This window comes from Sphingobacterium sp. GW821-FHT03E03, assembly GCF_059420745.1.
In genome coordinates this window covers 1-92208 of record NZ_JBWKUH010000020.1, presented here as the reverse complement: position 1 = coordinate 92208, position 92208 = coordinate 1, and the positions used below count along the sequence as shown (strand labels likewise).

Genomic DNA, 92208 nt, shown 5'->3' with positions numbered 1-92208 from the left:
GTCATAGGTATATAGGGCCAGCAATAGGGCCTGGAATAACCAATGAAAGAATCAGAAAAATTACTGCTTAAATATCTTGAGGGACAAGCGACTCCCGAAGAACAGGCCATCGTGGAAAGCTGGTACCACAATCTGCATACAGCAGATGTTTCTGGTTTTGACGAACTGCAGAAACAGCAGCAGCTGGAACTGATCCGGCAGCAGCTGCCAGGCTATCCGATCAAGAAAATCAGACGCTGGCCACGTATTGCAGCGGCAGCCATCCTGCTATTTGCACTGGGATCCGGTATTTTTTATTACAGTCTGTCTTCACGCGATAACAACCTGGTCACTGTGCCACAGCACAAAGACATTGCTCCGGGAGCGGTCGGTGCAACGCTGACGCTCGCCAATGGGAAGCAGATTCTCTTGGGTGATGCAGGCGAAGGCGAGATCGCCCGTCAGGCCGGTGTCAGTGTTACCAAAACCGCTGACGGCCAGATTCTGTATCAGATCTTAGGGGGCAGTCCCAACGATCAGAGCAGCAATACCTTATCCACCGCAAACGGTCAGACCTATGTCGTAACGCTTCCAGACCAAACAAAAATATGGCTGAATGCTGCATCCAGCCTGACCTACAGCACAGCGCTCTATACCAGCAAAGGACAGCGGAAGGTGGAATTAACAGGCGAAGCTTATTTTGAAGTGGCAAAAGATAAAGCTCATCCTTTCGTTGTCAAAACGGGCGATCAGGAGGTCGAAGTCCTGGGGACACATTTCAATATCAATAGCTATGCGGATGAGGTAGCGATCAGTACGACCTTGCTGGAAGGATCTGTCCGGGTCATTCATGGGCAACGGAAGGAAATCATCCGGCCCGGCCAACAGGCCGTCGCCACAGCGGCGGGAATCGCGGTCAAGGAGGTGGATCTCGATGAAATTGTGGACTGGAAAGAAGGCGACTTCGCACTGAATCATATCAACTTTAAAACAGCGATGCGCAAAATTGCCCGATGGTACGACGTCGAATTTATCTACGATAGCAGTGTGCCGCTCGATATGGAGGCCGGAGGCTGGATTTCAAGAAAGAACAACCTATCGGCTGTGCTGAAATTAATTGAATCCTCGGGACTGGCCCATTTTAAGATCGAGGGCCGTAAAGTATATGTCTCTAAATAAAATAGATGTTCTTAAATAAAGTATAAGTTCTTAAATAACCCTAATATAAACCTTAAAATGAATGATAAAATGAAAAGAGACTTCGGATAACCTATTAGATCCACAAGATTAACCAGAAGTGCTTGAAACACCCCTGGTTAAGATTTGGCCCAATCTTTCAATTGTTTACACCTACAGCTGCCCAAGCCCTGGAAAGTCAAGGTATGCTGTATATTAACCAAACTAAACAAATGTATAAAAAATATACTATTAAAATTGGTATAGATGGAATACTATGCCGTAAAATATGGCTGATTATGCGACTAACCACTGCCTTGCTCATTGTGTCCCTTACACACCTGAGTGCGTTGACCTCCGCACAGAAAATTACGATAAGGCGCCAGCATGCTTCTTTGGAATCTCTTTTGAAAGAGATCCGTAAGCAAAGCGGATATGATCTCTTTTATGATGGCCGCATTATCCCCAAAAACCAGAAGCGAAGCATTGATCTGGCCAACGTATCGGTGAGTGAAGCGCTAGAAACAGTCCTGAAGGGCTTGCCGCTGGCCTATACGGTCCACGCGAATACCGTCGTGCTCCGCCCAAAATTACCCGCTGGCAGTCCAGAAACGGCAATATTCATCCCCATACAGGGTATTGTACGCGACAGTACAGGACAGCGTATTGCTGGTGTATCCATATTAAACCGAAATACCGGACAGAGTATCTCAACCGATACGGAAGGAAAATTTAGCCTCAATGCCAGTATCGGTGATATCCTGGTTTTTTCCTTTGTCGGCTATATACGGCAAGAACACAAAGTCGCGTTGGCAGAAATGCTCCAGATTGTCCTGCAACAGGAAGAAATGAAAATGGATCAGGTCGTCGTGACCGCTTTGGGGATCCGGCAATCCGTCAAAGCCCTGACCTATAATGTACAGGAGTTTAAAGGCGAGGAAATTACGCGAAATAAAGATGCCAACTTCGTGAATAGCCTGACCGGAAAGATTGCCGGTGTCACGATCAACTCAAGCTCCTCGGGTATCGGTGGCGCGACCAGGGTGGTCATGCGGGGGACAAAATCCATAGCCGGCAACAACAACGCACTCTATGTGATTGACGGTATTCCCATTCCAAATAATAATGGCGGTGGTACCAATGGTCCTTTTGAGGGGGTGGTCAGCGGGGAGGGGATCTCCAGCTTTAATCCCGAAGATATTGAAAGTATCAGCGCCTTGACGGGCCCTTCTGCAACTGCATTATACGGAAATCAGGGCGCCAATGGTGTTATCCTCGTCAATACAAAAAAAGGTACCCGCGGCGATACCGAAGGGCTGTTTGGCAGTATACGTGTCAACGTATCGCATAGTTCGGATTTCTTTTCCCCTTTTGTGATGCCACGTTTTCAAAATACTTATGGCCAGTCCAATCCGCAGGAATATGCCAGTTGGGGAGCTAAGCTGCCGCAACCATCGGACTATCGGCCAAAGGACTTTTTCCAAACAGGTTACAATATCAGCAATGGAGCAAGTATCACGGGTGGTACCGACAGGAGCCAGACGCTGTTTTCTGTGGGAACAAACAATGCCGAAGGTATTATCCGCAACAATAAATTCGACCGTTATAACTTTTACCTGCGCCACAATGCGCAGCTTTCAGACCGCCTGACCGCCGATTTCAGCGGGATGTATGTGCGGCTCAAAGATAATAATATGGTGGCACAGGGCCAATACCAAAACCCCATCGTACCAGTCTACCTCTTTCCGCCGGGAGATGATTTTAGAAAGTATCAGGTCTACTCACGTTACGATCCAAACCGCTTGATCGAAACACAATTCTGGCCTTATCAGGATCAGGGGCTAGGGATGCAAAATCCGTATTGGATTACCGATGCGCAAAGCCGGACCACCAATACTGACCGTTATATGATGAGCGTGACAGCAAACTATAAGGTAACAGATTGGTTGAATGTGACCGGGCGCGCCCGTATTGATAATAGTGTACTGGAGAGTGAAACCAAAAGACCCGCTGGTACCTGGGGACTATTTGCTTCCGAATTTGGCTATTATCAGACTGGTAAGAACACAACCAAAAATACGTACCTGGATCTGATTGCCAGTATGAAGCATAGCTTTGCGGACAACCGCTTCTCTCTACGCACGAATGTAGGTGGGAGCTATCAAAACGATCGTTTGGATGGTTTAGGTGCCGGTGGCAACCTGCTTCGCCTGGCTAACTTTTACTCGGTACAGGAGAACACGGACAACCCGGCGACACAAACTTACAGTGCCACTCAGCTGCAGTCTGTCTTTGCAACCACCCAGTTGGGCTATCAGAACTGGCTGTTTATGGACCTGACTGGTCGCTATGAATGGCCTTCGCAACTGCCGCCCGGCTTTGCCTCAACTTCCTCTTATTTCTATCCTTCTGTCGGTATTTCGGGGGTCATCAGTGATAAGTGGAAGGTCTCCAAAGCAGCAATATCCTTTGCTAAAGTACGTTTCTCCTATGCCGAAGTAGGCAATCCACCTCGTTTTGGCGTGGCCAATCCCGTGTTTTCCTTAGTCGATGACTCCTTTCGGCCAGCACCTTTTGCGGACTACCGTCCAGAACGGACAAAGTCCTATGAGGCCGGCATGGAACTCCGCTTTCTGCGCGACCGCTTATCCTTGAATGCAACTGTATATCAATCCAATACAACGAATCAGCTACTCGAACAACCCTTATTGGGAAGTAGCATCTACACGGTCTTCTTTTATAATGCCGGAGATATCCGCAACCGGGGAATTGAAGCGAACTTATCCCATCGGGGTAAATTTGGTGCCCTGGACTGGACTTCGGGTTTGGTATTTTCGCTGAATAGAAACCGCGTCATGCGTCTTTCAGAGGGCTTTATTAATCCGGCTACAGGGGAGCCTTATGAAAATGAACAGCGTCTTGTGGGTGGTCTGGGCGATTTTCAGAATGTACTGACTGTAGGTGGGTCAATGGCGGATTTTTATATTTCCCAGGTATTACGGGAAGATAATCAGGGGAATCTATGGGTAAATTCTAGTGATGGCTCCATCGGCAGGACGACAATTCCACGGCGTTATGTGGGCCGCGCTGCACCAGACTATACGCTAGGTTGGAACAATCAGTTTTCGTACAAAGGAGTGGATCTTTCCTTCTTGGTGGATGCACGGGTAGGGGGAATTGGTGTTTCCTATACCCAATCCATTATGGATGCCTTTGGCGTGTCGGAGCAATCAGCACAGGACCGTGATAATGGTGGCGTAATGATCTATGGTAGTCGATATCCCAATGTACAGGGCTATTATAATCTATTGGGAAATGGCGCGAGCGGTATGGCGGCCTATTACATTTATAGTGCAACGAATGTCCGGTTACGTGAGGTGGCCCTCGGATATAATCTGCCAACAAAATGGTTTGGTCCAAAAGGCCCCAATATTCGTGTGGCGTTAACGGGGAGAAATGTATTTATGTTTTACAACAAATCACCCTTTGATCCGGAATCGACTTCTTCTACCGGTACCTACGATCAGGGGATAGATTATTTCCGCCAGCCCAGCTACCGGAGTTTTGGTTTCAGTGTCCGGGCTCAGTTTTAACCTTAACGTACATAACAATGAAAAATTCATCTAAAAGATATAGGTTCCGGATGCTAGGCATCGGCTGTGCGGCACTGACTGTACTCGCTGGCGCCTGTACCAAAAATTATGCGGATTACAATACTGATCCCTATAAGGCTACACGTGAGCAAATGGGAGCCGATGGCTACCTCACGGGACGTAATTTTCCCATTATGATCAATGCGGTGATCCCGGCGGCAGATGCGGGCGCCGGCACCAATTTTGTAAACAGCTATCAGATTGCATTTAATCTCGCCGCGGATTGTTATTCGGGCTATATGGCCCAGGCCAACAACTGGAACGGAAATACCAACAACCTGACCTATGGTTTCAACCTGACCTGGGTGAACGAGCAGTTTAACCTGACTGGCCGATTGCTGAATGCCTGGAAACAGGTGCAGGAGGCAACGACACTTTCTGGCGATTCGCTGCAGTTTTCGGTTGCTCAACTGATCAAGATCACTGGTATGGTGCGTATGACCGATAGTTACGGTCCTGTTCCTTATTCACAGATCCCAACAGGAACCTTCACGCCAGCATACGACAGCCAGGAGAGTCTGTACCGGACTTTTATTGGCGAACTGGGGCGTGCGGCAAATCTGCTGCACAAACGTGGAGCTGCCGCAGGGACTCCTTTGGCACGCTACGACCAGATCTATGCCGGCAACTACCTGCAATGGGCAAAATATGCCAACTCCCTGAAACTGCGTTTAGCGATTCGCATGGCTTATGTTGATCCGGCCAATGCCAAACGCTTTGCCGAAGAGGCCGTCAGCCATCCCGCAGGCTTATTGACCGCGGTTGGCGACGGGGCCATACAAAAACCGGCGACAGGACTGAATTTTAAAAACCCCTTGCATACCCTAACCCAGGATTACAACGAAGCGCGGATGGGCGCATCCATGGATTCTTACTTGCGTGGTTACAGTGATCCACGAATCGGGGTATTCTTTTCGACCTCCACGGTACGTCCCAATGAATATGTAGGGGTACGTACGGGGATCAATGTGGTGCCGGCCGTGTATCAGTCTTTTTCGCAGCTGAATGTGACCAACGACACCGGCTTACCTTGGATGCGGGCATCGGAAGTATATTTTCTCCGGGCTGAAGGTGCATTGCGCGGTTGGAATATGGGGGGCAATGCCCAGTCCTTGTACGAAACAGGGGTACAGCTCTCTTTTACAGAATTAGGGGTAGCGATGCCGGCTGGTTATCTGTCCAATGCGACAGCACGACCCGCAAACTATACGGACTATGCACCAGGCAGTGCCTATAGCACGGCTTCCCTGGGCGGCAGTACCATTCGTTGGAATGAGGCCGACAACTTTAATACCAATCTCGAACGTATCATTACCCAAAAATGGATTGCGATGTATCCCAATGGACAGGAAGCTTGGGCTGAATTCAGGCGCACGGATTTTCCGCGGCTCTTTCCAATAGCGCTCAACCGGAGCGGTGGTACAGTCAATAGCACCGTACAGGTCCGTCGCTTGCCTTATCCTCTACAACAGTATCAAGAGAATGGTGCACAGGTCGCGCGCGCGCTGACCTTGCTGGGTGGAGCCGATAACGGTGGGACAAAGGTCTGGTGGGATGCCAAGCCAAGGTAATAGACGATTGATTATTTAATACGCTATTGTTATGAAAAAATATCGCATAAAAAGGATCCCTTTCTTTCTACTTGTCCTACTGTGCTGCTTGCTAACAGCTTGTCAGAAATCAAGCGTGGAACAAAGGGGTATATATATAACCCGTGCACAGGTGAACCCTTTTGTCGGCTTGTCAGTGGATAATACGGGTGGTTCATTGGCGGTGACGGCAAGTGCCTCCGCGGTTGTCGATCAGGATCTGAACGTTACCTTTCGGGTCAATCCGGCGCTGGTGGATAGCTATAATGCACAGCATGGAACCGATTTCAAAGCATTGCCCAGCCAACTTATCAAGCTGAGCGCTACCCAGTCGGTCATCCGTAAAGGCTCCAGTGTTTCGGAGGCGATACAGGTTGAGATAAGCCCATTGGGTGGAGCCGTTGAAGTCGGTACACAGTATTTGGTCCCGATCGAAGTAGCCAGCCTGTCTTCAACTAACTTTCCAATTCTGGAGAGCTCCAAAGTGCTTTATGCCCAGATCCAGCAGGTGCTGGTGAATCCGGCCCTGGATTTATCGCGGGCTGGTGGCGTCAGTTTTGCCATTCCGGATCCTATCAGCAATCTAAAGGCTTTTACCGTAGAGATGCGGGTGCGGGTGACGAATGGCCCATTTCGCAATAATATGACCCTCTTTGCGGCTTATCCCGATGAGATCTATTCGCGTTTTGGTGATGTGGTGATCTCACCCGATCAGCTGCAGGTCAAATATAAAGGGGTACAGCCGGCATCCAGGACACGTTTTTCGGTCAATCAATGGTACCATATTGCCTATGTATTTGATGGGCAGGCCAACAGCTTTCGCATTTACGTCAATGGGGTCGAAGATGCTGCTACGACAGCTCCTCCGGGGAGTTCCTTTAATCTCAACCAAATGTTTTTCGGAGCCAATGGCAACCCCATTCAAGTGCAGGAATTGCGTTTCTGGACGCAGGCGCGCACGGGTATTCAGCTTTTAAATAATATGTGCGCCGTAAATCCGCAATCGGATGGATTATATGGCTACTGGAAATTTGATGCTGGCCAGGGGAGTACGATTGCTGATGTAACGGGGCATGGACATACGGGTACCGTCAGTGGAACCCCACAATGGGTCACTGGAATCCGCTGTCCGGAATAGAGGTGTAAACAAAAATTGAAAACACAATGAAAACAATTAAATATCTGCTATATACCTGTCTTTTTGCAGGAAGTATTTTATTTGCTGCCTGCGAAAAGCAGAATATTCCGGTGCCGGAGCCTGTTTCAAAACTCGTTCCCGTCGGAAGTGAAGAATATTATGAAAACTTAAGGGCTTATAAGCGCAGCAATCATCAGATCTACTTCGGTTGGTGGGGCGGATTGGGGACACCCGGGAGCCCGGAGACGGTTAGCGTGATTGACCAGATTCCCGACAGCGTGGATATTGTTGCCTTCTGGGGTGGGATGCCACCCATCGGTTCGCATAATTATGAGACCATGCAACGGATACGGCAACAAAAAGGAACACGATTTGTCATTACAAGTTTTGGCAGTGGGGTGGAACGTATTATGCGGCAAAATGATCCGCAATTGATTGAAACCAATGTGATGCAGGCAATAGATAACGTTGCTAAGGCTATTGCCGATACCATTGCCTTATATAATATTGACGGATTTGACCTGGACTATGAACCTGGAGAAGCTGCCGAAATTAATTCTTTCTTCGGAAATCGCTATGCTGTAAACGGCAATAACCCACATGTATTGCGTCTATTTCAAGCGCTAGGAAAATACCTCGGCCCAAAGTCGGGAACGGACAAATTGCTGATTATTGATGGTTATAGCCATCCTGGCGTAGAACCCTATTACAGTTATTTTATGCAGCAAGCCTATGGTTCGAGTTCCCCTTCGGTCCTCCAGGGACGACTGCAAAACTATGGTCTCGGCGAGTGTCCGCCGCAGAAGTTTGTACCCTGTGAAAACTTTGAAAACTGGTGGCGGGATGGCGGTGTCAATTTTACTGATCCACAAAGGGGGACGATACCTTCGCTATTGGGTTTTGCATATTGGAATCCAACAGAAGGACCTAAGGGCGGTATTGGGAGCTACCATACAGAATACGAATACCCGAATACCCCGGATTATAAATGGACAAGACAAGCGATCCAGATTATGAATCCCGCTGTACGTTAATTTAAGGAGCTAATATCATGAAAAAAAGAATATATAACTGGTTATTCAGTTGCCTAATCGGGAGTCTACTGTTTGCCTGCAAAAGTGATGAGGTCAATACCAACAGTGTTTATCTAACCTTGGCGGAGGTCAATAATACAGCGAGGCTGACGGTGGATAATACCGGTGGTTCACAAGCTTTTAGCGTGACATCCACACAACCCGCAACGCAGGCGGTAACTGCACAGATTGCGGTAGATACGACCTTAATTGCGGCCTATAACCAACGTTTTGGCACCGCTTATCAGGCACTTCCACAGGGAAGTTATGCCTTATCCGCCAATGAAGTACAGATACAGCCTGGATTGACCGTCTCCGATGCGGTTAGCTTTCGGGTGAATGGAACCGAACTTTTTGAACTCGGCAAAGCCTATATGATGCCCCTTACTGTGCGGAGCACTTCGGGATTACCGCTTATTGAATCCTCCAAAACTATCTATTTGATAATCAATCAGGTTACGATTAGCAATGCAGCATCGCTTACCAATAATTATTTTAGAGTTGACTTTTCGCAGAATAATGAAGCAGTCAAAGCCATGCCGGCCATTACAATGGAAACCAGGGTGATGGTAAATCGTTTTCAGAGCAGTATGCCATTTATCAGCAGCATTATGGGGATCGAGGAAACCTTCTTGATGCGTTTTGGCGATGTGACAGTGCAGCCCAACCAATTGCAGGTAGGGGGAGGGATGATGACCACAAATATGAGCTTTACTTTCAACACGGGCACCTGGTATCACATTGCCGCTGTTTATGATGGTGCCCGCCTTCGAGTGTATGTGGATGGCCAGCTCTTAGCCAGCAGTAATGTAAGCCGGGTGGTTGACCTGACTAATACATGGGCCGATGGTTTTCATTTTGGTCGCTCGGCCGGAGGTCGAGGGTTAGATGGTGCCATAAGTGAAGCACGGATCTGGTCCAGGGCATTGACACAGGCGGAGATCGGTAATGGAAAATGCGGCGTGGATCCAGCCAGTGCGGGACTCGTGGGTTACTGGAAATTTAATGCAGCAGAGGGAAGAACCGTACGGGATATTAGCGGCCACAACCGGGATGCGGTTGCCGCCAGCAATATTCAATGGGTACCCAATGTACGTTGCGAATAGGGAATAGGAAAAAAATTATGAACCATAGCGATAAGATCGTATGAAAAGATATTTAAATAAACTGCGTGCTTCCTTTGTAAGCGGTATGAGCTGGATTATCCTGGTCTGCGTTATAGCCAGCTGCAGTAAAGATAATGTAAGTGCACCACAGGACTTGATTATTTATATGCCAACCGGTGCGGGTTTTAATACGGCTGATGCCAGTTATGTCACGGCGCGCAACAATGTGCTCGCCGGGGCTGGAACAGCCTTCCCGGTATTGCTGACACGGGCTTTTGACCAGGAAGTACAGGTAACGGCGACCATAGACACAGCACTGCTTTCCGCTTATGATCTGGCAAATAAGACGCAGTCCCCGGCTTTTCCGGCTGGTGCCTTTGTATTGGCGAACAATGGTCAGGTGCGTATCCCTGCCGGACAGGAACGCTCCGTGGATTCACTGCGCATTACCTTGGGACAAACTGGCGACCTGGACTTGAGCAAGCAATATGTGGTGCCTATACGGCTGGCAAGCACGAATTCCAGTCTACCTTTGAGCAGCAACCGACAGGTGATGTACTTGCGGGTGCGATTTAACAGGATCACCACACAGCTCAATGGCGTACCTGCTAACCGTGTGGTACCGGTTATTATTAACCGGACGCCCAATGGGGATGTCATCAGTGGCAACCTAAATGTAACGGCAGCTGTCAATACAGCCTTTGGTCAGTCGTTGACGGTAGGCCTTCGGGAACGGCAGGATCTGCTGGCGGGATATAACCAGGCCAACCAGACAAATTATGTGGCTTTCCCAGCGAACAGCTTTGCCTTTACTCCGGCCACTGTTTCTATTACCAGCGGCACCCTCAATGCGGCAGCAGCATTTGTCATGGCGCTTCGGAATACCACTGCCTTTGTACCGGGCCGCAGCTACCTGCTGCCAGTGGGCATTGCGGACGAAGGACCGGTACCGCCGCATGAGACACTCGGTTTGGCGTATCTAGCGGTGGAAGTACAATTGCAGAATATCAACCCGGCCAATCCGGCACCTACGGGCAATCGCATAGACCGTACAGGCTGGACCGCCACCGCAAGCTCCACAGATACACAGTATGCTCCAGGTGCCCCTGCGCTTGCCTTTGATAATAATGCTGCAACGGGTTGGCATTCGACATTTGCTTTTGGCACAAAACCCGCAGTAACCTTTACGGTAGATATGCAAAGTCAAAAAAATATACGCGGGTTTACCTTTACACCAAGGTATTGGGACTACTTTGGTTCGGGGTATATCTCCGCAGTAACAGCGATGCGGGTGGCGACAAGTAGTGATGGTGTTAACTGGACCGTCCAGGGCTCCTATACAGGCAGCATGCCCGGTGGTAGCGCCACCAATCCCGAACTGCGAAATGTCAGCTTTTATACGCCCGTGCAGACACGTTATTTCCGCTTTACTATGACAGGCTATGGCGAATATGCCGCCGGATTTGGTGAATTAAATGCATTTGAGTAAAAGTTTAGAAAAAATTGCGTTTCAATCTGATAGGTTTATTAAAATGGTGGTTTAGTTGGAGAGCGCACGGTCTTAGTACCGGCGCTTTCTTTTCTTGTCAGGTTTTCTGAATTACAGGCGTCTTCCGGCCAAACTCACCGGTTTTCCTGCTTCGTCAACATTGTGTACTCCACATGATTTGAATTATTCTTGCCGGTACACGAGGTCTTTGCTGAGACAGTGTTCTTCCCAAGGTATTTCTATCAGCCGGCTATGCGCGTTTTGTGGAATGATACTTTTTGGTGTCGGCAGGTAAAAATGGTTTTTATTTCCACTTACCAGGGTACCGCGTAGGTCGGGGATCTTTTTGAGGTTGCGCTGCAAGGCCGCAAAAAATGCTTTTGCGGATTTGTCAGCTTGTTTCATGATCTGCCGCAGGTGGATGATTTCTCTTGTCTGATCAGTTTCATAGCCGCCGCTTCCTGCGATTGTATATTCGGCCACAGGCGAATCGTAGAAGAGACCAGAGCTTGTTATATCCTCCTGATCTGAAAAGGGATAAGTCGATAGGAAAAATCCATAATAATCCGATGATGAAAAGCTTTCCAGAAATGCCGACTGATTTTCCTTGCTATATTTCACGTAATTACGCTTGCCTGAACGCCGGTTTATCGTTTCAATATAGGCGTGTGCATGATGTTTTTCCATCGTTTCTCCGCAATACCGAAAAAACAGTTGTGCAGGTATTGCAATCCAAAAGTATTGGCCCATTTTCTTTCTTGTATTTAATTCGTATAGTTCTCGTCCATGCTGGTCTGAATGGAAGTTGTTAATGAAATTTCGGATAAGCTTTTAACGCTACTTCTGCCAGATTATGCGCTTACTTATATGTTCTAGATTATATTTGATCAGGGTAAAGTAGTCCAACAAAACTACAAAAATAATCAAATACTCAAGATCAACTTTTAACAAATAGATTTAAGAGAGTATATGCTCCATCAGTAAATTCTAACGTGCGTGGAAGATATCTAAATATGTGGTTCGTCTCGCAGACTTTCGGGTACTTTAACATGCCTATGTTCAAAGCAGGAGAAAAGAAAGCCGAAAAAAATCTTTTTTTTTATAATATGATGATGAATTTCCTGAATATTATATCGCTTAGTATTAATATTTCTATAAATTTTATTGTTTTTCACCAGTTACATTGATAATTGTTTGGTTAAAGTTTAATATTGTTGAAAATATTATTGCCAAGTATTATGAAGTTTATATTCCCTAAATTATTTATTTATGAATAGAAAAATGAAAACGGTAGCTTTCCTATCGCTACTGTTTATAACGACCGGTATTCAGGCGCAAGTCGGAAAATATCAGTGGAAAGAGACCTCTGAGGGGGGCTATAGCTACAAATACGTGACCAACGACCCGGTTCAAACCCGGTTTTACAAATTGAAAAACGGATTGACCGTCATTTTAAGCCCAAATAACAAGCAACCCCGCATACAGGCTTATATTGCAACCAAGGCTGGTAGCAAGACGGATCCAAAAGATCATACTGGACTCGCACATTACCTGGAGCACATGCTTTTTAAGGGAACCGACAAGTTTGGTAGTCTGGACTGGTCCAAAGAAAAACCGCTGCTGGACGAGGTTGACAATCTCTATGAAAAATATAACCATAGTACAGATGTCAATGAACGCACTGCTATCTATAAAGAAATCGACCGTGTATCAGGGGAGGCGTCAAAATATGCTATTCCGAATGAATATGATAAACTGATGAGCAGCATGGGCTCCAAGGGTACGAATGCGTTTACCTCATTTGAGCAAACGGTCTACATGGAAGATATCCCCAGCAATGTGATCGATAAATATCTGACCGTACAAGCGGAGCGATTCCGAAATCCCATCCTCCGTTTATTCCATACAGAGCTTGAATCAGTCTACGAAGAAAAAAACATAAGTTTAGATAACGATAATAGAAAATCTACCGAAGCTATTTTTGCGGCCATGTTTCCCAATAATAACTACGGCAAGCAAACCGTTTTGGGCTCTGTGGAGCACCTTAAAAATCCATCGCTCAAAGCAATCCGTGAATATTACAACACCTATTATGTTCCGAATAATATGGGTGTTATTATGTCGGGTGATTTTAATCCCACTGATGTGATTAAGCGCATAGATAAGGCGTTTTCAGGCATGAAATCCAAACCCGTGCCAGCATATACCTTTGAGCAAGAGCAGCCCATCACAAATCCAATTTCAAGGACTGTCAAAGGCCCTGCTTCGGAATATGTCTTAATGGGTTTTCGTTTCCCGGGGGCAGCACATCCAGATGCGCAGATCCTCAATTTAATGGCCAATGTACTTACCAATGGATCTGCCGGTTTGATCGATCTGGACCTTGTTAAGTCTCAGAAACTATTGGGAGCGGGTGCATTTCCTTATATTCTAAAAGATTATTCAATGCTTATTCTTCAAGGTAATCCAGGTACCGGCCAGAGCCTTGAAGATGTCAAAAAACTGTTGTTGGCTGAATTGGAGAAATTGAAAAAAGGAGATTTCTCTGCGGACTTGTTGACATCTATCATCAATAATGAAAAAAAATCACAGATTAAACTCTTCGAAAACTACACCAGTACCGCCGAACAGCTTATGTCAGGCTTTAATTCGGAGTTGGATTGGGCAAAAGAGTTGGCTTATACGGACCGCTTGTCTAAGATTACGAAAGAAGATATTGTTCGCTTTGCGAATAAATATATTTCTGACGTCAATTATGTGACCGTCTTCAAGGAAAAAGGGCAGGATACCAATGTAGATAAAGTAGTCAAGCCAGCCATTACGCCTATTACGGTCAATCGGAATGTAGAATCTGCATTTTTGAAACAGATTAATGCAATGCCGGAGCAGAATATCAGTCCTAAATGGATAGATTTTGATCAGGAGATTTCTAAATCAAAGCTGAAGGATTTGGATGTATTAGCCGTTCAAAACAAAGATAACGAACTATTTGCCCTGACTTATCATTATGATTTTGGTAGCTGGGACAATAAGTTACTGGGCTTGGCCGTCGGATACCTGGAATTTTTGGGTACGAAGAACAGGAGCAGTGAAGAGTTTAGCAAAGCGTTCTATAAGCTGGCGTCCGACTTTTCAGTTTCTTCCGGAAATGAGGAAAGCAGTGTTTCTATTTCTGGTTTGGGTAGTAATTTTAAGGAGTCGGTCGGTCTGTTGCAAGATCTGATGCATAACTGTGTAGCGGATGAGCGGGCATTTACCGCATTCATTGACCGTGTTAAAAAATCCCGTACCAATGCCAAGGAGAATAAAGCTTCTATCATGGAGGGGCTAAAAGCGTATGCACGTTATGGTGCCAAAAACCCGTTTAATTACACCTATACCGATCAAGAGTTGGATGGATTGAAAGCTTCAGACCTAGTGGCGGTATTGCATAAGTTAGCGGATGCTAAACACCGTATACTATACTATGGACCGGAGCCTGTGAATGAATTGGTAAAAAATCTGACACCGCTAAAAAATAATAACACGGCCTATGCAACAATAGAAAAGGGTGTAAAATTTGTAGAAAAGCCGACAGATGAGAGCAAAGTCTTTTTTGCACAGTATGGTATGAAGCAGGTTGAAGTATTCTGGATCAGAAATTCAGGATTATTTGATAAAAACCAACTTCCGACGGTTACATTTTTCAATGGATACTTTGGTGGCGGTATGGGCAGTATCGTATTCCAGACGCTTCGGGAATCTAAAGCATTGGCCTATACGACTTATGCCTACTATGGACAACCACAAAAGAAAGAAAACCATGGCATGGTCGGTGCTTATATAGGAACGCAGTCTGATAAGTTTAAAGATGCTGTAGGTGGTATGAATGAGCTTTTGAATGAATTACCAGAATCAACTGTAGGCTTGGAATCGGTGCGTACAAATTTATTAAAATCATTGGCTAGTGAACGTATCACAGGAGCCGGTATCCTTTCGAGCTATATGGCGGCACAACGCCGTGGACTTACCGAAGATTCAAGAAAAATGATCTTTGAAAAGATTCCTCAATTGACATACAATGATCTTAAACAATTTCACAGCGATAATATAAGCCGTAAGCCATATATCTATTGTATTGTGGGAGAGGAGAAGGACCTGAATCAGGACAATATTACAACGCTTGGTAAAATCACTAAGCTTAGCTTAAATGAAATCTTTGGATACTAATCCGAACGGAGGAGATAGTTTTAATAGTTTATAGTTTTAATAGGGACCGCGTTGGCATACGTTGGTCCCTTTTTTTTAAAAATTAAGTGGCTTATTGCTTAGCTCATGTAATGAAAATTGTCTTTCTCATAGTGTTATTATCTGATTCAATAACACAAAAGTCTAATGAAGGCAGAGGCTATCTGTTGCCAAATTGAGCTTGGTTGTAGCCAAAATGACGGACACTATTTGTTCAATAGTCGTTAAGTGGTAATTGCCTGATGTGTGCTTTATCAGAAAAACCGCAGATGTCCACGAATGATAATTTAGTTCCTGCGAATTGTAATTTGTTTAATTTTCTATTGGTTTTGCAGCTAAATTTGAACTGTAACTAAACGTTGAATCATGAGTAGAATTGTCCATTTATTATTCTTTTTAGCTCTGGTCAATATCTGTTCCGCACAAACATGGATTGATATTGACCTGGAAGAAACGGAATATGTTGATGCTACTGACAAAACCTGTATAAAGAAAACTGGCGAGCCGTTAAATGGTAGATATGCGATAAAATTTAACCGTTACCAAACCAACTACGAGTCATTTATAGATGGTCTTAAAAATGGCGAGGCCAAAGTTTTTAGAAATAGGAAGTTGGCAGAAAAAGGTTTATATAAAAACAACCTAAAAGAAGGCGAATGGATTTATTATACGGAGGAAGGGGCCATCCGCAAACGGATTTTTTTTCAAAATGGTAAAATAAAACCTATTAGCGATCTCCGGTTTTTCCCGGATTAGTTTTCGGGAAACCAGCTTGGTAAATAGCGCAAAAATGACATGATTTTTTCCTTGTAGATGGCTGTATTCAATTTAAAATAAAAAGCGCCTTTCTTGGAATTTTCTTTGTCCTTTTCTTCCAATTTGATAATGAGATCAGAGGAAAGCAGCTTGCGGCTAAAATTGCGTTTATCAAATTCGATATTATATACCCCCTCGTATAAGGCTGCAATCTGGGGAATGGTAAATTTCTCTGGCAATAATTCAAACAGAATAGGATAGAGCGCTGCTTTCATCCGCAGTCGCTGCTGTGCCGAAGCAATCATCTGGTCGTGATCAAATATTAAAGTTGGATAGTTTTGCAATGGAAACCATTGTGCCTCATATTCCTCGCTTAAAATATGTGTATATTTTTGCGTATCTATCAGCGCAAAATAACAGATACTGACAACCCGGCTATTGGGCTCACGTTTTGGATCACCAAAGACACTGCATTGCTCCATGTATACATTTTCAAGTCCCGTCAGTTTATTTAATACCCTGCTGGCAGCTAGTTCAGGACTTTCGTCCGGTTGAACAAAACCTCCCATCAAACTCCATTTGTTCCGCTCCGGCTCAAAATCGCGTTTTATCAATAATACCTGCAGGGATTCGCCATTAAATCCAAATATAATACAGTCTACCGCTAAAAGGATTGCTGAGTCTTCTCTATAATATTCCATTATCTATTGTTTTGTCTCTCTTTTGACTTGATCTATTTTTTTTGATAAACCTAAATAGCTGAACAAATGTACGGTACAATGCGCTCTGCCGTTTTAGACATCTGTAATTACCCTATACCTATCACCCTTGGATTTATCTTATTTCGATGAGATGAAGATAGTTCAATTTTTTAAATATGAAAATTTTCTTTCATATTTAAAAAAATAAATGTTAATTTGACACTAATTATTTTTAGGCCAATTATCCAGCTGGACAAACACCAAAAAGTAAGCTTTAAATCGAATTATAGATTATAAACCAAATTCAGTTAAAATGAGTAAATCATATGTCATCGGGGTGGATTACGGGAGCGATTCTGTTCGTTCAGTCTTGGTTGATGCAAGTTGTGGGTCGGAGATTTCGTCTTCCGTATTTTATTATCCGCGTTGGAAAAGGGGTGAGTTTTGCGATGCTGCGCTCAGCCAGTTTAGACAGCACCCCCTGGATTACATCGAGGGCCTGGAAGCTACTGTAAAAGATTGTTTACAAAAATCCGGGATACAAAATATGGGAGAGCTGGTGAAAGCAATTTCGGTGGACACTACGGGTTCCACACCGGTCGCTGTGAATGAAGCGGGGGTGCCGCTGGCATTACTGCCGGAGTTCAAGGACAATCCCAATGCTATGTTCATCCTCTGGAAAGATCATACCGCGGTCAAGGAGGCCAAAGAGATCAATCGATACAACCAAGGCTACGCTGTTGATTACCTGAAATACGTAGGCGGCGTTTATTCTTCGGAGTGGTTCTGGGCCAAACTGCTCCATATCGTTAGAGTAGATATGCAGGTGCGCCAAGCAACATTTAGCTGGGTGGAACACTGTGATTATATTCCTTTTTTGCTTACTGGTGGAAAACAGGCTAGCGCCATTAAGCGAAGCGTTTGCGCTGTTGGGCACAAGTCGCTATGGGCCGCTGAGTTTGGTGGCCTGCCACCCAATGCATTCTTCGCCGGTATTGACCCCTTGTTGGACGGCTTTGTTGATCGCTTGTTTTCCGAAACCTATACTTCGGATAGGCCGGCGGGTCACCTTTCCCCAGAATGGGCAGAGCGTTTAGGTCTTTCTACCTCCGTTGTCGTTGGTGTGGGTGCATTCGATTGCCACATGGGTGCCGTAGGTGGGCAGATTGAACCTTATTATCTGAGCAAAGTCATGGGAACATCCACCTGCGATATGCTGGTTGCTCCAAAAGAAGAGGTGGAGGGTGTATTGGTAAAGGGTATCTGTGGTCAGGTGGACGGTTCCATTATCCCCGGAATGATAGGCATGGAGGCTGGTCAGTCTGCTTTTGGAGATGCCTATGCCTGGTTGAAGCAGTTGCTCTTATGGCCAACATACAATCTGATACCTGAACTAGAGGGGCTTAGCGATACGATGCGTGAAAACATGCTGGCGACACTGGAGGAAAAATTGTTGTTGCGATTAAGTGAAAAGGCGAACAAATTGCCGCTAACTGCGGATTCGGAACTGGCGGTGGACTGGCTCAATGGCCGTCGAACTCCAGATGCGGATCAGTCGCTCAAAGCTGCAATCATGGGATTGCAGCTCGGTACCGATGCTCCGGCGATCTTCAGGGCGATTGCCGAGGCGACCTGCTTTGGCGCCAAAGCGATCGTGGAGCGCTTTGTGGATCAGGGGATCCCCATAAAGGGGCTGATCGGGCTTGGTGGTGTCGCCAAAAAATCGCCTTTTATCATGCAGATGATGGCCAATGTAATGAATATGCCGATCCGTATCCATAAAAGCGAGCAGACCTGTGCACTTGGTGCGGCCATGTTTGCGGCCACCGCTGCTGGATTATATGATCGGGTAGAGGATGCCATGAAAGCCATGGGACAGGGCTTTGAATGCACATACGAACCGGAGGAAAAATGGGTGCCCCGCTATGCCGAACGTTATGAAAAATACAAAGCCCTCGGTGCTTTTGTAGAAAGTAGTGTATCTCTGCCTGTTACTGTTTAACCACAAAATGAGTAGTATGTATAATTCAATTAAAGAAGAGGCTTATCGCTGCAATATGCAGCTGCCGCAGTTGGGACTTGTGCTTTTTACCTTTGGAAATGTGAGTGTTGTCGACCGTCAGCAGGGTGTTTTTGCGATTAAACCCAGTGGTGTGCCCTACGAAGAATTGTCTCCCGATCTGATGGTGGTGGTGGACTTTGACGGACAGGTAATCGAAGGCAAGCTTAGGCCTTCCTCGGATACAAAGACACATGCGGTACTGTATAAACATTGGCCGGATATCGGTGGCATCACCCATACCCATTCTACATATGCCACTGCCTGGGCGCAAAGCCAAAGGGATATACCCATTTTCGGAACGACGCATGCCGACCACTTAACATCGGATATTCCCTGCGCGCCGCCGATGGATGATGAGATGATCGCTGGCAACTATGAGCATGAGACGGGCTTTCAGATCATCAATCACTTCAATCAGCAGCAACTGGATTATAGGGAGGTGGAAATGATCCTTGTCGGAAATCATGCACCATTTGCCTGGGGTAAGGATGGAATGAAGTCTGTCTACAACAGTGCCGTATTGGAACAGGTGGCCAAAATGGCCTGGCTGACCGAGCAGATTACCCCCAATGCTCGACGGTTGAAGCCGGCATTGATCAAAAAACATTACGAGCGCAAGCACGGTACAAATGCCTACTATGGCCAGTAGCCTGCTGCTTGACAAAATCTATAACGAAACTAATATTGAAAAATGAATATCAATTTAAAAGAACTCGAGGTCTGGTTTGTCGTTGGCAGCCAGGATCTATACGGTGAAGAAACATTGAAACAGGTCGCAGCACATGCGGAAGAAATTGCACATTATCTGAATGCCCAGACCCTGATTCCGGTAACGGTGAAGTATAAACCGATCGTAAAAAATACGGATGAAATCTATGCGACGCTAACGGCTGCAAATAGCACCGCAAATTGTATCGGTATCATCACCTGGATGCATACATTTTCGCCGGCGAAAATGTGGATACGGGGTTTAAAGGCATTGCAAAAGCCGTTGCTACATCTCCATACACAGTACAACCGCGATATTCCATGGAGTGGCATTGATATGGATTTTATGAATTTAAATCAGAGTGCACATGGTGACCGTGAATTTGGACATATCGTCAGCCGCCTCAAAATAGGACGGAAAGTCGTCACAGGGCATTGGCAGGATACCGAAGTGCTCCAGCGGATCAATGTCTGGTGCCGGGCGGCAGCGGGTTGGCATGATTGGCAGGGAGCCAAATTTGCACGCTTCGGAGATAATATGCGCTACGTCGCGGTGACGGATGGCGACAAGGTTGAAGCCGAAACACAATTTGGTTTTTCGGTCAATACCTATGCCGTCGGCGATCTGGTCGAGGTCATCAACGCCAGTACGGCCGATGAAATCAATGCTTTGCTAGCGGAGTATGAGGCCAATTATGAACTGGCGGATAATGTGAAGGCGGGTGCTGAATTCCATGATAATCTCATTGAGGCGGCTAAGATTGAGGTGGGGCTGCGGAAGTTTTTGAAACAGGGAAACTTTAAGGGCTTTACGGATACCTTTGAGGATCTGCACGGGATGGTTCAGCTTCCGGGACTGGCGGTACAACGTCTGATGGCTGAAGGTTACGGCTTTGCAGGTGAAGGGGACTGGAAGACGCCGGCATTGGTAAGGGCATGTAAGGTGATGGGAGCGGGTTTGGCTGGAACCACCGCCTTTATGGAGGATTACACCTATCATTTTGACCCGCAGGATGCCATGGTGTTGGGCTCGCATATGCTGGAGGTAGACCCTGCACTGGCTGTCGGAAAACCACGTATTGAGGTTCACCCATTGGGGATCGGTGGCAAAGCAGATCCTGCACGGCTGGTTTTCAATGGCCAATCTGGCGATGCATTGAATGCCTCGCTTGTGGATATGGGAACACATTTCCGTTTGATCGTCAATAAGGTATTGGGTGTTGAGGTGCAGGCCGAACTGCCAAATCTTCCCGTTGCACGTGTGCTGTGGAAGCCTCTTCCGGATATGAAGACGGGCTGCAGTGCCTGGATCCTTGCCGGTGGAGCGCATCATACGGCGTATAGCTTATGCTTAACACCGGAATACCTGCAAGATTTTGCCCGGATGGCCGGAATAGAGTATATACTGATCGACGAGGATACCACGGTGGCCAAACTCGAAAATCAATTGAAATGGAATGACCTGTATTATTTACTTGGTAAATAATACGGACTAGTGACCTTCGGGTAGCTGAATGCTATCCGAAGGTCGCTTAGCAATACAACCAATTAGGGAAAATATGGAAAAATTTGCAATGGTAGACTACGTTATCTTCGTGGTTTACTTCTTCATTGTGGCGGGATATGGTTATTATATCTATCGTCAAAAAAACAATAGCTTAAGCAGTAGCAAGGATTATTTTTTGGCCGAAGGTTCATTGACCTGGTGGGCAATCGGTTCTTCCTTGATTGCATCGAATATTTCAGCGGAACAGTTTATTGGTATGAGTGGTAATGGATTTGAAGTGGGCATTGCAGTGGCGGCCTATGAATTGATCGCTGCAGTCGCACTCATCATTGTGGCGGTATGGTTTATACCAGTGTATCTGAAAAACAAGATATTCACGATGCCTCAATTTTTAAATAATCGCTACAACGAGACGACCAGCTTGATCATGGCTATTTTCTGGCTGTTTTTATATGTATTTGTCAATCTCACATCGATTTTATATCTGGGTGCCATAGCAATTTCGAGCATGGCCGGTGGTGGGGACAGTTTCCATACCATCACCGTTGCCCTCGCCGTATTTGCTGTCATCATTACGCTTGGTGGAATGCGTGTTATTGGCTTTACCGATGTCATCCAGGTGGTGGTATTGATTGTCGGTGGTATCGCGACGACTTATGTCGCGCTGACTCTGGTGAGTGAGCATTTTGGATTGGGTAAGGATGTGCTTGCTGGATTTAATAAGCTGATGGAAGACGCTCCGGATCATTTTAACCTGTTTGTGGACAAACCGGGGGCCGGGGCCAGTCAGGAGGAAATCAATAAGTATCTGATGCTGCCGGGAGTAGGAATGTACTTGGCAGGGAGATGGATCGTCAACCTCAATTACTGGGGCTGCAATCAGTATATCACGCAACGGGCCTTGGGTGCCGATCTAAAGACCGCGCGCACAGGAATCCTTTTCGCGGGTTTTCTCAAGCTGTTCATGCCCATCATTGTGATGCTCCCAGGGATTGCCGCTTATGTCCTCTATAAAAATGGGGCCTTGCAGCAGGAGATGGCTCCCGGCGGCGTATTCCATGCAGATAATGCGTATTCAGCGATATTGGGTTACCTGCCCAATGGAATGAAGGGGCTTGCCCTGGCCGCCCTTACAGCAGCCATTGTAGCTGGATTGGCGGGAAAGGCAAACAGCATCGCAACGATCTTTACCCTCGACATCTATAAGAAATACATCCGCAAGGATGCAAGCGAAACAAAGATGGTGTGGGTGGGCAAGATCACGATCGTTGTTTCGATTTTACTTTCGGTATTATTTACCTGGAATGACAGCCTGGGAATCGGGGGCGCCGGTGGATTTACATTTATCCAAAAGTACACGGGATTTATCAGTCCCGGCGTTTTCGCGATGTTTTTACTGGGGATGTTCTGGAAAAGAACAACCGGTGCAGCGGCGATCACCGGCCTGATCTTGGGTTTCGCCCTGTCGGTATTTTTTAATGAGTTCGCAACGAAGGTATTTGGTCCCGAAACATGGATCTATACGGCTTACCCAAATAAAGCGGGCATTTATGAGATCCCTTTCCAGATCTGTATGGGACTGGCATTTGCCTTTACCATGTTGGCCATGATCGGCGTCAGTTTATTCGGCCCGAAAATCAATCCAAAAGCATTTGCCTTGGATCGGTCAATGTTTAAAGTGGAGCCATCGGTACTTGCGCTGATCGTGGTAACGCTATTGATGGTAACCGCAATTTATGTTCGTTTTTGGTAGGATAAGGTATACTGTTGAATAATTAACCCATTTATACATCTTCTCCTGGGTTGACGAGGAGAAAATCCATCGGAAAGATGGAATAAAGACCTGAATAATTGATGAAAGATAAAATGATTATTGGCTTGCTAGCCTGTACTTTATTAACCTACGGGTGCCAATCCAATGCAACCAAAAATAATCCGCAGCATGCTGGGCTGGATACCGCCGCAAGCCCTGCTTTTGATAGCCGGATAGATGAAAAGGATGTCCGTTTATTCCTCTTGAAAAACAATAAACTAGCCCTGACGCTAACAAATTATGGTGCACGTTTGGTTAGTCTTAGCGTTCCCGAAAAGAATGGAAAAATGACTGACGTGATTTTGGGTTACGATTCGGCGAAAGAATATAAGGACAACTCGGATAATTTTTACGGCGCGATAGTCGGGCGTTATGGTAACCGTATCGGTAAAGCTACTTTTGCACTGAACGGTACGTCTTATTCGCTGGAAAAAAATGATGGTGAGCAATCTCTTCACGGTGGTACCAATGGGGTATACAACAAAGTGTGGGATGTGGTCAGCAATACCGATACTTCAATTACCTTGGCGTATACATCTCCAGATCAGGAGGCTGGATATCCGGGAACGGTCAAGATGCAAGTCACTTATACACTGGAAGAAAACGGTGGTCTGGACATCGCCTATCAGGCAACGACGGATAAGGAAACTGTTTTAAATCTGACCAATCACGCTTATTTTAACCTCAATGGTGCCGGTGATCCTTCTATATTGGATCATGAGCTGCAGATTGATGCCAAAGCGATCACTGAAGTGGACAACGCGCTGATTCCAACAGGAAAAAGCTTGCCTGTGTCAGGTACGGCATTTGATTTTACAAAACCACGGCTCGTGGGTGCCCATATTGAGGATGAGAACGCGCAGCTGAAGATCGGAAAGGGCTATGACCATAATTTTGAGCTCGATAAGAAAACGGGCTTTGAGAAAGTTGCCAGTGTATACGCTCCTAAAACGGGTATTCAAATGGAGATTTTCACGACCGAACCGGGGCTTCAGTTCTACAGCGGCAATTTTATGGCGGCGGATGATCCGAAGGGAAAAGCCGGAAAAAGCTATCCTTTCCGCTCGGCTTTCTGCCTCGAAACGCAGCATTTTCCGGATGCGCCAAACCACCCCAATTTCGCATCAACGGTATTAAAACCCGGCGAAAAGTATAGTTCGAAAACAGCATATCGTTTTACGGTGAAATAATATTCTCTTTATGATGAAACTAAATTTAAAACTAGGAATTGCTTTTATGCTGATCAGTGGAGTGATCCATGGGCAGAGTAGCATGAAGCTGGAACGTTCGGCGCAGGAATTCACGATCAGCAGACATATTTACGGCCATTTTGCCGAACACCTGGGGCGCTGTATTTACGATGGATTTTATGTGGGGGAAAAGAATGATTCGATACCGCATGCCAATGGTGTACGGACGGATGTCATCCAGGCCCTCAAGAACCTGAATATCCCCAACCTGCGTTGGCCCGGTGGCTGTTTTGCGGATACGTACCATTGGAAAGATGGAATCGGTCCTAAGGCGCAGCGTCCTACCATGGTGAACAATTGGTGGGGTGGCGTGACCGAGGACAATTCATTTGGCACCCATGATTTTCTGAACATGTGCGAGCTGCTCGGGGCTGAACCGTATCTGGCCGGAAATGTGGGCAGTGGCGAGGTGCAGGAGCTTGCCGACTGGGTGCAATATGTAAATTTTGCTGGCAAAAGTCCCATGTCGGACTGGCGGCGCAAGAATGGGCGCCAAGAACCCTGGAAGGTGAAATTCTGGGGGGTAGGAAATGAATCATGGGGCTGCGGTGGCAATATGACCGTAGATTACTATACGGATATCTACCGCAAGTATGCCACCTTTATGTCGGACTGGACCAATGGCGGCGGTTTGTACCGAATTGCCTCGGGTGCAAACAGTGCAGATTATAACTGGACGGAAACGCTCCTTAAAAATATTCCCGGTAGCTTGATGAAAGGGATGGGGCTGCATCATTACGCGGTGATCAATTGGGACAAAAAAGGTTCAGCAACAGATTTTTCGGAAGCAGAATATTTTAAAACCATGAAGTCCGCCTGGTTTATGAATGAACTGGTCGAGAAGAATATCGCCATCATGGACAAATATGATCCCAAAGGAAATATTGATCTGATCGTGGATGAATGGGGTGGCTGGTATGAAGTCGAACCGGGGACAAATCCAGGCTTTCTGTATCAACAAAATACCATGCGCGATGCCATGATTGCAGGAATGACCCTCAATATTTTCAATAATCACGCCCGACGTGTGAAAATGGCCAACCTTGCTCAAGCGGTCAATGTATTGCAGGCTGTGATCTTGACAGAAGGTAAAAGCATGGTGCTGACACCGACTTATCATGTCATGGAGATGTATAAGGTGCATCAGGATGCGAAATTGATCCCGATTACATTGCAATCGACAGATTTTGAATTTAACGACGAGAAAATTCCGGCGGTATCTGCGTCGGCATCACAGGATGCGCAAGGGCGCGTACATATTTCCCTCGTCAATATTGATCCTAAAAAAGCAAACCGGATTCGTGTGGACCTGGGCGAACTAAAAGCTTCGAAAGTCACCGGAAGAATCTTGCACGCCAACAAGCTGCAGGATTACAACTCATTCAAGGTGCCAACAAAAATTGTACCCACGGCCTATAACAAGGCGAAGGTTCAAAATGGGCTTGTAGATATAGAGATCCCGGCATTTTCCGTGATTGTATTGGAGCTTAATTAAAATTGCGATGAATCAAATTAGACGGATGAAAAAAAAGATTTCAATGTTGCTCTTGGTAACGGGCCTGGCGGCTTCGGCAAGCGCACAGTTGCCGGTTGAATTGAATATACAACTGGATAAACCTAACGGCAAGATATCACCGCATATGTGGGGTGTGTTTTTTGAAGATATCAACCTGGGGGCGGATGGTGGGATCTATGCCGAGCTGGTCAAAAATAGATCCTTTGAATTTGACAACCCCTGGATGGGCTGGAAAAAACTGGAACATGCTTCTACTGAGGGGGCTTACCTCTTGCTTAATGATCAGCAACGCAAAGGCAATAAGCGGTATATAAGATTAACGAATAGTGCTGGCAGCAAGCTGGGTTTACAAAATGAGGGCTTTCGGGGCATGGGCATCAAAGCGGGTGCTACGTATGAATTCAGTCTGCAGCATAGAAGCAATAGCTCCACAATGAATATCCATGTGGCGTTGCTGGACGAAGGGGACCAGCTGATCGCTGAAGCGCAAAGGCCACTACATGCCACAGCAGCATGGACCGAGACTGCGCTGAGACTGCAGGCTACGGCCACGACGGGTAAAGCAAAACTTAAGATATGGTTTACGGGTGAGGGGACAGTGGATGTCGATATGCTATCGCTATTTCCACTCGATACCTGGAAGGGGCGGCCGAAGGGACTGCGTAAAGATATGGTGCAGATGCTAGCGGATATGAAGCCTGGTTTTATCCGCTTCCCCGGCGGCTGTATTGTCGAGGGAAGGGATCTGGCCAACAGGTTCCAGTGGAAAAAAACCGTGGGTCCAATTGATGAACGCGAATTGATCATCAATCGCTGGAACACGGAATTTAGCCACCGTTTGACGCCGGACTATTTTCAGACATTTGGACTTGGATTTTATGAGTATTTCTTATTGGCTGAAGATATTGGTGCGGCCCCGGTTCCGATTCTCAATTGCGGTATGGCCTGTCAGTTCAACAGTGGCGAACTGGTGCCGATGGACCAACTCGACGAATATGTACAGGATGCGCTGGATCTGATTGAATTTGCAAATGGATCAACAGCGACCAAATGGGGTAAACTACGTGCGGATATGGGCCATCCCCAACCGTTTAAGCTCAAGATGATCGGTGTAGGCAACGAAAACTGGGGTCCTCAATATATTGAACGGCTAGCAGTCTTCAAGAAAGCGTTAAATGCAAAGCATCCCGAAATCGCGATTATAGCAAGTTCAGGGACGGATCCTGAAGGTGAGCGTTTTGAATTTCTTGACGACAAGCTGCGGGCGATGAATATTGACATCATCGATGAACATTACTACCGACCACCATCCTGGTTCCTGTCCAGTGCCAGCCGTTACGACAATTATGATCGCAAGGGTGCTAAGATTTTCGCAGGTGAATATGCCTCACATACCACAAGACCCAATGGCCCCGGAAAAAGCACCTGGGAGGCTGCGCTTTCCGAAGCGGCATTTATGACTGGCCTTGAACGCAACGGCGATGTGGTTGAGATGGCATCTTATGCGCCCTTATTCGGACATGTGGATGGTTGGCAATGGTCCCCGGATTTGATCTGGGTGGATAATCTTCAGGTTTACGGAACACCTAGCTATCAGGTGCAGAAATTATATTCTACCCACAAAGGCTCGGATATTATTCCCGTCAACCGGGATGGCCAGCTGGTTGCCGGAAGGGATAGTTTGTACGCTTCTGCGGTATACGACCAAAATACAAAGGAACTGCTGATCAAAATAGTCAATTACAACAGCGAGCCGATGCCTTTGCGTTTTGCCATTGCGACCGACAGAAAATTTACACAGGTTGCCCAGAAAATCAGCCTCGCCAGCAAGGATCTGAATGTCAGCAACAGCATAGAGGAGCCACTGAATATACAGCCAAAGCAAACGGATATTAGGTTTAAGGGCAAGACACTTACAGATAGTCTCGCTCCATATTCATTTACCCTGATTAAACTTCAAACCAAATAGTAGCTAGTTTATAAACCCATGAAAAATATCTTTATCGGCTTTGTCTTTTTGTTGAATGCTATCCACGGCTTACATGCTCAGGTAAAGGAATCTGCTCTGTCGGCTTATTTAATGGTTTATTTTAAGGATGAGAGCCACGGTCTTTACTTTGCACTCAGCAAGGATGGTTATTCCTTTACGGATATAAACAAAGGACAGCCGATTATCGCAGGCGACAGCATTGCCCAACAAAAAGGGATTCGCGATCCTTACATCTTACGTGGCCCGGATGGTCTTTTTTATATGGTGATGACCGACTTGCATATCTACGGCCAGAAGCAGGGCTATCGTAGCCAGGAATGGGAAAGGGATGGCAAGGAATTTGGCTGGGGCAATAACCGTGGTATTGTACTGATGAAATCCGCTGATCTGATCCATTGGAGCCACCTTGAGCTTCGACTGGACCAGCTATTCAATGGCTGGGAAAATGTCGGTGCAATATGGGCTCCCCAACTGATTTATGATGAAGGTGTAGGCAAGCTGATGATTTATTTCACCATGCGTTTTGGAAATGGCCTGAACCGCTTGTATTATGGGTATATGAATACCGATTTTACCGCTTTGGAAAACGAGCCACAGTTGCTTTTTCAGTATCCCAAAGTAAATAAAAACTATATCGATGGGGATATCACACGCGTAGGCGACAGGTACCATTTATTTTATGTTGCACATGATGATATACCCGGGATTAAGCAGGCTACTGCCAGCCACCCCGCTGGTCCTTATCGGTATGATGATAGGGAGTATGATCCAGAAAAAGCAGCCTGTGAGGCCCCGCATGTATGGAAGAAAAATGGCGAGCAAAAGTGGATATTGATGTACGATATCTATGGCATTTCACCGCATAATTTCGGCTTTAGTGAAACCTCAGATTTTAAAAATTTCGTCAATCTGGGCAGGTTTAATGAAGGAAAAATGAAGACGACCAATTTTTCGTCACCCAAACACGGAGCCGTTATTTCACTGACAAAGAGGGAGGCGGATCGTCTGGCGCAGCATTGGCAGCTGGACATGCCGGTTACAAGAAAATAGAAATTCATGAAACGATTAAGAAAACTTTTATTGATCTGTTCCTCGCTATTGGCTGGGACAGTTACAGCCACTGCGCAGACAGTGGGGACTGAATCCTTACCTGTCGGGAAAAAACTGGAACCGGGGGAGAGGTATCACTTTGTGGCGCAGGGAAACCCCATCATCAAGCATCATTATACCGCTGATCCCGCGGCGCTGGTCAAAGGTGATACACTGTGGCTTTTTGCAGGGCATGACTTGGCGGGTGGGCAGAAAGGCTATAAGATGAAAGATTGGTTGGTATACTCAACTACGGATATGAAAAATTGGGTTGAATACCCTGTACCCATGAAAATTTCGGATTTCGCCTGGGCCAAAAGTGGTGATGCTTTTGCTGGGCATGCCGTGGAGCGCAACGGTAAATATTACTGGTACATCAGTACTAATTGGTCGGGTATCGGCGTTGCTGTGGCCGACCGGCCTGAAGGACCTTACCGGGATGCACTGGGGAAACCGCTCCTGACCAACAAGGATTGTTTTGCCTCCACCCATGCCTGGGCTTGCATTGATCCCGCGGTACATATAGACAATGACGGGCAGGCCTGGATATTCTGGGGCAATCGCGAATGTTATTATGCCAAACTGAAAGATAATATGCTGGAAATTGACGGAGAGGTCAAACAGCTTAAGTTCGATGGCTTCGAGTTTACCGAAGCGCCTTGGCTGCATCAATATCAAGGTAAATACTACCTGAGTTATGCAACGGGATTCCCCGAGAAAATTGCTTATGCCATGGCTGATCATATCGCAGGACCATATACCTACAAAGGCCTGTTAAACGAGATTGCCGGAAATAGCAATACGAACCACCAGGCCATTGTCAACTTTAAGGATCAATGGTATTTTATCTACCATAATGGGGGCATCAATACGGATGGAGGAAGCTATAGCCGATCGATCTGTATTGACACCCTGGAATATCGTGCCGATGGTACCATAAAACGGATCAATATGACAAGCGAAGGACCTTTTAATGAAATAGCGCGATGATGTGTATGAAATATAAGTGGTATTTATCTACCATAAAGAAACGAATCGCTCTTGGCGCATTGTTAATGCTGCTGTTTTCAGGCTTGCGTGCACAAGAATTGCGGGTAGCCGGACCGGACGGAAAATTGGAGGTAAACTTATCGTTAGTGGAGGGCAAGCTTTATTATCGCGTGAACCTGGCAGGGCAGGAGATGTTAGAACGATCGCCTTTGGGTTTGCGGGGCGACAAGGTGGATCTTGCCAGTAATCTGCATTTGCTGGCCTCGGACAGCCGGGCAATTGACCAAACGTATGAGGAACCTAAAATCAAACGTAGGCTGGTACATTATCAGGCAAATGAACTGCTGTGTACATTGGAGAATAACTTAAAACAGCGGCTTGTAGTGATTTTTAGGGTCAGCAATAATGATATTGCATTCCGCTATGGTATTCCGCAGGAGGGTGAACCCGCAAATTTTCGGGTCGAGGAAGAAATGAGCGGCTTTAAATTTCCCGCTTCAACCACCACCTTTCTGACCGCGCAAGCTACACCGATGATCGGCTGGAAGAAAACAAAACCGAGCTATGAAGAAGCTTATGTACCGGATCAGGCGATGGGCGTACCTTCGCAATATGGCGTTGGTTACACTTTTCCGGCGCTGTTTCATGTCGGTTCCCGGGGTTGGGTACTACTTTCGGAAACTGGATCGAATGGCAGTTACTGTGGCACCAAGCTCAGTGAAGGCACAAAATCGGGTTTTTATAAAATTGCCTTTCCCGAGCAAGGTGAAAATAATGGCATTGGCGACCGGGGGCCAACGCTGGCGCTACCGGGCTTTACACCATGGCGCACAATCACTGTGGGCAGTACGTTAAAACCTATTGTGGAAACCACGGTTCCTTTTGATGTGGTCGAACCACAGTACGCCGCAAGTAAGCCTTATACCTTTGGACGCGCCACCTGGAGCTGGCTGGAGTGGCAGGACGGAAGTATCAATTTCGAAGATCAGAAGAAATTTATCGACCTTTCCGCTGCTTTGGGTTACGAATTTGTCCTGGTGGACAATTGGTGGGACAAGCAGATCGGGCACCGTAAAATCGAAGAGCTTGTGGCCTATGGCCAAAAGAAAGCGGTGGGGCTCTGTCTTTGGTACAACTCCAACGGGTATTGGAACGACGCACCACAGACGCCTAAAAATCGGATGAATACGGCCATCGCGCGTAAAAAGGAAATGGCCTGGATGCAGTCCATTGGAATCAAGGGAATAAAAGTCGATTTTTTTGGTGGTGACAAACAGCAAACATTGCAGCTGTATGAAGATATTCTTGCTGATGCAAATGAGTATGGGCTGACCGTGATCTTCCATGGATGTACCTTGCCCCGTGGTTGGGAACGCATGTATCCTAACTTCGTGGGAAGTGAAGCGGTATTGGCCTCTGAGAACTTCATCTTTACACAGGATGCCAACGATAACGAAGCTTTCAATGCGACTTTGCACCCCTTTATACGTAATGCTGTAGGGGCAATGGATTTTGGCCCTGTGCTGCTCAACAAACGGCATAATCGTGAAAACAATGGCGGGACGACCCGTAAGACAACGGAAACATTTCAGCTGGCAACGGCGGTATTGTTCCAGACTCCGGTACAAAATTTTGGTTTGACACCCAACAATCTACTGGATATGCCCGCGCATGTCATAGACTTTATGAAGCAGGTTCCCACTGTTTGGGATGAGACGCGGTTTGTGGATGGTTATCCCGGAAAATATGTGGTGCTGGCGAGACGCAAAAAAGAGCAGTGGTATATCGCTGCAGTGAATGCCGAAGGGAAGGAAAAGACTATTGAGGTGGCTCTGCCGATGCTTTCTGAAAAAGTTGTGCAATACATCGGGGATAATAAGTCGCGCGGGTCGGAGCAGAAAACGATACGCCTAAGCAGAGAGAAAACCGTCAAAGTGATTTTACAACCGGGTGGTGGAGCCATATTGATTGGAAAGTAGTTGTTTTAGTTTTGCCTTTTTTGGACTTAAGCTATGAAAAATAGATTGATTTTGTGGGCCTTTGTATGCCAGTGCACACTGTTGTTTGCGCAGCCCAAGCAGGCTCGTTTCTTTTCTTTGCAGGATGGGTTGAGCAACCAGCAGGTGCTGGATATTGTACATGATGACGAGGGCTTTACCTGGGTGGCGACAGAATTGGGCTTAAATAGATTCGCTGGAAAATCCTTTAAATCCTATTATGCATCCGAAAGCCAGGATGGCCTTTCGCTCAATAGCAACGAGATCAACACGCTTCTATTTGACGATCGAAAGCTCTATATCGGCACACGCTCCAATGGCCTGAATGTGCTTGACTTGAACAGCAATACGTTTACCTATTACCTGCACGATCCTAAAAATCCGAAATCCATTGCTACGAACGATATCACCGATCTAATCAAAAGTAAGGACGGCACGATGTGGCTGGCAACTTATCATCAGGGGGTTCAGCATTTTGACCCTCAAAAAAAAGTATTCACGCCGATCAATAAGAAGAATCTGCCACAGCTTCCCGAAAATAGCATTTGGTCCCTGGCCGAAGATAAAAGACGTACCCTCTACATCGGTCATGTGAATGCGGGACTCACGATATTGGATCCGGTCCGCCGCTCGGTCAGACAATTGACAAGCTTAAATTCGGACTATCGCTTGCCCGATAATGAAGTGAAAGCGCTTTTTTGCGACCGCTATGATAATATCTGGATCGGCACCCGCAAGGGCCTGGCAGTTTACCATCCTTTAACGGGGCGACTTCAGTTCATCCCTTTGGCCAGGCTCGCAAAAGGCAAGACCGAACCCTTCGTATATTCCATCAAGGAAATTGATGACAAGTTATGGATAGGTGCGGAATCTTCACAGCTTTTTATCTTGAAGCCAGACTATGGCTATGACAGTCAGGTAGCAGGTTTCAGGCAACAGCATGCTGTTGATTTGGGAAAAGGAAATAATGCGATGGTCCAACATATTGCGCCTGATCGATTCGGCAACGTATGGTTGGCATTATATGGTGGTGGCCTGGGGGTCATCAGTCACCTAAAGCCATTCTCTGATTTTTTCCCGGCCGAAGGGGTATTATCAGAACGCCTGGCAACCGTCAGTGGGATCTATGAAAATGAAAATAGGACCATGAGCTTGACTACGGAAGGCTCCGGAATAGTGGATACCGATCAGAAAGGTAGGCTGTTGCGGCAATTGAACAGCAAAAGCGGCGCTCCGGATGATTTTATCCTTTCGGCTTTCAAGGATCAGAAGCAGCAGATCTGGCTGGGCCTGAGAAAGGGCGGGGTGGCGGTAAAATATAAGGGATCAGATCGTTGGCAGGATGTCTTTTTGGGAGAGCAGGTGACTGACGTCCGCACGATTTACGAAGATCACCAGGGCTTTATCTGGATCGCTGCCCAGCAAGGACTGTTTATTTATAATCCGCTGGATAGAACGGTGCAGAAGTTGTTGATCAATAAGCCTATGCTAGGAGACTACGCGCCAAGGGCAATTGTGGAAGATGAACAGCATAATATCTGGGTGGGTACTTACGGACAGGGTTTATATGTATTTGACCAGCATCGGAAACTGATCCGAAAAATGAACCGGGGCAACGGCCTGCGCAATAACACCATCAACCACCTGCTACGCGACCGCAACAATACGATTTGGATCGCGACCAATGAGGGTGTGGCGATGCAGCGGGCGCAGCAGAAAATAGGTGATCTGACCCTATTGACCCCGCCGGGAGAAGGCGCCTGGCTATTTACAAATGCCCTGGCAGAGGACCAGTATGGAAATATCTGGTGTTCCACAAAATCGGGCATGCTGCGCTATGTACCGCAAGAAAAACGTTTTTTGCAGTATGACGAACATTTCGGCCTTCCTTTAGGTGGTTTTATCAATGGAAGTGTAGGAAAAAATAGCCAAGGGCGTTTGTTTTTCGGAATGCAAGAGGGTGTATGTTCTTTTGAACCGGGTAATTTACCTTTGAACTTGCCCGTATCGCCCGTGCGCATCGGTCGCTTTACGGTGTTTCAATCTGGGGAGTCCAACAGGCAATTGGATAAATATCCCGGCCCAACCCAGGAGGTGGAACTCAGGCATGACGAAAACAGTTTTCGCGTTGAGCTCGCCGTGATGGACTATGCCCTAAACGGTCTCGTAGAGTTTGGTTATCAGTTGCAGGGATTTAACAACGACTGGATTTTTTTGGGAACGGAGACAAACCTGGATTTTCGTAATATTCCCTATGGTGACCATGATCTTTTGATCCGCACGCGCATGAAAAATGGGCAATGGTCGCCAACATTGCTGCGGCTGAAGATCAAAATTGCAGCTCCTTTTTACCTGAGTCTACCCGCAAAGATCGCCTATGCATTAATTGTTTTACTGTTTATCTACACCTTAGTTTTCTTTTACATCAAGCGGATGCATGCCGAAGCCGAGCTTAAATTTAAAGACAGAAAGCATAAACAGGAGGAAGAACTCTACAACGAACGCATGAGTTTCTATACGCACATGACACATGAACTGCGTACGCCACTGACCCTGATCCTAGGCCCGCTGGATGATCTGGCGCATGAAGAGCAGTTAAATGCTAGGCACCGGGGGCTTGTGCAGACCGTTCAGCAAAGCGCCAGTCGCCTTTTTAACCTGGTCAACCAGCTCCTTGAATTCAGGAAAGTAGAATCTCAGTTTAAGCCCCTTGTGTTGGAAGCCGGATCTTTGGCGGAGATGCTCACCGATCTCGTCCATAAATATAAAGCGTTAAATAACAAACCCGGATTAGCATTGCTTGCCGACTTGCCCGAAGCAGATGTAAGAACGCTATTTGATCCGGAGATCGTACAACTTATCGTCGATAACTTACTTTCAAATGCCTATAAATATACGGCTGCGGGCTCCATTAAGTTGCATTTACATTACGAGGGCTCCGATATAAACCATTGGGCGGTACTCACGGTGACGGATACGGGCTGTGGAATACCGGCGCCGGAGATCGACCGCATTTTTGAGAAATTCTACCAGATCCCAAAGACCGGTATTCATGGTACTGGCATAGGCCTAGCCTTGGTGAAGGAGCTTGTTGCCATTCATCAGGGACAGATTGATGTGCAGAGCACGCTGGGGATGGGTACGGTGTTTACGGTTAGATTTCGGATGAGCAAAGTCAGTCCGAAAGAAGCAGAATCAACATTGGCCAGGCAGCGTAGCCTCATCTTATTTGTTGAAGACAATCCAGAATTACGTGCCTATCTGGGCGACAGTCTATCGCAGCAATATGATGTTTTGCTAGCCGAAAACGGCGCAATAGCATTTGAGCTCGCAAGCGCAAGAATGCCGGACTTGATCATAAGCGACATTATGATGCCTGAACTGGATGGCTTTCAGCTAGTCGAAAAACTAAAGCAGACGGCTTGTACGAGTTCCATTCCCTTACTGTTGCTGACCGCAAAAGATACAGATATGGATAGACAACGTGGTTATGACCTGGGCATAGATTCTTATCTGGTCAAGCCTGTTAGCACGCAGCTGCTGCACAAACGGATACAAAATTTGCTAGGAAGGACCAAGCCACTTCACAATAACCCCGAACATCATCGGGAGCAAAAAGATACGCAGGATGTCTGGTTCCGCGAAAATGAATTTGTACGCGATTTTATTGCGATCGTTGAACAGCACATGCAGGATGAGCTGCTGGATGCGGCAGCATTGGCAGAAAAAATGAATATGAGCCAATCCACACTTTATCGGAAACTCAAGGGAATCACCGGTAAAAATATCAATCAGCTCGTTCGTAAGATACGGATTCATAAAGCGGCAGACTTACTGAAAACAGGTAAATACAACGTCACCGAAGTATCCTTTCTGGTCGGTATCAACAGTGTCATCTATTTTCGGCAATGTTTTAAAGAAGAGTTTGGACAGCTGCCTTCAGCATTTCAAAAATCTGATCTGAAATTACAGGTACAAGGGAATTAAAAATAGATTTAAAGCATTCAGTCCAGCGAACCAAAAAAATAACCTAGAACACCAAAAAAGACTGTTTTTGACCAAAAATTGTATGCTAATTGACGGATTTGTATACGTTCTGCGCAATCAAAAACGGCTAAGTTTGGACAGTTAATCCAATTATAAATCTACATGCGGGACGAGAACAGGGCAGTATATTCTTACTGTCTTTACCAGCTGGATTTTATTATTTACTATTAATAAGTATTAAAATTTATGAACAACCTAAAGATTGTTTCTCTTTATACCATGTTGAGCGTTGTGCCAACACTGGTATATGCCCAAGAGAAGATTACGGGGCAAGTTTTTAACAAAGCGAATGAACCTATCGTAGGTGCTAGCGTTGTTATTGAAGGTGGCGGCAAGGGAACCTCCACCGACAAAACGGGGAATTTTGAACTGCATGCTGACAAAGGAATTCTTATGGTATCCTTTGTGGGATACAAAACGTACCGTGTTCCATTAAATGGGACGAAAAACCTGAAAATTCAACTGGAAAACGACGACCACGTATTAGAAGATGTTGTGGTCGTTGGGTATGGCAAACAATCTAAACGCAATATTACCGGTGCCGTTAGCAACATCAAGTCTGACGATATTGTACGTTCTTCGTCGACAACGACTGCTGGTGCACTGGCCGGTAAGGTGCAGGGTATTTCAGTAAGGGCAAAAGATGCCCGCCCTGGCCGCGGAGCGTCCATTGAAATTCGCAATATGGGTTCGCCTCTTTACGTAATTGACGGGGTGGCCTATGGTGGTCAGGAAGGAACAGACTGGGTAGGCACGCAGAACGGCTCCGGTGCGGATATATTTAATGCGCTCAACCTGGAGGATATCGAAAGTATTTCTATCCTGAAGGATGCGGCAGCCGCGGTGTATGGCTTTCGCGCCTCCAAAGGTGTGGTGCTGATCACCACCAAGAAAGGCGCGAAGGGGGATCGTGCAAAGATCAACCTCAATGGTTACCGAGGCTGGCAGAATCTGACACGCTTTCCGAAAATGGCAAATGCCAAACAGTATACACGTGGCCTCGTGGAGGCTGCACAAAATGTAAATCGAGATCCCAATTTAGTGTATACACCTGAGGAACTCGCCAAATGGCAGGCAGGGACCGAACCAGGTTACCAAGGTTATGACTATTACGATATGGTGATCCGTAAAAATATTCCGCAAAGTTATATCAATGCAAATATTACCGGCGGAAGCCAAAAATCCAATTATTTTCTCTCGATCGGCCATTTGAATCAAGAGGCCATGATCAAGGACTTTAATTACAAGCGAACGAATTTGCAGGCGAATATGGAGGCAGAAGTGCTGAAGGGGCTGACAATAGGAACGCAGATTTCAGCACGGCATGAAGGCACGCAGGATGTTGGCTTACCTGGTGGGGATGGTTATTTTTCATCCATATTGGCTATAATGAAAAATCGGCCGACCGTGGGGCCTTATGCCAACGATAATCCGGAGTACATCAACCATACAAATGATTTTCCTTATAATCCGGCGCTTTTCAGTCGCGATATTGTTGGCTACAAGGACAATAAATACCTTGCTGGAAACGTGAATCTCTTTGCGGCTTACAAAACTACTTTTGGTCTCTCGGCGAAAGGGACTGTTTCGTACAATTATACCAACAATAAATTTGAAGGTTTTCAATATACGTATGATGTGTACCGTTATGAAAACGATATATACAAACGGACCGGGGGAAGTGATGCCGGATGGCGCTACGACACCAACAGGGAGATTGTTTCCAGGTTTGCCCAATTCCAGATTGACTACAATAAGCAGATCGGGGATCATAGTCTAGCCGGGATGTTGGGTTACGAACGTTCGGATTGGGACAGAACGTACAAAGCTTTAGGCGCAAATCCATCCAACAAATATATTCCACTATTGCGTCTTTCGGAACTCAATGGTTTAAGCGATGAATGGGCCTATGAAGCGCGGGCAGGTTATATTGGCCGGATCAATTACAACTACAAAGGAAAATATTTATTGGAAGTATTGGGGCGCTATGATGGCTCCTACAAATATTATGACGGTAAGCGCTGGGGGATTTTTCCAGGGGCCTCCTTGGGTTGGCGGATCTCAGATGAGCGCTTCTTTCAACCTTTAAAGTCTGTGGTCAACGATTTAAAATTGCGGGCTTCCATTGGGCAGACGGGACTTGAAGAAGGTGTGGGCATGCATGACTACCTGGCCGGGTATAACTGGGCGGCAGGAAGTGCGGTGCTAGATGGTACTTATGTTCCCGGTGTACAGCCCCGAGGATTGCCGGTACGAAACCTTTCCTGGGTAAAAAACACCAATTACAACATCGGTATGGATGTTTCTCTATTGAATAATAAACTAACGCTAACGGCGGATGCCTTTAAGATTATTCGGACAGGATATCCAGGCAAGCGTTATGATGTGCTGTTGCCGGCCGAAATTGGATACGACCTGCCGAATGAAAACTTAGGTAAAAATGGATACTATGGTGCGGAGGGTATTATCACCTATACAGATAAAGTTGGCGAACTCAATTATGTTGTCAGTGGAAACATGACTTTCTCGCGTTTTCGTGACCTCGAAACCTATAAACCGCGTTTCAGCAATTCATGGAATGAATACCGGAGCTCGATTGAAGACCGTTGGGGTGGCGTATGGTGGGGATATCAGGTGGTTGGAAGGTTCCAGTCGGAGGACGAAATCCGTAACCATCCCATCAACAATGATGGTCAGGATAACCGCACGCAATTGCCGGGCGACCTAATCTACAAAGATGTGAATGGCGATGGTATCATCAATGACATGGACCAACGCCCGATTGGTTATCCGACAGGCTGGGCACCGATGATGACTTTTGGCGGCCGGATCGGTCTGGACTGGAAAGGTATCAACCTGAATATTGACCTGGCTGGCGGTGCAATACAATCCTGGTTTCAGGACTATGAACTGCGCAATGCTTTTCATGGTGGGGGCAACTCGCCGGCGTATCTGCTTGAAGATCGATGGCACCGCAAAGATCCCTACGATCCAAATAGCGAATGGATTCCGGGATATTACCCGGCTATCCGGAATGGCAATTCAGGCCCCAATAGCGTCAACAGTGATTTTTGGCTGACCAATGTTCGCTACCTCCGTGTACGGAATCTTGAGCTCGGGTACAACCTGCCCAAAGCCTGGATACAAAAATTAAAGGCCGAGAAAGTACGGTTCTATATTAATGCCTCGAACCTGATTTCCTTTGACAATGTGAAGGATTTCCAGATCGACCCTGAGATAGAAGCCCGAGCTGCAGTGGTATATCCGCAGCAGAAAGTATTTATGGTTGGATTTAACATGACTTTTTAACATGAAATTACGATTGATATCTATGGGGATTGCAATGTTTGCGGTTTCCTTACTGAACAGCTGCAATCACGACGACTGGTTTGATCGCGAATCAAAGACCTTGATTACAGATCAGCAGCTTTGGAATGATCCCAAACTGCTGACATCGCTGGTGGCCAACTATTATGATCGGCTGCCGACCCTGCATGGTGTATTCAATACCGGCGGAATGACCGAACTGGATGACGCCATGTGGTCCGGCCATCGCGACCAGAACTGGCGCAATGATTTTCAATTCGGTGATGACTATGGTCGCTATTGGGATTATGGTTTGATTAGGGACCTGAACCTTTCGCTGGAGAATATTGCAAAATTCAGTACGCAATTGAGTGATGCGCAGCGGAAGCAATATAATGCCGAAATACGCTTTATTCGTGCTTTCGTATATTTTGAACTGGTCAAACGTATGGGCGGTGTACCTATTGTGACGACACAGCTTATCTATGATTTCAGCGGGGATCCAACGCCTTTGCAAGTGGCCCGCTCCAAGGAACATGAGGTCTATGATTTTATCTACCAAGAGCTGGAGGAGATCAAAGAAGACCTGGCGGCAAACAACGCCAGCAAAACAAGAGCGAATAAATACGCTGCATTGGCGCTCGAAAGCCGCGCCATGTTATATGCGGCATCCATCGCCAAGTATAATAACCTCATGGCTTCGCCAATAACAACTGCCGGTGGAGAAGTGGGTATTCCCGCGAATATGGCTTCGGCCTATTACAGCAAGTCACTGGCGGCATCCAAGGAAATTATCAGCGCCCCCTTTGCCTTATATACGGAAAATGCCGATAAAGGGGCCAATTTCTACGATATGCTCAATAAGAAAACAGGCCGCGAGGTCATCTTCGCCAAGGATTATGCGACCAGTCTAAAAGTTCACCGCTTTGCTTACGACAATATTGTCAGAAGTCTTACGGAGGATAATGAGTCCTCGTTGACGATTTCCCCATCGCTGAGTTTTGTCGAGAGCTTTGACTATCTGGATGGTCGTAAAGGAACTTTACACACTAAAAATACGGATGGCAATTATGTTGCCTATCCCCATATCGATGCTATTTTTGCCAACAAAGATGCACGTCTGTATGGTACGGTTATTTACCCAGGTAGCGCTTTTCGCGGCCGTTCGGTCAGTATCCAGGCCGGAGTGGCAATTTGGAACAACAATAAATATCAACTGCACGCAGCTGCGCAACTTGGGCAACAGTTAAAAGAGGAACTCGGAAAGGAATATGCTGGCGGATTATGGACCGGTTTTGATGGTCCATTGTACGACGCGCAGGATGTGAGCAATACAGGGTTCTACATCCGGAAATTTGTAAGCGATGCGCCTGCAGCCAGTACACGCGGTACCTCGGCAGCAAACTGGTGGCCCTGGTTTCGGCTAGGCGAAATATACCTCAATGCCGCTGAAGCTGCTTTTGAACTTGGTCAGGTGGCCGATGCTACGGGCTATGTGAACAAGCTGCGTGAACGTGCTGGATTTCCGGTCAACAGCGTGACCAACCTGACCATGGATATCATCCGTAACGAGCGTCGTGTTGAACTCGCATTTGAAGACCACCGTTTTTATGACCTCAAAAGATGGCGCATGGCGCATCTGGTATGGGATGGATCTGAAAATGATACAAATGCCGTAGTCTATGGCTTATATCCTTACCGTATTGCCCGTCCCGGACATGTGGATGATGGTAAGTTTATCTTTGAACGCGTCAGACCGGCACGTTTCCGAAGAGCCCGTTTCTTCCGGATGGCCAATTACTATGCATCCATCAGCCAGGATGTCATCAATAAAAACCCGAAAATCGTTAGAAATCCATTCCATTAAATTATTCGTACGATGAAAATGAAACTATTAAGCTCTCTATTAGCTTGTATAAGCCTACTTTTTGTAGGATGTGAATATGATAATTATGAAGCCCCCAAATCAACACTTTCGGGCCGCATCGTTTATGAAGGTGCACCTGTCGGTGTCAGAAATAACGGACCACAACTTGAGTTATGGCAAGATGGTTTTCCCTTGCGCTCCTATATACCTGTTTTCTTAAATCAGGATGGCAGCTTCGCGGCCAGTTTATTCGACGGCACATACAAACTGGTCCGAAAAGGAGATTCTCCCTGGTTGCAGCAGGCTGCCGATACGATACTGGTTCAGGTAAAAGGGAATACGCACCTGGACGTACCTGTCATGCCTTATTTTACGATTAGCAATCCTTCTTTTCAGCAAAATGATAAGGGCATAACCGCGAATTTTACAGTCAATAAAATTGTAAATACGGCGAACCTTCAATTTGTTCGTCTATATCTCGGAAAGTCTATACTGACGGATCAGGGACAGCAGGAATTACGGGTGGATGCAAATCTGTCGTTGATCAGCTTTGGGCAGCCGGTCAGCATCCTGGCTACCTTACCGGACAATCTGAAAAACCTGGATTACGTATTTGCCCGCATAGGTGTCAAATCAACGGTGTCCAACGAATATTATTATACACAAATTCAAAAGATCGCCTTAAAATAAGTATGCTGATCAGAAAATTGCCGAACTTAATGCTTTAATTATCCAAGATAAATCTGAATGAAAAAAAATATTATTCTCCTCCTCCTTACCTTGTTTTTAGTACATGTTACCTGTTATATTTATGCACAGGCCTATCGCAATGGGCCGACCGAAAAGGATTTTGCCGGTTATTTATTTGCTTATTTTAAGGGCAATGCTGTGGCAGATGAAGCTGTCTGTTTTGCCATTAGTACCGATGGTTATACCTACCGTGCGTTGAACGGTAATCGTCCGGTACTGGATTCGAAGACCATCAGTAAAACCGGAGGTGTCAGGGATCCGCATATTCTCCGTGCTGAGGATGGAAAGACATTCTATATGGTACTGACCGATATGACCTCCTTCAAAGGCTGGGATTCCAATCGCGGTATGGTCCTGCTAAAATCGCAGGATCTGCTGCACTGGTCGCATCAGGCCATCGATTTCCAGCAGCGATTCACTGGGCAGGAAGATCTGAAGCGTGTATGGGCGCCACAGACCATTTTTGATTCGGCAGCAGGAAAATATATGGTCTATTGGTCCATGCAGCATGGGAATGGTCCGGATATCATTTATTATGCCTATGCCAATAAAGATTTTACCGATTTTGAAACCGAGCCAAAAGTGCTCTTCGTACCTAAAAACGGTAAATCCTGTATTGATGGCGATATTATCGAAAAGAATGGCCTGTTTTACCTCTTCTACAAAACGGAAGGTCACGGCAACGGGATCAAACTTGCCATGACCGATTCCCTGACTTCGGGAAAATGGATCGAACAAGTGGGGTATAAGCAGCAAACAAAGGATGCCGTAGAGGGATCAAGCGTCTTCAAGCGAAATCAGTCGGATCAATATATCCTGATGTATGATGTGTATGGTAAGGGAAAATACCAATTCTGTGTTTCCGATGATCTCGATCGTTTTAAAGTGATCGACCAAGAGATTGATATGGATTTTCATCCCCGTCATGGAACCATCATACCCCTTTCCAGAGATGAGCTGACCCAGTTGACGTCTCATTGGGGCAAACCCAAGGATATACCGCTTGCGTTGAAAAAGAACCCAATTCTGGACGGCTTTTATGCAGATCCCGATATTCTTTACGCCAACAAAACCAAAAGATATTATATCTATCCAACAAGTGATGGATTTGATGGCTGGGGCGGCTACTATTTTAAGACCTTTTCTTCGGCCGATCTTATCCATTGGAAGGATGAGGGTGTCATCCTAGATCTTAAAAAAGAGGTTCCCTGGGGACCACGACATGCATGGGCACCAACGATCACCGAGAAAAAAGTCAAAGGCGACTATAAATATTACTACTATTTTACGGCGGCGCAGAAAATCGGTGTCGCCGTAGCGGACCAGCCAACGGGACCATTCAAGGACTCGGGCACACCGTTGATCGATTTCAAACCTCCCGGCGTAACTGGCGGGCAGGAGATCGATCCGGCGGTGTTCAATGACCCCAAGTCAGGTAAAAGTTATTTGTATTGGGGGAACGGTTACCTTGCCGTTGCCGAACTAAATAAGGATATGGTCTCCATCAAAAAGAATACAATGAAGGTATTGACGCCTGACAAAACATTTCGTGAAGGGGTATATGTGATCTTTCGCAATGGAATATACTATTTTCTCTGGTCAGAAGATGATACCCGCAGCGAAAATTACCGGGTTCGCTATGGAACATCAACCTCTCCCTATGGTCCGATCCGGGTGCCCGAGAACAATCTGATCTTGCAAAAAGATCCGGCGAAAGGAATCTATGGTACTGGTCATAACTCGGTCTTGCAGGTGCCCGGAACTGACGAATGGTATATTGTCTATCATCGGTTTAATTATCCAAATGGGATCAGGATGGGGGATGCAGCAGGTTTCCATCGGGAAGTATGCATGGATCGGCTTTATTTCGATGCAAATGGCCAGATCGTACCTGTCATTCCAACCCATTAATATCAATCAGATCAACCTAAACGACTACATAACATGAGCATAATAATAAAAAATATAGCGATCCTTGCTGCATCAGTTTTAATCGGGCTGAGCTCCGTTTACGCCCAGCCGGGTTTTGGTGTCGCTCAGCGGATCAATGCAGACTGGCAGTTCCAGTTAGAAACCGCAGGAGCAGCACAAAGCGCAACAGCAATAAACGAGCAGTCCTGGAAATCGGTTAGGCTACCCCATGACTGGGGCGTGAAGCAGCCCTTGAGTCCAAGCCTGGCCAGCGCCACGGGATATTTACCCGGGGGTATAGGCTGGTACCGAAAACAACTGTCCATACCTGCTGAAGACCAAGGAAAGAAGATCTTTCTTTATTTTGAAGGTGTTTACAACCGCAGTGAAGTTTTTGTCAACGGCAAATCTGTCGGTAAGCGACCCAATGGCTATGTATCATTTTCTTATGACATCAGCCCGTATATTGAATTTGGAAAGGAAAATACCATTGCGGTCAAGGTCGACCATAGCAAAAGTGCGGATTCGCGCTGGTACACTGGATCTGGCATCTATCGGGATGTTTGGGTCGTCAAGGCCGATCAGGTGCATCTGGATCAATGGGGGGTATATGCCTATCCGGAACTTAAGGGTGGGAAAGGAGTACTCCATACTGAAATTACGGTGGTCAACAGTTCGTCCTTGCGTAGCCCAATTACCGTGCAGCAGGAGCTCATCGATGCCGAAGGCAGGCTCATTGAGAAAAAATCCGGGCAGCTTACTATCGCTGCTGCAGATAAAGCACGCCTAGACCTGAAATTGACAGCATCAAATCCAAAGCTGTGGAGCTTAACGCAGCCTATACAATATACATTGCGGACGACGCTTTGGCAAAAAGGTAAACAGATAGATCAGTCTGAAGTAAAGACCGGTTTTAGGACCTTTACCTTTGATCCGGATAAAGGCTTCGCCTTAAACAACCAATGGATGAAAGTGAAAGGTGTCTGCTTGCATCACGATGCCGGTGTCCTCGGTGCCGAGGTCTATACCGAAGTGTGGAAGCGTCGCTTACTCACGCTAAAGTCACTGGGTGTTAACGCCGTGCGTACGAGCCACAACCCACAGGCGACCTCACTTTATAATTTATGTGATGAGCTTGGTCTGTTGGTCATGGATGAAGCATTTGATGAATGGGAATTTCCGAAACGAAAGTGGCAACAGGGCTGGAACGTTGGCATACCTGGTTTTGAAGGAGCGTACGATTTTTTTGAAGAGTGGGGGGAGCGGGATTTGGCCGATATGGTCCAAAGGGACCGGAATCACCTGTCGATTTTTGCCTGGAGCATAGGCAATGAAGTGGATTATCCCAATGATCCCTATTCCCATCCGATTTTGAATGGCGAGAAAAAAGAAGGTGGTTTTACCCAGGCCTCTTATGGGGGTTATAAAAAAGATGCACCAGATGCCATGCGTTTGGGCGATATTGCCAAACGCCTTGTGGCTGTGGTAAAAAAATACGATCGCAGCCGGGCGGTAACGGCAGGCCTGGCGGGTGTAGCGATGTCCAATGAAACGGCCTACCCCGGAGCACTTGATATTGCGGGATACAATTATACGGAGAGCCGATATCAGGAAGACCACCAGCGTTACCCGACACGTGTCATATTTGGTAGTGAAAATCGGCATGATCTTCCGGCGTGGCTGGCTGTACGCGACAATGCGCATATATTTGGACAGTTCCTGTGGACGGGGATCGACTATCTAGGCGAATCGGGCCGTTGGCCTTCGCGTGGTTTTTATTCGGGCTTACTTGATTTTGCTGGCTTTATCAAACCCAGGGGATATTTTCGCCAATCTTTGTGGGCAGAAAAACCCATGGCTTATTTGGGAACCTATCCATTGGCAGGAGCGACCACGAGGACGGATGTGTGGTCAGCTTCGGAAACCGAGCAGCAACAACGAAAAAACGAAAAACCCTCGATGGATGCCTGGCCAATCTGGAATTATCAGGACGGTCAGCTGATCCGGGTGGTCTGCTATACCAATAGTACTGCAGCCCGACTAACACTGAATGGGCAGACCGTGGGTGAAGAGAAAAAATACGATGCAAAAACAGGAATTATCTTTTGGGATATCCCTTATGCCACTGGTAGGCTGGAAGTGATCGGGCTGGACAGCAATGGAAAAGAAGTTGTCCGCCATGCGATTCAATCCAGCCAACGGCCGGCATCCATTCAGGCGGTGCTTGTTGGGGATCCATCGATTAAAGCGGGCGGCCTGCTGCAGCTGATGGTACAGCTTGTCGATGAAAAGGGCATTCCCGTGGTTCTTTCAGAAGATGAAATTACCTGCGATATTACCGGGAATGCACGTTTATTGGGTATGGAGGCCGGAAATAATGCCGATATGGGCGATTATACGGATAATAAACAGCGGGTCCATCAAGGCAAAATGATCGTTTATGTGCAATCAACGGGCAAATCGGGGGACCAGATTACCATTCAGCTGACCTCACCCTGGCTGAAAGCCGCCACGGTATCCTATAGCGTTAACTGATGGGCCTATTCATCCGAGCGGAGTGTCCGTATTTCTAAAATTTTATGACTGGGGGACGTTGATGTCCCCTTGATTTTTACCTCTATTGTCGACATAGTGGTACTTCCTTTGGGAAGCTTTATGCGCGAGGTTTTAACAACAGCACTGCTATCAGTGCTCTTTAGGGTTTCAACAAGGATTCCATTGATCCAGATTTCGCTGGTCCGCAGCGCAGTATCTGTCATATACTTCAGGTATAATGCACTAGCATCTGTATTTTTTAGCTGGTAACTGAACCAGCCGCTGGTTTCACGCCAACGCGTATCGTCAGTGCTCCCGGCCTTGCTATTTTCTTCCCGAAAGAAATGATCCGATTCCGGCTGTTGTTCACCCGCAATCACCTTATCCACCGTGATTGCAGTGAGGGCAAGGCTTTCGCGTTCATCCCTTTCAATTTTATCCTGCAGCTGTTGAAGTTGGCTGGCAGTTGTTTGTGGCCAATACAGCATATACCTACTATCATGAAGACCATAGAAAGGTTCAAGTTCCATGTTTACCGTGTCTTTGCCCTGACGAAGTCCTGTGAGTGTAAAATGCAATGGTCTGTCGGAGATAGGATGAATAAGTGTCGGGATCGCTTTAGGATCAGTGACAAGGATAGGGATATCGCGCAAAGGGATCTGTTTTCCAGATGCGATATGACCCATCCGGCTATCGTCGGCCTTTAGTCCTGTGAGATCACTTGTTCCCGAACGTGCAGCGAGCACAACAGGCCCATAGGATATGCTGTAATAGTTGCTTTGGTCAGGCAACTGTTCAGTCTGGATTTCCATCGGTAATTCCATACGCAGGCGATCTCCGGGCTTCCAGACTCGTTTTATGATGACATGTGTTTCCGTGGACTCCGTAACGGGATAAGGCTTTCCATTTATTGAAATTTTGGGATTATCTTTCAACCATTTAGGTCTGCGCAGATAAAGTGTAAATTCACGTTTTCTTTTGGAATTTATGATCAGCGAGGTATACGCTTCCTTTGGAAAGTTGTTGTCCTGAATAATCTCGATGTCCTTTTCTTTCCAATGCAATTGGGAGGGAACAAAGAGATTGACGTACAAGTCATCCTGTTTATGCGCATAAATCATTTCGCCATACTTGGCATGGTTTTCCATGCCCGACCCAACACAGCACCACATACTCGTCTGCGGTTGCGAATAGACGCGATAATGTCCAGGACGGATCTGCGTAAAGTATACAAGCCCCCCATGTTCGGGATGCTGACTCGACAAAATATGATTGTATAATGCCCTTTCGTAAAAATCAATGTACTTGGCCTGTGGGTCTGTGCGGTACAGCATTTTTGTGAGCCGCAGCATATTGTAGGTATTACAGGTTTCGGGCCCTTCGATGCTCTGAACCATCTTTGAGAAATCGTTTGTTGGATTAAAATGTTCACTGACGCTATTTCCGCCGATGGCAATGGATCTATGTAATACCACATTATCCCAGAAGTAGCGTACGGCCCCGGTCCATTCCACATCCTTGGAGAGTTCCCCAATCCGGGCGAAACCCAGGACTTTTGGGATCTGCGTATTGGCGTGTAGCCCCGTTAATTTATCTTGATGTTTTGTTAAGGGAACCAGGATAGACTGATGGGAGAATTTACGCGCAAGATCCAGGTATTTGGGGTTTTGAGTAATTGCGGCAATATCGGCAAAACTTTCATTGAGTCCACCGTGTTCACTGCGCAACATGTCCTGCACCTGTGCATCAGACAGTTGAGAAACCAATTTGCAAGCCCAATCAGTCATCTCAATAAGCATATTTTTAGCGCTTTTATCAGCAGTTAGCAAGTAGACGTCCCGTAATCCGGCATAGGTTTTATGAATATTGTAAAGCGGGACCCACTTTCCGTTCAGGCTAAACGTACTCGATTGGATATTTCCGGCATGAATTTCTTCCCAAATACGTTTACCACCGGGGACACCGCCGATATAGCCATTTCCATTTGCCTGCTGACAGCGCTGCAGGTTTACAATCATATAATCAAGCCGTTCTTTGATACGTAGATCTCCAGTAGAGGCGTACATATTGGCAAGCGCGGAAAGATAATGACCACCAATATGACCGTCCAAACCCGTATTTTCCCAGTTGGTATATGACTCTTTAACGACTGCTAATCCCGCTTCCCTTAAGAATGGAGCGAGGAGACGATCGGGGTCCATCTCCAATAAATACTGCAAATCAAGCTGTTGGGCATGATAAAAGGGACTTGGTAATAATCGGACATCCTGTAGATCGAAATAATTGAGCTCTTTGGAGGCCTGTGCAAATAAAGAGGAACAAAAGAACAATGCAAGGATCGTATGGGAAAAACGGCTGTTTAATTTCATTTTAAATTCAGGGTATCTAATCAGCTGCTTAATAATGTTATTCAGCGATTTGGTTATTGGTTATGATGTGCTAATGTACTGTTAAACCAAAGATATAAATTAGGTAATAGTTTTTAAGTGTTTTTTTTACATTTATTATTTTCCTATTTTTCCGGTTAAATACAGCCTTTTATTATCCTCTCTATAATTCTTCTTTTAAATTCAAGTGGAGAGATCTCGGTCTTTAGTTATTAGCAGCATGTAATCCCATTATTATTTTTATAACCAAACGGATATATATATTAATATCGCGAATCGTGAAGCAATCATAGCGAATATTAAAGGGTCATTTTTTTGCATGATCCTACACCATACTTTTATCATCAAATAGGGCGTAGGTCTGCTCTATAGCATGTTCAAAATTAAACCAAAATGAAATGAAAAAACTATTCATGAGTGTGGTAGCGGTGGCGGTGATGTCATCAGCTGCATTTGCAGGTGCAGGAAAAGCACCTATCAACAAAACAGCTGAAACCAAAGCTGTTAAAGTTACAACGGTAAGCGAAAAAAAGGAAGCACCGAAAATGGTCCACAGCTCACCGGACGGCACAAGACGTATTGAGATGGTGGAAATCAAGACGGCCAATTCATCGAAAGTCAGATGTACATTCCGAATTGATTACTACGTGGGTGGACAGTATGACGGTTCGGTAACGATCAGTGGTAATTATTCCAGCTGTGGTAATTTCTTCTGCCGGATGAAGGAACTGTTGACAGATACCTACGGTAGCAACGCTTATTACAACTAATCGTCTAGCTGCTAAGTTAATCATCAAAAAATTTAAATCCGAAAGTGGACCTCCGGGTTCACTTTCACATCTTTCAGTGCTATGAGATCTTATTTTTTAGTTTGTTTATTGTTATGTTCGGTCTGGGGTGTGCAGGCTCAGAAGCTGCATGCCGTTTATGAATATATTCCCTCCGGGGTTGCGACCTTTCGGGAGCATGTGTACGCTGAAAATGGGGTAAAAACTGTTGTCCGCGATTCCCTTCCCGTTGCACGGGATACCAATGCCGATGACCTGGATCAGGACCCGGGAAGTATATTTGCTTTATCGCTGGACATGGGAAAAAATTTCAGACGGGTGGTCATCCAAAAAAATGACGATAAGGAAATACTGGAAACACGCTCACTGGAGGGCGTCAATTATCTAGTCAAGGATCAGTTCCCAGACCTGATCTGGAATACAAACTATAGCAGTACCGACACCATGGGAAAATATGTATGCCATAAGGCTACGGCGAATTATCGCGGTACTACGCTGATCGCTTACTATACCAACAGCATTCCGGTACCGATAGGGCCATATAAATTCGGTGGACTGCCGGGGCTTATCGTCATGCTATATAATGAAAGCGCAAACCCCAATTACTGGATCCTCAAAGAAATAGGATATCCGTATGCCGGTGATATCCCCGTACAGGAATCCTATATCTACGCATTGCCTAAATTGACACTGCAGGAATATATCAGGAAATATGAAACAATCTCCGAAGAGAAAAAGCGTATTCTGGAGAGTAAATTTCCCACCAGCGAGGTTGTTATCGAGGAAAGAACCAAGGCACGGGGCACCGTGGAGCAGGCATATGAATGGGAACAGAAAAACGTAAATAAATAGGTATCTACTGTTTTTGGTCCTGTGGCCCTGCATTATTTTGTCACATGCACAGGCTCAGCTATCCGTCCATGGATCGGTGACTTCCAATGGACAGCCTGTCGGCAGTGTACGGGTAGAGCTGCGCCTATTGCAGGATTAGAATTTATTGGCCTATACCTTCACGGATGGAGCGGGGCGATATCGACTGGCTGCAAAACAAGCGGGACCGCAGGTTCTGTCCTTTACAATTACTACCAATTATATAAAAATTAGTTGATATTATACAACTTATATTGATTTATAAATCAGAACTTTGCAGGGTATTAACTATATCACTTCGAATGTTTGTCCGTCCGAAGATTAATGCAGAGATACGGATGGGTGGATATCGAAATTTTAAACAAAAAAATTAGATATCATGAAAGCGTTGTATATTTCCCTATTTATCTCTCTCGCTATGCTCTCCACTGCGATCTACGCGCAGGATGGAAAAATAGGTACAGAAATCTCAACAGCGTTAAAGGATAATATATATCTTTCCAGGCTGAATTATCCAAAATCAGTTATCAGGTTCTATACGGACAATTATTCAGGATATCATTGGACAGATAGTCGACAAAGGCAAGATCAATCGGAAATAGCGCTCGCTATGCTGGCACAGGCCAATCATTATGGACTGTCGCTCTCCGATTATCATTTAGAAAACCTCTCATTTGAAAAATTAAAACAATGGCGGGATTTTCCTTCCGAAAAGAATCAAAAGGAAAGAAGCATGTTTGATCTACTGCTGACAGATGGCCTTATTACCTTTATTAATGACCTTCACTTTGGGAAATATAATCCATTATACCATAAGTCGCGTATTGATACCAGTAGGATCAATGGATTTTGTGCGGATGAGATATTGTCTACAGCAAGACTGCAGACGGATTTTCGGGGAGCAATACGCAATGCCCAGCCAAAGATCAAAGCTTACACTGATCTTCAGGCTTATCTGGATAGTTCCTACACAGATAATAATATGATGACTTCTCAAGCGGAAATGGGTAAGATCATCATTAATATGGAACGCCTGAGATGGATCAGCATGCAAAGTGAAAACTATATTATGGTAAATATCCCTTCATATACGCTGGAATTTCATCAAGGGGACGAGATGTCCGACTTTAAGGTTGTGGTAGGAAAGCCAACATCAAAAACACCTGTTTTGGAAAGTGAAATCAATTATTTTTCAACAGCACCCGACTGGCGAGTTCCACAAAGTATTTTCCGTAAAGAAATGCTGCCCGAAATTTTGAAAGATAGGAGCTACCTAGCTGATCATAATTACTCGATCTATGACGGATCGGGCAATAAAGTCATCGTGAATGCATCAAAATTGAGACAGATCAATAACAATCCTTATAACTATAGTGTAAGGCAATCCTCAGGTCAGGACAACGCATTGGGTGCCGTCGTATTTAGATTTCAAAATCCCTATGGCGTATACCTTCATGATACTGCTCAGAAACAGTTTTTTGATCGCGAGAAAAGGGCGCTCAGTCATGGCTGTGTACGTGTGGAAAATGCGGATCGCCTTGCCGCTATGCTATTATCATATGATGGTTCAGAATACAAAATTTCAGCGTTGGAAAACGCAGTACTGTCTTACGAAAAGAAAGATTTTGTGCTGAGCCAGCCCGTGCCGATTATAATAACTTACTTGACCTGCCTTATAAAAAACGGAAAGCCGACTTTGTACACTGATATTTACCAATTTGACAAATCACTGGAAAACAAATTTAATCAAAATAAATAATGACATCAGGACAGCATAGTATCGCCGCTCATGTTAGATGTGTTTAAAATAAAATGTTTACTGCTTAGCGAAAAGTGATAAGGATCATCGTAAAGAATAGCGGTGATCATGATGTAAAAATTATTATAGATCTAACTTTAGGGTATCAAACCATTAAATAAATTCATTATGAAAACCACAGAAACCCCTGATCAACTAGTTCAATCTTCACTTGTATCGCAGATAGAAGATTTTTGGAGTAAAGACGAACTTACCGGTGCACTGGAAAAAATGGAACCAACCATAAATATCATTGAAAAAAATGGGGTTTATAAACTCAGAGTTTCAGCTCCAGGATTTAAAAAGAGAGATTTTAGGGTGGCCGTCGAAGATCGGTCACTGATCATTAGTGCAGAGCACAGTGTTGAAAAGAAAGAAGAAAATGAAAATTATGTAAGGAAAGAATTCTCCGCCAATTCATTCTCCCGTAGCTTCCACTTACCAGATAATGTTACCCTGGACAACATAAAAGCCACTTACAAAGATGGGCTGCTAAACATCACCATTAATAAAACTAATCCAGAGGAACAAGAGGTAAAAGACATCAAAGTACGATAAATATAACTTCGTGGCATTCATAACGCTCTGGCGAGCATTTAAGAGTTTTCTTTTAAAAAAATACATTGCCGGATAAGCATGAGTTTCATTAAAAAGATGAAAATGGAAACTATTTTTATAAAATCTCTCGGAGGGGCCGGAACAGTGACCGGATCAAAGCATTTATTAAAAACTCCCGAACTCAACATATTAGTCGATTGTGGCTTATTTCAAGGAATTAAATCCTTACGTGAACAAAATTGGGAATCCTTAAATATTCCGATAGGAGAAATTGACCTGGTCATTCTTACCCATGCCCATCTGGATCATTGCGGTTATCTCCCTCTACTCGTGAAAAATGGATTTAGAGGTAAGATCTATATGACTGAGCCTACCGCGGAACTGACAAAATTGATCTTGCTTGATAGCGCGAAGTTACAGGAAGAGGATGCGAAAAAGGCTAATCAGCATCATTATACCAAACATCATCCTGCAAAGCCTTTATACACTAAAGTGGATACCGAACGCGCTTTCGAGCATTTTTATACTGTTCAGGAAAATACCGATATTAAGCTAAGCGGTCACATTCAATGTCAGTTTAAGCCTTGCGGCCATATCATTGGCGCCTGCTCGGTGGCAATTACATGCTTTGACAAAACGATCGTCTTCTCAGGTGATATTGGACGAAACCATAGCGAAATTCTACCTATCCGTGATTTCTTTACCGAAGCGGATTTCTTGGTCATGGAGTCTACTTATGGTGACAGATTGCACGACAAGACAGATTTGTATGATAGTCTGGAACATTGGATCAACCTTACGGTTAAAAATCACGGAAACATTATTATTCCAAGTTTTGCAGTTGGTAGGGCACAAGAACTTATCTATATGCTCTTTCGCTTAAAGGAACAGAACAAAATCCCGCACAATCTACCGATAATCCTGGATAGTCCTATGGCTGCTACTGCCACAGCTATCATGGTTGATTATGCCGAATATACCAATGTTGATAAAAGAGAATGGCTGAAAATTGTTGAAAGTATTGAAATTAACAGAGATTATATTAATACAGTGGAGATCATTCAGGATAAAACGAGTAAAATCATTATTGCAGGTAGTGGTATGATCACAGGGGGACGGGTGCTTGAATACTTGAAACATGATATAGGAGACAGTCGGAACACAGTATTGATTGTAGGGTTTCAGGCAGAAGGTACGCGCGGCAGGGCTTTGTTAAATGGAGCTCACGAGTTGAAGATTCATGGCAGCTACTACCCCGTAAAAGCAAATATCGTAGAATTGACAGGATTATCAGCGCACGCTGACCAGTATGAATTAGTGGAATGGATCAGAAAATATAAAACTCCTCCCCAACAGATCATGCTGGTACATGGCGAATCATGTGCATTGGAAGCATTACGCGTAAAGATCCAAACAGAACTAGAAATACCCGTTAAAATTTTAGTCAAAGATGAGCAATTTGCACTCACATAATTTACCAGATTCACGTTATGACTAGTTAACATCCAATTTATAAAAGTAAAATTTTGGAGAACATATTCTGTAAAATAGTGTTTCTTATACAGTCAGTAGATAACCGTTTCTCTATTAAGCAATTTCTTTATGACATATAATATCCCCAGTCATCTTAAAGGCCTCAGTCAGGAAGAAGTAAATCGTGCCAGGGCAAAATATGGGTTTAACCAGTTGGCGGCAGGCCATAAAAGTACCGGGCTGGAATTGCTTTTGGGAGTTTTAAAGGAGCCCATGCTGATCTTACTGATCGTTATTTCACTGATCTATGTGATTGTGGGCGACTATGCTGAAGCAGCTTTTATGTTGGTAGCGATTGTGGCGGTCACTGCGATCTCATTCTATCAGGACAACCGTAGCAAGAAAGCGTTGGAAGAGCTTGAAAAACTCAATGAACCCCTGAGTGTGGTCATCCGAGATGCACAGGTGGTCAAGATTCCTACACGGGAAATTGTTGTAGGCGACCTTTGTATCACAGAAGAAGGGCGCATGGTAAATGCAGATGGAATTATAGTGCACAGCAACGATTTTTCGGTGAACGAGTCGTCCCTCACAGGAGAGAGTTTCTCCGTGTTCAAGGATAGTACGACAACCGATAATTTCGTTTATAGCGGCACAATAACAGTGTCGGGACTTGCTGTTTTTCAAGTACAAAAGATAGGCAAAGAGACGCGCGTCGGCAAAATTGGCGAATCCATACGAACGATAAAAGAAGAGATCTCGCCTTTGCAGGTCCAGATCCAAAAATTTGTCAAGGCAATGGCAATCGTTGGACTCGCTATTTTCCTGCTGGTCTGCCTCTTTAGTTATCTGGATACGCACAATATCGTAGAGAGCCTGCTCAATGGGCTGACATTGGCGATGTCTGTACTACCCGAGGAGATTCCTGTCGCATTTACAACATTTATGGCACTGGGGGCATGGAAGCTCATGCGCGAGGGTATTATCATCAAAAGGAGCAGTATTGTAGAGACCTTGGGGAGTACCACAGTAATCTGTACCGACAAAACAGGTACCATTACGACCAACATCATGCAATTAAAAAACCTGTATGATTATCATTCAGATACGGTGTATGCTGAAGGTGAATTTGAGCATGAAGCACTTCATGAGCTTATTGACTATGCAATGTGGAGCAGCGAGCCCGTGCCTTTTGATCCCATGGAGATCACCTTGCATAAAATATACGAAAAAACGCAAAAAAATGATTTAAGAAGGAGTTATCAGCTGTTTCATGAATATCCGCTGGAAGGCAGGCCGCCCATGATGACCCACCTTTTTGAAAATAGTGAGCATGAGCGGATCATTGCGGCCAAGGGGGCACCCGAGGCGATACTCAGTGTTTCCCAGCTCTCCGAAGCCGATCGAGGCAGGATAAGAGAGGTGATTAACACTTTTGCTCAGCAAGGTTATCGAATTCTGGGTGTTGCCAAAGCAAATTTTGAAGGAAATGACTTCCCTGCAAAACAGCAGGATTATAAGTTTGAGTTTTTAGGGCTCACGGTATTCTATGATCCGCCCAAAGAGGGGATAAGGGAGGTTTTTCAGCAAATCTATGCTGCGGGGATCAAGGTAAAAGTGATTACAGGCGATAACGCCGAAACAACAAAGGCAATTGCATTGCAAGCAGGAATTGTCAATGACACGCCGGCTGCAAATGGTAGCGAAATCGTTGGGAATACCGAAGATGATATCATAAAGCTAGCTGAGCGGACAACACTATTTACCCGAATGTTTCCCGACGCCAAGCTTGCGGTCGTCAATGCGTTGAAAAAGAGTGGTGAAGTTGTGGCCATGCTCGGAGACGGTGTAAATGACGGTCCAGCATTGAAAGCAGCGCATATCGGTGTCGCTATGGGAAATAAGGGAACCGAAATCGCCAAATCAGCGGCGGCATTGGTCATTACAAATGATGATTTGCAGAAACTTATTGTTGGCATCGCTGCGGGTCGCCGGATTTATACCAATATCAAAAAGGCTGTGCAGTATATTATTTCCATTCATATTCCCATTATTCTGACGGTATCCTTACCCTTGTTTTTGGGATGGATCTATCCACAGATATTTACACCCGTCCATGTGATCTTTCTGGAACTTGTCATGGGGCCTACCTGTTCTATTGTTTACGAGAATGAACCTATCGAAAGAAATACGATGAAACAACCTCCGAGAGCAATGGGGAAGACTTTTTTGAGTATCAGTGAATTGGGGATAAGCATTATCCAAGGGATAGTGATCACACTTGGAGTCTTATTTAGCTATCAGTTTACTGCCCAGCATGGCGGGAGCGAAGAAAAAACAAGGGCGATGGTTTTCTGTACCTTGATCTTTGCGAATATATTGTTGAGCTATGCCAACCGTTCTTTCTATTATAGCATAGTCGAAAGCTTTAAGAACCGTAATTTTTTACTGGTAGGTATCTCTTGTGTAGTGCTTATCCTGCTATTTGTCATAGTGTACTGTAGGCCGGTTGCTGCTTTCTTTGAGGTAGCAGCGCTTAGCACATCTGAATTGGCTATAGCGCTGGCCGTCGCAAGCGTATCTGTACTCTGGTTTGAAATTTATAAGCTCATGAGGAGGGCGTAGACCATATCATTTAATAACTGTCAATATCATATCTTCCAGCTGTGGTCAGCGATCTTAAGGGCAACATAAAAGTATCTATTCTTTTCAAAATATCTGTGAAGATATCGAAGACGACTTAAAAAGAAGTACTATTGATGATAGCAATCTCCTTGTGATGATATCGGGCAGTACGGTTACCTTAAGTGGAAAAGTCAATTCATGGTATCAAAAAAAGAGGCATAACGGATCGCATGGTACACGCCAGGTATATGGGAAGTGAATAACGAGCTTTCCATTGATTATGAATATGCCTTGTTCAGAAAAATTTAATCAATCACCAGTGTTCATGATGTCGGAAAGTTCTCTTTTGCAGCGGCATTCCAGAATGCATCTTCGTCTTCAATTTTCTCCGAAAACAACCAGACTTCTTTGATCTTTCCTTCTTCGATACGCAATAGGTCTACACCTTTCATGGCGAGGAGTTGATCTCCCTTCTCTGCTTTAAAGTGGATTGCAGCTGTGACAAGGTTGGCATTGCTACTCAGGTAATCAATGGCATCAATGGCAAATGTACCGTTGCTCCATTTCATAAAATTGCCCAAATGGGCAAACACCGCCTCTTTTCCGCTATAGGTTCCGGATTGGATCCCATCGCCAGGCTGATGCCAGAGGATATCATCTGCAAATAAACTGCCTACTGTAGCAAAGTCTCCTTTGGCTACAGCATCAAAATAGGATTGAACAATCATTACATTTTTTGACATATCATTTTAATTTTTAAACTGTATTAATATTGTACAAATGTCTAACTTAGCATTCTTATATACAAGTACCTACCTATAAGTAGGGTACTTACCTCAGATTAAGAATAGCTGACTGTCAATTAGATAAAATGAATATAAATATTTCTGACGAGAACTGTCCACTACGAAAAACGCTTGAAATCATAGGTGGAAAATGGACCATGCTAATAATTTTCCAGATCAATGAACGCACTATCCGCTATGGCGAATTGAAACGCTGCATCGTAGGGATCAGTGAAAAAATGTTGATCAGTCAACTTAAGTTTTTATGCGATAAGGGATTCGTTCATAAAAAATCCTATGCTGAAATACCTCCAAAAGTGGAATATACGCTGACAGATATCGGAAAAGAACTGCTTCCAGTGATCAATCAAATCATACAATTTGGTATCAATCATAAGTTTTAATACTAATTGTTACCTTAGTCCGTTAGAAGATTGTCTTGCACACGAAATCCAACGCGAATGGCTTTAAGACCGATCAGTCCTTGTAAATCCTCGACCTCAAATTTTTCGATATCGTCATTTAATAAGCCTTTGTGCTGCAGTAAATTGATATAGCCTAAGTATTCGGTCTCTTCATGTCCATAGGAATAGACAATGACCAGTTTGCCTTTTTGGTTGATACGCTCTGTAGAGCCTTTGATCTTCGCCTTGTCAATACGTTTTTTAGCGATTTCATAGCGTACATTGTAGGAGCCATCGATATCAAACTGCTTTTCATCCATCTTGAAACGGATGGAAATCGGCGTTGCAAAGACCAGAATCAGGGAGGTCACCTCCAACTGGTGGGGTAGTTCGGGTTGGAGTATCCTAAACTGGCTTTCCATTTCACACATAACCTGCAATTGCCATAAACGTAAATTTTTGAGGTAATAGAGCTCAAAAATTTTGTCCGGTGCGATGGAAGCGCCAATAAACATGTTGTGCTCAATACCGTCGGTCTTATAACGCTCGTAATAATGAGGAAAGTATTCCTGGGCCTCTAGTTGCTTTTCGTCAAGGATAGTCACCAACTTCTTATTGATCAGCGTGATCGAGTTGTCGTAATCCTGCCGCGCCTCATAAAGTCCGCCAATAGCCGGATTTATCCGGTCGAAATAGGTATCGATTGCCTTGACAATGGAACTATTTTTATTGTTTTTCCGAAAGTTGTCCAGAATGGGATGTACGTCGAGATTAAAATGATCCAGAATAACCTGTTCGGTATCGTTTGATAAGGATTTGTCAAGTGTCTCGAGGTTTCGCTCCAGATCAAAGATTTTCTGCTCAAACAGCGGTAATTTGTATTCTTGATTGATAGCGGTAAACAGCGCGATCAATTCAGTCGCCTGATGAATCAGATCCTGCTTAATGGCCTGATTTCTGGATTCTGAAGAGCCCTGTACATCAATCTGGCCATAGAGTGGATAAACATGTTCAAAAACGATTTCCTGTAGCGTATAATCCTTTCCAAAAGCTTTATCGTTTAGGTAATGGATCGCCTCTTCCTGAAAGCGCCATTTGACACTGGGATGAATTGAGGTATATTCTTTTTGGATAATCGCCTCAATCTGATTCTCCGTTTCAGAAAATGCCTTGGATACTTTGTCTTTGATAAAAGGTAAGACAACATCGAGCTTATTCGCATTGACCGAATTCAGTGCGCGCACCCTGGATGAGGACATTTCCAATATGCCAAGCACTTTGTTGTCCTGTATCAGCGGGGCAAAGATAAAGCTCTTCACATGCTGCTGTTTCAGTTTGTTGATAAAAAACGCTTTTTTGGGATCCGTCGTAGGTAATTTATCAATGTCTGGAACAACCAGAAGTTCTTCTTTGCTCAGCAAGCTTTCCAATGTTTCATTACAGAGCATTTCCTCACATTCGGCTATAGTGGAATCGTAGAGGAGATGGCTGTACAGCTGTTTTTCGACAATTCTCAAATTAAACTCCTCCCTGACTTTTTCAAAGGAGGTCAATCCGATCCGCAGATCGTCTATTTTGTAAATGGATCTGAAAATACCCTGAATTTCTTCCATCTGGACCGTCTTGTCTTCGAGCAATAAGTTACTTTTGAAGCTTGACACAGCATTCTCCGTCGTCGCATCAAAAAGGGTCATAATGGAAAATCCTTTCAGTATCCAGCTCTGCTCAGGAAATTTAGATTTCCAGAGGGTGATATCCGAAAAATTGTCAATCAGCTCAATAATGTCTTGTTCAGAAAGTTCCACTGCGCGATCTGTAGGAATAATATCCATAAAATCTGCATTGAACAGCACCCTGTAATGATGCATAATGTTATTTTTATCTGGAATATCCAGGAATATCGGCGTATCCATGGCATCAACTTTAACACCATAGTACTGGCTGATGATCATACAGCAATTTAGAATATAATAGGTATCCGGCGAGATATCGCGGTAGCTAAAATCATAATGATCGCCGGCATCCTGAAGGATCTTGTCTAAACGTTCGCTATGATTAAAGGTATATAAATAGAACGGAATTGTAATGGCCTTGATTTCATTTTTCGTCAGTGATCTTGGAAATAGATCCGCCAAAAGTACTTTGATAATAGGCTCATAGGGATGTAAATCCGCTTTATTTTCGATACCGTCGACAAGTGCCGGATATTTTTCGATTTCTTTGAGCAAAGATTTAGCATAAGTAGCCTGGAATTCAACTTCGGACAATGCCGTTTCCTCAAAAGATTTGATAATCTTATGAAAAGCAATCAGGGTCTTAAAAGGACTGGAATCAAAGGTGAAGTTAAACTGCATAGCGCTTGTTTCTGAAAAAATTAGCTAATTATTGGATACACACAAAAGTATAAAATAATCAGGGATTGAATAGCAAAATCTTAAGTAAACGTATCGTTCTCAATATATAATTGCTTATTTATTGCATTTCGTTATTAAAAAAGGTAAATTGGACTTATTCCTTATATAATAAGGTAGTACAATAAAATAGTAGGTGAAAGCAGCATAATGTTTAGGCATCGAGATAAGGGGCGAAATTATATCCATAATGTGCAATTAGCTGCATTATTGTCCATAGTAGCCGGAGTAGTGAATATCGTGGGAGTACTTTCCTTTAAAACATTGACAACAAATGTAACTGGCCACTTTGCTTTTTTTTCGGAGGAGCTTTATCGAAATAATTACCTGTTTGCCCTGCTGAGCATACTTTACGTCATTTCCTTTCTATTGGGTGCATTTGTAGCCAATACGACGATGGAACTTACATCCAGGGGAACGGCGCATTTTTCGTATAGTATACCCATCGGCATTGAAATTATTTTACTTGCATTCGTATCACTTTTTAATATCCCCAGTTCCAACACCTCTGTTTGGCTATCCTGTACGCTTTTGCTTGCTATGGGATTGCAAAATGCGCTGGTAACCAAAATATCAGGGTCGGTTGTTCGCACGACGCATTTAACGGGATTGTTTACAGACTTAGGAATTGAGTTGTCCCAAACGATTTTCTATAAGAAAATAAATGAACGCAAGCGTTTAAAAAGAGGTATCCTGCTCAAGATCATCATCATTGCTGGTTTTTTCCTAGGCGGTATAATGGGGGCATTTATATATGGCTGGTTTGAGAGAAAGACGCTTTTATTGCCTGTGATCATATTACTGGTTGCACTTTTTTATGACCGCTTACTACTCGGATTTTACAGGCTCAGGCGGAGGCAACAAGATCATTCGGATAGATCAACGAGAAACTTTTAGCAGTTAAAAAGATCGCAGCAAGCTGAACTATTTTGTGATGCCCGATGTTCTCCATGTAATCTGTAATTTGCAGGGCATAGAAAAATTAACACATAAAACAATGAATGTATTTAATAAAAATATGCTGGGTGGCTTGATCGGAGCGGTGATCCTCAATGTAATCCACAGCGTTGCAAAAAGATTTGACACAGAAGCTCCGGCAATTGATGAAGTCGGCGAGGAAGCAATGAAAAAGACGGTAAGTGCTGCAGGATTTGAACCGCCAAAGGGAAATGCCCTGGTGGCTGCTACCTTTGGTGCTGATATCGCCTCAAACGCAATGTTGTATACCATGATCGGATATGGCGGCGACAAACATATCATTCTCAGAGGAGCCTTGCTCGGTACAGTGGTGGGCCTGGCAACATTGACAATCCCGGAGCAGGCGGGACTAGATACCCAGCCAATAAAAAAGACCGAACGGACAAAAATAATGACCGTAGCCTGGTATGTCATCGGTGGAATGGCCGCCGGGCTGGCCATAAAAGCGATGCGAAGACATCATTAATATCTCGATATAATATCAAAGCTCCTTTTCTGGCACAATGTATCTGTGCAGAAAAAGGAGCTTTAATTATTGCCTATTCCTAATGGAGCTTTATCATAAAATGCCGTTCAGCTTACCTGGACATCGCATGAATAACACCTATATGCGACCTGAAAGCAGCCCAGAATGTTTTAAATTCGTTATATTGTAATTTATACTCCTCGCATGTTTGTTTCACAATGCGATTAAGCGCCGGATAGTGTACATGGCTAATTTTTGGAAATAAGTGATGCTCAACCTGAAAATTAAGGCCTCCAAGCAACCAGGTCAATACTTTGCTCTTGGTAGCGAAGTTAGCAGTTGACTGGATCTGATGAATCATCCATTCTTCATCCACCCGTGAGGCTTCTATGGTCTTGAATTCCGTTCCCGAAACGACATGGGCCAATTGGAATACAGTTGCTAAGCTCATTCCACACACCACACCGGCGATCAATAGGCCAATTAGCGTAGGTAGCCAGCCGACAAATACAACGGGAACAACCACAAATAGCGTAAAATGGATCAGCTTACTTACCCAAAAAATAACACGTTCTCTGACAGGAAAATGAAACTGCTCCTTATCATTGCCCATACGGCCGCGGAAGTATTTTTCATAATCCTGATAAAAGATCCAGGCGAGATAGGAGATACCGTATAACAGCGGAAAGTAAAAGCGCTGATAGCGGTGATGTTTTTTTAATTTTTGATCATGGTGTATACGCATGAATTTGACCTCGATATCATGATCCTCACCGTCGATATTGGTATAGGTATGATGGGCAATATTGTGTTTGAGTTTCCAGAAATAAATGTTGCCTCCCAAGAGATTGAGCGAATAGGACAGTACGGTATTCAGTCGTTTATTGTCCGAAAACGAATTGTGGCCTGCATCATGCATAATATTGAAGCCTATCGCAGCAAGATTGGCTCCGAAAATGACGCATAATAAGATAGCAATGCTCCAATGAAGCGGAACGAATACCAAAAGAATATAGAGCAGGATAAAGGTGGTCAATAGAATGGAAGCTTTCAAATAAATTCTTCGATTACCGGTTTTTTGTTTTGATGAATTTATAAAATAGTGATTGATTTTTTGCTTTAAAGCTTTAGAAAACAATGTATTTACATTGTCGAATTTAACAGACTGGGACATGTGATTTTTTACGCGGGAAATATGCTTGTACTTAATTTCCAATCTTTAGTGATTGGCTACGGTGAAGTTACAAAATATAATTGATCATCAATGTATAAATAAAGTTAAATTTCATCACAACTGAAAAAATCGAAATACTCGTTTTATTTGTGTACATTTATAGAACCTCCCTACGTGCAGCACCTTGTTAAAGATACAAGACGATCGTATGCAAGGACTTCACATAAATAATCAACAATGATTTCAACGACGAAAAGAGGAATTGCGTTCCTATCAACTTTTCCCCCTCGCGCCTGCGGTATTGCCACCTACACAACAGATTTGATGAAAGCCATTTCAAGTAAATTTGAGGATTCATATGACCTTATTCCGATACCAATCGTAGAGACTCGGGATCAGGCTAATTATGATCAGGCTCCACTAGGTATACTGGAGATCGGGGATCCGGTTTCATTTGATACTTTATTTGAAAATATTCAACACTACAAAAATATCGATATAGTGTGCATTGAACATGAATTCGGTTTATTCGCTGGTCAGGAGGCCAGGTTCAGATCGCTTGTTTCAGCACTTTACGCAGCGCAGATCACGATTGTAGTTACTTTTCATACGGTACTACCATCACCAGACAGTGCCCTACGCGACCAAGTATCCGCCATTGCGGAATATTGTTCACAGATCGTCGTCATGACTCAAAATTCTGCGGATATTCTTATTAACGCTTATAAAATCGCTCCGAATAAAATCACAGTGATCGCACATGGGACGCATTTGGCTCCCGCAACAAATAAACAGGCAACACTAGAGCGATATAATCTACTGGGCAAGAAAGTGCTGAGCACCTTTGGTCTACTAGGGCCCAGCAAAAGTATTGAAACAACATTATATGCACTTCCCGCTATTATTAAACAAAATCCAAATGTGCTATTTCTTATTTTAGGACAGACACACCCCACCTTGTTGCAACGGGAAGGGGAGACCTACAGAAATCAACTACAGGAAATAATAAATCAACAGGGAATAGCTGATCATGTCAGGTTTGTGAATGAATTTCTTTCGATAGAGTCGCTATTAGCCTATCTATCCATAACCGATGTCTATCTCTTCACATCAAAAGATCCCCTCCAAGCGGTGAGCGGTACATTCTCTTATGCCTTGAGTTCGGGCTGTCCTATCGTTTCGACACCGATTCCCCATGTCAGGGAGGTTCTGAAAGCAGATATGGGCACGATGATCGATTTTGGAGCATCGGATCAACTCGCTGACGCCGTCAATCAAATTTTGGACGATACACCGAGACTAGAGAAAATCCGCCATGTGAATCTTCAAAAAATGGTCAAAACCTCCTGGCAAAATGTAGCCATAGCCCATGTCAATCTATTTGAACTCCTTATTGACGAAAAAAGGGATATGCTGTATTCTATTCCCCCGCTCAACCTAGACCATATGTTTCGGATGTCAACGGAAAGAGCATTTGTTCAATTTGCAGATATCAGTATGCCTGACCTAACCAGTGGCTATGCATTGGATGACAATGCGCGGGCCCTTATTGCGATGTTACATCATTATAAATTATACGAATCTCAGGAGGACCTTGGCTTGATCAAGAAGTACCTGGACTTTATAGCTTATTGCATGCAAGATGATGGTACCTTTTTGAACTATGTAGATATTGACGGTAATTTTACCCTGCAAAACGAGCAGGAGAATCTCGAGGATGCCAATGGACGTGCTGTGTGGGCATTGGGAGAGGTGGTTGGATTAGCCAATCTGTTACCCGAGCGGATAGTCAAACCTGCTATTGAACTTTTGGAGCGAGCTTCCAAGCATGCGCTAGTTTATTATTCAACACGATCAATGGCCTTTACGATCAAGGGCTTAAGTTTTATGAAAGGCAATAATTATAAAGCGATCATAGAAGTTTTAGCCGACCGCTTGGTAGCCATGTTTGAGTATGAAAGTACCGCCGATTGGCAATGGTACGAATCCTACATGACCTATGGCAATAGCGTGATTCCGGAAGCATTGTTGGCTGCCTACGAGTCAGCTGGTGATAAGAGATATCGTGACATTGCTTATCAATCCTTTGATTTTCTATTGAGCAGAATTATTGTTGATGACGAAATCCATGTTATTTCCAATAAAGGCTGGGCACAACGCGATCAGCCGAGAGCTTCAACCCAAAGGAGGGGAACAGCCCATCGATGTTGCCTATACCATTATTGCGCTGGATAGGTTTTATAGACATACAAAAGATGAAAACTATAAAAATACGATACGGACAGCATTCGAATGGTTCCTGGGGCGCAATCATATCCAGCAAATTGTTTATAATCCGGTGACGGGTGGCTGTTTTGATGGCCTAGAAGAGCGTACTGTAAATATTAACCAGGGTGCAGAATCGACCATAAGTTATTTATTGGCGAGGCTGAAGATGGAAGCTTATTTACCAGAAACTGTAAGTTGATGTACTGATGTTAAACGATATCGTGATAAGTTTCATTACCAGAATGGCCGCTCTGATTTTACAGAACGGCCATTTTTGTTGTGCTATATGATAAATATCGTATTAATAAGCACCGATATAACGATGTCCTGTACCGTTCAATAACTTGGCACCTTTCGTCAATTTGCCAGTCTTCCAGTTGTAAACAAATACATTTCCGGCTTCGCTGATAGGTGTCAATGGAACATACACATTGTCGCCTACCTGAGCAATACTTTGCTGTTGATCAAAGTTTAATTTAGACTCATATTCTGTGGCAATTTTAGTTGCTGTTTTCGCATTGAGGTCTATTAGCGCCAAATAACCACCTTTTTTATCAATGTCATATAGGACAAAAGCTTTACCTTGACCTAGGTATTTCCAGGCTTTGATTCCAGCAAGACCACTAACGCCTAGTGCTTTTGATAGATCGAATACATAGCTGTTGTCATAATCATTAGTATTTTTGTCAATACGCAAGATATGTGGATAGCTCGTTGTATTTGCGCCAGTGGATTGATAAACATGCCCATCTTCAGCAATATACTGGGTCATGGTACGGTAACCATTATTACCATATTTACTTTGTGTAGACCAGATTAATTTCGGATTTTTAAACGAAGGATAGTCAACAACCAAGGTTACAGTACCAGCAATGTTGGCGGCATCACTTGGCCAAGAAACTACACCTGTTTCCTGATTTTGACTAGGAGTTCCCTTCGGATTCACTTTCGAAATATTACAGCCTATATAGACTTTATTCTTTGCCTGGTTGATGATCGGTACATCAATACGGCCGATCGAATAACCTTGAGCCAATTGCTCATCGGTAAATGGAATAGTAAATGAAGCTGTATTTAAAATACTTGGATTATCAAGATTGATAGACGCTACAGTGGCTGTAGACTTGATATTGCCAAAAGTTACTGCTGGAAATGTACCTGTAAAAGATGTCTGCGTTGTTGCACTTACACCGATACCTATCCCTTCAGCTGATTTCACCCAACGTGGTGAGGTGCCTAAAATAACAGCTGCATTCACTTCATTGCCACTTTTCACATATTTCTCCGCACCATTTACTGCATATTTCTGGAAAATGCCACCGTCAGCTCCCGTATATTGGATATCATATAAAAATTTTCCATCTGCGGATGCCTGTATACGTGAGGTTCTTGGTGAATCAAATTTCAAGCCTTTGCCATTAAAAACATCAAGCTCAAAAGCAGGGTCAATAGCTTGATCAGGTGAAATGGCATAGGCCATTGTACCGCCATTACCGTCACCATCATTTGTCAATTTTAGTGCAGCTGTCAATGTAATCCATCTGTTGTCAGTAGGTTTTTCCTCTGGAGGTACTACCGCGCCGGGATTCCCACTATCTTTACTACAGCTACCTAAGGTTACCGACGCAGCCAATGCACCGAATAGAACAGTTTTTAATAGATTTTTTTTCATATCACTTTTGTTTTTTATAAGAATTTGCTAATTGTGTAATTAAGTTTGATGTAGAATGCTCTTCCGGGCTTTTGAACACCAAAGTTGTCATACAATGCCGTATTAAATATATTTTTTGTATCAAAACTTGCCACTAGTTTTCCGGAGGGAAAGCGATAGCTAAGCCCCAGATCATGCGCAAACTGACTAGGGGTGAGGCTCCCTTCAGAAGGATGCCAAGCGATATCGTAATGCCCAACGTAGCCCATATTATAATACAGGTTCATGATGGCTCGCTTTTGAAAGACATTGTCTAAACGATACTGCGCATTTGCGTTCACTGTAAAATAAGGTTCGTTTGGAATCTGTAGATTGTACCGGTCATCTGTACGTCCGGCTTTGTCGAATTGTCGCTTGTAAAGGGCATTGAATTTGGAAAAATTGACCATGACATTAAGCTTGTTGTCAAAAACATAGATCAACTCAGCTTCCACACCTCTGGATTGCGTGCGACCAAGATTGACAAAAGCGGATGCCTGAATATCCAGATCGGAGTCCGTTACAATACTATCAACTGTCTGACGGGTGATCTTGTCGTAGCCGTTTCGCCAGAAGGCACTGCCATAGAACGAAAATCGATGTTGGTCAAATGTTATATTTGCCAGTCGGAAACCCAGATTATAATTTATATTTTTCTCGGGCGTAAGATTGAGGTTGGGCAATATATTGGTTTCGAGATTCCCAAACATCTGTTCTTCTGAGGGCATGATTTTACCATTTTCCATCGAAGTAATCAAAAACAAATTCGGCAAGATATTATATGAAATCGTTGCCCCGTATCCAAAGTTATCGCTAAAGGTCTTTTTTGTTTCTGGATTGAGGGTATATGATCCGTCGGCGTTATACGTCGGATTTGGATTGGTCTGACGGGTACTATTGGCTGTATATTTGACTAGGATATTGGTTTTCAGTTTATTATTGAAGGTCTGTGCTTCATAATTTGCCGATAGAATATTCTTAGTAACGCCTGTTAATATCAGTAGATCCTTATTGACTGGTCTTAGGAGATTAGTATCGTCGCGGTCTGTTTTTTCCAGCTTGTGGTTGAATGATACCCGATGTCCTGGTAATATCATATAACCCAAATTTGAACGAACATTTGTTATTTTGCGATCTACCTGTGTGATCGTCGGCAATCCCTGTTGTGCCCCGTTGGGTGATTTCATCGTAATCGGGGGAAGACCATTTTCGATCATATAATCCGTGTGCAGTACCACCGGATTTCCGTCCCAATTGTATAATGTTGTTACCGTATCCTGAACATAGGTGCTGCGTTTGCTACGTACTGCATTGACATTCAATGTCAGTCCATCCACAAAAAGATTACGTTTGCTATAGTTTAAGCTGAATACATGCGCATTATACTCTGAAAATCGACCAACATAGGGCCGATTTGTCGTTGTTCCGTGGGGTATTTCCTTATAGGTGTCAGAAATATTATAGCCCAAGAAAAACTGATCTGCCCATTTCACATCTGTAAAACCAAATTCAAAACGTCCACCTGCAGACCGGTAGGTATCGTTAAATCTTTTGGCCCTGAAATCCCGAGCCAGTATCCCATTTCTGTCAGTATATTTTGAGAATTTCCCCCACATTTCATAGCTATTGTCTGTGTAGGTATAAAAGCCGGAACCTCTAAATGAAAGTCCGGTTTTTTTATCTCGTAGGGTGAGGCTTGCATCAGCATTGAAGGTATTAAAAGAGCCATAAGAAGTCGCAACGGTCGCATTGTTATGAGCAACATCTTTTTTCATGACCACATTAATTGCTCCGCCCACATAGTCGCCCGTCAAATGGGAGGGAAGCACCCCTTTGTATACTTCGATGCGCTCAATCATGGCGGGCGGAATATTATTGAGGTTAAACGAAGATCCATAGGTAGAGACCTCTATGCCATCCAAAAATATACCTATCGTGCTACCCGACATACCATTGAGATTGTATTCAATTTGGGATCCGACACCACCATTTTGGCGGACACGTACTCCTACGGTCCGGTCAAGTAGCTCATTGGTGGTCAGGTTGCGCAGTGCGGCTTCTTTTGTTTCGACGACAGCCACAGCGAAGCCACCGATCTCCATTTCTTTCTTGGCCGAATTACGCTCTACCTTAACCTCTTCAAGGTCATTTTTGCTTCTCATTTCCACACGGATGTTGACATGTTGGCTTTTTTGATAAGCGCGAAAGGAGATTTCTTTCGCATGTAGCTCTAGTGAGGAAATGAACAGCACATGATCACCGTAAGGTACATTCGTTAATTGGTAATGTCCCTGAGCATCGGTCATTGTCGCGAGTTGACTATTCTTAAGCTGAATGGTAACGTGGGAGACGCCTTTTCCCTCGTTATCACGAACAGTACCGGAAATGCGGGCCACCTGAGCATATACAAAATAGAACGAACAGGTAAGGGCAAGAGTTAATATATATTTTATTTGTTCCATTGAAACGATAACAGTATTTTTGACAATTATTTGTATTTAATCTAAATAAGGCGACGCAAAAGTAAAAAGTATTATACGCAAGAAAGTAACGTATTCCGAAAACAAGATGACGCAGAAAGAAATTTATCAAGATAGGGGTGATCTGGCAGAAGAGCCAATGGTGATAGATCGACAAGTAAATGGCTTACGGATGATTGCAGCTGAAAACTGCGCCCATTATGATGTCAATTTGAAAACAGAAGTTTATGCCCTGATAGTCAATCTTGCTGATCAGGTAGCGATCCATTACAACGGTTTAAAGGGGACATTACAGAGGAACGAGAACGTATTTATTAAGTTAAACGATGCCACTTTAGCTATTGCTGGCAATGAGAAAAGCACTTATTTTATATTGGCTTTTGACCATGCTTATATACGTGAAGTTGGTCTAGAAGACAGTTTTTCGCATGAACTATTATTCAGGGATGAACAAAACTGCTGTTTGATAGACCATATTCCAGCCATTGTTGGCAAACTGATGGATTTAAAACAAACGAGCCTCAAAAATGTACTTATGCGCGTCTATTTGCGTGCAAAAGTGAGTATGATCCTCTGTCTATTGTTAGATTCGGTACAAAATAATACAAAAGCTGTCCGATCAAACGTTCCGGCTGATCAACGGGAGAAAGTTCTTCTGGTCAAAGAAATGATTGAAAACAATCTGGATCAGAATTACACCATTGCAGCCCTTTCAAAGGAGGTGGGGACTAACGAGCAATACCTGAAGCTGAACTTCAAAAAGTATGTTGGTCAAACTATTTTTGGTTATATGACGGCCTGTAAGATGAATAAGGCTAAAATCTTGCTAAAGACAACTGATTTAAAAATCAGCCAGATATCCCAACAGGTGGGTTACAAGCACCCAACGCATTTTGCGGGGGCCTTTAAGCGGTTTTTCGGTTATATCCCCAATATGATCCGTTGTATGGGTTTCTATTTAGCGGATAGTTTAGAACTGTTTATTCTTGGCGAGGAATTATTGCTTCCATTTTAATCTTGATACGATTAAAATAAATCGCTATCAAATTGAAGGCTAACAAATACGAATGATAAATTTCCAGGAACGTATGCAACACAAAAAAGATATTCCGGTCAGGACACTGCCTAAAGAATTTGGTCATGGTATTGCTCTTGCAAGAGTTTCACCCGAATCTTTTTGGGAAGATGAAGAAATCATGCAGGCACATCGGCACGATTATCATTTCTTTGTTTTACAGAAAAGCGGTATTACCGTAATGGAAATAGATTTTCAGCGATACCGCACAGATAAACCGACCATATACTATCAATCGCCGGATCAAGTGCATAGGGCGGTACAGGTAGAGCATATAGAAATGTTTATGCTAATCATTAGCAATGAAAATATTGCAGCCGAATATCTTACTATTCTGCAGAGCATCTCGCCCCTAAAACCTTTGGCGATTGACTTAGAAGATCTTGCAATTATTGAAAAGACTTATAATTTGTGCATTGAACTCTACGACCGAACGAACGACAAATTGCATTTTTCTGTATTGAAGGACAGCGTAAATGCTTTGATTGCTTTACAGCTATCCGTATATCTAAAATATAGTAAAACTGCCGAGTCACAATCGCGGTTTGAACGGATTAATAAAGCCTTTTTCTTATTATTGGAACAAAACTTTCAGACCTTGAAACGTCCGGCGGCGTATGCTGCCCAATTTAATATTTCGGTTTCCTATCTCAATGAGTCGGTGAAAAATGTAACTGGATTTTCTGTTTCGCATCATATCCAGCAACGCGTAATTTTGGAGGCCAAACGATTGCTATATCATTCTGACAAATCGGTTAAGGAGATCGCTTTTGAATTGGGCTATGAAGATTATCCTTATTTTTCTCGCTTGTTTACCAAGATATGTGGCATGAGTGCCAAAGCGTTTCGTAGCAAAAACCACGATTAGTCCAATCAATACAACTCTTTATTCTTTTTTATGCTGAAGCCGGAGGCTTTCTTTGTGTTCAATCAAAACATAAGATTATGCCAAGTGCTCCAAAATGGGTTTTTGATACCCTGAATCTATTCGTATCACAAATTCCCGAGGTACAAGTAAGTCAAACTGAATATTTGTCAACAACCGTCAAACGAATTAGTTTACAGGGGGATTTTGAAAAACTGCAGTTTTCCGTCGGTGCTTTTTTTGACATACGTATTTCTGACACCGATGTCAGAAGATATACCATTGCTGAAATAAACAGCGAAAAAGACAGCCTGCAATTAATTGCACATATCCATGGTAATGGCTGTGGTAGCGACTTTATGAATCATCTGGAAGTGGGTGATCGCCTGGTACTCAACAAACCTCGAACAGAACAAAAGTACTACGATAAAGCAGCAGAGAAAATCGTGTTCTTTGGCGATGAAACCTCACTGGCATTGGCCTGCTCTTTTTTACCTGTTATGGAGGAGCAAAAGAAGGAACATCTCTTCCTTTTCGAATTGGATGCAGAGAACCATGCTATCCCGGAGATACTCGGAATGGAAAACAGCATTGTGTTTCCAAAATCGACTTTGTTTTGTGATCCAGATCAGATTAAAGAGTTACCCATTTTCAAAAATGAATATTGGTCTGACGCTTATTTTGTGCTTACGGGAAATGTAAACTCCGTACAAAACTTTCGGAAAGTGATACGAACGCAAACGCATATGCGCGTTAAACATCAGGGCTTTTGGTTGCAAGGGAAAAAAGGGCTATAAATTAAAACTGAAAGGTGTATAGATATTACTCGCTGTATTTATTTTTGGGACAGAGGATTGAATCTTCTTGAAAGATGAGTAACTTTATGGGTGTTAAAAACTAAAGGTATATGGTGATTTTAAGATAAACCACCATATATCCTTTAGGACTGAACTGATAATATGGTATTAAAGCGCAGCTTTGATAGCTGCCAAACAATCGGATTGATATTTCATGATATTATCTTTGTCTGCAGCAGATATCTTTCCATCTGCAACATCTTTTTCGATTTCATTTTTAATATCCAACAGCGATTTTTCTTTATCCACTGCTTTCTCATGCGAGTCAGCATTGATACGATCTACCCATGTTTTACCTAATTTTGTATAAAGCTCTTTGGCTTTATCATTGGATAGCGTTGGAGCGGGTACTGACGCAATTGCTGCATTGGCGGCAGCTTTATTTGAATAAACGACAGCTTCGGCATCTTTCGTAGCAGCATCTTCGGATGTATTCATCGCCTCTTCATTTGCATCAGCAGCTTTCTCCTCAGCGTGTTCCATGCTGTCAGCGGCTTTTTCCTGTGGTGTCTGATTATTACATGAAACTAAGATGGCCACTGTCGCCAGAGATGCTAAAAATGTTTTGTTTAAAATCATATTATTATTTGTTTAGTGAAACTAATTAAATAACACCTGCTTTTTAGAATTCGTTTGTTTTAATTTACTTTTTAGGCTTTCATAAGCTTTTTTTTTTCGATGTCGCCATAAAATGAAATTATTTCAAACAGTTTATACCTGGACATTGTTGAATATATATAGATCGCTTGTCCGATCATGAAGAATTTTTAAAAGCTAGGCACCTTTCCAACCTAGCTTTTCTTAATTTAAAGACTAGCGTTGACAAAGAATTTATAATAAAATAAACGATTTAAAAGGTAGTTGAAATTTTAAACAATCGTGTGTTTAGATTTTGACAAGTATTTTTTGATATATTAGCCTAAATATGATTTGGTTGATGAGGGGTGTGGGATTTCCTATTATTAGCAGATTTAATTACTAAAAATTAATACTATGCGGCAGTTGGAATGTCACGAAGAAGAGATTCACCTATGTGGTAAAATTCAATTTTTTGGTTTCCTATTTATTTTTGATGACAGCGGATGTATCGCTGCAAGTGAAAACCTTATTGAGATTCTAGCTATCCCAATGAAGGAGATTTTGGGTTTACCCATGGATCGGACACTCTCTTTGTTGTCATCAGAGGTAGAATGGGATCTCAAAGAGATTGAGAAACAGATCACTGGAGAAATATTTGTCCGTTTTGTGGAGCGGATCCGTATCAAGGATGTCGATTATTATCTGAGTATCTATCGATATGACAGGAAAACATATCTTGAAATTGAAATCTGCAATGAAAATCAATTAAAAGCTACCCGCTTATTCTATTATGCCAAATATCTAGAAGAACAACATGGAAATGCCTGGCAGTCGTTAACGGTATTGATCCGACAGATCATTGGTTTTGACCGTGTCATGGTCTATTGTTTCCAAGAAGACAATAGTGGACAGGTAATTGCCGAATCTTTGGCTGAGGATATGGGATCACTCATGGGGTACCGCTATCCCGAATTTGATATTCCTGCCCAGGCACGGGCACTGTACACCAAATTTCTAGCACGACATGTAGCCGATATTGATGCGCCTGCGATATCCGTGCAGGGACGCGAGGCTACTGAGCTAGATTTGACACGCTGTAGCCTAAGAGCGTTGTCTCCTGTACATTTGCAATATCTACGAAATGCTGGTGTACATGCCAGCGCGAGTTTTTCTATTGTTATCGAGGGTAAACTTTGGGGACTGGTGGCTTGCCAGAATCGTAAACCACTAAATGTGGATCTTGCCCAACGTCATTTATGTGCATTTTTGACACAATACGCTATAAATTATTACCTTTCGGAGCATCAAAAAGAGAACCTTGTTGCACAGACAATCATGGGCGTGATGGAGCGCGACATGAAGTCCGAGTTGCTGGTCAATAATGATATCGCAGTCGTGCTTGAGCGCTTTGCACCACAGATCATGGACATCGCAGGAGCCGATGGAATTATGATCAAACATGACCGTGGCTCCAGTACTTGGGGTGAGGTTCCAGCGGAACAATTTCAAAAACAAATTGATCATCATTTGGCGCAACAGGAAGCCAATGATCTTTTTTTTACATCTACTTTTGTGTATGATCTAGTTGAAGATATACAATCCACAATATTCCCTGGGATTATTCGAATAAATATCCTCCCTAGTAATAAATGGTATATGTTTCTCTTCCGAAAAGAACATGTGTACGAAGACGTCTGGGCAGGTAAACCAGAGAAAATATACTACTATGATCCAGAACGAAAAGTAGAATTTCCATCACCGCGAACTTCTTTCGAAGCATGGCGCGAAATCATGAAGGGCAAATCCATCAAATGGAAAGAGTCCGAGCTGTCTTTTGTGGAAAAAGTCGCCCATATAACGCAACAAGCTATTGCGCAAAGAGGGGGCGAGATCGCCCAGCTCAATAAGGAACTTATGCGTTCAAATAATGCGTTGGATACTTTCGGCTACACCTTAACCCACGATCTCAAAAATCCACTGTCATCCATCAGGCTTGCAGCACAGATGATGCTAGTAAAGGACGATCTACCCAAAGATATGTTACGCAAAATGGCAACCAATATTATGGATGCAACAACTTTGATGACCGAAATGATGGATAAGGTCTACCAATTGGCACAATCCAATTATGTATCGTTCAGAACAGAACTGATAGACCCTCGGTTAAAAATTCTAAACATCTTGGAAAGCTGTAAACAACAATTTGACGTTCCCGACCTGGAGTTTGTTTTAGGGCAGACTTTAGCGATTCAGGGAGAGAGGACACTGCTCTACCAATTGTTCTTAAACTTGATCGGGAATGCCATAAAATATAGCAGTAAGAAAGATCAGCCGAAGGTTGAGGTATATAGTGAAAAACAAGGTAATTCAGTTCATTATTATATCAAAGACAACGGTATAGGCATGGATATTCAAGATCAGGCCTATATTTTCGAAATTTTTAAACGTTTACCCAATTCCCAAGGCTTTGAAGGATCAGGGATCGGTCTTTCTATCGTCAAGCGTATCGCCGATCGCCTCTCTGCCAAAGTCACCGTCGAAAGTGAACTGGATGTAGGTACAACGTTCTGCGTTAAATTCAAAGGATAATAACAGTATCTCACTCAAAACGAATATGCCACATACTTGTTCTTGAATTATGATTGATTTGGAGAAGATTTTCGCCGATGGCATAGATGCATCATTTCTTGTTGAAATAGGCCTCCGTTCGGCCATCATGTTTTTGCTTATCTTAACGATACTACGCCTGTCTGGAAGAAGAGGTGTAAGGCAGTTAACACTTTTTGAGGTAGCAATTATAATAGGCTTAGGATCTGCGGCCGGGGATCCAATGTTCCAGGAGGATATCCCGATTTTTCATGCCGTTGTTGTTTTTATCTGCGTAATTGCAATTTATAAAGCTATCACTTGGATCGCATCAAAGTCGGAAACGGTGGCTCAGTTGCTAGAGGGCAAAGTGTTGCCAGTTGTTAAAGATGGTGTATTTGACATCAAACATGAGAATGACAATACTTTTTCACGTATGGAGTTCTTTTCCGAACTACGAAATCTGAATATCGAGCACCTTGGTCAAGTTAGGGAAGGGGTATTGGAGGTTGATGGCACCCTCAGTGTACTTTTTTATACCGATGAAGATACCAAATATGGGCTGCCAATTTTTCCTTCGTCCTACAGGTCTGTTGATATTTCTGTAAATGATGGACCATTTGCATGCATGTATTGCGGAAATGTCTTATCTCATGTAAGTACTGATTGCCCGCAATGCCCGCGATGCAAACGGACGAAATGGGCTCAGGCGATAAATAGCAAACGAGTTTAGAGAATCTGGTCAGATAATCGATGACATAAGCTCTAAGCCTATGCCCATACTACAGCTATCCAAAGTGCTCATAAACTCAAATCGGAGTGGTAAATGTCCAACTCCGATTTAAATATGATTTGAATGAGTTTGTGTTAGCCTTCCACAGGAATTTCAGCGATATCATAATACACTTTTAATCCTCTTTCTTTCGCCAGCCGCACATCTTCATCTGCACCTTTGGATGCTCCTTGTATACGCAATACAGCATCACATTTTTCCAGCATCCGATGTGCAACAGGGTATTGAATTTCTTCCCATTGCTGATCACCGACCTTGGTTGATCCAGCCAATTTTATCAGTGGAAGGGCCATCCATTCGCCAATAAAAGGAATATGACCTTTCCTGAAGATGTCCAGCGCAAAAGATTCGAGCTTGTCTAGATTCCGCTTCATCAAAATCGGATCATCGTTGGTGCCACCACGATAGGGGCCTGCAATTAAAATAAGCATAGTTTTTACGTTTGTTAGTTGATGCTAAATAACGACCTTATTAGATAGAAAAAAATAAACTAGTTTAAGGTTTCCAACTTTTTTCGCTTGATCATACTTAAAAATTCAGCCGTAATACCCAAATACGAAGCGATCTGCTTTTGCTTTACCTTGGTTGCAACCTCTGGATATTTTCCGATAAATATATCATAGCGTTCTTCCGCTGTCATCGAAAGATTTTGCACCACACGCAATTGTTCCCGGATATATGCATTTTGCATCAAAATCCTAAAAAAACGTTCAAATTGCGGTACCGTCTGATACAACTTTTCTAAATCATTTTTCTTCAATTGGTAAATCGTACTCTCTTCAATAGCCTCTATGGTCAACATGGCGGGAAGTGTATTTATAAAGCAATACATATCCGTCACCCACCAATCCTTTATAGCAAACATGATCGTGGATTCTCTCCCCGATACATCCAAATAAAATGCCCGCAATGCACCGCAATCAACAAAATAGATCGAATCGCACAATTGCCCTTGTGTCAGGAGCTTGTTTTTTCGTGGTATTTTCTTTTTCTTGAGCAGGGATAAAAACAACGAACACTCGCTTTCCGTAAGCGTGATGTGTCTATTGATATTTTCTAAAAGTGACCGGTCTTCCATAAATGCTCAATCTACAAATTTCTTTGGATTCCGGCGGTTAATTTTTCATCTTCAGCCCAGTCGTTGTATGGCAAGGTCCAGACTATCTTCTTTATCCAGCTTTAGCTTTTGTTTGATCCGATAGCGTGCCATCAGAATACTTTTGGGGTCTACCGCAAGCCGATTGGCAATTTCTTTGTTGGAAAGCCCCATCAGGATATAGGAGCAATGCTTTAGATCCAGGCGGGTGAGCTTGCTATCAGCCAGCTGTTGCAGCCGATTAAAAAAATCAGGATGTATATCGACTATACTGCTCTTGATATGCTCAACATCTTCATCCATCCGCAGGTCTTCCTTGAGGATGCGCTCCATCTGTTTTTTGAGCATGTCATATTCTGGATGGTCAGCCAATTTATCGCGCATCGTCTGGAGAAGCTCATTTTTTTGCTCTACCTGCAGATTGCCGGCCAGCAATTCTTTTTGGAGCCTGTCTTGCCTTTCCTGCAACAGTTCCTGTTCTGCTTTAAGCCGCGCAGCTTCTTCTGCCTGCAACTTTTCCTGTTGAATAGATGATTTCAGCCTAAAGTGGTAGGAGCGGAAAAGAAAAATAAGTGCAAGAGCACCAGCGATAATGAGTCCGATGTAAATAACATTGAGCTTTTTGTTAAAAGCTGCCCGCTCTTGCAGCCGTTCCAGTTCTTTATCCTTCTTCTCGGCCTCGTATTGGACTTCAAGCCGCTGAGCAATGGCCATTTTTCCAGCGTCATAGACTTGGCTTTCATACTGCATATACCGCTTGAAGTAAGCCAAAGCTTTAACAGGATCGCCCGCTTTTTCGGCTACTGAAGCCAAGCCCTTTAGCATCGAAGCTCTGACTTGTAAGCTGCTGCCAACATGGCTTTCTACTTCGCTGAGTCCCAGTAAAAAAAGTTTTTCTGCCGCCTCATAGTTGCCTTCTGCCAGCTCATACTCGCTCAATATCCCATAACTATTGGCAATGATCTCCTCGTGACCAGACTTTCGACCAATGATCAGAGCCAAGTTGATGTATTTATCAACACTATCTTTATACTGTTTCGGAAAGAATTCCCAATAAATATTGGCCAGATTTAGGGCGGCAGCACCGCTGTTGATATGATTGATAATCCTGCCGGATTGTGCCTTGGACAACTGGAGCAGTTGTTGGTTATAGAAAATCGAGGAATCCAGTAATTGCCTTTTCGATGGTTCTAGTCTAAAATCCTTCAGGAAAGAGGAACCAACAGCCAGATAAGCATTACAGATCATATCCGGGTCACCCGAGCGGTACGCCGATTGAAGGCTTAATTGGGTATATGTCTTTAATTTTCCGGTGTCTTTGAGGTCTCCATAAATACTTGCTAAGTAATGATATACCAAGCTCCGATAAGCATCCGCAGGTTGTCCTTCCAAGGCCTTAAGTGCCTTAAACAAACTGGCGGTGGACCTATCCGGCTGATTAACGATATATTCCAACCAGCCCTTTCTTAACCATACATAGCCATTGACAACCTTATCCGTAGATGTTGCGCTATAGATCAATGCGCTATCGATATTCCGTTGTGCGAGTACCAGACTATCCCGTTGTACATTCAGATAGGTCAATGTAGCTAATGCAAAAGCAGCGTATTGACCATCGGAAAGTCCGCGGCTTAACCGCAAGGCTTCATTTGCCGAAGCTAAAGCGGCAGGCAGATCAGTTTCGTAAAGGGTTCGGCCAAGCTGCGCGAGTGCCACGGCTCTTTTTTCAGTGGCCAGATCCGGCTGACGAAGAATAGTCCGCAGTGAATCCTCAATACGCGATTGTGCACCTGCCGGCTTTAATGCGGTGAAAAATACAAGTAAGATCAGGCTGAGGCTTATAGAGATCTTCATAACAGTTCGCGGTATGGAATAGTAATTTTCAAAATTCTTTGTTCATAAAAATACAACATAATCCATAATATGCAGCTCATCCCCAGGGTCTACAGGGGTGATAAATAGATCAAACAGCGCTGTAGAGGGTTTATAGAGCTATTCTTTTTCACTTGTAGATACTTTGTAGAGGCCATATCCTTTGAGAATATAGGCATTCGATAGCACCTTTGTATAAAAAGAACTTCATTTTAAATTTTATCTTATGGACAACAAAACCACTGCAATCGTATCCTATATCACCATCATTGGCTGGCTGATCGCTTATTTCTCTTATAAAAATCGAACAGAAAAAGATGCCTACGTAAGCTATCATCTGGAGCAAAGCCTGGGTGTATTTATTTTTAGTATCGTTATTTCGGTCATCACCGGAATCTTGGTCACCGTCATACCGACCTTATCGGGTATCTTTTCTTTACTCACGCTTGTTCCCCTGATTCTTTTGGTCTTGGGTATTATCAATGCATCGAATGAAGTCATGAAACCGGTACCGCTAATCGGAAGTTTTTTTGAGAAAAGATTCAGTTTTCTACACTAAGTTTTAATTTAAAAATGTCATGAAAAATATCCTTGTATTCCTGCTTTCCATGGTAACATCCTGCAGCGTTTACGGACAAAGTACCGAAAAGCCTTATATAGAAGTAAGGGGTATGGCAAAAATTGAAAGAACCGTTAAGTCCTATATCCTAGACATCATGATTACCGAAGAGCTTGCCTATGCCGAAGAGAAAAAGCCTTTTGAAGAAGTAAAGAAAGCTTTTTTTGAAAAGGTTAAAGCAGCGGGTCTTGATGTCACTCGATTTAAAGAAGATAAACTGGCCTTTGCACTTACACAGTACAGTGCTATAGGCAGCCAGTTCAGTTTTGAAACAACGGATCCTGGCGATATCATCAAGTTGAGTAACCTGATGGTGGATAAAAGCGGTACGCAATCCATTACCACCCGGAGGGTGAACTATCTGCCCGTGAAAGATTTTTCAAAGGTGATCGCAGCTGCTTTTGCCGACGGAAAAGCACGTGCAGAAAAAATGGCTACCGCCATCGGTAAAAAATTGGGGCCATTACAAGCTGTAGTCGATTATTCCACCACAAATGATGAGGTGGAGGACACAGCCTATTACCAGCCCAAGGATGACAGGTACTATTACCTCTCTTTAAAATATCATGTGGAATAGATAGAAAACAAATTATAGACCGATGAAAAAGACAATTTTTAATCTTTTCGTTTTGCTGCTCACCTTCAGTATGGTAGGCTGTAAAAAAGATCAAATATCCGATAAACCTATATCGGAAAGGATATTGGGAAAATGGACCTTTGTCTCGCAGGTTACAGAAACGCTTGAACCTCCAAATCCCCCCAAGGTAAAAACAAAGCCAGGAGAAATGGGGGACTATATTGATTTCCGTCAGGATGGAACAATATATTATGTCATCAATAGTTCCGATGAAAGACAGGATGATTATAAGCTGAATGGAGCTGAAATCGATATTGATGGTGGCACCTATACGATCATAGAGCTGACCGAGACAAGTTTCATTATGCGCAGTATTGAAAAAGAGGACGACATAACATATACAACCACAATTAAGTTAAGAAAATAGCAAGTAGATGATAATCAATAAATTTTTAGTACCTATATTCCTTATAATTGCCGTCCTTGTACTAGGTACCGCCTGTAAAAAAGACAGTCCAGATCAGGAGGGGGGCAGTGAGGAAGATAAAACCGTACAGGTCATGCGGCAGAAAATTCTGGGACGTTGGAACTTGGTGGAATTTATAGAGGAAACAAAAACTGGGAATGAGCCACCTGAAGTCATTAACAACGATCCTAAAAATATTTACTTCGATTTTTCCGCCAATGGTCGTGTAAAAACAAACGCCGAGGGTGAGGATGAGTTTCCATACGAAGTGAAAGCAAATAATAAACTCTTGTTATGGGAGAATGAACAAACGATTGTTGAACTAACGGCTAACAAGCTGACTTTTAGAAATACCGCAAGTTCGGAAGGTATCACTTACACGCAAACTTATTTTTTAACGCGGTAGGGAAAAGTTTTAAACAACAGATATGCAAGAATTTATTCAGAATCAACCGGGCGAAAAGGACGCCCGCCCCAAGTATAATCCGCAGGATGGTAATGCCACTGTTTCGGGATGGGCAGCTTTTGTACTCGCTGCTGTGGTCGTCGTGATTACCTATGCTGTGCTGGACAGGCTACGGGAAATAAACAAGGTACAATCCTGGATGTACTATAGCGGCATTGTGCTTGCATTAGCTTTGGGGGCTTTACTCGGCAGTTTTTTAGTTCGGAAAATGACCCGTAAACGAATAAAGGAGCAAAAGCGGTATTACCAACTGTATGGTGCCGACTGGCTCCCGCAGGAGAAACGGGAAGCCCTGCAATTGGATGTACCAGATGGTTATCAACATGGGGAGTGGATCGAAACCCTGGAGTACTGGCCCTGTGAAGCCAGGGGGGCGGCAGTGAAGGATTTCAGGACATTTATTGTGACCAGCAAAGAAGAACGGCTGGCGGGCAATGACCAAAGTTGGGGTGTACTGTCGGCACAGTCCTATCATGAAACCATTGACCGGCTTTTTAACGGCATGCACAGTCAGCTTTTTGCCGCCGATAAGGCATTGATGCCAGTAGAGGCCAGACAAAATATGCAGCGCAGGATAGCGGCCCTCACTCAATTGCCCGAGGCTTATGTCGAGAGCTGTTGGGAACGAAAGGATAACAGACCACCACAATTGCTCTGGGGATTTGACCTAAACCGGGTCATTGAATTATCCCGGACCTCATTTATGGCCGGATTGATCAGCGAAGAAACGGCTTGGAACAATATATTAAGAACATCAGGTTATGCCCATACGTTATTTGACAGCCTGGACGATTTCTATACGAATTTCAGATTGGGCCATGCCTATTGGTGCAACGATTTTAGACTGACCAATGAAAAGCTGAAAGCGCATAAATCTTACAACGAAAGCTGCGACTGGCCAATAAAGAAAATTAGCTGGCGTAAAAATGAGGAGCCTCTGCCCGAAGTTATCCAAAATGCCTGTGAAGAATTTGTCGCCTTTGAAACACGAAAAAATCAGCATAAGGAGATCAAGGGTTTTCAGCAGGATAATAATGAGCGTTAGAACATATTGATAGTTGATCCAAACATGAGAGAAAAAACTGACAATAGTCATTGGGAATTGTTGCCCGCTGTGGGATTAGGAAAAGTGACATTTCGGATGAGGAGACTACAGGTCGCTGCCTTTGATGAATTTTTAGGCAAAGTTACCTCAGAACATAATCCCGCAGACATGAAAGATCATGTCTTGGATACGTACAACTTACTAAAAGACTTTATTACCGAAGCCGAGTTGAAAACTGTCATGGAAGCGTTAGAAGCAACAAATGCGAATGACCAGCGGGGTATTGTCTTGATGCAACATCGAATGACAACCGGATTGACATTGGAATATGAAAACGAACAATTGACCGAAATCTTTGCTGATAATAGGGCAGGGCAACTTCATTTTAAACAGATCCCGATCTTTTACAGCAGCCCACTAAATTTGGTCAAGAAAATGGCGGAAGATCTAAATGAAAACCCTATCGTTCAGGATGATGAACTTGTATTTCCTAAAAATAATATTTACCTTTTTTCGTTTTTGAGAAAAGATCTGACTGAAGGGAATCCTCAGAACAGAACCATGATGTGGCGAATAAAACCACGGATTTTAGGAACAGATTTATCAAACTATACAGTTTTGGAAATCATATGAAAATACGATACTACTTCTGCCTGTTGTTTTTTCTTTTCCTCTCCTGCGATGGAACACAAACCGCCCGGAATAATACAGCGACAGGAAAAGGTGGAGACAGCAGCTTAAAATGGATAGATTATCGGCAGGGTGAGCTGCCTCCGGAGGGATATTACCGCGCATTGGACAGTACCATCAAAAAATGGGGTATCCGGTATGAACGCATTGAAGGTGGCTGCGAAATTATACCGGGCGAAAAGCAAAGGTATGAACAGCATAATGAAAAATATTTTGAGCTGCTGGAAAAACAGTTTGGTCGATACTGGCGGCAACGTTTTGATCAAGAAGTAAGAATATTGGACAGCATATTAAACAATTCTGCAGAAATAGGGCTTGACAATAGCGCAAGGATAAACAACGAGATAAAGCGGATCGATGCGCTGAAACTCAAAACAAAGTTCATTTGCTATGATTATAGATATTTATCAAAAGAAGCTTTCACTTGGCGACAGATACAAAGTTTTCATAAACAATGTATTAACCTATGTCGTTTCGAAACAACCGCTCCAGCTCAAACCTGAAATATTGGTGATGGGCGCAGATAATAATAGGCTTAAAATAAGGATCGTTAAATGTCTACAATGGATCAAGGCCAAATATGTTATTTCGTTTTCTGAAAGCCTAATTTATTCTTTTAAAACAGTCTCTTATTTTAGATCGCACTTCCAATGTGCAACAAAGGATGCAGTATACGACATATATCGCCATCGGGGCAGGAAGTGTTCCATTTATAAAGACCATGATCAGATCGCTTGGTGGCAAAAGGGTGTGATTACCTGGCTGGAAGGAGATACCTATCGAATCACGAGCAACGAAAACGCTGATATTGACTTGCTTATTTCCTTCTGCCTTATCTTGGATAACTACAGTAGCGGTAACAAAGGCGAGGATGTTTTGACCATCAATCTAGGCTATATGGGACTACAGGCAAAGCGATTTAATAGGGAATGGGTACCTAATCGATAAAAATTAATTTTTATCTCAACAGACAGGTCAACCAACAACCAACTTAAAGCCTTTGCCGCGGATATTGACAATCTTAATCGCGGGATCCCCTTCCAAAAACTTACGCAGTTTACTGATAAAAACATCCATGCTCCGGCTATTGAAATAACTATCATCACCCCAAACATAGTCCAGCGCTACCTTGCGGTCGAGTACAGCATCCCGATGATCAACCAATAGTTTCAGTAATTGAGCTTCTTTATAAGATAGTATCTGCTGTTTATTGCCTATACTAAGCTGTAGATTCCTGAAGCTAAAATGAAATTTGCCAATGACATATTCTTCCTTCAGGCTGCTAGGAGATTGTTTCAAGGAAGAGCGCCTATTGAGGAGCGCATGCATGCGAATAATCAATTCTTCCATGCTGAATGGCTTTTTGATATAATCGTTGGCACCAACCTCAAAGCCTGTGGCCAGATCCTGAATTGTCGACTTTGCCGTCAAAAATATAATCGGAACTTCGCTGGCTAGTCCACGTACTTCTTGCGCCAAGGTAAATCCATCCTTGTAGGGCATCATCACATCAAAGATACAGATGTCAGGCCGTGCAACACAGAAGGAGGAAAACGCTTTGAGACCATCCACAGCCCAAACGACTTCAAAGTCTCGGAGTTCTAAGGCTTCCTTGATCAGCTTGCCCATCATGGGTTCATCTTCGGCCAATAATACTTTTATTTTACTCATAAGGATGATAACAAACGAATTAAGATTTAACTGGAATATAAAGGACAAATGTCGTTCCCTTGTCTAATTGACTCTCCACCTGAATGGTACCGTCATGGAGCTCCACGATTTTTTTTACATAGGACAAGCCTAAGCCAAAACCTTTGGTCGCATGCACATTGCCCATAGGTACCCGAAAGAATTGATCGAATACACGGTCGAGATAATCCCTTGGAATCCCCATGCCGTTGTCACTAAATGATAACCGGAAGTACTGTTTATCCAGGCTGACAAGGAGCTGAATAACAGGTGCCTGCCGGCTATATTTAAGGCTATTATCGAGCAGATTATAGAGAATGTTTTCCAAATGGGTCTTATCCACCTCTACAGCCGGAAAATCATCTGCGATTGTTATTGTCAACGTTCCTTTCGCTTCATCAAGTTTGGGCTTTGTCTGACGCTGAAAATCATGCAGCATCTGGCTGAGATCGGTGGACTCTTTTTCCAAAATATATGGATTATCCTGTGCTAGCCGAAGTACGGTCTCAATCATGGTCGATACACGCTTGAGTTCGGCACCGCAGATATTGAGATATTCATCCAATTTTTCAGGGTTATTCTTTATCCCAAATTTGCTCATCAACTCTACCGCGAGACTTGCTGTGGCGATAGGTGTTTTGAACTCGTGGGTCATATTTGAGATAAAATCATTCTTAATCTCGGTCATTTGCTTCTCGCGATTGAAGGAATTAATAAGGGCAAGCGCAGTATAAAATAGCATTCCCAAGATAAGTATAGAAACGAAAAGTAGCCATTTCATGCCATCTAAGCTTGTGAACAGATCCGGCTCTACGCTAATCACTGCACTGTAGGTGGGGCTGATGGTACTTCTCAACAAGAGGTAATGAGCGACTGAATCCAATGATTGCTTTGCGCTATCTGCAAGAGTAGCAAAGGACACTTTAAATTGATTCTTCAATTGTAATTCCTCAAAATTGGTGCCTATCAATGAGTCCAGCAATAAGCCAATAGCAAGCGTATCCACGTCTTTTTGTGTGGATTCGGTATCGTTTGCATAAACCCTGACGGCCGAGCCACTAAACTGCCGAGCAACGATAGACTTTGATGGCTTCTCCGGCTTTTTTGCCAATGCTGTATCAGCCAATGCGGTACCTATTCCTTTATTGCCCTTTGAAGAAAGTTGAACGAAAGTGTCTTTGAGGCTACGCGTGGTGACTTTTACATGCTTAGGGAGTTTGCCCGTATGATTTGCCCTTAAGATCGAATCGACCAGCTTTTTCTCGACATCCTTGCCAGTTTCTGCGATATCCATCCGAAATTCATGGGTCGTCTTTTTTGAGGCGTTTGTACAGGTATCACAGCTTTTCTTCGTCGTTGAATCCTTTGTAATCTGCCGATGAATCTGAACGCCTTTCAATTCATTATTGGAGACCTGGTCAAGTATCCCCCCCATGGCACGCAGAATGGACGATTGTTCCTTGGAGAGGGAGCTATCAATACCGAAGTATGTTTTGAGACGAACGACATCTATGGCATCTTTGATGGCTCCTTGTATCATGATCTTCTCCTTTTGCTGATTGATACGAAAGGCATTGGACAGCCAAAACACCTGCATGACAATAACAGCTATCGTGCTAGCGATTAGTAAGGCAATGATAACGCGTGTTTTCCTGTGTGTAGTCATAATAAAATTCTCAGCTACAATGCTAGCTAAAATCTACGAAAAAGAGGGATCTGCTAACAGTTCATAACATTACTTAACAGTAGTTAACAATTCCGTTTCCGGTTAACAGTATTTAACAAAGCAATTGGAATGGAAGCTCGACTTGCATTCTACTTTTGATCCACTGACAATATAAAAGTAATAAAAATGAACACAACAAAGTTTTCGCTGACCGCTATTATCGGTCTTTTTCTCTTTGTCCAAGGGCTATTTGCTCAAGACAATCAAGTGAATATGTTTATTAAGTATGATTTTGAACATATCGCTGACAGCACAAAAAAGGAGGCTCCTATTACACGTTCCATGTACCTATATATCGGTAACGGAAACGCCTTCTATTCAATGGCGCCCATGGAAAAAAATAAAGAACAGGGGGCACTTCATATCAGTATGGATGCTATTGACCAGTCTGATGGATTGGTCAATCTGTACACACCTTTCGGAACGGGGGAGAGCCCTTGCCTAGTGACGATGCTCGGTCAATTGTATAAAGTGTACCCCAACAAGAACTATAAAATAGATTGGGCCATCACCGAAGAAAAGCGGGATATCGGAGGATATGGATGTATCAAAGCGATAGGGCAATTTGGTGGTCGTACCTATGAAGCCTGGTTTACCGAAGAAATCCCATTCCCGGTAGGCCCCTGGAAGCTAAATGGCTTGCCGGGTGCCATCCTTGAAGCCAAAGATTTGACCAATGAAGTTCGCTTTCGTTATGCTGGATTGGATAAGGTCGCAGACAAGATGCCCCTGATGGAGATCGACAAACTACCCGAACTTCCCTATGAAAAGTACCGCAAGGCGATGGAAAACAGTAAAGCGGACAAGCTGGGAGCGATGATGGCTCAATTACCTGCTGGTGCTACCGTAAAGTTCAAGACGCAGGACGGGCGGGAAATCTCGCAGGAACAAGCCGAGGCGTTGATGAAAGAAAGCGGGAAAAATAAACAAAAATTTCAGTTGAACAATCCTGTTGAACGTACGATCAAATAACGATTCTGATGAAAGAAATCTTTTGTAGCCTATGCTTGACCATGGTGTCCACGCTTACTTTTGCGCAGGAGAAAATTGAGGGTATTATCAGTAGCAACAAACAGGCAATACCCTATGCGACTATCGTCATTGGCTACGCCAACAGCAGCCTCCATACCGTCAGAAGCAATAGTACGGGACAGTATGTATTTAACCTGACAAAAGAAGAAATGTCCAAAGTTCAATGGATCGAGGTCAGCCATATTTCGTATGAGAAAGTCCGTAAGGACTATAAAGGCCAAAGTCCGAGAGTGGACTTTGAACTCGTTAAAAAGTCCATTCAGCTGGCAGATGTTACCGTCAAGAGTAAACCTCTGGCGGTACGGCGCGCCGGTGATACCACCCGGTATGCGGTCAACAACTTTGTTTCTGCAGAAGACAGGAACATCGGCGATGTACTGCGCCGCATGCCCGGTATAGAGGTTGACGACAACGGCGTCATCAAGCACAATGGCAAAACCGTCAGCCGGATGTACGTCGATGGGGACAATATCTTTCAGAATGGCTATGGCGTTGGCACTAGAACAATACAACCCAAAGCGGTCAAAGACGTTGAACTTGTGCAAAATCATGAACATAAAAAAGTCAAACAGGGGGTAAGCAACTCCGAAGATGTCGCATTAAATCTTGTTCTTAACGAAGATGCTAAAATGATCTGGTCAGGTGAAGCTACTGTTGGTATTGCCGCACCAATCGATGGCTTTATCAATGGGAATGCCATGAGCTTCAAAAAGAAGTACAAAACCCTCAATACACTGCAATATAATTCAATTGGTGAGCGTATTAACAATGATGTGGAATCCATCAACTCATTCAACCTGACCGAACCGATTGCAGCGGCAACGCCCTCAGTACCGACAAACAAATATTACAACAATAGATCTGTCGCCTTTAACACCAATCAATTTTATAAATGGTCCGAGGCATGGAGCTCTAGTGTGAATGGCAACCTGTGGGCCGACCGGGAGCAGCTCAGTAGCGATGGTACACAAAGATATCTTTTGGCCGATGGCAGTCAGGTCACTTATAATAATTATTATAATACGACAAAAAAACCACTTTATGGGCGTGGCAGCTTCACCTTGGAAGGCAACGATAATCGGTATTATTTGAAAAATATAATCGATTTTAAAGCCGAAAACCAAAACCATCACACCTGGTTACTCGATGATGGGGCACGCTATGACCAATGGGGGCGGGATCAGCTGAATTTTATATCCGAATCCATGGAGTATACGCCCAAATTAAAAAACAAGGATCTGATCACTTTTAATCTGGATCTGGCGAAAAAATGGCATAAAGATCGCTTGGAGGTATTTCCCGGTGTAATGGCGAATTATTTAAATGAAAATCAGCCCTATGATGCTGTTCGGCAAACTGTCTCTTTACCACAGACCAATGGTAATATACAAGTGGCCTATACACGTAATAATACACGCTTAAAACGCACTTATTTTGCCCGTTTGAATTACCTCAATAAAGAACTGAACTCGGCATTAGACTTGGTCAAAGATGGGGCTGTATTTGATAACAAAAGGTTTCCCGACAACAATCTGCGCTGGCAACAACAGCAAATGTCCGCTGGTGTGAAACTGGATTGGAAAAATAAAGACTTTATCCTTTCTGGCGCGTTTCCCTTGACCTGGAACGCATGGGATATTACAGATCGCCATGCGGGGTCAACCACAGAGACGAAGAAACTACTGTTTACGCCTTCCGTTTCCCTACAGGCTTATCTACCAAATCGAGATTATTTCCTATTGTCCCTACGTTTTAATCAGGAAAATTCGGATCTCGACCAGCTCTATCCGTACCCGATTCTGAGTAATTTCAGGGAAATAAAAAGTTTCGCTGCACCACTGTATTTCACATCAAATCAAGCGTATACATTACGTTATGCTATCGAACGACCAATCAGCTTATTTTACCTGAATGTAACAGCATCACATCTGCGGACACAAAATGATTATTTAGTCGGTCAGGATGTGACACAGCAGGGCATTATCAGTAAGTTGATGCCCTATGACAATCGGACGAGCAGTAATGCGCTGACATTGGGTATGTCTAAATCCTTATTGAAAGAGGGGATTTATCTGGGGTTGAATGCAAGTGCGAATCAAAACAAATACAATCAATTTTTGAATGGTCAATTTGCTGCAGCCACTGGCACGACAATAACCGTCAGCCCAAGGCTTGAATATAAGGGCATCTCCCACACCACATTATCCTATCAGTATACCTATAGCGATTTTCGAAATCGACTAAAAAGTGAAGCGGAGCGGAGTTCCAACCAATATACATCGAATACACATAGCTTAGGAATGCTTTATGTTGTTGGCACTTACCTCTTTGTGAAGGGAACCTGGAGTTATGGCAGTTATCAAAGTAGCGGGCTTGATCCCATCGCCAATGGCTTTCTAGACGCATCTATCCGCTATAAACCTCTTAAAAGTAAACATAGCCTGGAACTCAACATCAATAATATCCTTAATAAAAAAATATATTCCAGTTACAGTTTGACTCCGAACCTGGAAAACCGCCAAACCATTCCATTACGTGGTTTCCAGTCGGTATTAAAATATAGTTTTCTTTTCTAATACGTATGAGGAAGCGTCTCCCGCTGCACTGTTTAAAAAGCGTAGTAATACAAAAAGGGCTGACTTACATTTTTTGCAAGTCAGCCTTTTGCTATTAAACTAAGCGAGATCGCCAAAAGCGGAAATTGCCAGATTAGCTATAAGTTATTTTTTAGGGATTAACCAATGAGATCAATTGTCGTGTAACTGGATAGTTGGTTGGGACAATCTGATTTTGTCCGTAAGGAACGCCATCGCGATCTATCGCATAACTAAATACCCTGGCTTTTTTCTCCTGTGTTGGATTCCAGTTATCTTGGTGGGTTCTATTCCAGAAAAAGAGCGCTATGGTACACGGATTTATTCCCTATATTGCAAAAGAAAATAATCGGCAGGAAATGCATACAAAGTTTATTGAACTAATTACACAACAAGTCACACTTTCAAGTCTGGAAAAGGATATGTGCCAACATCATCTGGAACCGGTAAAGTTTCCTAAAAACCATATCATCGAGGAGGAGGGGAAGGTGCCCGCCTATCTGTATTTCGTTGTATCGGGCTTTGTCCGCTTGTTTCATTATAACGATAAGGGGGATGAGGTAACAACCCATATCAACTGTCCACCGGGATTTATCACTTCTTTTGTAAACTTCAACAATCAAACCCGATCGGATGAAAATTTGGAGTGCATCACAGACTGTGAACTACTGCGAATCGACAAAAGGAATCTTGATCTTTTAATTGAACAATCACCTGCATTTAAAGATTTCAGTATCTATGTGTTTCAACAGTCGCTATCCTACAATGAGAAACGAGCGAAGGAACTGGCGACACTTACAGCTGAAAAACGTTATCTGAAACTGATAGCCGAGCAACCGGAATTGCTCCACAACGTACCGATGCAATATATTGCCTCTTTTCTGGGCATGAACCCCAAAAGTTTGAGCCGCATCCGTAAACGGATCATTAGGTAACATTTGTGAAGTGGTTTTAAATCGCCAGGGCAGAACTTTGCTGAAACATTTAAAATCTACACACATGTCAACTAAAAATTTAGTATTGGTGTCCGGAGCGAACGGGCATTTAGGTAATAACCTTGTCAGATTATTGATAGGAAAGGGCTTTCAAGTACGCGCATCGGTGCGGAATATCAGTCGCAGCGACAGTCTAAAAGGGCTGAATTGCGAAGTCGTTCAGGCAGACATCATGGATAAAGCCGCATTTAAAAATGTGTTACAGGGTGTCGAAACTTTCTATGCTGTGGGTGCCGCTTTTAAACTATGGGCCAAAGATCCACAAAAAGAGATCTACGAAGTGAATATGCAGGGGACGCGGAATACCATTGAAGCTGCCGCTGAAGCAGGTGTAAAAAAAATCGTTTATGTAAGCTCCATAGCTGCACTGGACTATACGTACACGCCCACCAAAGAATCCAACGGTTACAATCCGGATCGCAGGGATGCCTATTACAATTCGAAGAATGACGGGGAAAGGCTAGCGTTCAAATTGGCAAAGGAATTGGGTGTCGAATTGGTCTCCGTAATGCCCAGTGCCATGATCGGCGGTGAAGCTACTCTTCCCCTGAATGTTTCCTATGATATCTTAAGATTGATATTAACCAAACAGATTCCCGTCGACACCAATATTGCACTCAATTGGGTGGATGTCAAAGACGTCGCCGAAGGCTGTTACCTCGCCGCCACGAAAGGGAAATCGGGGGATCGTTACATACTAGCAAATGAAAAGTGTCTGCGCATCACTGATACGACCAAAATAGCGCAACAACTATACCCTGGGCTTAATCTACGTATTCCAGCCTCTGTTCCCAAGTTTATGCTCTATGGAATTGCGGGATTGATGCAGTTGTCAGCGAAGCTAAAAGGAAAGCCACCCATAATCACGACAAAAGATATTGCGATGTTCTCAGGACTTCAACAGGATTTCGATATTTCTAAGGCAAAAACGGAACTAGGATTTAACCCCAAAAGCAGCGTACAGGCAGTCACCGAAGCCCTGGCATATCTGATGGAACACAAAACTCTGCTTTAGCGCCATGCTGAGCAAAAGATGCATCATAGATCGATTTTATATGGCGTCTGAGATTATATCTTTGGCTCGAGGGTTCTTGACCAGCCATCAGAAGATTAGTGCTGCAATAGTTAATTTTTAATTTGAAGATTAAATAAGCGTTATGTATTTAATTTTATTTGATTATTTCTCAAAGAAGCTATTGTTTCAAT

General features: G+C 43.9%; 67 protein-coding genes. 53 read left to right on the top strand and 14 right to left on the bottom strand.

Going from position 1 to position 92208, the window contains the following annotated elements; all coding sequences use genetic code 11:
- The first annotated feature begins 42 nt into the window (after positions 1-42).
- From AC07UV_RS19110 to AC07UV_RS19080, 7 genes are all read left to right on the top strand, one after another.
- Complete coding sequence (locus tag AC07UV_RS19110) at positions 43-1158, top strand: FecR family protein (RefSeq protein WP_495184913.1); 1116 nt, start codon at positions 43-45, stop codon at positions 1156-1158.
- A gap of 296 nt (positions 1159-1454) precedes the next feature.
- A complete protein-coding gene (locus AC07UV_RS19105; protein WP_495184912.1) occupies positions 1455-4748 on the top strand; it encodes a SusC/RagA family TonB-linked outer membrane protein in 3294 nt (1097 codons plus the stop codon).
- 17 nt (positions 4749-4765) lie between these two features.
- Positions 4766-6379, top strand: coding sequence for a SusD/RagB family nutrient-binding outer membrane lipoprotein (locus AC07UV_RS19100; protein WP_495184911.1), 1614 nt, complete (start codon positions 4766-4768; stop codon positions 6377-6379).
- A gap of 31 nt (positions 6380-6410) precedes the next feature.
- Positions 6411-7535, top strand: coding sequence for a DUF1735 and LamG domain-containing protein (locus AC07UV_RS19095; protein ID WP_495184910.1), 1125 nt, complete (start codon positions 6411-6413; stop codon positions 7533-7535).
- A gap of 26 nt (positions 7536-7561) precedes the next feature.
- Positions 7562-8569 carry a glycoside hydrolase family 18 gene (locus tag AC07UV_RS19090; RefSeq protein ID WP_495184909.1) on the top strand — a complete coding sequence of 336 codons (1008 nt, stop codon included), beginning with the start codon at positions 7562-7564 and terminating at the stop codon, positions 8567-8569.
- A 17-nt stretch (positions 8570-8586) separates the two neighbouring features.
- Positions 8587-9714: a DUF1735 and LamG domain-containing protein gene (locus AC07UV_RS19085; protein ID WP_495184908.1), complete on the top strand. Its 1128-nt coding sequence runs from the start codon at positions 8587-8589 to the stop codon at positions 9712-9714.
- 40 nt (positions 9715-9754) lie between these two features.
- The gene (locus AC07UV_RS19080; RefSeq protein WP_495184907.1) at positions 9755-11203 is read left to right on the top strand and encodes a BT_3987 domain-containing protein; all 1449 of its coding nucleotides are present in this window, start codon (positions 9755-9757) and stop codon (positions 11201-11203) included.
- A 183-nt stretch (positions 11204-11386) separates the two neighbouring features.
- Here the strand turns inward: AC07UV_RS19080 and AC07UV_RS19075 are convergent, their stop codons facing one another.
- On the bottom strand, positions 11387-11890 hold the full coding sequence (locus AC07UV_RS19075; protein WP_495184906.1) for a hypothetical protein: 504 nt from the start codon (positions 11888-11890) through the stop codon (positions 11387-11389).
- Between the two features lie 582 nt (positions 11891-12472).
- On the opposite strand from AC07UV_RS19075, the gene AC07UV_RS19070 reads away from it, so the two are divergent.
- Together AC07UV_RS19070 and AC07UV_RS19065 are read left to right on the top strand one after the other, a co-directional pair.
- Complete coding sequence (locus AC07UV_RS19070; RefSeq protein WP_495184905.1) at positions 12473-15412, top strand: M16 family metallopeptidase; 2940 nt, start codon at positions 12473-12475, stop codon at positions 15410-15412.
- A 384-nt stretch (positions 15413-15796) separates the two neighbouring features.
- Entirely contained in the window at positions 15797-16186 is a 390-nt protein-coding gene (locus tag AC07UV_RS19065) for a toxin-antitoxin system YwqK family antitoxin (RefSeq protein ID WP_495184904.1), read from the top strand.
- Here the strand turns inward: AC07UV_RS19065 and AC07UV_RS19060 are convergent.
- Positions 16183-16887 carry an NUDIX hydrolase gene (locus AC07UV_RS19060; RefSeq protein WP_282254466.1) on the bottom strand — a complete coding sequence of 235 codons (705 nt, stop codon included), beginning with the start codon at positions 16885-16887 and terminating at the stop codon, positions 16183-16185. The genes AC07UV_RS19065 and AC07UV_RS19060 overlap by 4 nt on opposite strands.
- A 313-nt stretch (positions 16888-17200) precedes the next feature.
- Here AC07UV_RS19060 and AC07UV_RS19055 point away from each other — a divergent pair, with 313 nt between their 5' ends.
- The 16 genes from AC07UV_RS19055 to AC07UV_RS18980 all read left to right on the top strand — a co-directional run bounded on the left by AC07UV_RS19055 (position 17201) and on the right by AC07UV_RS18980 (position 46225).
- Positions 17201-18889: a ribulokinase gene (locus AC07UV_RS19055; protein WP_495184903.1), complete on the top strand. Its 1689-nt coding sequence runs from the start codon at positions 17201-17203 to the stop codon at positions 18887-18889.
- A 7-nt stretch (positions 18890-18896) separates the two neighbouring features.
- The gene (locus tag AC07UV_RS19050) at positions 18897-19598 is read left to right on the top strand and encodes an L-ribulose-5-phosphate 4-epimerase (RefSeq protein WP_495184902.1); all 702 of its coding nucleotides are present in this window, start codon (positions 18897-18899) and stop codon (positions 19596-19598) included.
- Positions 19599-19640: 42 nt separating this feature from the next.
- Positions 19641-21143, top strand: a complete 1503-nt coding sequence (gene araA, locus AC07UV_RS19045; RefSeq protein ID WP_495184901.1) for an L-arabinose isomerase — start codon at positions 19641-19643, stop codon at positions 21141-21143.
- 73 nt (positions 21144-21216) lie between these two features.
- A complete protein-coding gene (locus AC07UV_RS19040) occupies positions 21217-22917 on the top strand; it encodes a sodium:solute symporter family transporter (RefSeq protein WP_495184914.1) in 1701 nt (566 codons plus the stop codon).
- 101 nt (positions 22918-23018) lie between these two features.
- Positions 23019-24167, top strand: coding sequence for an aldose epimerase family protein (locus tag AC07UV_RS19035; protein WP_495184900.1), 1149 nt, complete (start codon positions 23019-23021; stop codon positions 24165-24167).
- 10 nt (positions 24168-24177) lie between these two features.
- A complete protein-coding gene (locus AC07UV_RS19030) occupies positions 24178-25722 on the top strand; it encodes an alpha-N-arabinofuranosidase (protein WP_495184899.1) in 1545 nt (514 codons plus the stop codon).
- A gap of 25 nt (positions 25723-25747) precedes the next feature.
- Entirely contained in the window at positions 25748-27712 is a 1965-nt protein-coding gene (locus AC07UV_RS19025; RefSeq protein WP_495184898.1) for an alpha-L-arabinofuranosidase family protein, read from the top strand.
- A gap of 18 nt (positions 27713-27730) precedes the next feature.
- Positions 27731-28783, top strand: coding sequence for a glycoside hydrolase family 43 protein (locus tag AC07UV_RS19020; protein WP_495184897.1), 1053 nt, complete (start codon positions 27731-27733; stop codon positions 28781-28783).
- A 6-nt stretch (positions 28784-28789) separates the two neighbouring features.
- The gene (locus AC07UV_RS19015) at positions 28790-29812 is read left to right on the top strand and encodes a glycoside hydrolase family 43 protein (protein ID WP_495184896.1); all 1023 of its coding nucleotides are present in this window, start codon (positions 28790-28792) and stop codon (positions 29810-29812) included.
- 5 nt (positions 29813-29817) lie between these two features.
- Positions 29818-31791, top strand: a complete 1974-nt coding sequence (locus AC07UV_RS19010) for a glycoside hydrolase family 97 protein (RefSeq protein ID WP_495184895.1) — start codon at positions 29818-29820, stop codon at positions 31789-31791.
- A gap of 33 nt (positions 31792-31824) precedes the next feature.
- A complete protein-coding gene (locus AC07UV_RS19005; protein WP_495184894.1) occupies positions 31825-35796 on the top strand; it encodes a two-component regulator propeller domain-containing protein in 3972 nt (1323 codons plus the stop codon).
- Positions 35797-36042: 246 nt separating this feature from the next.
- A complete protein-coding gene (locus AC07UV_RS19000; protein ID WP_495184893.1) occupies positions 36043-39165 on the top strand; it encodes a SusC/RagA family TonB-linked outer membrane protein in 3123 nt (1040 codons plus the stop codon).
- A 1-nt stretch (position 39166) separates the two neighbouring features.
- Entirely contained in the window at positions 39167-41029 is a 1863-nt protein-coding gene (locus AC07UV_RS18995; RefSeq protein WP_495184892.1) for a RagB/SusD family nutrient uptake outer membrane protein, read from the top strand.
- Positions 41030-41041: 12 nt separating this feature from the next.
- Positions 41042-41719 carry a DUF3823 domain-containing protein gene (locus tag AC07UV_RS18990; protein WP_495184891.1) on the top strand — a complete coding sequence of 226 codons (678 nt, stop codon included), beginning with the start codon at positions 41042-41044 and terminating at the stop codon, positions 41717-41719.
- 57 nt (positions 41720-41776) lie between these two features.
- Positions 41777-43690, top strand: coding sequence for a glycoside hydrolase family 43 protein (locus AC07UV_RS18985; RefSeq protein WP_495184890.1), 1914 nt, complete (start codon positions 41777-41779; stop codon positions 43688-43690).
- A 33-nt stretch (positions 43691-43723) separates the two neighbouring features.
- Positions 43724-46225 (top strand): glycoside hydrolase family 2 TIM barrel-domain containing protein, encoded by a 2502-nt coding sequence (locus AC07UV_RS18980; protein WP_495184889.1) that lies wholly within the window; start codon positions 43724-43726, stop codon positions 46223-46225.
- Between the two features lie 5 nt (positions 46226-46230).
- On the opposite strand, the gene AC07UV_RS18975 is transcribed toward AC07UV_RS18980, so the two are convergent.
- Positions 46231-48594 (bottom strand): beta-L-arabinofuranosidase domain-containing protein, encoded by a 2364-nt coding sequence (locus AC07UV_RS18975; RefSeq protein WP_495184888.1) that lies wholly within the window; start codon positions 48592-48594, stop codon positions 46231-46233.
- A gap of 416 nt (positions 48595-49010) precedes the next feature.
- Here AC07UV_RS18975 and AC07UV_RS18970 point away from each other — a divergent pair, with 416 nt between their 5' ends.
- The 6 genes from AC07UV_RS18970 to AC07UV_RS18945 all read left to right on the top strand — a co-directional run bounded on the left by AC07UV_RS18970 (position 49011) and on the right by AC07UV_RS18945 (position 56724).
- Positions 49011-49382, top strand: a complete 372-nt coding sequence (locus AC07UV_RS18970; RefSeq protein ID WP_495184887.1) for a hypothetical protein — start codon at positions 49011-49013, stop codon at positions 49380-49382.
- 81 nt (positions 49383-49463) lie between these two features.
- The gene (locus tag AC07UV_RS18965) at positions 49464-50252 is read left to right on the top strand and encodes a GLPGLI family protein (RefSeq protein WP_495184886.1); all 789 of its coding nucleotides are present in this window, start codon (positions 49464-49466) and stop codon (positions 50250-50252) included.
- Positions 50253-50649: 397 nt separating this feature from the next.
- The gene (locus tag AC07UV_RS18960; protein ID WP_495184885.1) at positions 50650-52029 is read left to right on the top strand and encodes a L,D-transpeptidase family protein; all 1380 of its coding nucleotides are present in this window, start codon (positions 50650-50652) and stop codon (positions 52027-52029) included.
- A gap of 168 nt (positions 52030-52197) precedes the next feature.
- Positions 52198-52626: an Hsp20/alpha crystallin family protein gene (locus AC07UV_RS18955; protein ID WP_495184884.1), complete on the top strand. Its 429-nt coding sequence runs from the start codon at positions 52198-52200 to the stop codon at positions 52624-52626.
- Positions 52627-52728: 102 nt separating this feature from the next.
- Positions 52729-54099, top strand: a complete 1371-nt coding sequence (locus AC07UV_RS18950; RefSeq protein WP_495184883.1) for an MBL fold metallo-hydrolase RNA specificity domain-containing protein — start codon at positions 52729-52731, stop codon at positions 54097-54099.
- Positions 54100-54228: 129 nt separating this feature from the next.
- Positions 54229-56724, top strand: a complete 2496-nt coding sequence (locus AC07UV_RS18945) for a cation-translocating P-type ATPase (RefSeq protein ID WP_495184882.1) — start codon at positions 54229-54231, stop codon at positions 56722-56724.
- 323 nt (positions 56725-57047) lie between these two features.
- Here AC07UV_RS18945 and AC07UV_RS18940 read toward each other — a convergent pair whose 3' ends face one another.
- Positions 57048-57467 carry a nuclear transport factor 2 family protein gene (locus tag AC07UV_RS18940; RefSeq protein WP_495184881.1) on the bottom strand — a complete coding sequence of 140 codons (420 nt, stop codon included), beginning with the start codon at positions 57465-57467 and terminating at the stop codon, positions 57048-57050.
- Between the two features lie 128 nt (positions 57468-57595).
- Between AC07UV_RS18940 and AC07UV_RS18935 the strand changes: the two genes are divergently transcribed.
- A complete protein-coding gene (locus AC07UV_RS18935) occupies positions 57596-57913 on the top strand; it encodes a winged helix-turn-helix transcriptional regulator (protein ID WP_495184880.1) in 318 nt (105 codons plus the stop codon).
- A 14-nt stretch (positions 57914-57927) separates the two neighbouring features.
- On the opposite strand, the gene AC07UV_RS18930 is transcribed toward AC07UV_RS18935, so the two are convergent.
- Complete coding sequence (locus tag AC07UV_RS18930) at positions 57928-60267, bottom strand: GAF domain-containing protein (RefSeq protein WP_495184879.1); 2340 nt, start codon at positions 60265-60267, stop codon at positions 57928-57930.
- A gap of 207 nt (positions 60268-60474) precedes the next feature.
- On the opposite strand from AC07UV_RS18930, the gene AC07UV_RS18925 reads away from it, so the two are divergent.
- Complete coding sequence (locus AC07UV_RS18925; protein ID WP_495184878.1) at positions 60475-61221, top strand: YoaK family protein; 747 nt, start codon at positions 60475-60477, stop codon at positions 61219-61221.
- Positions 61222-61321: 100 nt separating this feature from the next.
- Positions 61322-61768 carry a hypothetical protein gene (locus tag AC07UV_RS18920; protein WP_495184877.1) on the top strand — a complete coding sequence of 149 codons (447 nt, stop codon included), beginning with the start codon at positions 61322-61324 and terminating at the stop codon, positions 61766-61768.
- Between the two features lie 112 nt (positions 61769-61880).
- Here AC07UV_RS18920 and AC07UV_RS18915 read toward each other — a convergent pair whose 3' ends face one another.
- The gene (locus AC07UV_RS18915) at positions 61881-62942 is read right to left on the bottom strand and encodes a fatty acid desaturase family protein (protein ID WP_495184876.1); all 1062 of its coding nucleotides are present in this window, start codon (positions 62940-62942) and stop codon (positions 61881-61883) included.
- A gap of 237 nt (positions 62943-63179) precedes the next feature.
- Here AC07UV_RS18915 and AC07UV_RS18910 point away from each other — a divergent pair, with 237 nt between their 5' ends.
- Together AC07UV_RS18910 and AC07UV_RS18905 are read left to right on the top strand one after the other, a co-directional pair.
- Positions 63180-65177 (top strand): glycosyltransferase, encoded by a 1998-nt coding sequence (locus AC07UV_RS18910; RefSeq protein ID WP_495184875.1) that lies wholly within the window; start codon positions 63180-63182, stop codon positions 65175-65177.
- Complete coding sequence (locus AC07UV_RS18905) at positions 65071-65409, top strand: hypothetical protein (RefSeq protein ID WP_495184874.1); 339 nt, start codon at positions 65071-65073, stop codon at positions 65407-65409. The genes AC07UV_RS18910 and AC07UV_RS18905 overlap by 107 nt, the downstream gene beginning before the upstream one ends.
- A gap of 102 nt (positions 65410-65511) precedes the next feature.
- Here AC07UV_RS18905 and AC07UV_RS18900 read toward each other — a convergent pair whose 3' ends face one another.
- Both AC07UV_RS18900 and AC07UV_RS18895 read right to left on the bottom strand, forming a co-directional pair.
- Positions 65512-66882, bottom strand: a complete 1371-nt coding sequence (locus AC07UV_RS18900; protein ID WP_495184873.1) for a DUF4374 domain-containing protein — start codon at positions 66880-66882, stop codon at positions 65512-65514.
- A 14-nt stretch (positions 66883-66896) separates the two neighbouring features.
- Positions 66897-69362, bottom strand: coding sequence for a TonB-dependent receptor (locus AC07UV_RS18895; RefSeq protein WP_495184872.1), 2466 nt, complete (start codon positions 69360-69362; stop codon positions 66897-66899).
- A 106-nt stretch (positions 69363-69468) separates the two neighbouring features.
- Between AC07UV_RS18895 and AC07UV_RS18890 the strand changes: the two genes are divergently transcribed.
- From AC07UV_RS18890 to AC07UV_RS18880, 3 genes are all read left to right on the top strand, one after another.
- Positions 69469-70395, top strand: a complete 927-nt coding sequence (locus tag AC07UV_RS18890) for an AraC family transcriptional regulator (RefSeq protein ID WP_495184871.1) — start codon at positions 69469-69471, stop codon at positions 70393-70395.
- A 73-nt stretch (positions 70396-70468) separates the two neighbouring features.
- The gene (locus AC07UV_RS18885; RefSeq protein ID WP_495184870.1) at positions 70469-71323 is read left to right on the top strand and encodes an AraC family transcriptional regulator; all 855 of its coding nucleotides are present in this window, start codon (positions 70469-70471) and stop codon (positions 71321-71323) included.
- Between the two features lie 77 nt (positions 71324-71400).
- The gene (locus tag AC07UV_RS18880; RefSeq protein WP_495184869.1) at positions 71401-72117 is read left to right on the top strand and encodes an FAD-binding oxidoreductase; all 717 of its coding nucleotides are present in this window, start codon (positions 71401-71403) and stop codon (positions 72115-72117) included.
- Between the two features lie 168 nt (positions 72118-72285).
- Here the strand turns inward: AC07UV_RS18880 and AC07UV_RS18875 are convergent, their stop codons facing one another.
- Positions 72286-72756 carry a hypothetical protein gene (locus AC07UV_RS18875; RefSeq protein WP_495184868.1) on the bottom strand — a complete coding sequence of 157 codons (471 nt, stop codon included), beginning with the start codon at positions 72754-72756 and terminating at the stop codon, positions 72286-72288.
- 414 nt (positions 72757-73170) lie between these two features.
- Between AC07UV_RS18875 and AC07UV_RS18870 the strand changes: the two genes are divergently transcribed.
- Together AC07UV_RS18870 and AC07UV_RS18865 are read left to right on the top strand one after the other, a co-directional pair.
- On the top strand, positions 73171-75345 hold the full coding sequence (locus AC07UV_RS18870) for an ATP-binding protein (protein WP_495184867.1): 2175 nt from the start codon (positions 73171-73173) through the stop codon (positions 75343-75345).
- Positions 75346-75394: 49 nt separating this feature from the next.
- Positions 75395-76075, top strand: coding sequence for a DUF421 domain-containing protein (locus AC07UV_RS18865; RefSeq protein WP_495184866.1), 681 nt, complete (start codon positions 75395-75397; stop codon positions 76073-76075).
- Between the two features lie 134 nt (positions 76076-76209).
- On the opposite strand, the gene AC07UV_RS18860 is transcribed toward AC07UV_RS18865, so the two are convergent.
- From AC07UV_RS18860 to AC07UV_RS18850, 3 genes are read right to left on the bottom strand one after another with little or no spacing between them, the layout of a single operon-like run.
- A complete protein-coding gene (locus tag AC07UV_RS18860; RefSeq protein ID WP_282254393.1) occupies positions 76210-76566 on the bottom strand; it encodes a DUF4406 domain-containing protein in 357 nt (118 codons plus the stop codon).
- 59 nt (positions 76567-76625) lie between these two features.
- On the bottom strand, positions 76626-77213 hold the full coding sequence (locus tag AC07UV_RS18855; RefSeq protein WP_495184865.1) for a Crp/Fnr family transcriptional regulator: 588 nt from the start codon (positions 77211-77213) through the stop codon (positions 76626-76628).
- 51 nt (positions 77214-77264) lie between these two features.
- On the bottom strand, positions 77265-79085 hold the full coding sequence (locus AC07UV_RS18850) for a helix-turn-helix transcriptional regulator (RefSeq protein WP_495184864.1): 1821 nt from the start codon (positions 79083-79085) through the stop codon (positions 77265-77267).
- 244 nt (positions 79086-79329) lie between these two features.
- Here AC07UV_RS18850 and AC07UV_RS18845 point away from each other — a divergent pair, with 244 nt between their 5' ends.
- From AC07UV_RS18845 to AC07UV_RS18810, 8 genes are read left to right on the top strand one after another with little or no spacing between them, the layout of a single operon-like run.
- A complete protein-coding gene (locus tag AC07UV_RS18845; protein WP_282254387.1) occupies positions 79330-79662 on the top strand; it encodes a magnetosome magnetite crystal formation protein family in 333 nt (110 codons plus the stop codon).
- A 19-nt stretch (positions 79663-79681) separates the two neighbouring features.
- The gene (locus AC07UV_RS18840) at positions 79682-80299 is read left to right on the top strand and encodes an SIMPL domain-containing protein (RefSeq protein WP_495184863.1); all 618 of its coding nucleotides are present in this window, start codon (positions 79682-79684) and stop codon (positions 80297-80299) included.
- Between the two features lie 22 nt (positions 80300-80321).
- Entirely contained in the window at positions 80322-80726 is a 405-nt protein-coding gene (locus AC07UV_RS18835; protein WP_495184862.1) for a hypothetical protein, read from the top strand.
- Between the two features lie 7 nt (positions 80727-80733).
- Positions 80734-81171, top strand: coding sequence for a hypothetical protein (locus tag AC07UV_RS18830; protein ID WP_495184861.1), 438 nt, complete (start codon positions 80734-80736; stop codon positions 81169-81171).
- 22 nt (positions 81172-81193) lie between these two features.
- Complete coding sequence (locus tag AC07UV_RS18825; protein ID WP_495184860.1) at positions 81194-82276, top strand: DUF1266 domain-containing protein; 1083 nt, start codon at positions 81194-81196, stop codon at positions 82274-82276.
- A 24-nt stretch (positions 82277-82300) separates the two neighbouring features.
- Positions 82301-82909 carry a hypothetical protein gene (locus AC07UV_RS18820; protein WP_495184859.1) on the top strand — a complete coding sequence of 203 codons (609 nt, stop codon included), beginning with the start codon at positions 82301-82303 and terminating at the stop codon, positions 82907-82909.
- On the top strand, positions 82906-83469 hold the full coding sequence (locus tag AC07UV_RS18815) for an FEKKY domain-containing protein (RefSeq protein WP_495184858.1): 564 nt from the start codon (positions 82906-82908) through the stop codon (positions 83467-83469). The genes AC07UV_RS18820 and AC07UV_RS18815 overlap by 4 nt, the downstream gene beginning before the upstream one ends.
- Positions 83357-83914: an LURP-one-related family protein gene (locus AC07UV_RS18810; RefSeq protein WP_495184857.1), complete on the top strand. Its 558-nt coding sequence runs from the start codon at positions 83357-83359 to the stop codon at positions 83912-83914. Before AC07UV_RS18815 ends, AC07UV_RS18810 begins: the two co-directional genes overlap by 113 nt.
- Before the next feature lie 27 nt (positions 83915-83941).
- Here AC07UV_RS18810 and AC07UV_RS18805 read toward each other — a convergent pair whose 3' ends face one another.
- Entirely contained in the window at positions 83942-84637 is a 696-nt protein-coding gene (locus AC07UV_RS18805) for a response regulator transcription factor (protein ID WP_495184856.1), read from the bottom strand.
- A gap of 19 nt (positions 84638-84656) precedes the next feature.
- Positions 84657-86321: a sensor histidine kinase gene (locus AC07UV_RS18800; RefSeq protein WP_495184855.1), complete on the bottom strand. Its 1665-nt coding sequence runs from the start codon at positions 86319-86321 to the stop codon at positions 84657-84659.
- A gap of 186 nt (positions 86322-86507) precedes the next feature.
- Between AC07UV_RS18800 and AC07UV_RS18795 the strand changes: the two genes are divergently transcribed.
- The 4 genes from AC07UV_RS18795 to AC07UV_RS18780 all read left to right on the top strand — a co-directional run bounded on the left by AC07UV_RS18795 (position 86508) and on the right by AC07UV_RS18780 (position 92017).
- A complete protein-coding gene (locus AC07UV_RS18795) occupies positions 86508-87353 on the top strand; it encodes a GLPGLI family protein (RefSeq protein WP_495184854.1) in 846 nt (281 codons plus the stop codon).
- 8 nt (positions 87354-87361) lie between these two features.
- Positions 87362-89989 (top strand): carboxypeptidase-like regulatory domain-containing protein, encoded by a 2628-nt coding sequence (locus AC07UV_RS18790; protein WP_495184853.1) that lies wholly within the window; start codon positions 87362-87364, stop codon positions 89987-89989.
- Between the two features lie 326 nt (positions 89990-90315).
- Positions 90316-90942: a Crp/Fnr family transcriptional regulator gene (locus tag AC07UV_RS18785; RefSeq protein ID WP_282254373.1), complete on the top strand. Its 627-nt coding sequence runs from the start codon at positions 90316-90318 to the stop codon at positions 90940-90942.
- A gap of 64 nt (positions 90943-91006) precedes the next feature.
- On the top strand, positions 91007-92017 hold the full coding sequence (locus tag AC07UV_RS18780) for an NAD-dependent epimerase/dehydratase family protein (protein WP_282254372.1): 1011 nt from the start codon (positions 91007-91009) through the stop codon (positions 92015-92017).
- The last annotated feature ends 191 nt before the right edge of the window (positions 92018-92208 follow it).

Excerpts from the sequence above, each read along its gene's own strand:
- AC07UV_RS19110 (WP_495184913.1), top strand. The coding sequence starts at position 43 with ATGAAAGAATCAGAAAAATTACTGCTTAAATATCTTGAGGGACAAGCG.
- AC07UV_RS19105 (WP_495184912.1), top strand. The coding sequence starts at position 1,455 with ATGCGACTAACCACTGCCTTGCTCATTGTGTCCCTTACACACCTGAGT.
- AC07UV_RS19100 (WP_495184911.1), top strand. The coding sequence starts at position 4,766 with ATGAAAAATTCATCTAAAAGATATAGGTTCCGGATGCTAGGCATCGGC.
- AC07UV_RS19095 (WP_495184910.1), top strand. The coding sequence starts at position 6,411 with ATGAAAAAATATCGCATAAAAAGGATCCCTTTCTTTCTACTTGTCCTA.
- AC07UV_RS19090 (WP_495184909.1), top strand. The coding sequence starts at position 7,562 with ATGAAAACAATTAAATATCTGCTATATACCTGTCTTTTTGCAGGAAGT.
- AC07UV_RS19085 (WP_495184908.1), top strand. The coding sequence starts at position 8,587 with ATGAAAAAAAGAATATATAACTGGTTATTCAGTTGCCTAATCGGGAGT.
- AC07UV_RS19080 (WP_495184907.1), top strand. The coding sequence starts at position 9,755 with ATGAAAAGATATTTAAATAAACTGCGTGCTTCCTTTGTAAGCGGTATG.
- AC07UV_RS19075 (WP_495184906.1), bottom strand. The coding sequence starts at position 11,890 with ATGGAAAAACATCATGCACACGCCTATATTGAAACGATAAACCGGCGT.
- AC07UV_RS19070 (WP_495184905.1), top strand. The coding sequence starts at position 12,473 with ATGAATAGAAAAATGAAAACGGTAGCTTTCCTATCGCTACTGTTTATA.
- AC07UV_RS19065 (WP_495184904.1), top strand. The coding sequence starts at position 15,797 with ATGAGTAGAATTGTCCATTTATTATTCTTTTTAGCTCTGGTCAATATC.
- AC07UV_RS19060 (WP_282254466.1), bottom strand. The coding sequence starts at position 16,887 with ATGGAATATTATAGAGAAGACTCAGCAATCCTTTTAGCGGTAGACTGT.
- AC07UV_RS19055 (WP_495184903.1), top strand. The coding sequence starts at position 17,201 with ATGAGTAAATCATATGTCATCGGGGTGGATTACGGGAGCGATTCTGTT.
- AC07UV_RS19050 (WP_495184902.1), top strand. The coding sequence starts at position 18,897 with ATGAGTAGTATGTATAATTCAATTAAAGAAGAGGCTTATCGCTGCAAT.
- araA (WP_495184901.1), top strand. The coding sequence starts at position 19,641 with ATGAATATCAATTTAAAAGAACTCGAGGTCTGGTTTGTCGTTGGCAGC.
- AC07UV_RS19040 (WP_495184914.1), top strand. The coding sequence starts at position 21,217 with ATGGAAAAATTTGCAATGGTAGACTACGTTATCTTCGTGGTTTACTTC.
- AC07UV_RS19035 (WP_495184900.1), top strand. The coding sequence starts at position 23,019 with ATGAAAGATAAAATGATTATTGGCTTGCTAGCCTGTACTTTATTAACC.
- AC07UV_RS19030 (WP_495184899.1), top strand. The coding sequence starts at position 24,178 with ATGATGAAACTAAATTTAAAACTAGGAATTGCTTTTATGCTGATCAGT.
- AC07UV_RS19025 (WP_495184898.1), top strand. The coding sequence starts at position 25,748 with ATGAAAAAAAAGATTTCAATGTTGCTCTTGGTAACGGGCCTGGCGGCT.
- AC07UV_RS19020 (WP_495184897.1), top strand. The coding sequence starts at position 27,731 with ATGAAAAATATCTTTATCGGCTTTGTCTTTTTGTTGAATGCTATCCAC.
- AC07UV_RS19015 (WP_495184896.1), top strand. The coding sequence starts at position 28,790 with ATGAAACGATTAAGAAAACTTTTATTGATCTGTTCCTCGCTATTGGCT.
- AC07UV_RS19010 (WP_495184895.1), top strand. The coding sequence starts at position 29,818 with ATGAAATATAAGTGGTATTTATCTACCATAAAGAAACGAATCGCTCTT.
- AC07UV_RS19005 (WP_495184894.1), top strand. The coding sequence starts at position 31,825 with ATGAAAAATAGATTGATTTTGTGGGCCTTTGTATGCCAGTGCACACTG.
- AC07UV_RS19000 (WP_495184893.1), top strand. The coding sequence starts at position 36,043 with ATGAACAACCTAAAGATTGTTTCTCTTTATACCATGTTGAGCGTTGTG.
- AC07UV_RS18995 (WP_495184892.1), top strand. The coding sequence starts at position 39,167 with ATGAAATTACGATTGATATCTATGGGGATTGCAATGTTTGCGGTTTCC.
- AC07UV_RS18990 (WP_495184891.1), top strand. The coding sequence starts at position 41,042 with ATGAAAATGAAACTATTAAGCTCTCTATTAGCTTGTATAAGCCTACTT.
- AC07UV_RS18985 (WP_495184890.1), top strand. The coding sequence starts at position 41,777 with ATGAAAAAAAATATTATTCTCCTCCTCCTTACCTTGTTTTTAGTACAT.
- AC07UV_RS18980 (WP_495184889.1), top strand. The coding sequence starts at position 43,724 with ATGAGCATAATAATAAAAAATATAGCGATCCTTGCTGCATCAGTTTTA.
- AC07UV_RS18975 (WP_495184888.1), bottom strand. The coding sequence starts at position 48,594 with ATGAAATTAAACAGCCGTTTTTCCCATACGATCCTTGCATTGTTCTTT.
- AC07UV_RS18970 (WP_495184887.1), top strand. The coding sequence starts at position 49,011 with ATGAAAAAACTATTCATGAGTGTGGTAGCGGTGGCGGTGATGTCATCA.
- AC07UV_RS18965 (WP_495184886.1), top strand. The coding sequence starts at position 49,464 with ATGAGATCTTATTTTTTAGTTTGTTTATTGTTATGTTCGGTCTGGGGT.
- AC07UV_RS18960 (WP_495184885.1), top strand. The coding sequence starts at position 50,650 with ATGAAAGCGTTGTATATTTCCCTATTTATCTCTCTCGCTATGCTCTCC.
- AC07UV_RS18955 (WP_495184884.1), top strand. The coding sequence starts at position 52,198 with ATGAAAACCACAGAAACCCCTGATCAACTAGTTCAATCTTCACTTGTA.
- AC07UV_RS18950 (WP_495184883.1), top strand. The coding sequence starts at position 52,729 with ATGGAAACTATTTTTATAAAATCTCTCGGAGGGGCCGGAACAGTGACC.
- AC07UV_RS18945 (WP_495184882.1), top strand. The coding sequence starts at position 54,229 with ATGACATATAATATCCCCAGTCATCTTAAAGGCCTCAGTCAGGAAGAA.
- AC07UV_RS18940 (WP_495184881.1), bottom strand. The coding sequence starts at position 57,467 with ATGTCAAAAAATGTAATGATTGTTCAATCCTATTTTGATGCTGTAGCC.
- AC07UV_RS18935 (WP_495184880.1), top strand. The coding sequence starts at position 57,596 with ATGAATATAAATATTTCTGACGAGAACTGTCCACTACGAAAAACGCTT.
- AC07UV_RS18930 (WP_495184879.1), bottom strand. The coding sequence starts at position 60,267 with ATGCAGTTTAACTTCACCTTTGATTCCAGTCCTTTTAAGACCCTGATT.
- AC07UV_RS18925 (WP_495184878.1), top strand. The coding sequence starts at position 60,475 with ATGTTTAGGCATCGAGATAAGGGGCGAAATTATATCCATAATGTGCAA.
- AC07UV_RS18920 (WP_495184877.1), top strand. The coding sequence starts at position 61,322 with ATGAATGTATTTAATAAAAATATGCTGGGTGGCTTGATCGGAGCGGTG.
- AC07UV_RS18915 (WP_495184876.1), bottom strand. The coding sequence starts at position 62,942 with ATGTCCCAGTCTGTTAAATTCGACAATGTAAATACATTGTTTTCTAAA.
- AC07UV_RS18910 (WP_495184875.1), top strand. The coding sequence starts at position 63,180 with ATGATTTCAACGACGAAAAGAGGAATTGCGTTCCTATCAACTTTTCCC.
- AC07UV_RS18905 (WP_495184874.1), top strand. The coding sequence starts at position 65,071 with ATGTTATTTCCAATAAAGGCTGGGCACAACGCGATCAGCCGAGAGCTT.
- AC07UV_RS18900 (WP_495184873.1), bottom strand. The coding sequence starts at position 66,882 with ATGAAAAAAAATCTATTAAAAACTGTTCTATTCGGTGCATTGGCTGCG.
- AC07UV_RS18895 (WP_495184872.1), bottom strand. The coding sequence starts at position 69,362 with ATGGAACAAATAAAATATATATTAACTCTTGCCCTTACCTGTTCGTTC.
- AC07UV_RS18890 (WP_495184871.1), top strand. The coding sequence starts at position 69,469 with ATGACGCAGAAAGAAATTTATCAAGATAGGGGTGATCTGGCAGAAGAG.
- AC07UV_RS18885 (WP_495184870.1), top strand. The coding sequence starts at position 70,469 with ATGCAACACAAAAAAGATATTCCGGTCAGGACACTGCCTAAAGAATTT.
- AC07UV_RS18880 (WP_495184869.1), top strand. The coding sequence starts at position 71,401 with ATGCCAAGTGCTCCAAAATGGGTTTTTGATACCCTGAATCTATTCGTA.
- AC07UV_RS18875 (WP_495184868.1), bottom strand. The coding sequence starts at position 72,756 with ATGATTTTAAACAAAACATTTTTAGCATCTCTGGCGACAGTGGCCATC.
- AC07UV_RS18870 (WP_495184867.1), top strand. The coding sequence starts at position 73,171 with ATGCGGCAGTTGGAATGTCACGAAGAAGAGATTCACCTATGTGGTAAA.
- AC07UV_RS18865 (WP_495184866.1), top strand. The coding sequence starts at position 75,395 with ATGATTGATTTGGAGAAGATTTTCGCCGATGGCATAGATGCATCATTT.
- AC07UV_RS18860 (WP_282254393.1), bottom strand. The coding sequence starts at position 76,566 with ATGCTTATTTTAATTGCAGGCCCCTATCGTGGTGGCACCAACGATGAT.
- AC07UV_RS18855 (WP_495184865.1), bottom strand. The coding sequence starts at position 77,213 with ATGGAAGACCGGTCACTTTTAGAAAATATCAATAGACACATCACGCTT.
- AC07UV_RS18850 (WP_495184864.1), bottom strand. The coding sequence starts at position 79,085 with ATGAAGATCTCTATAAGCCTCAGCCTGATCTTACTTGTATTTTTCACC.
- AC07UV_RS18845 (WP_282254387.1), top strand. The coding sequence starts at position 79,330 with ATGGACAACAAAACCACTGCAATCGTATCCTATATCACCATCATTGGC.
- AC07UV_RS18840 (WP_495184863.1), top strand. The coding sequence starts at position 79,682 with ATGAAAAATATCCTTGTATTCCTGCTTTCCATGGTAACATCCTGCAGC.
- AC07UV_RS18835 (WP_495184862.1), top strand. The coding sequence starts at position 80,322 with ATGAAAAAGACAATTTTTAATCTTTTCGTTTTGCTGCTCACCTTCAGT.
- AC07UV_RS18830 (WP_495184861.1), top strand. The coding sequence starts at position 80,734 with ATGATAATCAATAAATTTTTAGTACCTATATTCCTTATAATTGCCGTC.
- AC07UV_RS18825 (WP_495184860.1), top strand. The coding sequence starts at position 81,194 with ATGCAAGAATTTATTCAGAATCAACCGGGCGAAAAGGACGCCCGCCCC.
- AC07UV_RS18820 (WP_495184859.1), top strand. The coding sequence starts at position 82,301 with ATGAGAGAAAAAACTGACAATAGTCATTGGGAATTGTTGCCCGCTGTG.
- AC07UV_RS18815 (WP_495184858.1), top strand. The coding sequence starts at position 82,906 with ATGAAAATACGATACTACTTCTGCCTGTTGTTTTTTCTTTTCCTCTCC.
- AC07UV_RS18810 (WP_495184857.1), top strand. The coding sequence starts at position 83,357 with ATGATTATAGATATTTATCAAAAGAAGCTTTCACTTGGCGACAGATAC.
- AC07UV_RS18805 (WP_495184856.1), bottom strand. The coding sequence starts at position 84,637 with ATGAGTAAAATAAAAGTATTATTGGCCGAAGATGAACCCATGATGGGC.
- AC07UV_RS18800 (WP_495184855.1), bottom strand. The coding sequence starts at position 86,321 with ATGACTACACACAGGAAAACACGCGTTATCATTGCCTTACTAATCGCT.
- AC07UV_RS18795 (WP_495184854.1), top strand. The coding sequence starts at position 86,508 with ATGAACACAACAAAGTTTTCGCTGACCGCTATTATCGGTCTTTTTCTC.
- AC07UV_RS18790 (WP_495184853.1), top strand. The coding sequence starts at position 87,362 with ATGAAAGAAATCTTTTGTAGCCTATGCTTGACCATGGTGTCCACGCTT.
- AC07UV_RS18785 (WP_282254373.1), top strand. The coding sequence starts at position 90,316 with ATGGTACACGGATTTATTCCCTATATTGCAAAAGAAAATAATCGGCAG.
- AC07UV_RS18780 (WP_282254372.1), top strand. The coding sequence starts at position 91,007 with ATGTCAACTAAAAATTTAGTATTGGTGTCCGGAGCGAACGGGCATTTA.